The sequence below is a fragment of the Mesorhizobium sp. BH1-1-5 genome (assembly GCF_020165615.1).
Lineage (GTDB): Bacteria > Pseudomonadota > Alphaproteobacteria > Rhizobiales > Rhizobiaceae > Mesorhizobium.
Window position 1 is genome coordinate 1 of the sequence record NZ_JAIUIM010000002.1, and the last position, 113,375, is coordinate 113,375.

The 113,375-nt window shown below is 64.7% G+C and carries 109 protein-coding genes, 1 tRNA gene and 1 riboswitch (1 of these 111 running past the window's edge); of the genes, 34 read left to right on the forward strand and 76 right to left on the reverse strand.

Features of this window, described 5'->3' with window-relative positions; all coding sequences use genetic code 11:
- The 3 genes from LB572_RS02515 to LB572_RS02525 all read left to right on the forward strand — a co-directional run.
- Positions 1–146: homocysteine S-methyltransferase family protein (locus LB572_RS02515; RefSeq protein ID WP_224666850.1), on the forward strand; the 146-nt coding region annotated here is incomplete at its 5' end.
- Positions 146–1,327 (forward strand): pyridoxal phosphate-dependent aminotransferase, encoded by a 1,182-nt coding sequence (locus LB572_RS02520; protein ID WP_140801675.1) that lies wholly within the window; start codon positions 146–148, stop codon positions 1,325–1,327. The genes LB572_RS02515 and LB572_RS02520, both read left to right, overlap by 1 nt.
- Positions 1,324–3,771 (forward strand): GcvT family protein, encoded by a 2,448-nt coding sequence (locus tag LB572_RS02525; RefSeq protein WP_224666590.1) that lies wholly within the window; start codon positions 1,324–1,326, stop codon positions 3,769–3,771. The genes LB572_RS02520 and LB572_RS02525 overlap by 4 nt, the downstream gene beginning before the upstream one ends.
- Positions 3,772–3,913: 142 nt before the next feature.
- On the opposite strand, the gene LB572_RS02530 is transcribed toward LB572_RS02525, so the two are convergent.
- From LB572_RS02530 to LB572_RS02570, 9 genes are all read right to left on the reverse strand, one after another.
- Positions 3,914–4,111: a type II toxin-antitoxin system RelE/ParE family toxin gene (locus tag LB572_RS02530; protein WP_224666591.1), complete on the reverse strand. Its 198-nt coding sequence runs from the start codon at positions 4,109–4,111 to the stop codon at positions 3,914–3,916.
- Between the two features lie 48 nt (positions 4,112–4,159).
- Positions 4,160–4,339, reverse strand: a complete 180-nt coding sequence (locus LB572_RS02535) for a hypothetical protein (RefSeq protein WP_318013975.1) — start codon at positions 4,337–4,339, stop codon at positions 4,160–4,162.
- Positions 4,340–4,416: 77 nt separating this feature from the next.
- Positions 4,417–5,004 carry an NAD(P)H-dependent oxidoreductase gene (locus LB572_RS02540; protein WP_224666592.1) on the reverse strand — a complete coding sequence of 196 codons (588 nt, stop codon included), beginning with the start codon at positions 5,002–5,004 and terminating at the stop codon, positions 4,417–4,419.
- Complete coding sequence (locus LB572_RS02545) at positions 5,004–5,585, reverse strand: NAD(P)H-dependent oxidoreductase (RefSeq protein WP_224666593.1); 582 nt, start codon at positions 5,583–5,585, stop codon at positions 5,004–5,006. Before LB572_RS02545 ends, LB572_RS02540 begins: the two co-directional genes overlap by 1 nt.
- Positions 5,585–6,988 carry an FAD-binding oxidoreductase gene (locus LB572_RS02550; protein ID WP_224666851.1) on the reverse strand — a complete coding sequence of 468 codons (1,404 nt, stop codon included), beginning with the start codon at positions 6,986–6,988 and terminating at the stop codon, positions 5,585–5,587. Before LB572_RS02550 ends, LB572_RS02545 begins: the two co-directional genes overlap by 1 nt.
- A complete protein-coding gene (locus tag LB572_RS02555; protein WP_224666594.1) occupies positions 6,988–8,289 on the reverse strand; it encodes a cytosine deaminase in 1,302 nt (433 codons plus the stop codon). The genes LB572_RS02550 and LB572_RS02555 overlap by 1 nt, the downstream gene beginning before the upstream one ends.
- A gap of 33 nt (positions 8,290–8,322) precedes the next feature.
- On the reverse strand, positions 8,323–9,174 hold the full coding sequence (locus LB572_RS02560) for an ABC transporter permease (RefSeq protein WP_140801681.1): 852 nt from the start codon (positions 9,172–9,174) through the stop codon (positions 8,323–8,325).
- Complete coding sequence (locus LB572_RS02565) at positions 9,161–9,982, reverse strand: ABC transporter ATP-binding protein (RefSeq protein WP_224666595.1); 822 nt, start codon at positions 9,980–9,982, stop codon at positions 9,161–9,163. Before LB572_RS02565 ends, LB572_RS02560 begins: the two co-directional genes overlap by 14 nt.
- A gap of 15 nt (positions 9,983–9,997) precedes the next feature.
- Complete coding sequence (locus LB572_RS02570) at positions 9,998–11,002, reverse strand: ABC transporter substrate-binding protein (protein ID WP_224666852.1); 1,005 nt, start codon at positions 11,000–11,002, stop codon at positions 9,998–10,000.
- A 251-nt stretch (positions 11,003–11,253) separates the two neighbouring features.
- On the opposite strand from LB572_RS02570, the gene LB572_RS02575 reads away from it, so the two are divergent.
- Entirely contained in the window at positions 11,254–11,637 is a 384-nt protein-coding gene (locus tag LB572_RS02575) for a RidA family protein (RefSeq protein WP_140801683.1), read from the forward strand.
- 67 nt (positions 11,638–11,704) lie between these two features.
- A complete protein-coding gene (locus LB572_RS02580) occupies positions 11,705–12,502 on the forward strand; it encodes a creatininase family protein (protein ID WP_140801684.1) in 798 nt (265 codons plus the stop codon).
- A 9-nt stretch (positions 12,503–12,511) separates the two neighbouring features.
- Here LB572_RS02580 and LB572_RS02585 read toward each other — a convergent pair whose 3' ends face one another.
- Both LB572_RS02585 and cobD read right to left on the reverse strand, forming a co-directional pair.
- Positions 12,512–13,021 carry a tyrosine phosphatase family protein gene (locus LB572_RS02585; RefSeq protein ID WP_140801685.1) on the reverse strand — a complete coding sequence of 170 codons (510 nt, stop codon included), beginning with the start codon at positions 13,019–13,021 and terminating at the stop codon, positions 12,512–12,514.
- Positions 13,018–14,073 (reverse strand): threonine-phosphate decarboxylase CobD, encoded by a 1,056-nt coding sequence (gene cobD / locus LB572_RS02590; protein ID WP_224666596.1) that lies wholly within the window; start codon positions 14,071–14,073, stop codon positions 13,018–13,020. Before cobD ends, LB572_RS02585 begins: the two co-directional genes overlap by 4 nt.
- On the opposite strand from cobD, the gene cbiB reads away from it, so the two are divergent.
- Positions 14,072–15,079, forward strand: a complete 1,008-nt coding sequence (gene cbiB / locus LB572_RS02595; protein ID WP_224666597.1) for an adenosylcobinamide-phosphate synthase CbiB — start codon at positions 14,072–14,074, stop codon at positions 15,077–15,079. The genes cobD and cbiB overlap by 2 nt on opposite strands.
- Here cbiB and cobO read toward each other — a convergent pair.
- The 3 genes from cobO to LB572_RS02610 form a co-directional block, all read right to left on the reverse strand.
- Positions 15,076–15,690, reverse strand: a complete 615-nt coding sequence (cobO, locus tag LB572_RS02600) for a cob(I)yrinic acid a,c-diamide adenosyltransferase (protein ID WP_140801688.1) — start codon at positions 15,688–15,690, stop codon at positions 15,076–15,078. The genes cbiB and cobO overlap by 4 nt on opposite strands.
- Position 15,691: 1 nt before the next feature.
- The gene (gene cobU / locus LB572_RS02605) at positions 15,692–16,231 is read right to left on the reverse strand and encodes a bifunctional adenosylcobinamide kinase/adenosylcobinamide-phosphate guanylyltransferase (RefSeq protein ID WP_224666598.1); all 540 of its coding nucleotides are present in this window, start codon (positions 16,229–16,231) and stop codon (positions 15,692–15,694) included.
- A gap of 124 nt (positions 16,232–16,355) precedes the next feature.
- On the reverse strand, positions 16,356–17,042 hold the full coding sequence (locus LB572_RS02610; RefSeq protein WP_140801690.1) for a gamma-glutamylcyclotransferase: 687 nt from the start codon (positions 17,040–17,042) through the stop codon (positions 16,356–16,358).
- Positions 17,043–17,145: 103 nt separating this feature from the next.
- Between LB572_RS02610 and LB572_RS02615 the strand changes: the two genes are divergently transcribed.
- Positions 17,146–18,321, forward strand: coding sequence for an aromatic ring-hydroxylating oxygenase subunit alpha (locus LB572_RS02615; protein ID WP_224666599.1), 1,176 nt, complete (start codon positions 17,146–17,148; stop codon positions 18,319–18,321).
- A gap of 137 nt (positions 18,322–18,458) precedes the next feature.
- Positions 18,459–19,064 carry a TetR/AcrR family transcriptional regulator gene (locus LB572_RS02620; RefSeq protein WP_140801692.1) on the forward strand — a complete coding sequence of 202 codons (606 nt, stop codon included), beginning with the start codon at positions 18,459–18,461 and terminating at the stop codon, positions 19,062–19,064.
- 13 nt (positions 19,065–19,077) lie between these two features.
- Here the strand turns inward: LB572_RS02620 and LB572_RS02625 are convergent, their stop codons facing one another.
- The 8 genes from LB572_RS02625 to LB572_RS02660 all read right to left on the reverse strand — a co-directional run bounded on the left by LB572_RS02625 (position 19,078) and on the right by LB572_RS02660 (position 26,538).
- A complete protein-coding gene (locus LB572_RS02625) occupies positions 19,078–19,650 on the reverse strand; it encodes a cysteine hydrolase family protein (protein ID WP_140801693.1) in 573 nt (190 codons plus the stop codon).
- 31 nt (positions 19,651–19,681) lie between these two features.
- Entirely contained in the window at positions 19,682–20,572 is an 891-nt protein-coding gene (locus LB572_RS02630; RefSeq protein WP_224666600.1) for an MBL fold metallo-hydrolase, read from the reverse strand.
- On the reverse strand, positions 20,569–21,642 hold the full coding sequence (locus LB572_RS02635) for a branched-chain amino acid ABC transporter permease (RefSeq protein WP_224666601.1): 1,074 nt from the start codon (positions 21,640–21,642) through the stop codon (positions 20,569–20,571). The genes LB572_RS02630 and LB572_RS02635 overlap by 4 nt, the downstream gene beginning before the upstream one ends.
- The gene (locus LB572_RS02640) at positions 21,642–22,529 is read right to left on the reverse strand and encodes a branched-chain amino acid ABC transporter permease (RefSeq protein WP_224666602.1); all 888 of its coding nucleotides are present in this window, start codon (positions 22,527–22,529) and stop codon (positions 21,642–21,644) included. The genes LB572_RS02635 and LB572_RS02640 overlap by 1 nt, the downstream gene beginning before the upstream one ends.
- On the reverse strand, positions 22,526–23,290 hold the full coding sequence (locus LB572_RS02645; RefSeq protein ID WP_224666603.1) for an ABC transporter ATP-binding protein: 765 nt from the start codon (positions 23,288–23,290) through the stop codon (positions 22,526–22,528). Before LB572_RS02645 ends, LB572_RS02640 begins: the two co-directional genes overlap by 4 nt.
- On the reverse strand, positions 23,287–24,006 hold the full coding sequence (locus LB572_RS02650) for an ABC transporter ATP-binding protein (RefSeq protein ID WP_224666604.1): 720 nt from the start codon (positions 24,004–24,006) through the stop codon (positions 23,287–23,289). The genes LB572_RS02645 and LB572_RS02650 overlap by 4 nt, the downstream gene beginning before the upstream one ends.
- Positions 24,007–24,036: 30 nt before the next feature.
- Positions 24,037–25,110, reverse strand: a complete 1,074-nt coding sequence (locus LB572_RS02655; protein ID WP_263497775.1) for an ABC transporter substrate-binding protein — start codon at positions 25,108–25,110, stop codon at positions 24,037–24,039.
- Positions 25,111–25,338: 228 nt separating this feature from the next.
- The gene (locus tag LB572_RS02660; protein WP_224666606.1) at positions 25,339–26,538 is read right to left on the reverse strand and encodes an MFS transporter; all 1,200 of its coding nucleotides are present in this window, start codon (positions 26,536–26,538) and stop codon (positions 25,339–25,341) included.
- A 228-nt stretch (positions 26,539–26,766) separates the two neighbouring features.
- Between LB572_RS02660 and LB572_RS02665 the strand changes: the two genes are divergently transcribed.
- Together LB572_RS02665 and LB572_RS02670 are read left to right on the forward strand one after the other, a co-directional pair.
- Positions 26,767–27,768: a heparan-alpha-glucosaminide N-acetyltransferase gene (locus tag LB572_RS02665; protein WP_224666607.1), complete on the forward strand. Its 1,002-nt coding sequence runs from the start codon at positions 26,767–26,769 to the stop codon at positions 27,766–27,768.
- A complete protein-coding gene (locus LB572_RS02670) occupies positions 27,765–28,244 on the forward strand; it encodes a methyltransferase family protein (RefSeq protein ID WP_224666608.1) in 480 nt (159 codons plus the stop codon). The genes LB572_RS02665 and LB572_RS02670 overlap by 4 nt, the downstream gene beginning before the upstream one ends.
- A gap of 9 nt (positions 28,245–28,253) precedes the next feature.
- Here LB572_RS02670 and LB572_RS02675 read toward each other — a convergent pair whose 3' ends face one another.
- Together LB572_RS02675 and mgtE are read right to left on the reverse strand one after the other, a co-directional pair.
- Complete coding sequence (locus tag LB572_RS02675; RefSeq protein WP_027168973.1) at positions 28,254–28,640, reverse strand: MerR family transcriptional regulator; 387 nt, start codon at positions 28,638–28,640, stop codon at positions 28,254–28,256.
- Between the two features lie 143 nt (positions 28,641–28,783).
- Positions 28,784–30,202, reverse strand: a complete 1,419-nt coding sequence (gene mgtE / locus LB572_RS02680; RefSeq protein ID WP_224666609.1) for a magnesium transporter — start codon at positions 30,200–30,202, stop codon at positions 28,784–28,786.
- A 360-nt stretch (positions 30,203–30,562) separates the two neighbouring features.
- Here mgtE and LB572_RS02685 point away from each other — a divergent pair, with 360 nt between their 5' ends.
- The 6 genes from LB572_RS02685 to LB572_RS02710 all read left to right on the forward strand — a co-directional run bounded on the left by LB572_RS02685 (position 30,563) and on the right by LB572_RS02710 (position 38,427).
- Positions 30,563–31,234 carry a response regulator transcription factor gene (locus LB572_RS02685; RefSeq protein ID WP_224666610.1) on the forward strand — a complete coding sequence of 224 codons (672 nt, stop codon included), beginning with the start codon at positions 30,563–30,565 and terminating at the stop codon, positions 31,232–31,234.
- Between the two features lie 122 nt (positions 31,235–31,356).
- Positions 31,357–32,547: an aminotransferase class V-fold PLP-dependent enzyme gene (locus LB572_RS02690; protein ID WP_224666611.1), complete on the forward strand. Its 1,191-nt coding sequence runs from the start codon at positions 31,357–31,359 to the stop codon at positions 32,545–32,547.
- A gap of 10 nt (positions 32,548–32,557) precedes the next feature.
- Positions 32,558–33,508 carry an HpcH/HpaI aldolase/citrate lyase family protein gene (locus tag LB572_RS02695; protein ID WP_224666612.1) on the forward strand — a complete coding sequence of 317 codons (951 nt, stop codon included), beginning with the start codon at positions 32,558–32,560 and terminating at the stop codon, positions 33,506–33,508.
- Between the two features lie 20 nt (positions 33,509–33,528).
- Positions 33,529–34,716, forward strand: coding sequence for a malate--CoA ligase subunit beta (locus LB572_RS02700; protein WP_140801705.1), 1,188 nt, complete (start codon positions 33,529–33,531; stop codon positions 34,714–34,716).
- A gap of 14 nt (positions 34,717–34,730) precedes the next feature.
- Positions 34,731–35,630, forward strand: a complete 900-nt coding sequence (gene sucD / locus LB572_RS02705) for a succinate--CoA ligase subunit alpha (protein ID WP_224666613.1) — start codon at positions 34,731–34,733, stop codon at positions 35,628–35,630.
- A 112-nt stretch (positions 35,631–35,742) separates the two neighbouring features.
- Positions 35,743–38,427 carry a phosphoenolpyruvate carboxylase gene (locus LB572_RS02710; RefSeq protein WP_224666614.1) on the forward strand — a complete coding sequence of 895 codons (2,685 nt, stop codon included), beginning with the start codon at positions 35,743–35,745 and terminating at the stop codon, positions 38,425–38,427.
- A 157-nt stretch (positions 38,428–38,584) separates the two neighbouring features.
- Here LB572_RS02710 and LB572_RS02715 read toward each other — a convergent pair.
- Positions 38,585–38,669: transfer RNA gene (locus LB572_RS02715), tRNA-Leu, on the reverse strand.
- 239 nt (positions 38,670–38,908) lie between these two features.
- Here LB572_RS02715 and lipB point away from each other — a divergent pair.
- The gene (gene lipB, locus LB572_RS02720) at positions 38,909–39,652 is read left to right on the forward strand and encodes a lipoyl(octanoyl) transferase LipB (RefSeq protein WP_224666615.1); all 744 of its coding nucleotides are present in this window, start codon (positions 38,909–38,911) and stop codon (positions 39,650–39,652) included.
- Between the two features lie 183 nt (positions 39,653–39,835).
- Here lipB and LB572_RS02725 read toward each other — a convergent pair whose 3' ends face one another.
- The 27 genes from LB572_RS02725 to LB572_RS02855 form a co-directional block, all read right to left on the reverse strand.
- Positions 39,836–41,086: an SRPBCC family protein gene (locus LB572_RS02725; protein WP_140801708.1), complete on the reverse strand. Its 1,251-nt coding sequence runs from the start codon at positions 41,084–41,086 to the stop codon at positions 39,836–39,838.
- A gap of 387 nt (positions 41,087–41,473) precedes the next feature.
- Complete coding sequence (locus LB572_RS02730; protein WP_224666616.1) at positions 41,474–43,726, reverse strand: hypothetical protein; 2,253 nt, start codon at positions 43,724–43,726, stop codon at positions 41,474–41,476.
- 269 nt (positions 43,727–43,995) lie between these two features.
- A complete protein-coding gene (locus LB572_RS02735) occupies positions 43,996–44,706 on the reverse strand; it encodes a hypothetical protein (protein ID WP_224666617.1) in 711 nt (236 codons plus the stop codon).
- A 590-nt stretch (positions 44,707–45,296) separates the two neighbouring features.
- Positions 45,297–45,512 carry a hypothetical protein gene (locus tag LB572_RS02740; protein WP_140801709.1) on the reverse strand — a complete coding sequence of 72 codons (216 nt, stop codon included), beginning with the start codon at positions 45,510–45,512 and terminating at the stop codon, positions 45,297–45,299.
- A gap of 41 nt (positions 45,513–45,553) precedes the next feature.
- Positions 45,554–46,234 (reverse strand): ABC transporter ATP-binding protein, encoded by a 681-nt coding sequence (locus LB572_RS02745; protein WP_140801710.1) that lies wholly within the window; start codon positions 46,232–46,234, stop codon positions 45,554–45,556.
- On the reverse strand, positions 46,234–47,520 hold the full coding sequence (locus LB572_RS02750) for a lipoprotein-releasing ABC transporter permease subunit (RefSeq protein ID WP_224666618.1): 1,287 nt from the start codon (positions 47,518–47,520) through the stop codon (positions 46,234–46,236). Before LB572_RS02750 ends, LB572_RS02745 begins: the two co-directional genes overlap by 1 nt.
- Entirely contained in the window at positions 47,517–48,845 is a 1,329-nt protein-coding gene (gene proS, locus LB572_RS02755) for a proline--tRNA ligase (protein WP_224666619.1), read from the reverse strand. Before proS ends, LB572_RS02750 begins: the two co-directional genes overlap by 4 nt.
- Positions 48,846–49,418: 573 nt before the next feature.
- Entirely contained in the window at positions 49,419–49,703 is a 285-nt protein-coding gene (locus LB572_RS02760) for a DUF1467 family protein (protein WP_140801713.1), read from the reverse strand.
- The gene (gene mce, locus LB572_RS02765; RefSeq protein ID WP_224666620.1) at positions 49,700–50,104 is read right to left on the reverse strand and encodes a methylmalonyl-CoA epimerase; all 405 of its coding nucleotides are present in this window, start codon (positions 50,102–50,104) and stop codon (positions 49,700–49,702) included. The genes LB572_RS02760 and mce overlap by 4 nt, the downstream gene beginning before the upstream one ends.
- Before the next feature lie 109 nt (positions 50,105–50,213).
- Positions 50,214–51,884 carry a ribonuclease J gene (locus tag LB572_RS02770; RefSeq protein ID WP_224666621.1) on the reverse strand — a complete coding sequence of 557 codons (1,671 nt, stop codon included), beginning with the start codon at positions 51,882–51,884 and terminating at the stop codon, positions 50,214–50,216.
- 93 nt (positions 51,885–51,977) lie between these two features.
- Positions 51,978–52,799 carry a biotin--[acetyl-CoA-carboxylase] ligase gene (locus tag LB572_RS02775; protein ID WP_140801716.1) on the reverse strand — a complete coding sequence of 274 codons (822 nt, stop codon included), beginning with the start codon at positions 52,797–52,799 and terminating at the stop codon, positions 51,978–51,980.
- 4 nt (positions 52,800–52,803) lie between these two features.
- Complete coding sequence (gene nuoN / locus LB572_RS02780) at positions 52,804–54,240, reverse strand: NADH-quinone oxidoreductase subunit NuoN (RefSeq protein ID WP_140801717.1); 1,437 nt, start codon at positions 54,238–54,240, stop codon at positions 52,804–52,806.
- A gap of 14 nt (positions 54,241–54,254) precedes the next feature.
- Complete coding sequence (locus tag LB572_RS02785; RefSeq protein ID WP_140801718.1) at positions 54,255–55,760, reverse strand: NADH-quinone oxidoreductase subunit M; 1,506 nt, start codon at positions 55,758–55,760, stop codon at positions 54,255–54,257.
- Entirely contained in the window at positions 55,760–57,733 is a 1,974-nt protein-coding gene (gene nuoL, locus LB572_RS02790; protein WP_224666622.1) for an NADH-quinone oxidoreductase subunit L, read from the reverse strand. The genes LB572_RS02785 and nuoL overlap by 1 nt, the downstream gene beginning before the upstream one ends.
- 11 nt (positions 57,734–57,744) lie before the next feature.
- Complete coding sequence (gene nuoK / locus LB572_RS02795; RefSeq protein WP_027168992.1) at positions 57,745–58,053, reverse strand: NADH-quinone oxidoreductase subunit NuoK; 309 nt, start codon at positions 58,051–58,053, stop codon at positions 57,745–57,747.
- Position 58,054: 1 nt separating this feature from the next.
- Positions 58,055–58,675 (reverse strand): NADH-quinone oxidoreductase subunit J, encoded by a 621-nt coding sequence (locus tag LB572_RS02800; RefSeq protein ID WP_041007645.1) that lies wholly within the window; start codon positions 58,673–58,675, stop codon positions 58,055–58,057.
- A 128-nt stretch (positions 58,676–58,803) separates the two neighbouring features.
- Positions 58,804–59,295: an NADH-quinone oxidoreductase subunit NuoI gene (nuoI, locus tag LB572_RS02805; protein ID WP_042643165.1), complete on the reverse strand. Its 492-nt coding sequence runs from the start codon at positions 59,293–59,295 to the stop codon at positions 58,804–58,806.
- The gene (nuoH, locus tag LB572_RS02810) at positions 59,295–60,338 is read right to left on the reverse strand and encodes an NADH-quinone oxidoreductase subunit NuoH (RefSeq protein WP_140801721.1); all 1,044 of its coding nucleotides are present in this window, start codon (positions 60,336–60,338) and stop codon (positions 59,295–59,297) included. Before nuoH ends, nuoI begins: the two co-directional genes overlap by 1 nt.
- A 2-nt stretch (positions 60,339–60,340) precedes the next feature.
- Positions 60,341–62,422 (reverse strand): NADH-quinone oxidoreductase subunit NuoG, encoded by a 2,082-nt coding sequence (gene nuoG, locus LB572_RS02815; protein WP_140801722.1) that lies wholly within the window; start codon positions 62,420–62,422, stop codon positions 60,341–60,343.
- A gap of 74 nt (positions 62,423–62,496) precedes the next feature.
- Positions 62,497–63,180 (reverse strand): NADH-ubiquinone dehydrogenase, encoded by a 684-nt coding sequence (locus tag LB572_RS02820; RefSeq protein ID WP_224666623.1) that lies wholly within the window; start codon positions 63,178–63,180, stop codon positions 62,497–62,499.
- Between the two features lie 74 nt (positions 63,181–63,254).
- Positions 63,255–64,559: an NADH-quinone oxidoreductase subunit NuoF gene (gene nuoF / locus LB572_RS02825; RefSeq protein WP_224666624.1), complete on the reverse strand. Its 1,305-nt coding sequence runs from the start codon at positions 64,557–64,559 to the stop codon at positions 63,255–63,257.
- Between the two features lie 10 nt (positions 64,560–64,569).
- Complete coding sequence (locus LB572_RS02830) at positions 64,570–65,910, reverse strand: NADH-quinone oxidoreductase subunit E (RefSeq protein ID WP_224666625.1); 1,341 nt, start codon at positions 65,908–65,910, stop codon at positions 64,570–64,572.
- Positions 65,910–67,100 (reverse strand): NADH-quinone oxidoreductase subunit D, encoded by a 1,191-nt coding sequence (locus LB572_RS02835; protein WP_140801726.1) that lies wholly within the window; start codon positions 67,098–67,100, stop codon positions 65,910–65,912. Before LB572_RS02835 ends, LB572_RS02830 begins: the two co-directional genes overlap by 1 nt.
- A 66-nt stretch (positions 67,101–67,166) precedes the next feature.
- The gene (locus LB572_RS02840) at positions 67,167–67,544 is read right to left on the reverse strand and encodes a four helix bundle protein (protein ID WP_224666626.1); all 378 of its coding nucleotides are present in this window, start codon (positions 67,542–67,544) and stop codon (positions 67,167–67,169) included.
- 34 nt (positions 67,545–67,578) lie between these two features.
- Positions 67,579–68,181, reverse strand: a complete 603-nt coding sequence (locus LB572_RS02845) for an NADH-quinone oxidoreductase subunit C (protein WP_224666627.1) — start codon at positions 68,179–68,181, stop codon at positions 67,579–67,581.
- 4 nt (positions 68,182–68,185) lie between these two features.
- Complete coding sequence (locus LB572_RS02850) at positions 68,186–68,767, reverse strand: NuoB/complex I 20 kDa subunit family protein (RefSeq protein ID WP_015317338.1); 582 nt, start codon at positions 68,765–68,767, stop codon at positions 68,186–68,188.
- On the reverse strand, positions 68,758–69,123 hold the full coding sequence (locus tag LB572_RS02855) for an NADH-quinone oxidoreductase subunit A (protein ID WP_140801729.1): 366 nt from the start codon (positions 69,121–69,123) through the stop codon (positions 68,758–68,760). Before LB572_RS02855 ends, LB572_RS02850 begins: the two co-directional genes overlap by 10 nt.
- A gap of 334 nt (positions 69,124–69,457) precedes the next feature.
- Between LB572_RS02855 and LB572_RS02860 the strand changes: the two genes are divergently transcribed.
- The 8 genes from LB572_RS02860 (at position 69,458) to LB572_RS02895 (ending at position 79,773) form a co-directional block, all read left to right on the forward strand.
- Positions 69,458–70,657 carry a winged helix-turn-helix domain-containing protein gene (locus LB572_RS02860; protein WP_140801730.1) on the forward strand — a complete coding sequence of 400 codons (1,200 nt, stop codon included), beginning with the start codon at positions 69,458–69,460 and terminating at the stop codon, positions 70,655–70,657.
- Between the two features lie 30 nt (positions 70,658–70,687).
- Positions 70,688–70,892, forward strand: a riboswitch (cobalamin riboswitch).
- Positions 70,893–70,931: 39 nt separating this feature from the next.
- On the forward strand, positions 70,932–71,357 hold the full coding sequence (locus LB572_RS02865) for a DUF1636 family protein (protein WP_224666628.1): 426 nt from the start codon (positions 70,932–70,934) through the stop codon (positions 71,355–71,357).
- A gap of 2 nt (positions 71,358–71,359) precedes the next feature.
- Positions 71,360–72,397: a cobalamin biosynthesis protein CobW gene (gene cobW, locus LB572_RS02870; protein WP_224666629.1), complete on the forward strand. Its 1,038-nt coding sequence runs from the start codon at positions 71,360–71,362 to the stop codon at positions 72,395–72,397.
- 17 nt (positions 72,398–72,414) lie between these two features.
- Positions 72,415–76,173, forward strand: a complete 3,759-nt coding sequence (locus LB572_RS02875) for a cobaltochelatase subunit CobN (protein WP_224666630.1) — start codon at positions 72,415–72,417, stop codon at positions 76,171–76,173.
- On the forward strand, positions 76,170–77,633 hold the full coding sequence (gene cobG, locus LB572_RS02880) for a precorrin-3B synthase (protein WP_224666631.1): 1,464 nt from the start codon (positions 76,170–76,172) through the stop codon (positions 77,631–77,633). Before LB572_RS02875 ends, cobG begins: the two co-directional genes overlap by 4 nt.
- Entirely contained in the window at positions 77,634–78,266 is a 633-nt protein-coding gene (locus LB572_RS02885) for a precorrin-8X methylmutase (RefSeq protein WP_224666632.1), read from the forward strand. It abuts the gene before it with no gap.
- Entirely contained in the window at positions 78,263–79,012 is a 750-nt protein-coding gene (locus LB572_RS02890) for a precorrin-2 C(20)-methyltransferase (protein ID WP_224666633.1), read from the forward strand. Before LB572_RS02885 ends, LB572_RS02890 begins: the two co-directional genes overlap by 4 nt.
- Positions 79,009–79,773, forward strand: coding sequence for a precorrin-3B C(17)-methyltransferase (locus LB572_RS02895; RefSeq protein ID WP_224666634.1), 765 nt, complete (start codon positions 79,009–79,011; stop codon positions 79,771–79,773). Before LB572_RS02890 ends, LB572_RS02895 begins: the two co-directional genes overlap by 4 nt.
- On the opposite strand, the gene LB572_RS02900 is transcribed toward LB572_RS02895, so the two are convergent.
- Positions 79,737–80,504, reverse strand: a complete 768-nt coding sequence (locus tag LB572_RS02900; protein ID WP_224666635.1) for a cobalt-precorrin-6A reductase — start codon at positions 80,502–80,504, stop codon at positions 79,737–79,739. The genes LB572_RS02895 and LB572_RS02900 overlap by 37 nt on opposite strands.
- A gap of 1 nt (position 80,505) precedes the next feature.
- Here LB572_RS02900 and cbiE point away from each other — a divergent pair, with 1 nt between their 5' ends.
- The 8 genes from cbiE to LB572_RS02940 all read left to right on the forward strand — a co-directional run bounded on the left by cbiE (position 80,506) and on the right by LB572_RS02940 (position 87,315).
- Positions 80,506–81,747, forward strand: coding sequence for a precorrin-6y C5,15-methyltransferase (decarboxylating) subunit CbiE (gene cbiE / locus LB572_RS02905; RefSeq protein WP_224666636.1), 1,242 nt, complete (start codon positions 80,506–80,508; stop codon positions 81,745–81,747).
- Positions 81,744–82,130, forward strand: coding sequence for a cobalamin biosynthesis protein (locus LB572_RS02910; RefSeq protein WP_140807108.1), 387 nt, complete (start codon positions 81,744–81,746; stop codon positions 82,128–82,130). The genes cbiE and LB572_RS02910 overlap by 4 nt, the downstream gene beginning before the upstream one ends.
- A complete protein-coding gene (gene cobM, locus LB572_RS02915; RefSeq protein ID WP_140807109.1) occupies positions 82,127–82,891 on the forward strand; it encodes a precorrin-4 C(11)-methyltransferase in 765 nt (254 codons plus the stop codon). Before LB572_RS02910 ends, cobM begins: the two co-directional genes overlap by 4 nt.
- A complete protein-coding gene (cobA, locus tag LB572_RS02920; RefSeq protein ID WP_224666637.1) occupies positions 82,888–83,703 on the forward strand; it encodes a uroporphyrinogen-III C-methyltransferase in 816 nt (271 codons plus the stop codon). The genes cobM and cobA overlap by 4 nt, the downstream gene beginning before the upstream one ends.
- Positions 83,700–85,016, forward strand: coding sequence for a cobyrinate a,c-diamide synthase (locus tag LB572_RS02925; RefSeq protein WP_224666638.1), 1,317 nt, complete (start codon positions 83,700–83,702; stop codon positions 85,014–85,016). Before cobA ends, LB572_RS02925 begins: the two co-directional genes overlap by 4 nt.
- Positions 85,013–85,780, forward strand: coding sequence for an adenosylcobinamide-GDP ribazoletransferase (cobS, locus tag LB572_RS02930; protein ID WP_224666639.1), 768 nt, complete (start codon positions 85,013–85,015; stop codon positions 85,778–85,780). The genes LB572_RS02925 and cobS overlap by 4 nt, the downstream gene beginning before the upstream one ends.
- Before the next feature lie 24 nt (positions 85,781–85,804).
- Positions 85,805–86,830: a nicotinate-nucleotide--dimethylbenzimidazole phosphoribosyltransferase gene (cobT, locus tag LB572_RS02935; RefSeq protein WP_224666640.1), complete on the forward strand. Its 1,026-nt coding sequence runs from the start codon at positions 85,805–85,807 to the stop codon at positions 86,828–86,830.
- 224 nt (positions 86,831–87,054) lie between these two features.
- Positions 87,055–87,315, forward strand: a complete 261-nt coding sequence (locus LB572_RS02940) for a hypothetical protein (protein ID WP_224666641.1) — start codon at positions 87,055–87,057, stop codon at positions 87,313–87,315.
- 181 nt (positions 87,316–87,496) lie between these two features.
- On the opposite strand, the gene LB572_RS02945 is transcribed toward LB572_RS02940, so the two are convergent.
- From LB572_RS02945 to LB572_RS03030, 18 genes are all read right to left on the reverse strand, one after another.
- Entirely contained in the window at positions 87,497–87,889 is a 393-nt protein-coding gene (locus tag LB572_RS02945) for a hypothetical protein (RefSeq protein ID WP_224666642.1), read from the reverse strand.
- A 26-nt stretch (positions 87,890–87,915) separates the two neighbouring features.
- Positions 87,916–88,113 (reverse strand): hypothetical protein, encoded by a 198-nt coding sequence (locus LB572_RS02950; protein ID WP_224666643.1) that lies wholly within the window; start codon positions 88,111–88,113, stop codon positions 87,916–87,918.
- Entirely contained in the window at positions 88,101–88,343 is a 243-nt protein-coding gene (locus tag LB572_RS02955; RefSeq protein WP_224666644.1) for a hypothetical protein, read from the reverse strand. The genes LB572_RS02950 and LB572_RS02955 overlap by 13 nt, the downstream gene beginning before the upstream one ends.
- Before the next feature lies 1 nt (position 88,344).
- Positions 88,345–88,557, reverse strand: a complete 213-nt coding sequence (locus LB572_RS02960; RefSeq protein ID WP_224666645.1) for a hypothetical protein — start codon at positions 88,555–88,557, stop codon at positions 88,345–88,347.
- Position 88,558: 1 nt separating this feature from the next.
- Entirely contained in the window at positions 88,559–89,338 is a 780-nt protein-coding gene (locus LB572_RS02965; RefSeq protein WP_224666646.1) for a hypothetical protein, read from the reverse strand.
- A 71-nt stretch (positions 89,339–89,409) separates the two neighbouring features.
- Entirely contained in the window at positions 89,410–90,129 is a 720-nt protein-coding gene (locus LB572_RS02970) for a class I SAM-dependent methyltransferase (protein WP_224666647.1), read from the reverse strand.
- A gap of 80 nt (positions 90,130–90,209) precedes the next feature.
- Positions 90,210–90,605 carry a hypothetical protein gene (locus tag LB572_RS02975; protein ID WP_224666648.1) on the reverse strand — a complete coding sequence of 132 codons (396 nt, stop codon included), beginning with the start codon at positions 90,603–90,605 and terminating at the stop codon, positions 90,210–90,212.
- Positions 90,606–90,629: 24 nt separating this feature from the next.
- Positions 90,630–93,098 (reverse strand): hypothetical protein, encoded by a 2,469-nt coding sequence (locus LB572_RS02980; protein WP_224666649.1) that lies wholly within the window; start codon positions 93,096–93,098, stop codon positions 90,630–90,632.
- Between the two features lie 57 nt (positions 93,099–93,155).
- Positions 93,156–98,156, reverse strand: a complete 5,001-nt coding sequence (locus LB572_RS02985) for an LPD38 domain-containing protein (protein WP_224666650.1) — start codon at positions 98,154–98,156, stop codon at positions 93,156–93,158.
- Complete coding sequence (locus tag LB572_RS02990; protein WP_224666651.1) at positions 98,149–100,974, reverse strand: transglycosylase SLT domain-containing protein; 2,826 nt, start codon at positions 100,972–100,974, stop codon at positions 98,149–98,151. Before LB572_RS02990 ends, LB572_RS02985 begins: the two co-directional genes overlap by 8 nt.
- Entirely contained in the window at positions 100,968–101,537 is a 570-nt protein-coding gene (locus LB572_RS02995; protein WP_224666652.1) for a hypothetical protein, read from the reverse strand. The genes LB572_RS02990 and LB572_RS02995 overlap by 7 nt, the downstream gene beginning before the upstream one ends.
- Positions 101,538–101,551: 14 nt before the next feature.
- Positions 101,552–103,597 (reverse strand): hypothetical protein, encoded by a 2,046-nt coding sequence (locus tag LB572_RS03000; RefSeq protein WP_224666653.1) that lies wholly within the window; start codon positions 103,595–103,597, stop codon positions 101,552–101,554.
- Positions 103,598–103,600: 3 nt separating this feature from the next.
- Positions 103,601–104,218, reverse strand: a complete 618-nt coding sequence (locus LB572_RS03005; protein ID WP_224666654.1) for a hypothetical protein — start codon at positions 104,216–104,218, stop codon at positions 103,601–103,603.
- Between the two features lie 74 nt (positions 104,219–104,292).
- Entirely contained in the window at positions 104,293–104,574 is a 282-nt protein-coding gene (locus LB572_RS03010) for a hypothetical protein (protein WP_224666655.1), read from the reverse strand.
- Between the two features lie 71 nt (positions 104,575–104,645).
- The gene (locus LB572_RS03015; protein ID WP_224666656.1) at positions 104,646–105,521 is read right to left on the reverse strand and encodes a phage capsid protein; all 876 of its coding nucleotides are present in this window, start codon (positions 105,519–105,521) and stop codon (positions 104,646–104,648) included.
- A gap of 161 nt (positions 105,522–105,682) precedes the next feature.
- Positions 105,683–106,534 (reverse strand): hypothetical protein, encoded by an 852-nt coding sequence (locus LB572_RS03020; RefSeq protein WP_224666657.1) that lies wholly within the window; start codon positions 106,532–106,534, stop codon positions 105,683–105,685.
- A gap of 14 nt (positions 106,535–106,548) precedes the next feature.
- Positions 106,549–106,917 (reverse strand): hypothetical protein, encoded by a 369-nt coding sequence (locus LB572_RS03025; protein ID WP_224666658.1) that lies wholly within the window; start codon positions 106,915–106,917, stop codon positions 106,549–106,551.
- The gene (locus tag LB572_RS03030) at positions 106,914–108,476 is read right to left on the reverse strand and encodes a portal protein (RefSeq protein ID WP_224666659.1); all 1,563 of its coding nucleotides are present in this window, start codon (positions 108,474–108,476) and stop codon (positions 106,914–106,916) included. The genes LB572_RS03025 and LB572_RS03030 overlap by 4 nt, the downstream gene beginning before the upstream one ends.
- Between LB572_RS03030 and LB572_RS34335 the strand changes: the two genes are divergently transcribed.
- Positions 108,475–108,597: a hypothetical protein gene (locus LB572_RS34335; protein ID WP_263497781.1), complete on the forward strand. Its 123-nt coding sequence runs from the start codon at positions 108,475–108,477 to the stop codon at positions 108,595–108,597. The genes LB572_RS03030 and LB572_RS34335 overlap by 2 nt on opposite strands.
- Here LB572_RS34335 and LB572_RS03035 read toward each other — a convergent pair.
- From LB572_RS03035 to LB572_RS03055, 5 genes are all read right to left on the reverse strand, one after another.
- Positions 108,594–109,046, reverse strand: a complete 453-nt coding sequence (locus LB572_RS03035; RefSeq protein ID WP_224666660.1) for a hypothetical protein — start codon at positions 109,044–109,046, stop codon at positions 108,594–108,596. The two genes, LB572_RS34335 and LB572_RS03035, sit on opposite strands and share 4 nt — an antisense overlap.
- A 2-nt stretch (positions 109,047–109,048) precedes the next feature.
- Complete coding sequence (locus LB572_RS03040) at positions 109,049–110,743, reverse strand: hypothetical protein (protein WP_224666661.1); 1,695 nt, start codon at positions 110,741–110,743, stop codon at positions 109,049–109,051.
- A complete protein-coding gene (locus LB572_RS03045) occupies positions 110,740–111,141 on the reverse strand; it encodes a hypothetical protein (protein WP_224666662.1) in 402 nt (133 codons plus the stop codon). Before LB572_RS03045 ends, LB572_RS03040 begins: the two co-directional genes overlap by 4 nt.
- A gap of 364 nt (positions 111,142–111,505) precedes the next feature.
- Complete coding sequence (locus tag LB572_RS03050; protein ID WP_224666663.1) at positions 111,506–112,117, reverse strand: hypothetical protein; 612 nt, start codon at positions 112,115–112,117, stop codon at positions 111,506–111,508.
- Positions 112,118–112,652: 535 nt separating this feature from the next.
- On the reverse strand, positions 112,653–113,375 hold the 3' portion of the coding sequence (locus tag LB572_RS03055; RefSeq protein WP_224666664.1) for a hypothetical protein. It continues 1,101 nt past the right edge of the window; the window shows 723 of its 1,824 coding nt (coding positions 1,102–1,824); the start codon falls outside the window, past its right edge; it ends in the stop codon at positions 112,653–112,655.

Sequence of the window (113,375 nt, forward strand, 5' to 3'; positions counted from 1 at the left end):
ACCCACACCGGCTTGCCGCTTTCAGAGGCCGCGGTGACCGCAGCCCGCGCCTCGTCGGCGGCTGCTGCGAGGTCGGCCCCGCCCATATCGCCGCCCTGCGCGACAAGCTCACGCGGGCCGGCCACCAGATTTCGGGAGTCTCATGATGCCAAAGCCGTCAAAGCGCATTACCGGCATCGTGCCTTCGGGCAAGGATGGCTGGGAAGTCCACTTCGCCGCCTGGACCCGCAAGCAGGCCGGCGAAGACATCATCGTGCTGTCGGTCGGCGACCACGACTTCGACACGCCGTCGGAGACCATCGAGGCCTGCGTGACCGCCGTGCGCGGCAGCAACCATCACTACACGCCGCTTCCCGGCCTGCCGCGCCTGCGCAAGGCGATGGCGGCGGCCTCGACCGCTTGCAGCGGCATCCTGACGGAAGCCGACGAGGTCATCGCCACGGCCGGTGGCCAGGGCGCGCTCTATGCCGCCGTGCAGGGCGTGCTCGACCCGGGCGACCACGCCATCGTCGTCGCGCCCTATTACGCCACCTATCCCAACACCTTCAGCGCCGCCGGGGCCAGCTTCACCGTGGTCGAGACGCCCGCCGAGGATGGGTTTCAGCCCCGCGCGGACATGATCCGCGCCGCGCTCAGGCCCAACACCCGCGCCATCCTGATCAACACGCCGAACAACCCGACGGGTGCCGTCTATTCGCGCGAACGACTCGAGCAATTGGCCGAAATCTGCAACGAGCACGACCTCTGGCTGCTGTCGGACGAGGTCTACTGGACGCTTGGCGGCGGCGAGCACATCTCGCCGCGTTCGCTACCCGGCATGGCCGAGCGCACGCTGGTCATCAACTCCATGTCGAAAAGCCACGGCATGACCGGTTGGCGCATGGGCTGGCTGACCGGGCCGAAAGCGATGATCGCGCTGATGATCGATCTCAATCTGGTCACGACCTACGGTCTGCCGGCCTTCATCTCGATCGCCTGCGCCGAGGCGCTGGAGAACCATTATGGCGTGAAGGACATCGCCGAGCGCTATGCCGCGCGACGCGCCGTCTTCCTCGACGCCCTGCGCGGCGCCAATGAAGTCACCGTGCGCGGCTCCGAAGGCGGCATGTACATCATGCTCGATGTCACTGCCGTCGAGCCCGACGACGAGAAATTCGCCTGGGCGCTGCTCGACAAGGAAAAGGTCGGCGTCATGCCCGGCTCGAGCTTCGGCGAGGCTGCCGCCGGGCACATCCGCATCAGCCTCTGCCAGCCCGAACCCATCCTCAAGGAAGCAGCGCTTCGCGTGCGCCGCTTCGCTTCCAACTATCGCCGCGAGGCCGCATGACCAAGACGATACCCATCAAAGCCCGCGCGGTGATCATCGGCGGCGGCGTCTCCGGCTGCTCGGTCGCCTATCACCTGGCCAAGCTCGGCTGGACCGACATCGTGCTGCTCGAGCGCAAGCAGCTCACCTCTGGCACGACCTGGCATGCGGCCGGCCTGATCGGCCAGTTGCGCGCCTCGCAGAACATGACACGGCTGGCGAAATATTCGGCCGACCTCTACGTCAGGCTCGAAGCCGAGACCGATGTCGGCACCGGCATGCGCCAGGTCGGCTCGATCACCGTCGCGCTGACCGAGGAGCGCAAGCACGAGATCTACCGGCAGGCCTCGCTGGCCCGCGCCTTCGATGTCGACGTGCGCGAGATTTCGCCGAGCGAAGTCAAGGAGATGTATCCGCATCTCAACGTCTCCGACGTGGTCGGCGCGGTGCATCTGCCACTCGACGGCCAGTGCGACCCGGCCAACATCGCCATGGCGCTGGCCAAGGGCGCTCGCCAGCGCGGCGCGACAATCATCGAGAACGTCAAGGTCACCAAGGTTCACACCAGGAACGGCCGCGTTTCCGGCGTCTCCTGGGCGCAGGGCGAGGAACAGGGCACGATCGAGACCGACATCGTCGTCAACTGCGCCGGCATGTGGGCGCGCGAGCTTGGGCGGCAGAACGGCGTCACCATCCCGCTGCATGCCTGCGAGCATTTCTATCTCGTCACCGAGCCGATCCCCCGCCTGTCCCGCCTGCCGGTGCTGCGCGTGCCGGACGAGTGTGCCTATTACAAGGAAGACGCCGGCAAGATGATGCTCGGCGCCTTCGAGCCGGTGGCGAAACCATGGGGCATGGACGGCATCCGCGAGGATTTCTGCTTCGACCAGTTGCCCGAGGACATGGATCATTTCGAGCCGATCCTGGAAATGGGCGTCAACCGCATGCCAATGCTGGGCACCGCCGGCATCCACACCTTCTTCAACGGCCCCGAGAGTTTCACGCCGGACGACCGCTACTATCTCGGCGAAGCGCCGGAGCTTGCAGGCTACTGGATGGCGACCGGCTACAATTCGATAGGCATCGTTTCCTCCGGCGGCGCCGGCATGGCGCTGGCGCAGTGGATCAATGATGGCGAGGCGCCTTTCGACCTCTGGGAGGTCGACATCCGCCGCGCCCAGCCGTTCCAGAAGAACCGCCGCTACCTCAAGGAGCGCGTGTCGGAAACGCTCGGCCTGCTCTATGCCGACCATTTCCCCTATCGCCAGATGGCGACCTCGCGCGGCGTGCGCCGCTCGCCCTTGCACGAGCATCTCAAGGCGCGCGGCGCCGTCTTCGGCGAAGTCGCCGGTTGGGAGCGCGCCAACTGGTTTGCCCGTGACGGCCAGGAGCGCGAATACCGCTATTCCTGGAAGCGGCAGAACTGGTTCGACAACCAGCGCGAGGAGCATCTGGCCGTGCGCAACGGCGTCGGCCTGTTCGACATGACCTCCTTCGGCAAGATCCGTGTCGAAGGCCGCGACGCATGTGCCTTCCTGCAGCGGCTCTGCGCCAATGACATGAACGTGGCGCCGGGCAAGATCGTCTACACGCAGATGCTCAACGCCAAGGGCGGCATCGAAAGCGACCTCACCGTGACCCGGCTTTCGGAAACGGCCTATTTCCTGGTCGTGCCGGGCGCCACGCTGCAGCGAGACCTTGCCTGGCTGCGCAAGCATGTCGCCGACGAGTTCGTCGTCATCACCGATGTCACCGCCGCCGAGGCAGTGATCTGCCTGATGGGGCCGGACTCGCGAAAACTGATCCAGAAGGTCAGCCCGAACGATTTCTCCAACGAGGCCAATCCGTTCGGCACCTGCCAGGAGATCGAGATCGGCATGGGCCTCGCCCGGGCGCATCGCGTCACCTATGTCGGCGAGCTTGGCTGGGAGCTCTATGTCTCGACCGAGCAGGCCGCCCATGTCTTCGAGGCGATCGCAGACGCCGGCGCCGGTGTTGGCCTGAAGCTTTGCGGCCTGCATACGCTGGATTCCTGCCGCATCGAAAAGGCCTTTCGCCATTTCGGCCACGACATCACCGACGAGGACAATGTACTGGAGGCTGGCCTCGGCTTCGCGGTGAAGACGAGCAAAGCCGGCTTCATCGGCCGCGACGCTGTGCTCAGGAAGAAGGAAGCCGGCCTGTCACGCCGGCTGGTTCAGTTCCGCCTGAAGGACCCGCAGCCCCTGCTCTTCCACAACGAGGCGATCCTGCGCGACGGCCGGATTGTCGGCCCGATCACCTCAGGCAATTACGGCCACCATCTCGGCGGCGCGATCGGCCTGGGCTATGTGCCCTGCCAGGGCGAAAGCGAGGCGGAAGTGCTGGGTTCGTCCTATGAGGTCGAGATCGCCGGCGAGCGCTTCGCGGCCGAAGCGTCGCTGAAGCCGATGTATGACCCGAAGGCGGAACGGGTAAGGATGTAGCCTTCTTCTGTCCGCTTCGGACAGGATTGCCCGCAGGCGTGACCGTGGGGACCGTTCTTACTTGTCCGGCATGTTGAAGGATCGCGAGCACCATGACGAATACCGACGATCACGATTTCGTCGGCAGAAGGCTCGTAGTAGATCAGATAGGCCTCACGACGATCCGGCGCATCGGGCTTTCGTCTGTAGCGACACCGCTTAGGGGATGTTCAAGCAACAAATTGATGACCGCATGGAGCCTGGCTTGGATCCGCTTCGCTCCCTTGGGTGATTGCAAGGCGATATTGCCGAGAACCTCATCCAACTCGGCTAACGCCGCCAGCGTATAACGAAGCTTCACAGGCCGTGCTTCGCCCAAACAGCACGGACTGCCTCGTCGGTTGCAAATTCACCACGCAGCCTGCGCCCGGGACATTGCGAGCGAGGCTTTTTCCTCTCGGCTCAGTTGATGAACAGGTTCGTCCCCTTCATCACCCGCGAGGCGCAAGAGGACGCGCGCATACTCGTCTTGCAATTCAGGAGGCAAGGTGCGGACACGTTGGACAGCATGTTCGAAGAGCTTGGTCATGTCTTTAATATGCACTTCATTTCCGCATAAAAAAGGCAAACCCGTTCGGCGCGATCCCGCAGGGAAGCTGAAGTCCCCTAAAACCGCTCCAGCGTCCTTCGAACTTTGACCAAAAAAACCTCCCTGCTCTTCGGTGTCGAGGAATCCATCAGATAGTGCGCCAGGAAGAAAGTCTTGCAGCGCGTGGCGCAGATCGCGCGCATGCCGCGCAGGATGGTCTTGCGGCCCGGTTGGCCGACGACCACGCTCCACCAGGTCGGCGCGCCGCAGGTGGTGATGACGCCGACCTTGGTGACATGCGTCATCAGCGACTTGATGCGGCCCTTCCCGGCCGGCAACTGGAAGGCGATATCGGTGGCCCACACCCGGTCGAACCAGCCCTTCAGCATCGCCGGCAGGCCGTACCACCAAGTCGGATAGATGAACAGGATCGCCTGCGCCCATTTCAAATGCTCGAAATGCGGCTTGAGCGCCGGATCGTCCGGCGCCCGGTCATTGTAGAAGCGCCGCTCCTCGCGGCTCATCACCGGGTCGAAATTCTCGGCATAGAGGTCGAGCAGCCGCACGTCCCAGCCTCGCCCCCTCAGCACCTCGACGGCGGCATCGCGGATCGCCGCGCAATAGCTCTCCGGCACTGGATGGCAATAGACCACCAGCACGCGCATCAGAAGGCGTCCATCGTCGTCGCGACCCTCGTCATGAAGGCGTTGCGCGTCTCGTCGGTCGAAAGGTTCATCGAGTAGTGCGCAAGATAGGAGACGGGAGCGCCGGGCTTGATGGTCGCCCGCAGCATGCGCTTCACGATCTTGCGCGGCGGATCGCCCATCAGCATGGCGCGAAAGCGGCTGCCGCCATAGGTGGTGACGGCTGCCATCTTGCGGATGTTGTGCAGCGTCGGCTGCACCTTGCCATCGACCAGCTCGAACGACACGCCGGGCAGGAAAACGCGGTCGAAAAACCCTTTCAGGATTGCCGGATAGCCGTAATTCCAGACCGGAAACGACAGCACCAACGCGTCGGCATTCTTCAGCCTTTCAACGTAGCCGGCGACCGCGTCGTTCGGCCCGCGCTGATCGTGGTAGCCGAGCCGCTCGGCGCGCGTCAGCCGCGGATCGAAATCTTCCGCATAGAGATCGCAATCGTCAATTGAATGGCCTGCCGCCACGAGCCGCTCCACAATCGTCCGGTGCAGGCCGGCATTGAAGCTGGTCTCCACCGGATGCGCGAAGAGCACGAGGACTTTCATCACCCCGCCTTTTGCAAGCCCTTGAACAGGAACGTCCGGCCGGAGCGATAGTCGTAGTCCGGATTTTCCCAGGCGATCATCTTGCCGGGATTGAGCAGCCCTTGCGGATCGGTCTCGCGTTTGAAGGCGAGCTGAATCTCGTCGGTCTGCTTCATGCCGCCCTCTTCCAGCGTGTAGCGATGCGGGTTGAAGATCGGACAGCCGTTCTCCTCGTGCAGCCGGATGATCTCGTTGAGCCGCCCCTCGGTGGTGAACTTGACCAGCGGCAGGCCGAAGCAGGTGATGTTGCCGTCCAGCCGCACGAATTCCAGATGCGAGAACACCTCGTCCGGGAACATCGCATCCATCTTTTCGACCAGCGCCAGTTGGTTGGGAAATGGATAAAGCGACTGCAGGTAGGTGATCGACGGATCGACACGCAGCGCCCTCAGCGTCGTGTGGTTCCAGGCAAGCTCATAAGCCGGCGGCAGGCCCTTCCTGTCCTCGTCCGTCGCGGTTGCCGCGTTGAAGATGACCTCGCCGCCGGCGCGCCGGGTGAAGGCGAGGAAGGCGTCGAGCCCGTGCCGCGCGACCATGACGACGCAGATGCTTTGCCCTTCGCGCAGGAACTTCTGGTGGCGCTTGAAATAGAGCTGCGGCACGGGTGCCGCGATCGGCGTGATCAGCTTGGTCAGGATGCCGTCCTGGCAGGCCAGCGCATTGCCGTAGCGGGCGGCCCCCATGAGACTGTCGAAGCCGACGATGACGTCGACCCAGTCATAGGCGGCGGTCAGCGGCATCTCGACCTCGGTGATGATGCCGTTGGTGCCATAGGCATGCGTGACCTTGTGCAGGTCCTCGCCGGTGAGCTCGAGCGCCTTCGGTTCGGCTTCCATGGTCACGACGCGCAGCCGCAGCACATTGCCGAAATCGCGCAGGCCGCCGAAATTGATCGAGCCGACGCCGCCCGATCCGCCGGCGATGAAGCCGCCGATCGAGGCGGTGTTGTAGGTCGATGGCGAGAGCCTCAGCTCCTGTCCGGAATGCGCCCGCGTCGCCTTGTCGATCTCGGCCAGCACCGCGCCGGGTCCGGTCACCACGCGCCCCGGTGCGATCGTCTTGATCCCGTTCATCTCGGCGAGGTTCAGCACCACGCCGCCCGACAGCGGCATCGCCTGCCCGTAATTGCCGGTGCCGCTGCCGCGCGGCGTCACCGGGACACCGTGCTTATGGCATGCGGCAAGCACGCGGGTGACCTCGTCCTCGTTCTTCGGCGTGACGATCAGGTCACCCTTGATGTGGTCGAGCTGCGCCTTCAGGACCGGGCTGTACCAGTAGAAGTCGCGGCTTTTCTGCTGGACGATGGCCGGATGGTCGTCGACCTTGATCCCGTCGAGATCGCGCTTCAGCGCTGCGATATCCATCATTCCACCATCAATTCGTCGAGTTCGGCATAATCGGGCAGCTGGCGTTCGATCGCCCTGCCCTCGCGCACCACGATGCGATCCGATTCGGGCCGCGACAGCAATTCCGTCCAACTGCGGCCCTTGAAGACGATGAAGTCGGCGCGGCCGCCCGCGGCCAGCGTGCCGGCGCCGTCGAGCCGCATCACCTCGGCCGGTGTCGCCGCAACTGCCTTCGGCCAGTCGCCGACCGGGTGGTCGAAATGCAGGATGCGCGTCGCCATGCGATAGACCTCCAGCATGTCGAGATCGCCATAAGCGTAGAACGGATCGCGCGTGTTGTCGGAGGCGACCGCCACCTTGATGCCGCGCGCCTTCATCTCATGCAGCAGCGTCACGCCGCGCCAGCGCGGCGTGGTGTTGTCGCCGCGCCGGTCCTGCAGATAGAGATTGCACATCGGCAGCGACACCACGGCGAGACGCGCCTTCGCCACCTTGTCCAACGTGTCGAGAACCTCGAGGTCGGGCTGGCGCGCCAGCGAGCAGCAATGGCCGACCAGGATGTTGCCCTCGAAACCGTTCCACAGCGAAGCCTCGGCGATCTTCTTCAGCGAGATGGCTGCGACGTCGTCGGTCTCGTCGGCATGGAAATCGAGGTCGAGCCCATGTTTGATCGCCTGCGCGAACACCTTGTCGAGCAGTTCCTCGAGGTCGGGCACCATATAGGTGACGACGCCGAGCACGCCCTTGGCCGCCGCGACGCGTTTCGCCAGCCGCTCGAACCAGGCTTTGTCGCGCACGCCTTCGATGCCGAGCAGGCAGGCCGCCTGCAGATCGATCCTGCCGCGCCATCTCTCCCGCATCGCCTCGAACACCGGCCAGGAGATTTCCTCCTGCGGCGGCACGCTGTCGAGATGCGTGCGCACGGCCTTGGTGCCATGCGCATAGGCTGAGCGAAGCGAGAAATCCATGCGCCGCGCGACATCCTCGGCGCTCCAGCGCGCGGCGCGGTCGGCGCCGGTGGCGTTGAGCGCGCCCATGAAGGTGCCATCCGGATTGGGCTTTCGCGGCCAGATATGGCCCTTGTCGATATGGGTGTGGCAGTCGACGAAGCAGGGCAGCACGATCCGGCCGACAAGGTCGATCGCATCGGCCCGCGCCTTCGAGTTGGCATGGGCGACAATGCTCGCGATCTTGCCGTCGGCCACGGCCAATTCAGCCAGCGCGAAACCGTCCGCGTCGAAGGATGCCGCAAGGCCGGGCGTCAGCGACCGATGAACACGGGCATTGGCAAGCCGGTAGGAACCAGAGGCAGGTATCAATATCTGGTCCTCTTCGCGATTTTCCCTACCACCCTACCGCTCCTGCTTCAGCGCGCTCTCGTGCCAGCGGCGCAGGATGAGATGCGACACCAGCGACAGTACCAGGAAGATCAGTATACCGGTGAGCGAGATCAGGATCAGCGCCGCGAACAGGCGCGGCGCGTTGAGCCGGTAGCCGGCCTCGATGATGCGCGAGGCAAGCCCCGACGATTGCCCCTGCGCGCCGGCGACGAATTCCGCCACCACCGCGCCGATCAGCGACAGGCCGCCGGCGATCTTCAGCCCGCCGAGGAAATACGGCATCGCGGCCGGCAGGCGCAGATAGCGCAATTGCTGCCAGCGCGTCGCCCCGTTGAGCTTGAACAGATCGCGCAGGTTTCGGTCGACCGAGTTCAGCCCGAGCGTGGTGTTGGACAGGATCGGGAAGAAGGCGACGATCCAGGCGCAGAGCAGCAGTTTGACGGTCTGGTTGTTCACATAGATGTTGATCAGCGGGAAGATGGCGACGATCGGCGTCACCTGCAGCACGATGGCAAAGGGGAAGAACGACATCTCCACCCATTTCGACTGCGCGAACAGAACCGACAGCCCGACGCCGCCGATGACGGCGAGCAACAGGCTGAGAAAGGTGATCCTGAGCGTCACCAACAGCGAGGAGAACAGCAGGCCCGCGTCGTTGTGCAGCGTCTGCAGCACCACGCCCGGGCGCGGCAGGATATATTGCGGAATCTCGTTCCAGACGCAGATGCGGTCCCACAGCACGATCGCCAGCACCATGATCGCCAGCGGCAGCACCCATTTGCCGATGCGCTCCAGACGCTCCTGGCGGGCGCGGCGCGCCTCCTCCGGATCGAGCTTCAGCGTGGTGTTGTCAATGACCGTCATGGCGGGATCCGGCGGTTGAGTTGATGGCGTCGACCAGCACGTCCGAGGCCTGCCGGCAAAGCGCGGCATAGTCGGGCGAGGTGCGGAACGCCTCGTCACGAGGGTACGGCGCGCTGATGGGGAGTTCGCCATGCACGCGACCCGGCCGCGCTGCCATGACGACGACACGGCTGGACAGGAACACGCTTTCGAAGACGCTGTGGGTGACGAAGACGACAGTGAAGCGTTGGTCCTGCCACAGCTCCAGAAGATCGTTGTTGAGCTTGAAGCGGGTGATCTCGTCCAGCGCGGCGAAGGGCTCGTCCATCAGAAGGATGCGCGGCTTGGTCACCATGGCCCGCGCGATCGAGACGCGCATCTTCATGCCGCCGGACAACTCGCGCGGCACGGCGTTCTCGAAGCCGGTGAGATGGACGCGCGCCAGCATCTCCGTCACGGCCGGCTCCGCCTTGGCGCGCGACACGCCCTTCAGCCTGAGCGGCAGCCAGACATTGTCGAAGACGCTGGCCCAGGGCAGCAGCGTCGGCTCCTGGAACACGAAGCCGGTGTTCGAGCGGTCGATCGAGCCGCGCCAGTCGAGCTGGCCGGAGGTCGGCGTCGACAGGCCGGCGATCAGCCTGAGCGCCGTCGACTTGCCGCAGCCGGAGGGGCCGAGCAGGCTCAGGAAGTCGCCTTCCCGGATCGCGAGATCCACCTTGCTCAGCGCCGTCACGCCGTTGGAAAAGACCTTGCCGACATTGCGCAACGCAAGCAGCATCGGGGCCTCTCCCGATGCCGCCGGCGTTTCAGCCACTTTGTCCTGGATCATCTCAGGCAGGCCGCCTTACTTCTTCAGCTCCAGCCCGACACCCTTGTTGATGAAGGCCAGCGTATAGGCCTTCTTGATGTCGATGCCCGGCTGCGCGACCTTGGCCTTGACCATCTTGTCGTAGAAGCTCTGGATGCGGGCATCGTTCATGGTGCCGATGCCGAGCTTTTCCGAGTCGCCCGAATCGACCACGCCGAACTTCTTCATCTGCTCGATCGAGAAGGCGATCTGTTCATCCGTCATGTCCGGATTGTCCTTCTTGATCATGTCGTTGGCGGCCTTGTTGTCGCCGTAGAGATATTTGTACCAGCCCTTGGCCGAGCCATCGACGAAGCACTGGACGACCTCCGGCCGCTTGTCGATCGTGTCCTGCATCACCTCGACGGTGGTCGAATAGGTATCCCAGCCATAGTCGGCGAGCAGGAACTGGTTCGGCGTGAAGCCGCCCTGCTTCTGCACCGCGAACGGCTCGGACGTCACATAACCCTGCTGGATCGACTTCTTGTTGGCGATGAAGGGCGCCGGGTTGAACGTGTAGGGCACGCGCTTGGCGGCGTCGAAGCCGAGATCGGTGACCATCCATTGGAAGAAGGTCTGCGCGCCTTCGTCACCCATGATGTACTGGTCGGCGTTCTTCAGGTCTTCCCACTTGTCCAGCCCCTCTCCCGGGTGGGACATGATGATCTGCGGATCCTTCTGGAAGTCGGACGCCACGACACGCATCGGAATGCCCTGCTGCACGGCGTCGAAAGCTGAAAGCAGATTGCCGCCCATGTAGAAATCGATCTTGCCGGCCAGAAGCATCGGCCGGCCGCTGACCTGCGGGCCGCCCTGCATGATGGTGACGTCGAGGCCGCAGGCGGCATAGGTGCCGTCGGCAACGGCCTGGTAGTAGCCGCCATGTTCCGGTTCGGCCAGCCAGTTGGTGCCGAATGTCACCTTCTCGTTTGCCGCGGCAGCGAACGTGCCCGCCGCCAGCAGGACGACGGCGCCCGCCAGCATCTTTCCTTGTCCGACCATAAACATCACCCTCTCTTGGCCCGGGCGCAACGCGCCGGACTCGACACCATGGAATCAAGAAGCAAGACACATGCCACCGCCTGGGCCGCCTGCTTGTGCGGCAGTCGTTGCCGAGACCGGACGGGTCATGCCATACGCGAGGCATCGTGCCTATTTTTTGGACGCCTGTCCATAATCGCCCCGGCGGCATGCACCGCATCTTGAATGATTCATGAATCCGCCACTAGGCTGTCGACGGACAGGAGAATGCCATGTTGAAATACCTCGCGCCCAAGACGATCAAGCCGCCTTTCGCCCGCTACAGCCACGGTGTCGAAATACCTGCCGGAAAGCGCCTGGTGCTGTGCTCGGGCCAGTTGGGCATTGGCCCCGACGATGCCGTGCCGGAAGATGCCGGCGCGCAGACGGAGCTTTGCTTCAAGAACATCGCCGCGATTCTCAGTGAAGCCGGGCTGACCTTGAACGATACCGTGCGCATCAACGCCTTCGTCACCGGCCGCGAACACCTGCAGGCCTATATGGACGTCCGCAACCGGCTCTTTTCCGATCCCGCGCCAGCCTCGACACTGATGATCGTTTCTGGCTTCGCCCGTCCCGAGTTCAAGGTCGAGGTCGAGGTGCTGGCGGCGGGCTGACGGTTGCCCGCAGCCGCCAAGCGCACTAGACCGCCCTCGCGGCGCAGCAGACCATAGGGAGAGTGAAGTGACGACAAGACGTGTATGGTGGGGCGACTACCGGACGACCGAATACGCCTCGATCGACGCCGAAGCGACCATCGCCGTGCTGCCGGTGGCGGCGATCGAGCAGCACGGCCCGCATCTGCCGGTCTCGACCGACACCTCGATCATGGTGGGTATGCTGGAGACGGTGATCGCGCGCCTGCCCGACGATCTCGATATCCGCATCCTGCCGGTGCAGGCTGTCGGCAAGTCGAACGAGCATTTGCACGCGCCGGGAACGCTCACCTTGCCGGCCACCACCTTGGTCGATGCCTGGACCGAGCTCGGCCTGTCGGTCGCGCGCGCCGGGGTCAGGAAACTGATCGTCGTCAATTCGCATGGCGGCAATGAAGAGATCATGGGCATCATCTCGCGCGAATTGCGCGTGCGCGCCAAGATGCTGTCGGTGAAGACGAGCTGGCAGCGCTTCGGCCGCCCGGCCGGCATGTACACCGAGCTGGAGGATCGTCACGGCATCCATGGCGGCGATGTCGAGACCTCGCTGATGCTGCACTTCCGGCCCGACCTCGTCGACATGAGCAAGGCCGACAATTTCGTCTCCAATGTCGGTCGCGCCGAAAAGGAGTTCGCCCTGCTGCGTCACACCGGCACGCACGCCTTCGCCTGGATCGCCAGCGACCTCAATCCAAACGGCGTGGTCGGCGATGCCTCGATCGCCACAGCCGAGAAGGGCCGCCTGACGGCGGAAATGCAGGCCGAAGGCTTTATCAATCTGGTCAGGGACGTGCGCAAGGCGAAGCTTGCGGAGTGGCTGCTTTAGGCCGATGGACTACGCTCTGATATCGAGCTCGAAGGGAACGCCTTCGAAGGCGTCGGCGCCGCGTCCGATCGCCTCGATCGCCGTAATCATGCGGCCATCGCGCTGAAGCAGCATATCGGCGACGGCGATCAGCCGTGGATTGGGCGTCGCCGTCGGCGAGAGAAAACGCAGCGTTTTGGCGAGTTCCATTTCGTCACGCTGCGGCGCCAGCGCCGCGGCGATGATGTAGGCCGACGCGGTCGAGCGGCTGACGCCGGCATAGCAATGCACCACCAGCGGCTTTGCCCGGTCCCAGCGATAGGCGAAATCGAGCAAGGCGCGGACATGCTCCTCGCCCGGCATGGTCATGCCTTCCTGCGCGACGGCGATGTCGTGCATGACCAGATGCAGATGGTTTTCCGCCGGGATCGAAGCCGGGCGGACCACTTCGGTGCCGGCCGCAAGCAGCGACAGCAAGCGCTGCGCACCGGTCCTTGTTACGGTCTCGTCGACTTTCGACAGCGAACAGACATGGATCATTGCCCGATCTCCTTCGGCGCATCCTCGCGCCGCGCAACCCAGCCGGCAAGAGCGCCTTCAAGGCGCTGCCATTCCGCCTCGCTGCCCGGCAAACCGATACGCAAGACCTGCGGCCTGTCGCCAAAATGGCGGACCAGCACGCCGCTCTCGCCGAGCGCCGAAAACAGGATTGAGGCCTCGGCAAACGACAAATAGCGGAACAGGCTGGTGCCGCCGGCGACCGGAACATCGTATCGGCCGAGCAGCGCGTCGAGCCGCAGGGCATCCTGTACCAGGCGTTGCCGCATATCGGCCTGCCACGCCGTGTCCGACAAGGCGCGGATGCCATACTCCAGCGCAGGGCCGGCCACCGCCCAGGGCCCCAGTTGCGCATCCAGCCGCTCGGCCGTCAAGCGATCGGCGAGCGCAAAGCCGAGCCTTACACCGGCAAGACCGAAGAACTTGCCGAACGAGCGCAGCACGACAACGCCGCCCGCCCCGACATCGCCGGCAAGGCTATGCTCGACCGGGCCGACATCCATGAAGGCTTCGTCGACGACCAGCAGCCCGCCTTTGGCGCGAAGCCGCGCGGCAAGGTCGAGCAGATGGGCCTTTTCGATCACCCGCCCGTCCGGATTGTTGGGGTTGACCAGCACCGCAAGGTCCGCCTCGGCCAGCGCCTCGAAATCACCGACTTCCGCAACCGCATGGCCCGCGATGGCGGCGGCCCGGGCGTGTTCGGCATAGGTCGGGCCGAGGACCAGCGCCTTACCGGGCCGCACCAGCGCGGCGACGCGCGGCAGGAGAATCTGCGTGCCGGGTGCCGCCGCCACATGCGCCGCCGACGGCGCGCCATAGGCCAAGGCCGCAATTTCGGCCAATTCAAGCAGTTGTCCTGCCTCCGGCAATCGGGACAGGGCGGTGGCGGGCAGGTCGAAAAGCGGATAGGAGTGCGGATTGATACCCGTCGAGAGGTCCACGAAAGGTTTTGGCGCATGAGGAAAAAGCGCGCTTGCGCGGCCAAGGCTGCCGCCATGATCAACCGCCGCAATTGCTCCGCTTAGAAGCTTCATGTCTGTCCTGATCGCTTTCCTGTCACTGGCCGTCGAACGCGCCCTCGGTTATCCGGACTGGCTGTTCAACGCCATCGGCCATCCGGTAACCTGGATCGGCAGGCTGATATCCTTTCTCGATCGCAGGCTCAACCACGCGACCGATTCCGACGAATTGCGTCGCCGACGCGGCGTCCAGGCCTTGCTCGTCATTCTGCTGGTGCCCGGGCTCATCGGCCTGGCGCTGCATGTCCTGCTGTGGACGATGTTCCCAACGGGTCTCGTCATCGCCGCCATCCTCGGTTCCACGCTGCTGTCGCAGAAGAGCCTCGCCGAGCATGTCGAGGAGGTCGCCGACGCGCTGGAGACCGGCGGCCTGACGCTCGGCCGCATCGCCGTCTCGCGCATTGTCGGCCGCGATCCCGAAAAGCTCGACAAGGCCGGGGTCGCGCGCGCCGCGATCGAAAGCCTGGCCGAGAATTTCTCCGACGGCATCGTCGCGCCCGCCTTCTGGACCGGCATCTGCGGCCTGGGCGGCGGTGCTGCCTACAAGGCCGCCAACACCGCCGATTCGATGATCGGCCACAAGACGCCGCAATACGAGGCCTTCGGCCGGGCCGCCGCCCGCTTCGACGACCTGGTCAACCTGCCCGCGTCGCGGCTGACCGGCCTGCTCATCGTGCTGGCGGCCTTTCTGGTCCCGGGCGCCGATCCGCGCGCCGCCTGGCAGGTCATGCGGCGCGACGCCAGGAAACACCGCTCGCCCAATGCCGGCTGGCCGGAGGCCGCGATGGCCGGCGCGCTCGGGCTGTCGCTTGCCGGACCGCGCAGCTATGGCGGCGAGGTCGTCGAGGACGCCTTCATGGGCGAAGGCGGCCGCCGTGAGGCCGAAAGCACCGACATCCGCCAGGCGCTGAAGCTCTACCGCATGGCGGACTGGCTGCTGCTCGGCCTGTTCGCGATCCTGTCGGCGATCGTGATCTACCTGACCATCCAGATCAGCGGTCAAGGCGCCAACGCGCTTTAGAACTCGATGCCCTGCTGGGCTTTCACGCCGGCCGAGAAATGGTGCTTGGTCAGCCCCATTTCGGTGACTAGGTCGGCCGCCTCGACGAGCAGAGGCTTGGCGTTGCGGCCGGTGACGATCACGTGCAGATCGCCCCGGCGCGCCTTCAGCGCCGCGACCACTTTTTCCAGGTCGAGATAGTCGTAGCGCAGGGCGATGTTGAGCTCGTCGAGCACCACGAGGCTGATCGACGGATCGGCCATCAGCTCAAGCGCCTTGGCCCAGGCGGCCTCGGCGGCGGCGATGTCGCGCTTCAGGTCCTGCGTCTCCCAGGTGAAGCCCTCGCCCATCGCGTGCCAGACGACGCGATCGCCGAAAGCAGCGAAGGCGTCCTTCTCGCCGGTATGCCATTTCCCCTTGATGAACTGGACGACGCCGACGCGCTTGCCGTAACCCAGCATCCTCAGCGCCAGGCCGAAGGCGGCGGTGGTCTTGCCCTTGCCCGGCCCGGTGTTGACGATCAGCAGTCCTTTCTCGATCGTCTTGCCGGCGACCTCGGCATCCTGCACCGCCTTGCGCTTGGCCATCTTGGCGCGATGGCGCTCGGCATCCTTATCTTCGATTTCGGTCATGTCATTTCACCTTGAGCGGCAGCCCCGCCACCATCATCAGCACATTGTCGGCTATCGCCGCGACCTGCTGGTTGAGCCGGCCGGCGGCGTCGCGGAACCGGCGCGCCAGCGCGTTGTCGGGCACGATGCCGAGCCCGACTTCGTTCGAGACCACGAACCATGGCCCGCGCGGCCGCGACAGCACATCCGCCAGCCGCCGGCATTCGGCCTCGACATCATGTTCGGCCAGCATGTGGTTGGTGAGCCACAATGTCAGGCAATCGATCAACACCGGCTGGTGATCCGGCAAGGCCTCGATGGCGCCAACCAGGTCGAGCGGCGCGTCGACGGTGACCCAGCCCTCACCGCGCCGCGACCGATGCAGCGCGATGCGCTCGCGCATCTCGTCGTCATAGGCCTGCGCCGTGGCGATGTAGGCCCAGGGCGACAGATGGGCTGTCGTCAGGTTTTCGGCATGCGAGCTCTTCCCCGAGCGCGCGCCGCCGAGGACGAAAGTCAGTTTCCGATTGGAAGCTGCGTTCGCGGCTGTCGCGCCGGTCATTTCCTGCCTTCACCTTTGGATGAATGTTGTCGTGGCCATCAGGCCGACGGCGCGACTTTAGGCAGAAGCCCTCCGGCCGGCAAACCAAATTCCGCCACCGCCCGGCGTGATTGCGGCACAGGCGCTACGAAGCGGCGATCCGCGCCGCGACGAGCTGCTGCAACCGCCACAGATGCGCGTCGTGGATGCCCCGCTGCTCGAGATTCTTCACCGTGTTATAGAGATAGTCGGCACCCGAGCCCCAATGGCCGCAGGAGGTCGCCAGCCTTTCGACAACCGCTTCCTCGCTTAACGGACCGGCATAGGTGGTCCCTTGGCGGTTGATGACGAAGGCCAGCGCCCGCAGCGGACCGCCATCGCTCGTCATGTTGAGCAGGCGCGGATGGTAGCTGGTCGGCTTGAGCGTGACCTCGCGCCGCAGGAGCTTGTCGAGTTGCTCGCGCCGGTCGCCATCGCCGAGCCGAAAGGCGACGCCCTTGCACTGCCCGCCGCGATCCAGCGCCATCATCAGGCCCGGACTTTCCTTGGTGCCGCGCCAGCGCGTCATCTTCATGCAGAAGGATCTGTGCCAGCCGCGCAGCAGCGCCACCCGCTCCTCGACATGCTCGATCTCTGGCTTCCAGATCAGCGAGCCATAGCCAAACAGCCAGAGCGGTTCGTTGGCGGGAAGCTGAGCCTCCAGCTTGCGCGTCATTGCGTCATAGTCGGCGTCATCCAGATGCGCGGCGTCAGGATCGGGTCCCGCATCATCGACCGCGCGAAAACAGCGGGCGACCAGTTCCTCGGTAAGCGACATGGTTCTTGGCAGCATGCGTTCGACCTTAAGGTCCTCGCGCGGCCGCCACAATGCGCGGAGCCGGCAATTGACAACAGCTTTGCCCGGGTGTCGGCTGTTGCCAGCCAGGGAGAAGCCGATGCAGCCCAATCCGAGCGAACGCGATCCTTACAACGGCCTGACCAGCCTCCAGCCGACCTTGCCGTCGGTCGCCTATTGGGACGTCGACGTCTATCGGCGCGACCTGGATGCCATCTGGTACCGAAGCTGGCTGATGGTCTGCCGCGAGGCCGACCTCGCGGAACCCCTCGCCTTCCGGACATTCCGCATCGGCTCGCAGGAGATCGTCGTGCTGCGCGACGAAACCGGCGCGCTGCGGGCCTTCCATAACACCTGCCGGCATCGCGGCTCGCAGCTTTGCCAGGAAAGCGCCGGGCGGCTGAAGGCCAGGCTGCTGACCTGTCCCTACCATGCATGGTCCTATTCGCTGCGCGGCGATCTCGTGCGCGTGCCGTCGAAATCGCTGCCCGAGGGCTTCGACAAGGCCGGTTACCCGCTCTACCGCGTGGCGCTTTCGGTCTGGCGCGGCTTCGTCTTCATCAACCTCGCCGAGGATCCGGTGGGCTCGGCGCAAACCTCTTTCGATCCCGCCTCCGGCGATCTTTCCAACTGGCCGCTGGAGACGCTCGTCACCGGCCATCGGCTCACCAAGGTGATGAACTGCAACTGGAAGATCTTCTGGGAGAATTTCAACGAATGCCTGCACTGCCCGGGCGTGCACAAGGATCTGTCGCGGCTGGTGCCGATCTATGGCCGCGGCCTGATGGCGAGGCATGACGATCCCGAATGGTCGCGCCACGCCGACAATGACGATCCGGAATTCTCAGGCCGACTGCGGGCCGGCGCCGAAACCTGGTCGCGGGACGGCCATGTCCACGGTCCGGTCTTTTCCGCCCTGACCCCCGCCGAACGCGCCGCCGGCCAGACCTACGCCACCTCGCTGCCCTCGATGTTCATCGTCGGCCACGTCGACTACATGCGCACCGTACGGCTCGCCCCGCTCGGTCCCGAGCAGACCGAACTCACCGCCGAATGGCTGTTCGCGCCGGATGCACTGGAGAAGACCGATATCGACAACATCGTCGCCTTCGGCACCCAGGTGCTCGAAGAAGACGCCGCGATCTGCGAGATCAACCAGAAGGGGCTCTGCTCGATGCGCCACGAGGCCGGCGTGCTGATGCCCGAGGAATACGACCTGCACCGTTTCCACGACTGGGTACGCGGCTGCCACACGGCGTTCCAGCAATCAAAATGACTTCGGCATTGAGCGCCAAATGAAAGAACCGCAGAAGCGGGCGTCGCTATGGCGAGGCGGTTTTGACGAACAAGGCTGCAGCTTGATCAGGATTTGGCAAGCAGCTAGGGCAGAATGTCGAATGTCTGAGGTGCTAGATGGTGCAGGTAAAGAAGGCGGAGGTGCGCGGGGCGATCCTCGAAGCCGCGACGCAGCTCTTCTTCGAAAACGGCTACGCCGGCACCTCGGCGAGCGAGATCGGCCAGCGCGCGGGCGTCGCGCCCTCGGCCATCTACAGATATTTCGATTCGAAGCTTGATCTCTTTTTTCAGGTCTACAGTCCCTGGCTGAAGGCCAGGCTTGACCAGCTTGAACGGGAGCTGAAATCGATCGACGGCCACAGGACAAAGGTGCAGCACATCGTCGCGACGATTTGGCGCGAGATCCCGAATGAACAGAACTTCTTTGCCAACAATCTGATGCAGGCCGTGTCGACGGCCATCCCCGCCGATCACTACAGCGGCAATCTGCTCGAATGGTGCGAGCAACATGTGGCGCGGATGCTGAAGGCGGCCGAACCAAAGCCGCTGCATGGCCTGGCGCACTACTCCAGCCTGGCGCATGTGCTCTTCATGTCGTTCAACGGCTTTGTCGTTGGCGCCTATCTCGGGGTGCGCGGCGAGAAGACCGTGCCGGCCATCGAGGCGATGACGGACCTGATCGTCGGTGCGTCGGCACCCGACCTGAAGCCGATCAAGGGTTGATCGCGGCCAGGCGTCAGAATTCCATCTCGTCGAGCGTGACGACCTGAGCGAGCATTGCCATCGCCGCGAACGAAGCCTGCGCGGCCGCGTTATTGGCCGAGCCGCAGCAGTCGCGCACCATGGTGACGGTATAACCAAGATCGGCGGCATGCCTGACGGTGTGCTCGACCGAATATTGCGTGGCCAGGCCTGCGACGGCGACGTGGGTGACGGCGCGCTCACGCAGGATATCCTCGAGGCCGGTGCCCTGGAAAGCATTGTTGCAGCTATGGATCAGCGTCACGTCGCCCGACGCCGGCTCGAAGCCCTGCATGGGCGCTGCGCCCCACGTGCCGCGCTTCAGCGCACCGAACTCGCCCGCCGCCCTGAACAGCGGGGCGTTCCGCAACAGATCCGAATAGTCCGGCTGGAAGGCGATGTGCACATGGGCCACCAGCCAACCCGCCTCGCGGGCGCGGGAGACAAGCGCCCGTGACCTGTCGAGGAACAGATCGGGGGCCGGTCCCGAGCGATCGACGGCGAAGGGAATCAACCCTTCCGGGTGACAGATGTCGTTCTGGAAGTGCAAGGCGATCAGCGCCTTCATAATCCCATCCTCTTCGTCGGCGAAGCCCGCCTCAAGCCTTCGCGGCGAAATAGCGTATGGCGAAATCGATCCATTCGGGCGCCTCCCAGGTGGGATGCTCGGCGCGCACCCGAGGGCCGAGGGTGGCGACGATCTCGTCGGCGCCCTTGCCGGCCTTCAGCTCGGCCGCCACGCGCGATCCGAGGTCGAGCATATAGCCCCGCACGGCCGACAGGATCTCCACCCCGCCGACCGAGCCATGACCTGGAACGACGATTTTTGGCCCCCTCGCCTCGATCGCTGCAAGCACGGACGCCCAGTTGTCGGCGTCGATGTCCGCATCGTCGGGGGGAAACCACGGGAAGATCGGGAAAATGCGCTCCTCGGCGAGATCCCCGACGAAGACGACGCCCGCGTCGGCAACGCTGACGACCTGGTCGCCCCTGGTATGCGCGAGGCCGTAGGTGGTGAGGTCCACCACCCGGCCGCCAAGATCGATCGTCCTTGATGGCCCCTCATAGATCTCGTCCGGCATGACGAGCTCGGTGCCTTCGAGCGCGGCTGCGACGCCGGGGCCGAAGCCGCGGAACATGCCGAGATAGGCAGCCCCCTTCGCAGCCAGCTCGTCGCGCTGGGCGCTGTTGTACAGGATGGTCGCGGCGCCTTTGAAGGCCTGGGCGCCGAAACCATGCTCGGGATGGAAATGCGTGAGCGTCAGAATGAGCTTTCGGCCGCCCGCAAGGCGCCTCGCGACATCCAGGACCTTGCGGCCATTCTCCGGTCCCATGCCGGTGTCGACGACGAGCGCGGCGTCCCTGCCGAGCACGATGCCGATGTTGGGCACCAGCGGCACGCGACGGTCGCCGATGACGTAAACGCCTGGCGCGACCTCTGTCGCCTCGTTGGGATCGACCGCGGGCGGCGGGGGCAGATTATCGGTCATTGCGGTTTCCTCGACTGGATTTCCGGAGCGGCGACAGATGACCGGAACGGCCACGAAATCTCCCGGCCGCCGGCTATGCCGTCCGGGCGGAAGAGAATGATGAGGAGCATCAGCAGCGCCAGCAGCACGTCGCCGAGCCCGCCTGGCGCGGCCAGGGTCGTCGTCCCGATCGTGACGCCGACCTCGGCCTGGCGCATCAGCTCGGTGAGCGCGGTGATGACGATCGCGCCGGCAACCGCGCCGGTCAGGCTGCGCATGCCGCCGATCACCAGCATGGCCATGATGAGGAAGGTGAGGTCGAGATAGAAGGTCTCGACCCTGACCGTGCCGAGGAAATGAGCGAGCAGCACGCCGGAGATGCCGGAGAGGAAAGCGCTGACGACGAAGGCCATGAGCCGGTGCAAAACCATGTGGACGCCGGAGGCTACCGCGGCGACCTCGTCCTCGCGCGAGGCCCTCAGCAGCAGGCCCGAGCGCGACTCCTGGTGCAGGAAAGCGATGACGATCGCGGCGACCGCCCAGCCGGCGGAGGTCCACAGGCCGACATAGATCGGCAATCCCATCAGCGAGTTCTGGCCGCCGGTTACGGAGGTCCAGTTGCCGAGCACGACATAGGTGACTACCAGGATGGCGAAAGTGGCGATGCTGGCGGAAATGCCGGAAAGGCGCATCAGCGGAAAGCCGGCCACCAGCGCGACCAGCGCGGCGGATGCGCCGCCCGCCAGCGCGCCGCCCAGCACGGGCCATTCGGCGGCGGCAAGGAAGGCAGGCAGATCCGGCAGGAAGACGCCTTTCGCGGCGGCCGGCATGGTCAGCAGGGCTGAGACATAGGCGCCGATCGCCATGAACGCGACATTGCCGAAGGAGAGCACGCCGGAATTGCCGACGAAGACATAGAGCCCGACCACCGCGACGAGGTTGATGAGCCCCTGGGTGATGCGCCGCTGCATGACGATCGGCGCGAACTCGGCCGCGCCGGCAAGCGCAAGCACCACGATGATCAGGGCGACGAGCGGAAGCCAGCGGCGGCCGGCGCCCTCGTTTGTGGAAACAGCGGGAAGCGTGGCCATCAGATGCGCCCCGCGAGGCCGCGCGCCGGGATGAGGCCTTGCGGCCGGAAGATCAGCACGACGGCGACGCCAACGAACAGGAAGGCTTCGCGGAAGACGCGAAGCTCGGGTGGCAGCAGCGCCTCCAGCAGGATCGTGGCGACGCCGACGAGAAAGCCGCCGAAGGCCGCGCCCGGCAGGCTGCCCAGCCCGCCAATGACGGTGCCGACGAAGGCGATGATGACCAGTTGGAGCCCCATGCGCGGCTGCACCAGCCCGGTCTGGGCCACGAACAGGCAGGCGACCGCCGCGGCGAGCAGGCCGCTGATGGCGAAAGCGGAGGCGATGACGCGATTGGCCCGGATGCCGAGCACCTCAGCCATGCGGAAGTTCTCGGCGGCCGCGCGCATTTCGAGGCCGAGCCGGGTCGATTTCAGGAACCAGGTCGTCGCCACCAGGAGCACGACGCTGACGAGGATCGTGACGAGTTGGAGAAGCTGCAGCCTGACGCCCGCGATCTCGATCTGGCCCGCAAGCATCGGCAGGAAGTCCACGCCCTTCGGCCGGGACCCGACCAGCATGATCATCACCTTCTCGATAAGGAAGTTGATCGCAAAGGAGGCAATCAGCAGTGTCGCCGGGTCGGCGCCGCGCAGGGAGCGGAAGGCCATGCGCTCGACGATAAGGGCGAGGAGCACCGCGCCGGCGACGGCGCCGAGCATGGCAAGCACCGCCGATTGCGCGAAGAAGAGCAGCACGGCGTAGCCCGCGATCATGATGAGCTGCGCGTGCGCGAAGTTGATCAGCCGCATCACTCCGAAGATGAGGCCGATGCCGAGCGCGGTGAGTGCGTAGAGCCCGCCGACACTGACCGCGTCGACAAGAACCTGGACTGCCTGCCCGATCATGCCGCTCCCGCTTTCGCCATGGCGACGCCGAAATAGGCCGCATCGAAGGCGTCGTGGCGCTCGATCTCCGCCGGCGTGCCGGCAAGGGTGAAGACGCCGCGGCTCATGACGCAGGCGCGGTCGGCGAGCGCAAAGGCTCGCGCCGCGTTCTGCTCCACCAGAAGCAGCGACACCCCCTGGCTGCGTATCTGACGCAAGATGTCGTAGACCTTGTCGACGATGTTGGGCGCAAGCCCGAGCGAAGGTTCGTCGAGCATCAGGAGGCGCGGCCTGGAAAGCATCGCGCGGGCTATGGCCAGCATCTGCTGCTCGCCGCCGGAAAGCTGGCCCGCCGGCTGATCGCGGCGTTCGCCGAGGATCGGGAAGTCGGCGAACACACGGTCGATGTCGGCGGACACCGAGGCATCGCGCCTTGGCGTTGCGCCGAGCCGGAGATTTTCCATCACGGTCAGGCTGCCGAAGATGTTGCGTCCCTCGGGAACCAGCGCGACGCCCTCGCGCACGACATCGGAAAGCGCGATGCCGGCGAGCGGCTTGCCGGCGATGCGGATCGAGCCGGCAGAGGGACGGACGATGCCGGCGATTGCCGACAGGAGCGAGGTTTTGCCGGCGCCGTTCGGTCCGACGATGGCGACGGCTTCACCCGCATCGATGGCCAGGTCGACGCCTTGCACTGCGGCGATGGCGCCATACCGGATGACCAGCCCGCCGAGTTCGACCAGGCGTCCGCCCGGCGAGGTGAGATCGCGATTGACCGTCATGCCGCCGCACGGCCCAGATAAGCGGTGCGTACGGCCGGATCGGCCATGATCTCGTCGGGCCGTCCGGACGCGATCGTCTTGCCGCCGCCGAGCACGTGAATGCGGTCGCAGAGGCTCATGACCAGCGCCATGTTGTGCTCGATGACAAGGATGCCGCAGCCATAGCGGTCGCGGATCGAAAGGATCGCGCGCTTGAGGTCTTCGGCTTCCGCCGCCGCCAGTCCGGCCGCGGGTTCATCGAGCAAAAGGAAGCGCGGCTCGAGCGCCAGTGCGCGCGCCAGGCCGGCGCGGCGCTCCTCGCCGTAGCTGAGCGAGCTTGCCGGCTGTGCCGCGCGATGGAGGAGGTCGAAATCGGCGAGCAGCGCGCGCACCCGCCGTCTCGCCGCCGCGCGGCCGAGGCCGCATGCGACAAGCCCGACCTCGACATTCTCGGAGACAGTCAGCCCTCGGAAGAGCCGCACCGCCTGGAAGCTGCGCACGATGCCGGCACGGGCGAAAGCCCGCGGGCTGTGCCCCGTCATGTCGCTGCCGGCCAGCGTGATCGCGCCCGAGTGCGGCCGCTGGAAGCCCGACAGCATATTGACCAGCGTGGTCTTGCCCGCGCCGTTCGGCCCTATCAGGCCAAGCACCTCGCCGGGCGCGATGGCGAGCGACACATCGTCATTCGCCACCAGCCCGCCAAAGCGGACAGACACGCGTTCGGCCGCGAGTTTCAAGGCGCTCGCCTCCCAATCCGGGCAATATTGTCAGAACTGCGGGAATTTCTCGACCGAGAAACGGCCCTCGGCGGCGAACTTGCCGTTTTGCACGCCGATTATCGCCATTGGACGCGTCGCCTCGATATGGCGATCGGCGGTCCAGGTCGTCGGGCCGAGAACGAGCGGCTCCTTGTCGAAGGTGTTCAGCACCGCGGCAACCTTGTCGCCATCGAGCGAGCCCGCCTTGTTGGCCGCCCTCGCCCAGGCCTGGACGGCGGAATAACCGCGCAGACCATAGGAGACATCGGCCTTCTTGCCGTATTTCTTCTCGAAGCGCTCGAAGAAGGCGTTCACGTCGGGATCGGGATCGTCGCCATATTTGGAGCCATAGTTCACGACATAGAAGTTGCTGAGACCGGGAACGCTGCCGATCCAGTAGTCACCGTCCATGGACTCGCCGGTCAGGACGGCGGCCTCGATGCCGGCCGCCCGCATCTGGCGGATCGCGCTCGGGCCGCCCGGCGCATAGGAGCAGAGGAAGACAAGGTCCGGTTTCTGCGCAAGACCGGTGATGCGGGTCACCTGCGCGGCGATCGAGGCATCGCCATTGAGGAAAGTGTCCTGGCCAAGCAAACCGTCAGCGCCGGCTATTTCCTTCCAGCGCTCGGCGAAGCTCCCGCAAAGCGACTTGGTGTAGGAAATGGTGTTGTCGAGCAGCACATAGGCCTTCTTCCAGCCCTTCTTGTTGTAAGCCCACTCCGCCATCAGCGCGCCCTGCGCCTGACCGGCATTGGAGACGGAGTAGGCAAGCGGGCCGATGCCTTGCACACCGAACTTCGGGTCCGACGCCGCCGAGAAGGCAACGACATTCTTCTGCTGCGCGACGAACGCGCCCGGGGCGCCGAAATCGAAGTCCGACGGAAAAAGGATCGCCTTGGCGCCTTTGTCGATGACGTCGATCGCCCCGTCGGCGCCGAGTTGCGGCTCGGACTTGTTGTCGAACTCGACGGTCTCGATCGGCTGCCCCAGCACGCCGCCGGCCGCGTTGATGTCGTCGACCGCCAGCTTGGCGCCGGCAATCGTGTCCGCATCGATCGGCTGGAACCAGCCGCTGAACGACATCACCAAACCAAAGACCGGTTTATCCTGCGCCCCGGCGGAAGACGACACGACAGATAGAGCAGTCGCAACGCACGCTGCTGTCAGCAATGCACGCCTGGTCATATGAAGCTCCTGTGTTCCCCATTGTTAGACGCAGGTGCGAAACGCCCCCTGCGTCAAAACAGAATGCTATTCACTTTTGCGCGGACTGCAAGAGGGGATGGCGTCGGGGCTGAAGCCGGTCGCCGATTAAAACGCCTTCGGCAGATAGCGCCAGGTGACGAAGCCGCAGAAGGCGGCCAGGATGCCAAGCGTGACGAACACCGATCCCAGGCCGAAGAAGATGAGCACGACCGAATAGACGAGCGGCGGCGTCAGCTCGGAGAAATCGAGATAGGTGCGGTAGACCGCCGCCATCTGCGCCTTCTCATAGGACCGCACCGAGCGCATGAAGGCGGTCGAGCCGAGCGCGTCGAGCGCAATGGTGAACAGGGCACCGCAAAGCAGCAGTCCGCCGGTCAGGAGCGGCGCGGCCTCGCCGACGCCGCCCGCCGCGAACAACACCGCCGACATGGCGAAATAGGCGAAGGTCATGACGCGCCTTCCGCCGAAGCGCTTGCCCGCCCTGCCCCAGAAGATCGCCACGAACAAAAGCGCGTTGCCGGCCGAAACCAGCAAGCCGCCGGCAAGTTCGCCCTGGCCGGTGATCACCATGAACAGCGGGCCATAGACGAAGAACGTCGTCCAGAAGCACGAGCGGCCGAAGGCGATCAGCCAGGCGAGCCTCAGCCTCGGCTGCTTGACGAAGCGGCCGATATTGGCAAGCGGATTGGCCGGGCGCGACTTGCCGGGCCGGATCGACTGGTTGTCGGTCAACCGGTAGAACCAGAACAGGCAAAGCAGCGCGAATGCAAAAACGACGACCGCGCCATGCGCGGCGTAGATGCCGAAATGCGTGTAGAGGAAGATGCCGAGCGTCGGCCCGCCCGTCCAGGCAAACATCGACCAGGCCATGCGCAGCGATTCCGCCTGCATGAAGTCGGTCTTGCGGATGTGATCCATGATGTAGAGGTTGAGCGTGATCGACAGCGCGCTCGCCCCCATGACGCGGCAGAGCATGCCGGCAATCTGTCCGGGCAGCGTGTGGGTGACGAAGAAGGCGGAGCCGATCGCCAGCAGCACGCAGCCGGCCGTGTAGACCCAGCGTCGCGCGAAGCGGCGGATCAGTATCGGCATGAACAGCGTGACCGAAAGGCCCATCAGCGACACGATGGTGTAGAGGATCGAGACGATCCGCTCATTGTGCAGGATCTCGTAGGCCTGGATCGGGATCACGCTGGAGATGGTGGCGCGGGCGAAAGACTCCACCGCATAGAGCGAGGCGAAGGTACGCGCATCCGCCGGCCGCAGGGCCGGAAGCCAGATCGGATGGCGCACATGGGTGGACATCGGCCCTCCGGGACGTGAATCGCGCGCCGAATCTGGCCGGACCAGCTGCCGGCCAGTAGCAGGAAACCGACCCCCAGAGGCCGAAAAGCGAAGCCTGCCAAATGCTTTCCACCTGTGGCCTAAAGCGAAATTTCATGGCTGCCATGAACCGCATTGATGGCCGCCTGCTTCTGTCGCCGGCTTGAACCGTGATAGTCGTTTGGCACGACTGAATCGGATTGTCAGACGATGAGCCTTCAAACGACGAGCGAACCCGTTCAGGACGCGCCCAAGCAGGGCCGCATCGCCGCCTTCGACATCCTGCGTGGCGTCGCGCTGATCGCGATGGCGAGCTACCACTTCACCTGGGATCTCGAAAACTTCGGCTACACAACGCCAACCCTCACCGCTTTCGGCTGGTGGAAGTTCTACGCGCGCTGCATTGCCTCGACCTTCCTGTTCCTGGTCGGCGTCAGCCTCTTCCTCGCCCACGGCCGCCAGATCCGCTGGCCGGGCTTCTGGAAGCGCTTTGCCATGGTCGCCGCGGCGGCGGCAGCGATTTCCGCCGTCACTTATTTCGTCACGCCGGACGGCTTCATCTTTTTCGGCATCCTGCACGAGATCGCGCTGGCGAGCCTGCTCGGCCTCGCCTTTCTCCGGCTGCCGTGGCTGCTGACGGCCATCATTGCCGCGGCGGTCATTGCCGCCCCTTACTATCTGCGGTCGGAGCTCTTCGATCATCCGGCGCTGTGGTGGGTGGGCCTTTCCGCCACCAACCCGCGTTCCAACGACTATGTGCCGCTTTTCCCATGGTTTGGCGCTGTGCTTGCGGGCATCGCAACGGTCAAGCTCGCTTCCGCATCGGGCCTGCTCGCCCGCCTGGGAACATGGGTGCCCGGCCGTTGGTCGAACCCGCTGACCTTCATCGGCCGCCACAGCCTCGCCTTCTACCTGATCCACCAGCCGCTTCTGTTCGGCTCGGTGTGGCTGTTTTCGCAGGTCATGCCCGCCGCCCCTCAGGACAAGGAAGCCGGCTTCCTACCGGCTTGCCAGGCGCAGTGCGAACAGCAGCGGGACAGCAAGTTCTGTACGAGCTATTGTGGCTGCATGCTGGACACGCTGAAGGGCGAAGGGTCTCTCGACAAGCTCTACGCCAACGACCAGTCCAGCGTCTGGAAATCGCATCTGGCCGACCTTGCGGAAACCTGCACCGCCGCGACCGAGGACCAGATGGAGGGAGGGCAGCAATGACGGGGATCGCAAAGCCCAGACACGGGATCATTCCCTGGCCGCCGGTTATCTATGTCGTGGCGATCGCGGCGAGCGTCGTCCTCGACATGCTCTACCCGCTGCCCTGGATCGGCGACATCTTCGGCGATCTCTTGTTCGGCGTCGGCTGGGTGGCGCTGTTCGGCGTCGCCATGCTGTGGATCACGGCCATCCGAGCCATGTTCAGAGCCAAGACGACGCTCGACCCGAACGCCGAGCCAGACCATCTGGTGACGTCCGGCCCCTTCGGCATCACCCGCAACCCGATGTATCTCGCCAACACGCTGCTGCTGATCGGCGTTGCCTTCATCAGCGGCATCGCCTGGTTCCTGCTTTTTGCCTTCCTCGCTGCCTTCGCGACGCAGAAGCTGGCGATCGAGAAGGATGAAAAGATCCTGGCGGCGAAGTTCGGCAAGAAATACCGCGACTACGCCAAAAAGGTGCGCCGCTGGATTTGAGGCGGCTCGTTAGGTATTGACACCCAGCTCGGCCAGCCGCTCGACGCAGGACTCCTCGGCCTGGTCCAGCTCGGCCAGCGTCTCCTCCAGGTCGCGCCGCTTCTGGCGCAGGTCCTCGCGCTTCTCCTCGATGCGCTTGATCATCAGCTTCAGCTGGCCGACCTCGCCGGGCGGCTCCTTGTACATCTGGATGATCTCGCGGATCTCGTTGATCGAGAAACCGAGCCTTTTCCCCCGCATGATCTGGCGGATCAGGTGTCGGTCGGACGGCCTGAACAGCCGCGTGCGGCCGCGCCTTACCGGCTGCACCAGCCCCTCGTCTTCGTAAAAACGCAAAGTCCGCGTCGACACGTCGAATTCGCGTGTCAGCTCGGTGATCGTATAATATTCCCGCATTCCCGCTCCCAAGCCCGGGCATCGCCGCTTGGAGCGTCGCCCTTCCCTCCGATCAGACCCATCCCGCGCCGGAATCGGCACGTGACCCGGAGGCAACCTCGCACGGCATTTACGTAAAAGTCAATTAACGTCGGCTTGTTGATTTAGGGCACTCTAAACCACCACGTCGCCAGTCCAAGGAAGGCGAAGAAGCCGACACAGTCGGTGACGGTGGTGACGAAGACGGCCGAAGCCACCGCCGGATCGATCTTGAAGCGGTCGAGCACCAGCGGGATGAGGATTCCGGCAAGCGCAGCCGCGAACATGTTGATGATCATCGCCGCCGCGATGAGGCCGCCCAGATTGGGGTCGCGGAACCAGAAACCGGCGACCATGCCGATAAGCACCGCAAACACCACGCCGTTGATGAAGCCGACACCGAGCTCCCGGCGGATGATGCGGGCGGCGTTGTAGATATCGAGGTCCCTGGTCGCCAGCGCGCGCACGGTGACGGTCATGGTCTGCGAGCCGGCATTGCCGCCCATGCCGGCGACGATCGGCATCAGCACGGCAAGCGCCACGATATGCTCGATCGTGCGGTCGAACAGGCCGATGACCGAAGCGGCGAGGAAAGCGGTCACAAGGTTGACGAGCAGCCAGGGCACGCGCGAACGCGAGGTGGCGAGCACCGTGTCGGACAGCTCTTCGTCGCCGACGCCGCCCATGCGCAGAAGGTCTTCTTCCGCCTCATCCTGGATGACGTCGACCATGTCGTCGATGGTCAGCACGCCGACCAGCCGCCCGTTCTCATCGACCACGGCGGCGGAGAGCAGGTTGTATTGTTCGAACTCCCGCGCCGCCTCTTCTTGGTCCATCGTGGCCGGGATCGCATGCAGGGTCTCGTGCATCACGTCCTCGACCTTGACCGCGCGCTTGGTGCGCAGGATCTGGTCGAGGTCGATGGCGCCGACCAGCTTGAAGCTCGGATCGATGACGAAGATCTGGCTGAAGCGCTCGGGCAGGTCCTTGTCCTCGCGCATGTAGTCGATGGTCTGGCCGATCGTCCAGAACGGCGGCACGGCGACGAACTCGGTCTGCATGCGCCGGCCGGCGGTTTCTTCCGGATAGTCCAGCGCGCGCCGCAGCCTGATGCGCTCGGTGAAAGGCAGCTGCGACAGGATCTCGTCCTGGTCTTCCTTCTCGAGGTCCTCGAGGATGTAGACGGCGTCGTCGGAATCGAGCTCCTGCACCGCCTGCGCGATCTGCTCGTTGGGCAGGTTGTCGACGATGTCGAGGCGGATCGCCTCGTCGACTTCGGTCAGCGCGGAGAAGTCGAAATCGGAGCCGAGCAACCCGACCAGCGCGCGGCGTTGTTCCGGGTGAAGCGCCTCCAGCACGTCGCCGAGTTCCGACTGGTGCAGGTCGTCGACTTCGCGCTTGAGGGTGATCGTGTCGCGATCGGCGATCGCCGCGCCGATCCGGGCAAGGAAGGAGGCGCGCACCGCGCCGTCCTCGCCATAGATGTCGGCGTGATGCTCCTCGGCGGGCGCGGCGCCGGTCGTCTGTCTGTCCTGACCTTCCACCAGCGCCTCCCGCAACGAGGAATCCCGAAATGAGGTCTAGTGCATGATCCCGAAAAGTGGAAACCGCTTTTCGGGAAATCCAAACCCTGTGCGGCAGATAGCGCGGTGACAGGATTCGTCTTGGAAAGATGTCGCTCTAGCGTGCGGAATAGCCAAGGAAATGTGGCGTCCGCCTTCGCCTCCGATCCCTCGAAGGGGGCGTATGGCTATCGCGTCGCAGCTGCGACAATCCCTTCAGCCGGCGCGACAGCGCATGTCGCTGGGGAAAGAGCACCCCTTCCCCATTGAGGCAGAATTGTCATGATGCATGGTCCAGCAGGATCAACGCATCGCCAACCGGTCCGAGGACGAACGCTGCCCTTGAACATCAAGTCTGGAAAGACAAGCGGGGGAAATGCCGAGCGGCGCGTTCGCCTGGTCGTCGCCGAGCGCAATCCTTTCGTCGTTTCGGCGCTGCGCGAAATGCTGGAATGCGACGGCCGTTTCGATTTGCTCGGTGTCGTGCACAGCGGCGCGCAATTCCTGGAACTGGCCGCCGCCACGGAATTCGACGTCGCCGTCGTCGGCTGGAAGCTCGCCGACATGGATGGCGCCGATCTGCTTACGGAAGTTCAGAGCCGCGAGCTTGGCGTGCGCATCACGATCTTTTCCAACGACCACGACATCGGCATCCTCAAGCAATGCGTGCGCCTCGGCGCGCAGGGCTACTGCTTCCAGTTCGACGATCCGCCGGTCATCTTCGAGACGATCCTGGCGGTCGCGCATGGCCGCATCTGCATCCCCTATATCGACATCAACAAGGTCAACGACACGCCATTGTCCAGGCTCACCGTGCGCGAGCGCGAATTGCTGGCGGTGCTTTCCGACGGCTGGACCAATTTGCAGATCGCGACGCGGACCGGAATTTCCGAGAACACGGTGAAGTATCACCTGAAAAATCTCTACGACAAGCTGGACGTCCGCAACCGCGCCATGGCCGTCGCGCTCTATTCGAGCGAGAAACGCCGCACGCCCAAATCGCCTCTCGGGTAGGTTGACCGGGTAGGACCTTCCCACCCGCAAGGGCCAACAACTTACCCGGCAAGGTGTTGTTGCCGAGCCTCGCCAAGACGAAACTTCTTCCACCATCCCAAACGATCGGAGGAGTTTCGCACATGGCTGGGTTCACGCATCTTTTCATCCCGGGGCCCACCAACATTCCCGAGCAGGTCCGGCAGGCCATGAACCTGCCGATGGAGGATATGCGCGCCGCCTCCTTCCCCGACCTGACCTTGCCGCTGTTCGAGGACATCAGACGAGTCTTCAAGAACGAGACCGGCCGCGTCTTCATCTACCCCTCCTCCGGCACCGGCGCCTGGGAAGCCGCGATGACCAACGTGCTCAGCCCCGGCGACAAGGTGCTGATGTCGCGCTTCGGCCAGTTCTCGCATCTGTGGGTCGACATGGCCGAGCGCCTCGGCTTCGAGGTCGACGTCATCGACTGCGAATGGGGCACCGGCGTTCCGCTCGAAATCTACGCGGAGCGGCTGAAGGCCGACAAGGCGCACCTCATCAAGGCGGTGTTCTGCACCCAGAACGAGACCGCGACCGGCGTCACCAGCGACGTCGCCGGCTGTCGCGCCGCGCTCGACGCCGCGAACCACCCTGCCCTTCTCTTCGTCGATGGCGTCTCCTCGATCGGCTCGATCGACTTCCGCCAGGAGGAATGGGGCGTGGACTGCGCCGTCAGCGGCTCGCAGAAAGGTTTCATGATGCCGGCCGGCCTCGGCTTCCTGTCGGTGAGCAAGAAGGCGCTTGCGGCTTCGCGGGTGGCAAAGCACCGGCACTGCTACTTTTCCTTCGAGGACATGATCCGCGCCAACGATGCCGGCTATTTCCCCTACACGCCGGCGACGCAGCTGCTGCGTGGCTTGCGCGCCTCGCTCGACCTGATCGAGGGAGAAGGGCTGGAGAACATCTTCGCCCGCCACCATCGCCTGGCCGAAGGCGTGCGCAAGGCCGTCGACGCCTGGGGCCTGAAGCTCTGCGCCAAGGCCCCGCAATGGCACTCCGACACGGTCAGCGCCATCCTGGTGCCTGAAGGCATCGACAGCGCCAATGTCGTGAAGCGAGCCTACAACGCCTACCAGACATCGCTGGGCGGCGGCCTCAATAAGGTTGCCGGCAAGGTCTTCCGCATTGGCCATCTCGGTTGGCTGAACGAAGTGATGGTGCTGGGCTCGCTGTCGGCCGCCGAAATGACGCTACTCGATTGCGGCGTGCGTCTGGCGCCTGGCTCCGGCGTGGCGGCGGCGATCGAGCACTTCCGCCGCACGTCCGACGTGCCTGTCGCCAAGGCGGCGTGAGGAACGCATCATGAGCCACACCATCAACCACCTGAAGAAACTGCGGCTGCAGCGCAGCGAGCTCGCCGTCCCGGGCTCGAGCCCGGAGATGATCGACAAGGCGGCCAACAGCGCCGCCGACTTCGTCTTCCTCGACATCGAGGACGCGGTCGCGCCGCCCGACAAGGAGCGCGCCCGCAAGAACATCATCCAGGCGCTCAACGACATCGACTGGCGCGCCAAGGGCAAGACCGTGTCGGTGCGCATCAACGGCCTCGACACCCCTTACATGTACCGCGACGTCGTCGACGTCATGGAACAGGCCGGCGACCGGCTGGACACCATCCTGGTGCCGAAGGTCGGCGTGCCGGCCGATCTCTACATGGTCGAGGCCATGGTCAACCAGATCGAGATGGCCAAGGGCTTCAAGACCCGCGTCGGCCTTGAAGCGCTGATCGAGACGGCGCTCGGCATGGCCAATGTCGAGGCGATCGCCGCCACGCCAGGACGGCTGGAAGCGATGCATTTCGGCGTCGCCGACTATGCCGCCTCAAACAAGGCGCGCACCGTCAACATCGGCGGGCTCAATCCCGATTATCCCGGCGACCAGTGGCATTTCGCGCTGTCGCGCATGACGATCGCCTGCCGCGCTTATGGCCTGCGCGCCATCGACGGACCGTTCGGCGATTTCTCCGACCCCGAAGGCTACAAGGCCGCCGCCCGGCGCGCCGCGGCCCTCGGCATCGAGGGCAAATGGGCAATCCACCCTTCGCAGATCGCGCTGGCCAACGACGTGTTCTCGCCGCCGGAAAAGGAAGTCACGCGCGCGCGCCGCATCCTCGAAGTGCTGAAGGAAGCGGAAGCGCTTGGCAAGGGTGCCGCCGCCCTCGACGGCAAGATGATCGACGCGGCGTCGGAGCGCATGGCGCGCAACGTGCTGGTGGTGAACGAGGCGATCGAGCGCGCCGGCCAGGCGCATTAGAAAAATACCGGGAGGACAAGATGGACATCCACGAATACCAGGCCAAGGAACTGCTTGCCCGCCACGGCGTGCACGTGCCGCGCGGCGGCCTCGCCTACAGCCCCGAGCAGGCGACCTACCGCGCCAGGGAAATCGGCGGCTCGAAATGGGTGCTGAAGGCGCAGGTTCATTCCGGCGCGCGCGGCAAGGCCGGCGGCATCAAGCTCTGCTCGAACGACGAGGAGATTTCCAACGCGGCCGAAGCCATGCTCGGGCGAAAGCTGGTGACCCAGCAGACCGGCCCGCGCGGCAAGCTGATCTCGCGCCTCTATCTCGAGGAAGCCGTCGACATCGCGCAGGAGCTCTATCTCGGCTTCGTCCTCGACCGGAAGGAGGAGCGCGTCATGATCGTCGCCTCGGCCGCCGGCGGCATGGAGATCGAGGAGATCGCCGAGACGGCGCCGGATTCGATCATCCGCGCCACCGTCGATCCAGGCGTCGGCATGCAGCGCTTCCAGGCGCGCGAGATCGCCTTCGGCCTCGGGCTCGAGGACAATTTGATCGGCAAGGCGACCGAAACCATCCTCGGCTGCTACCGTGTGTTCCGCGATTATGACGCCACGATGCTGGAGATCAATCCGCTGGTGGTGACGCGCGACGGCAGCCTCGTCGCGCTCGACGCAAAAATGTCCTTCGACGAGAATGCGCTGTTTCGCCGTCCGGAAATCTCGGAACTGCGCGACAAGAGCCAGGAAGACCCGCGCGAGACCTTCGCCAGCGACCGTGGCCTCTCCTATGTCGGGCTCGACGGCAATATCGGCTGCATCATCAACGGCGCAGGGCTGGCCATGGCGACAATGGACATGATCAAGATCGCCGGCGGTGAGCCGGCCAATTTCCTCGACATCGGCGGCGGCGCCTCGCCGGAGCGGGTGGCGAAATCCTTCCGCGCGGTGCTCGGCGACAAGAATGTCGAGGCCATCCTGGTCAACATCTTTGCCGGCATCAACCGCTGCGACTGGGTGGCCGAAGGCGTCATCAAGGCGATCCGCGAGGTCGGCGTCGACGTGCCGCTGGTGGTGCGCCTTTCCGGCACCAAGGTCGAGGAAGGACGCAAGATCCTGGCCGATTCCGGCGAGGCGGTGATCGTCGCCGACACGCTGGCCGAAGCCGCCGAGAAAGCGGTCGCCGCCTGGCGCGAAGCCACCAAGAACAAAAAAGCAGCCTGAGGGAGGTCGAGAAAATGGCAATCCTGCTCAACCGCAGCACGCGCGTCATCGTGCAAGGGTTCACCGGCAAGATCGGCAGCTTCCATGCCGACGACATGAAGCGCTACGGCACCAAGCTGGTCGGCGGCGTCACCCCCGGCAAGGGCGGCCAGACGCATCTCGGCCTGCCCGTCTTCAACACGGTCAAGGGCGCGGTGCGGGAGACCCGCGCCGAGGCCAGCATCGTCTTCGTGCCGCCGCCCTTCGCCGCCGATTCGATCATGGAGGCGGCGGACGCCGGCATAAAGCTCTGCGTCTGCATCACCGACGGCATCCCCTCGCAGGACATGATGCGGGTCAAGCGCTACATGCGCCGCTACCGCTTCGAGGACCGCATGCGGCTGGTCGGCCCCAACTGCGCCGGGGTCATAACGCCCGGGCAGGCGCTGATGGGCATCATGCCCGGCAGCATCTATTTGCCTGGACGCGTCGGCATCGTCGGCCGCTCCGGCACGCTGGGCTACGAGGCCGCCTCGCAGATGAAAGCGCTGGGCATCGGCGTGTCGACCAGCGTCGGCATCGGCGGCGATCCGATCAACGGCTCGTCCTTCAGGGACATCCTGCAGCTCTTCGAGCGGGACGACGACACCGACGCCGTGGTGATGATCGGCGAGATCGGCGGCCCGCAGGAAGCCGAAGCCGCGATCTGGGCGCGCGACAACATGCGCAAACCCCTGATCGCCTATATCGCCGGCCTGTCCGCGCCGAAGGGCCGCCGCATGGGTCATGCCGGCGCCATCATCTCCGCCTTCGGCGAGTCGGCGCAGGAGAAGGTCGAGATCCTCAAGGAAGCCGGCGTCGTCATCGTGCAGACCCCGGCGTCGTTCGGCGAGGTGGTGGCCGACACGCTGGCGCGGACGAAGAAGGCGGCTTGACAGCCGGCCAGAGCCAAAGTCGCGGAATGCAGAATGTGAAGCCAGTCTCGGGCCGGCGGTCTTGCCGATCGCCGGCCTCCGATCGGCTCGATGGACGATCGGGAAAGCGGCCTTGGAACAGAGCAAACGCATCAAGTTTCGTGAAGACGAGCGCAGTCTGCTGCTGCGCCTGCTGCTTCAGGTCGCAAGCGCGCGCGAGCCCGAGATCGCCGCGGTCCTGAGCGGACGCAGGTCGCTTGTCTCCCTCGCGCCCGAACAGCGCATCCCGGCGCTCCAGGCGAGCGGCGTCTGGTTCCAGTTGCTGACGATTGCCGACGAATTGGTTGCCATGCGGGCGCGGCGCGAGCTCGAACAGGGCGCTGGTATCAACGACGTGCCCGGGTCCTTCGCCAGCGTGGTCGCGGAGATGGCGGCGAACGGTCATTCCGTGGCGGAAGCACAGGCGGCGCTCGATGAACTTTGCGTCGGTCCGACCATGACCGCGCATCCGACCGAGGCCAAACGCGTCACCGTGCTGGAAATCCACCGCCGCATCTATCGCAAGCTGACAGAGCTCGACCAGCCGCGCTGGGCGCCGCGCGAACGCGACCTTTTGGTCGCCGATCTGGAAAGCGAGATCGAGCTTCTGTGGATGACGGGCGAGCTGCGACTTGAGCGCCCGACGGTCGAGCGCGAGATCGCCTGGGGCCTGCATTTCTTCCGCGAAGTCATCTTCGAGGCGACGCCGCAGCTCTATGGCAGCCTTCAGGGCGCCTTCGAGCGTCATTATCCGGGCCGGCCGATCCGAATTCCCTCCTTCATGCGCTATGCTTCGTGGATCGGCGGCGACCGCGACGGCAATCCGAATGTGACGGCCACGGTAACCGCCCATGCCATGGCCGAATACCGCGACACCGCCATAGGCTGGTACCTGACGCAGGTGCAGCGGCTGGTGTCGGTGCTCAGCGCCAGCTCGAACGTCATCGAGCTGCCGGCGAGCTTCAAGCCGGTGCTGCAAACGGCGCTTGAGAAGAGCGGAGAGGCTGACGAGATCGCCGCCCGCAACCCCGACGAACCGCTTCGCCAATTTGCCTCGGCCATGCTTGCCAGGCTGCAGGCAGCGCGGGATGGCGGCGCCACGGCCTACTCCTCGGCAGAGGCGTTTCGCGCCGATCTGAGCGCACTGTCTTCGGTTCTCGAAGCGATCGGCGGACGTGCGGTGTCCAGGCGTTTCGTCCAGCCGCTCATTTGGCAGGTCGGAAGCTTCGGTTTCCGCACCGTCTCGCTCGACATCCGGCAGAACTCCACGGTCGTCAATCGGGTGCTGGCCGAACTGTTTGCGCTGGCGGATCCGGGCGATCCCGTCGTCCCCGGCACGCCGCAATGGTCGGCGCGCATTCGCTCAAGCCTCAGCCAGGGCGAACGGTTGGAGATCGACGAAGGGCGGCTCTCGCCGGAAGCCGCCGAGCTGCTTTCGACCTTCTCGGTCATCGCCAGGCAAATCTCGGGCTCCGATGCCGACGCGGTCGGCTCCTTCGTGCTCAGCATGACCCGATCGGTCGACGATCTGCTCGCCGTCTATCTGCTGGCGCATTATTGCGGGCTATCGACCGCGCCAGGTGGTAGCGGCACGATCAGGCTGCGGATCGTGCCACTGTTCGAGACCATCGCCGATCTGCAGGCCGCTCCTGCCATCCTGAACGGGCTGCTTGGCGTTTCGTTGGTGCGGCGCACGGTGCGCGATTTCGGCGCGTGCCAGGAAATCATGCTCGGCTATTCGGATTCCAACAAGGACGGCGGATTCCTGGCTTCCAATTGGGAACTGGCAAAAGCGCAAAAGCGCCTCGCCGCCATCGGCCGCAAGCACAACACCAGGATCAGCTTTTTCCACGGTCGCGGCGGCTCCGTCAGCCGTGGCGGCGCGCCGACCGGCCGCGCGATCGCGGCGCAGCCGCAGGGCACCGTCGCCGGATCGATGCGAGTCACCGAACAGGGTGAGGTCGTATCGTCGAAATTCGCCAATCGCGGCACCGGTCTCAACCAGCTTGAGGTCCTCGCCGCGGCCGTGCTGGCGCACGGCGTCCGATCGGCCGGCGATGCCGGCGCGAAGGAATCGCCGGAGTTCGACGAAGCGCTGGAAGCGCTGGCGGGCATGTCGCAGGCATCCTACGCCGGGTTGATGGCCGAGCCGGGCTTCCTCGATTATTTCAACCAGGCGAGCCCGGTCGCGGAACTGGCGCTCTTGAAAATGGGCTCGCGCCCGGATCGCCGTTTCGGCGCCAGCGGCATTGCCGATCTGCGCGCCATTCCATGGGTGTTCGCCTGGAGCCAGAACCGTCACCTGCTGACCGGCTGGTATGGCATCGGCAGCGCTCTGAGCGCTTTCGTCACCGTGCGCGGCGAGGCCGGGCGCGAGCTTCTGGCGCGCATGTTCGAGCACTCGGGCTTCTTCCGCCTGATCGTCGACGAGGCCGAAAAGACACTCTACCAGTCGGATATGGAGATCGCGCGGCTCTATGCCGGCCTGGTGTCCGACAGCAGTGCGGCCAACCGAATCTATGCCCGCATCGCGGCCGAATACGAGTTGACGCGGCGCCTGATCGGCGACCTCACCGGAGGTGATCTTTCCGCGCGCTTCCCGATGTTCAAGCGGCGTTTCGACAATCTGCGCCGGCAGATGGATGACATCCACCGGCTGCAGGTCGATCTGCTGCGTGAAGTCCGAGCAAGCACCGGCACGGCGGATCAGAAGCGGGCGACCGACGCCCTGCTGGTGTCGATCAACTGCATTTCGGCAGGCCTTGGCTGGACCGGGTAGGCCGTTTGGCCAAATTGCGGAAAAATGTCCTCGCGTCAGACTTTGGCGGTGTGGTCTTCATGGCCCGCCACCGCTTTCATTTTGATCCGAGGAAGCCGCAGGAGCGACAAGAACAATCCGCTTGCCGATGCCGAATTCAGCTGGCTTTTGGAGAGAATGGTGCGGTCGAGAAGACTCGAACTTCCACGGGTTGCCCCACAGCGACCTCAACGCTGCGCGTCTACCAATTCCGCCACGACCGCACGTGGTAGGAGCCGGAACCGTCCGGCCCGGGGCCTGTAGCAAATCGTTTCCGGCGAAACAAGTGCGCTGAGCGGAATAATCGCTAATGCATGTCGCCCAAAAGTGCGGAGCGGTTTTGGGAGAACGACATGCATCGGACAAAGCGGCATGCACAACCCTTCACGGCCCGGCTTCACGCTGGTGAAACTGGACGTTTTGGCCGATTGCCGCCATATGAGAGGGACATCGAGAAAGTTCCATGACAGAACGCAGCCAGATCGCCACGTCGTTCCTACCGCTCCCCGGCTCGACGCCGGTGGAATGGGTGATCGAGCCCGGCCTGACATCCTATCCGGACGCGCTGGCCTTCATGGAGGCGCGCGCCGAAGCGATCCGCAGCGGCGCCGTCAACGAGATGGTCTGGCTGGTCGAACATCCGCCGCTCTACACCGCCGGCACCAGCGCGCGAATCGAGGACCTGATTGATCCCGACCGCTTCCCGGTCTTTGCCGCCGGGCGCGGCGGCGAATACACCTATCACGGCCCCGGCCAGCGCGTGGCCTATGTCATGCTCGATCTCAAGCGCCGGCGCGAGGATGTGCGCGCCTTCGTCGCGGCGCTCGAGCAATGGATCATCGCCACGCTTGCCGCCTTCAACGTGCGCGGCGAGCGGCGCGAGGACCGCGTGGGCGTCTGGGTGGTGCGGCCGGACCGCCCTGCTTTGCCCGACGGCACGCCGGCCGAGGACAAGATCGCTGCAATCGGCATCCGTCTGCGCCGCTGGGTGAGCTTCCACGGCATCGCCATCAATGTCGAGCCGGACCTCGGCCATTTCGGCGGCATCGTGCCCTGCGGCGTCTCCGACCACGGCGTGACCAGCCTGGTCGATCTCGGCCTGCCGGTCACCATGGCCGACCTCGACCTGGCGCTGAAATCGGCGTTCGAGGATGTGTTTGGCCCTGCAGCTGTGCCTGCTGCCGAGCCTGCTCGAAAGGTTGGCTGAACTGTCTCCGGCCAGGGTGTGTTGAGATTCAGGTCAGGCCGAGTCGGAGTCGAAGACGGGCGCGAAGCGACCAAACAAGCAGGGTTCCGAGAACCGGGGCGGAGCGTACTTAAGTACGTGAGCACCGGAAGCGCAGGAAGCCAGCGTTTGCAGGGCCGGCATCACCTGAATATCAGCACACCCTTACATGAGCTGTGCCGAAGCCCAAAGCATCCCGTAGCCATGGATGGCAAAGACGGCGAGCAGCGCGCCGGCCATGGCCAGCCGGTCGAAGGTCTTGATCGGCTTCAGCTCATGGCGCGGCTTCACGCCGCTGCCCACGGTGATCAGGCTGAGGATCGCGAACACCGCGCCGGCAATCAGCAGGAAGCTCGGCGAGAAACCGGCCCGCCATCCGAGCGCCAGCAGCGCCGACAACAGCAGGAAGGACGCCAGCGCGAGTGCCGCTGGCCCCGGGCAGATCTGGCGCAGCACCTGGCCGCCGTCGAATTTCCACACCGGCACCAGATTGGCGATGTTGAACAGCGACGCGCAGCCGGCAAGCGTGGCCAGGAGCATGGCGGCAAGCCGATGGCCTTCGCCATTGGCAAAGCCGCTGGCGGCAATCAGCACCGGCACCAGGAAAGCGGAGAAGCCAGCGCCCATCAGCGCCACGAACGCCACCTCGAAGCGGCTGTCATAGGGCCTGCCGCCGATGGCGATGCCGCCGAGCAGCGGAATGAAGATCATCCGCGCCCGGCGATGTCCTGTCAGCCGGAAGGCCGCCATATGGCCAAGTTCGTGCAGAGCGACCACCGAGGTCAGGATCGCGGCGAGAGCCAGGCCGCCGAGATTGAGGCCGAAAAAGGGCCACAGGATCAGGGCCGAGAGCACAGCGAAGCCGATCTGGCTCACCGGGTGCTCGAACCAGCCGCCCTTGCGATACGTACCGGTCGCCGCCCAGACATCCAGCTTGCTGAGCTCGCGGCGCATGGCAAAGAAACGGAAGACCAGAAACGCGACGCCGCGATAGCGGTCGGTCTGGGTGAGCGTGACCCGCGTCGCATCGCCCAAGGGCACAAGTGCGACGGTCTCTCGATAGTTCGCCCAGAACGAGGGATCGAGCGCCGTGTCCTCGATGACGGTCATCGCGAAGCGGCTGCCCTCGCCGACGTCCTCGAACCGCGCCTTGCGTTCGATGGGCCGACCGTCACGGCCGTCCCAGGACAATCTGATCAGCGCCGTCCCCTCGCCGTCCACCGGCTCGGCGGAGAGGATTTCGCCGGACCATCCGGCATTGCTGCCGAACGGCCACAGCGCCTGCCAGAGGCGGTCGCGGTCGGCCTTGATCACGCGGCTGACCGTCACCGTGCGCAGTCCGAGCGGCACGGTCATCAGAAGAAAGATCAGTCCAAGATTGCCGGCCACGAGAGTGACCGTGACGATGACCGACACTTGCCTTCGCTCCCTGTCTTAGAGGAGCAGCCTAGCGGCGGCGCAGCCAAGAAAGACTTAACAACAATGGGCGGGTTCTTGCCCATCCCGTACAGCGGCTAGGCCGCCTGATCACATGGCGCCGATCCAGATCGCCATGGAAACGAGGAAGGTGCTCATGCAAACCAGCGAGACGACATCCTGAACCAGATCAGACATAACTCTCTCCGTTGTTAGTATGTTCGTAGTTTGTTCTAATTTTGTTCGAATGTCAACGACCGTCGGGGTATGGAGATAGGTTCGGAAATTAGCACGGTTAGCGGAAAGTTAATCGGCCGGTGCGTCGGTTGAGCAGCCGGTTAAGGGCGAGTTAGCCCCCTCAAAGAGGCTTAGCGTAGGGTCTGGCGTTCAGAAGGCCGTACCGTAGCCTATTTGCACGCTGAGCGCCGGATCATCCCCGTAGGCAGCACGTGAAAGGCCTGCGCCCACGCTGAGTGTCGAACGGTCGCCGACATTGAATGAGTAGGACGCTTCGATGAAAGGACGGATCGTGTTGCGATGAAGCGTCTCGTTTTGGGATACCTTGCCCATGCCGGGTATAGTCGACGTGCCGCCGAGCCCTGCCTTGGTGTAGTCGACATCGGCGACGATGCCTGTATTCAATCCTATTCGCTGCCTGTCGCCGATCGGATGTTCTCCCGCGAGCGACAGCGTGGCGGTCGTCAGATTGGTTGTCAGCCTGTTGTATTGCGCGGGGAAGTCAGCGCTCGCGTCTTCGTCGTAGGCCGAACGGCTCATCCGGTAAGTTTCGAGGGAAAGCGAAGGGGTTACGAGCCATCCCTTTCCAACGAAGCCGTAGCCGACACCAGCCCTGCCGGCGAGTGTGGCGAGGTCCGCGTTGCCAGCGACCGCGATCACATTGTCGAGCCCGAGGCCCCGCGTGATATCGGCGCGGGTCTTTCCGTAGGCGGCAGCAATGTCGGCCTGAAGGCCGGTACCGGCTGTTCCCCCTGCGCTGTATGTCCCCCAGAGGCCGAAGCTCGGCATAGTGGCAATGTCGAACGCGCCATCGCCGATGCGGTCCTTGGTCGTCACCGCGAGCGCCAGACCGGTGGTAATTTGCTCGTCAACGGCATAGCCCAGTGACACCCTGCCTGTCAGGGCGCTCTGCTGGCCAGAGACTGCAAAGCCCGAAAGGGTTGTGCTGAGACACCAACTCGCCCCGGGTGTGATGCGACATTCGCCGTTCAACAGGTCGGTCAGCACACCGACCTGCCGGGCAAATACGATCGCTGTGTTGTCGGCGAGGATCGGCATCGATAGGTAGATGTTGTTGAGGTCTTGCATCGGCGCGGCAGCCCGCGTTCGCAACACGAAGGCATGAGTTAGTCCGCTACTAGTATTTGACTGACCTACGATGACCGAGCCGTCAGCGCTGACTGCGGTTGCGACACTGAAGTTACCCCCGAGCGTGCCCAAATCGGTCGGCGTCACCGCGCCGTCGACCCATGACACCGCGCGACCTTGGTTTGCTGCGGTGGTGGCGTAGCCCACGATGACCGAGCCGTCGGCGCTAACTGCATTGGCTTCGCTAAGGTCGCCGCCAAGCGTGCCGAGATCGGTAGGTGTTGTCGCACCGTTGGTCCATGATACAGCATGTTGCTGGTCGGCCGCATTGTAGGCTGAGCCTACGATAACAGAGCCGTCGGCGCTGACGGCCATGGGGATGCTCGCGATGCCCCCGAGCGTACCGAGATCGGTGGGTGTCGTGGCACCGTTCACCCAAGACACCGCATGATTCTGGTAGGACGGGTTGTAGGCCGTACCCACGATAACCGAACCGTCGGCGCTGACTGCATTGGCGACGCTGTCGGAGCCTCCCAGAGTGCCAAGATCGGTGGGTGTCGTCGCCCCGTCGGCCCAGGACACCGCATGGGGGCGACCGGCTGCGTTGTAAGACCAACCGACAATGATCGAACCGTCAGCGCTAACTGCACTGGCACTGCTGTAGTAGCCTCCCGTGAGCGTACCAAGGTCAGTCGCCGTCGTCGTCCGGTCGGCCCATGATACTGCATGCTGGTAACCAGATGCAGTGTACGACCACCCGACAATAACCGAGCCGCCTGCGCTGACGGCGCTGGCGTTGCTATCGGATCCCCCTGTGAGCGTGCCGAGATCAGTAGGCGTCGTCGCACCATCGGCCCAGGATACAGCATGAATACGGCCGGCGGCATTGAAGGACCAACCCACAATGACAGTGCCATCGGCATTTACCGCGTTGGCAACGCCGTAAGTGCCTCCGAGTGTGCCGAGATCAGTGGGCGTCGTCGCACCATCAGTCCAGGATACAGCATGACCTTGGCTGCTCGCATTGTAGGCCACGCCCACAATGACCGAGCCATCGGCATTTATGGCCAAAGCGCTGCTATTGACGCCTCCAAGAGTGCCAAGATCGGTCATCGTACCGATGGGCCAGTCGTCAGCACAAGCAGTCCCTGTCACAAGGCATGCAAGGATCGCGGTCGATCCCCAAAGCTTGCGTCGGCTAGTGCGGTTTCGTTTAAAGAACAAAATAGGGTCGTCTGCAGGCGTGGAATCTTGGGAACACAATGATTGCCCGCCGTTCATCCCGCGAACGGCCGTCAACGCCACAAGTCTCATCGAAATCCCCAGCCAATGCTGCCCCGAGGCAAGTCTGCCAAAAAATGCACCTAATATCAATCGGTGCGTTCCGCTTCACCCAATTGGTGAGGCGAGCCAGTCGGGAAGTAATCAAAGGTCGGCGTTTGAGGCTTGGCTTATTTCTCTCTGCGTTTCGCTTTCCTGCATCCAAGCAGTCTAAATCGCTGTGCCTCATATCGTGGGAAGAGGGCAAAGTGCGCATCGCGGCCTAACATAACCGCGTGTCCGAAAAACCGGCAGCAGGCCATTCACCCGGAAAACGGCGCTGGGTCGCCTACGACCCCCCTAACTTCCTCAACAAAGCACTCGTTGAATCGCTTCTGTAGGTCGATGTTCTCGTTTGCGAGAGACAGGTCGCCTTGAAAATCAGCAGACACTGTGGGTATGAGATGGCTAAGCCTATCCTTAAGCTGATTATAACTAAATGTCGGTTTGTCCTCAGATTCATCGCGCCACTCGATAATGTCGTTCTTTGCCCATCCGTCTGAATTACTTCCATAGTGACGCAATAGGTCTTCACAATCGGAAATTATACGTGTGACAGCCCCATCAGTTAAAGTGACAAATTGGTGGGTAGTCTGGGCCACCGCAGCGTCGTACCGTGCTTTGGTCTGCAGGCGTCGCCCTTCTTCCTCGGCGGCTGCCTTCGCGCGATCTGGCGCCCCTGCGAGGTAAGATGCAAAAATTAATACAAATATTGATACAAATATAAGGAGAAGTAGGTGTGTTGTACTAATTCTGTTTGTGGATTTACCGATTAGCCACGCAAGCATTCCTATTGCAGAGATGCCAAACGTCAACGCAATGATCGTCAAAATTACTGAGAAGGATTGGTCAGAAGTTAGGCTAGAAAAAAGGCTTCGCTGTAATACCTCTTTAAATATCAGGAGGAATACACCAAGTGCTAAGCCCGCCAGACCCGCAACACGTCCGACCGATGCAAGAAGTCGTGCTTCCATGGTGTAGCCTTCCGTAACGCCGATCGAGGCGGAACACCCGATATTAGCAAATCCGCTAGTTGTATTAAAGATCCCTAATGGGCAAGCTTTGCAGAGCCTTAAACATAAACCAGCGTTATGTTCTAAGGGTCCTTCTCTGAACGCCGGTTTAGATAGCCGCGCCAACGCCTTGAGGAGAAGCACCCGACTGGTCCGAGCCCAATTTATCGCGGGAGCGGCTCGCGTTTCCGGCAGCTAGTTGGCTCGCGTCTGCACCATTTTTAACGGTCCACGACCCGAGTGGGGCTACTGGCGAAGGTTGCCATGCCCCGACATCCTGGCGCGGTTAACGTTCTCGCGACTCGAAACGGATCGCCGTTTGGTTCAAAGGCTCCCGATCGCCGGACGAAGCCAAGTTGCCTCCTCCATTGCGCAGCACAGAAGGCTCTGCGTCCAGTTAACACTTCAGTTACCGTGCTAATTTCTTCCTCTATCTCCATACCCCATGTCAACGACGTCGACGGCGCGCTGTGGTGAATCCGCGCGGTCCGTTTGGGCAGGGTTAAGGAAAGGTTGACGAGTGCCGGCTACCCGGCCCCAGGGCACGTCGATCAGTGGTCGCCGTCGACGACCGGAGATGGCGCGAGGACCGGCGGACCATTGCATGTTCTGGCCCGCTGCTCATCGTTCCAGATATATTTCCCCGATGTTGGATCGTCGCAAAGATCGACCTGATTGTTCACGACATCACATTGCCAAAGCACTACCGCGAAGAGCGGTAGCAGCAGAAGCAAGCCCCAACTGACAATATGTCCGGCCTTGCTCACCAACCCATCCTTTTCAGTTGGCAGACCGATTGGTTTTGCCGCTACAGCGGCACCACCTTGCCCTCGGCCAGCGTCACCCGCCGGTCCATGCGCGAGGCCAGCTCGTGGTTGTGGGTGGCGATCAGCGCGGCGAGGCCCGACTGCCTGACCAGCGCCTCCAGCGCGTCGAACACGTAGGAGGCGGTGACCGGATCGAGATTGCCGGTCGGCTCGTCGGCCAGCAGCACCAGCGGCGCATTGGCGACCGCGCGGGCAATGGCGACACGTTGCTGCTCGCCGCCGGAAAGCTCGGCCGGCCGGTGCTGCGCGCGCTTGCCGATCTGCATGTAGTCGAGAAGCTGCGCTGCCCGTTCCGAAGCGTCCTTGGCGGGAAGCCCCTTGATCAGCTGCGGCATCATGATGTTCTCGAGCGCCGAGAACTCCGGCAACAAATGATGGAACTGATAGACGAAGCCGACATCGTTGCGGCGGATCGCGGTGCGCTCCTCGTCCGACAGCCGGCCACAGGCACGGCCGGAGAGGATCACGTCGCCCGCATCGGGCCGCTCCAGCAGACCGGCAGTGTGCAGCAGAGTGGACTTGCCGGTACCGGACGGCGCCACCAGCGCCACCATCTCGCCGCGCCGGAGCGAAAAGTCGGCGCCGTTCAAAATGGTGAGCTTACGCGGCCCCTGGACATAGTGCCGCTCGACGCCCTTCAATTCGATAATGGCCTCGGCCATCATTCGTACCTCAAGGCTTCGACGGGATCGAGCCGGGCGGCGCGCCAGGCCGGGAACACCGTCGCCAGGAACGACAGGCCGAGCGCCATGATGACGACATAAGTCGTCTCGCGCGGATCCATCTTGGCCGGCAACTGGCTGAGGAAATAGAGCTCCGGATTGAATAGTATCTTGCCTGTCATCCACGAGAAGAACTGGCGGATCGATTCGATGTTGAGGCAGATGACGACGCCGAGCAGGACGCCGGCGATCGTGCCGGTGACGCCGATCGCCGCCCCGGTCATCAGGAAGATGCGCAGGATCGCGCCACGCGAGGCGCCCATGGTGCGCAGGATGGCGATGTCGTGGCCCTTGTCCTTCACCAGCATGATGAGGCCGGAAATGATGTTGAGCGCCGCCACCAGCACGATCAGCGTCAGAATCATGAACATGACGTTGCGCTCGACCTGCAGCGCCGAAAAGAAGGTCTCGTTGCGCTGGCGCCAGTCGACGAGGTCGACCGGCCGCTGCGCCGCCTGCTCGACCAGCGGCTTCAGCGCGTCGACATTGTCGGGGTTGTCGACATAGATCTCGATGGTCTGCGCCCGCCCGTCCATGTTGAAATAGAGCTGCGCTTCCGAGAACGGCATGTAGACGATCGAGCTGTCATATTCCGACATGCCGACCTCGAAGATCGCCGCCACCTTGTAGCCCTTCATGCGCGGCGTGGTGCCGAGCGGCGTCACGTCGCCGTCGGGCGAGATCAGCGTGATGGTGTCGCCGAGCACAAGCCCGAGGCTTTCGGCCATCCGCTTGCCGATCGCCACGCCATCGCCGGCGTCGAAGCCGTCGAGCGTGCCCTGCTTGATGTTGCTGGCGACGATCGAAATCTTGCCGAGGTCCTCGCCACGGATACCGCGCACCAGGGCGCCCGTGCCGCCGCCGACATTGCCTTGCGCCAGCACCTGGCCGTCGATCAGCGGGATGGCGTATTTGACGCCGGGGACGCCGTTGATACGGCTCGCCACCTGGGCGTAATCCTCCAGCGGCGAATCGAGTGGCTGCACGATGAGATGGCCATTGACGCCGAGGATGCGGGTGAGCAGTTCGGCGCGAAAACCATTCATCACGGCCATGACGACGATCAGCGTCGCGACGCCGAGCATGATGCCGAGGAAGGAAATCGAGGCGATGACCGAGATCACCGTTTCCTTGCGGCGCGACCGCAGATAGCGCCACGCCACCATGCGCTCGAAGCCGGAGAAAGCGCCCGCCGCTGATCTGGCCGCTGTCGCCGCCTCGCTCATGCGGCGACACCCAGGCGCTTCTTGGCCTCGGCGATCGGCAGCGTCTCGCGCTCACCCGACTTGCGGTCCTTGATCTCGACCTCGCCGGCGGCCACGCCACGCGGTCCGACGATCACCTGCCACGGCAGGCCAATCAGGTCCGCGGTGGCGAACTTGCCACCCGGACGCTGGTCGGTGTCGTCATAGAGCACGTCGTTGCCGGCGACGTTAAGCGCGGCATACAGCTCGTCGCAGACGCGGTCGCATTCGCCGTCGCCGACCTTCATGTTGATCAGGCCGATGTCGAAGGGCGCCACCGCATCCGGCCAGATGATGCCGTTCTCGTCATGGCTCGCCTCGATGATCGCCGCGACCAGACGCGACGGGCCGATGCCGTAGGAGCCGCCCGAGGCGTAATGGTCCTTGCCGTCGGGGCCGGTCACCTTGGCGTTCATCGGCTTCGAGTATTTCTCGCCAAAATGGAAGATGTGGCCGACCTCGATGCCGCGCGCCGAGAGCCGGTCGCCTTCGGAGACCTTCTCCCAGGCTGCTTCGTCATGCATTTCGTCCGTCGCCGCGTAAGGCGTCGTCCATTTCTTCACGATGTCGCCGATCTCGGCGTCGTTGGAGAAATCCGTGCCGGCGCCCGGCACGTCGAGCGCGAGATAAGCGCGGTCGCAGAACACCTGGCTCTCGCCGGTATCGGCCAGGATGATGAACTCATGGCTGAGGTCGCCGCCGATCGGACCCGTGTCGGCGCGCATCGGAATGGCCTGCAGTCCCATGCGCGTGAACGTCCTGAGATAGGAGACGAACATGCGGTTGTAGGCGGCCCTGGCGCCCTCGAAATCGAGGTCGAAGGAGTAGGCGTCCTTCATCAGGAACTCGCGCGAACGCATGACGCCGAAGCGCGGGCGCACCTCGTCGCGGAACTTCCACTGAATGTGGTAGAGATTGAGCGGCAGGTCCTTGTAGGACTTGACGTAGGCGCGGAAAATCTCGGTGACCATCTCTTCGTTGGTCGGGCCGTAGAGCATGTCGCGATCCTGGCGGTCCTTGATGCGCAGCATCTCCTTGCCGTAATCGTTGTAACGGCCGCTTTCGCGCCACAGATCCGCCGACTGGATGGTCGGCATCAGGATTTCCAGCGCGCCGGCGCGGTCCTGCTCCTCGCGGATGATCCGGCAGACCTTGTCCAGCACGCGCTTGCCCAATGGCAGCCACGAAAAGCTGCCCTGCCCCTGCTGGCGGATCATGCCGGCGCGCAGCATCAACCGGTGCGAGACGATCTCGGCTTCGCGGGGATTTTCTTTGAGAATGGGCAGGAAGTAGCGCGACAAACGCATGGACTGGTCCGTGAATGAAAAATGACGCGCGGGAATCGGCGCGAAAGGGCTGCTTGCCCGGGCTTCATAGCCATTTCATGGCAGAATGGGAACCCGAGTGCCCCAAAGTATCGGGGCCTTCTGCACCTTACCAAAAAGGCAATTTTGGCTGCAAAGTGCCGCAAATGGCTTTTTGATCGATTCACAAGCAAGCCCTGCCGCACTATTGTGCAGTGCAGCACGATATTGCCTGTTTCGAGGCAAAATTCTTCGTGACATTTTCACCTGCCTTGGTCTAGTGTGCCCCGATAACCGAGAGGGCGGAAAAAAATCTGCTCTCCTACGCGGTCAAAGTCTTGGGAGGATGCGATCTAGGCGCGGTAACTCGCTGCCGCCGGACACCGGAAACGGATCGGACGCGTTTAAATTGCAAGGCCTCGTGCCTTGCATTTTTTTTGTGCAATCATCTGCTTAGCACAACCATCTGCCACACAGCATAAGGCGTGATCAGCCGTTGAAATCGAAAGCCGGCTTCCGATTTCAACCTTTGCGGGCGTATGCTTCCCAATACTTGCGGAAACTGTATCTTCAGCCTCAATGACTGACGTCCGGACTAAAGTCCGGCATGATCCGCATGATGTCGTCGAAGCTGAATCCCAGGCCAATCGTCAGGCCGTAAAGAATGCCCATCACGATCACCGTCACGATCGTCGCGCGGATGAAGGCGCGCAGCATATGCGGTCCGCGCGGCGCGCTGGAAACGGTGCCAAGCGTGACATCCTGATCGTCGTCCTGCGTGCGCAGGCTGAACGGAAGGACGACGAACAGCACCACCCACCAGGTGACGAAGAACAGCGCGGCAAACAGGATCCAGTTCATACCTGCTCCAGTTCGACCAGTGTGCCGAAGAAATCCTTGGGGTGCAGGAACAGCACCGGCTTGCCATGCGCGCCGATCTTCGGGTTGCCGTCGCCCAGCACGCGGGCGCCGCTTTGCTTCAAATGATCGCGGGCAGCCAGGATATCGTCGACCTCGTAGCAGACATGATGCATGCCGCCCGAAGGGTTCTTCTCAAGGAAAGCCGTGATGGGCGAGGCGTCGCCCAGCGGCTCCAGCAGCTCGATCTTGGTGTTGCCGACATCGACGAACGCCACGGTCACGCCATGCTCAGGCAGCGCCTGCGGCTCGCTCAATCGCGCGCCCAGCGTATCGCGATAGGCAGCCATCGCCGCGGTAAGGTCCGGCACGGCAAGCGCGACATGGTTCAGGCGTCCAAGCATAAAGCGCTCCGCTTTTAGGGGAGTAAGGGAGTAGGGGAAAAACAAGAAAACAAGCAACTGCTCGCTTTCCCTACTGCCCTACTGTCTTACTCCCCTATTCCCTTATTCGTCACCGCGTGACGAACACCGTCACCAGCGGCTTCTTGCCCCAGGCTTCGTTGGCGGCGCTGCGCACGGCACGGCGCACCGCTTCCTGCACCAGGTCGAGGTCTTTTCGGCGCTGGCGCGGGATCGAGTCCACGGCGCCGATTGCCGCATCGAGCATCAGGTCTTCCAGCGTCTCGCCCCTGGCATCGGCCTCGGCGACGCCGATCGCCACCAGGTCGGGATCACCGGCAAGCTCATATTTGTCATCGAGCACGACATTGACCGCGACATGGCCGGCGAAGGAGAGCTTGCGGCGGTCGCGTATGCCCATTGCCTGGTCGGTGCCGATGAGATTGCCATCCTTGTAAAGCCGGCCGAACGGCACCTGGTCGATGATCGTCGCCGGGCCTGGCCAGAGCCTGAGCATGTCGCCGTCGCGCACCTGCGCCACCTGGCCGATGCCCGACATCGACATCAGCGAGCCCTGCGCCACCAGATGCGCCGCCTCGCCATGCACGGGAACGCCGATCTGCGGCCGCACCCATTCATACATCTTGCGCAATTCGCTGCGGCGCGGATGGCCGGAGACATGCACCAGCGCGTCGCCGTCCTCGATGATCTTCATGCCGAGGTCGATCAGCCGGTTCTTGATCTCGAGGATTGCCTTTTCGTTGCCGGGAATGGTGCGCGAGGAAAACACCACCGTATCGCCTGCCGTCAGCGCCACCGACTTCATCTCGTCGCGCGAAAGCTTTGCCAGCGCCGCCAGCGGTTCGCCTTGGCTGCCGGTGCAGATGATCACCAGGTTCTCGCGCGGGATATAGCCGTAGTCTTCCTCGGCGATGAACTCCGGCAGGCCATCCATGTAGCCGAGCTCACCCGCCACATCGATGACGCGCTTCAGCGAGCGGCCGAGCACCAGGCATTGCCGGCCGGCATCGCGCGCCGCCCTGGCGATCGAAACGATACGCCCGACATTTGAGGAGAAGGTGGTGACGGCGACGCGCCCCTTGGCTTTCTCGATGACGCCCTTGAGGCCTTCGCCGACCGCCACTTCCGAGGGCGACTCCCCTTCCCGCAGCGCGTTGGTGGAATCGCAGATCAGCGCCAGCACGCCCTTGTCGCCATAGGCGCGGAAGCGCGCCTCGTCGGTCTTCGGGCCGATCGTCGGCGCCGGATCGATCTTCCAGTCGCCGGTGTGGATCACCGTGCCGGCGGGCGTGGTGATCGCCAGCGACATCGGCTCGGGGATCGAATGCGCCACCGGGATGGCCTCGATCTCGAAAGGTCCGACGGTGAACTTCTCGCCGGCGCGATAGATCGACGCCGGAATCTTCGGGGCGTTCTGCTCGCCCTGCCGCTTGGCCTCGAGCAGGCCGGCGGTGAACGGCGTCATCCATACAGGCGCCTTCAGCTTCGGCCAGATGTCGAGCAGCGCGCCGTAATGGTCCTCATGCGCATGAGTGATGACGATGCCGCGCAAGCCGTCGAGGTTCTCCTCGATGAAGCGCGTATCGGGCAGGATCAGATCGACGCCGGGATGCGCCGAGTCCGGAAAGGTGACGCCGACATCGACGATGATCCATTCGCGCGCGTCGGCGGGCCCATAGCCGTAAAGGGCGAAGTTCATGCCGATCTCGCCGACGCCGCCCAGCGGCGCGAAGACGAGCTCGGCGTTTTCCTTATTCGCCATGAATTCTTTCCTTCCTGGCCGTCAGGCCAAGCCGTTGGGGCAATTCCGGGAAATACGTGTCACGGTTTCCGTCCGGAATTGCCTAAAACAAAATTATACTCTGGCCGAGGCGACGGCGCCGAAATGCACGTCGCCGGCCGCGATCGTCAAAACCGATCCCTCATCGTCGCGGATCACGAAACGGCAGTCCTCGTCAATGGTCTCGAAGACGCCGCGCACCACATTGCCGTCAATTCTGACAGCAACCTCGCCGCCTAGGCCGGCTGCGCGGGCAAGCCAGCGCTTTCTGATGGCATCGAGCCCGCGTCCGTCGTCCCACATCCTGGCATTCTCGCTCCAGGCATCCGAAAGCGCCAGGAACAGCGTTTCGGCATTGCAGGCGGCGCCCAGCGCCTGCAGCGACGTCGCCGGATAGGGCAAGTCCTCGGGATAGGCCACGACGTTGACGCCGATGCCGATGGCAACCGCGAAACTGCCGCCTTCCAGCATCGTCGATTCCAAAAGGATGCCGGCAAGCTTGGCGCCCGAGGCCAGCACATCGTTCGGCCATTTCAGCTCGAAGCGGTTGCGGCCCTCGCTCGCGCCATCCAAGGCGACGGCGATCCGACCTTTCGGCACGACGGCGTCGAGCGCGTCGGCCAGCGCAAGCCCGGCGACAAAGCCGAGCGTCGCGGCAAGCCGCAGTTCGCCGCCCGGAACCAGAAGCAGCGTCGCCGCAAGATTGCCTTCGGGCGTCGCCCAGACGCGCCCACGCCGGCCGCGGCCGCTTTCCTGCTTCTTCGAAACGACCCAAAGCTTGCCGGGATCGCCGGCGCGCGCATGGTCCAGCGCCAGCGCGTTGGTCGAGCCGACGCTGTCATGCGCTTCGAGCCGGAACCCCTCCGACGCCGCGATTGGAGCCAGCCGAAATGCCATCCCGTCAGAAGAAGGTCTTGGCGGCGGCTTCGGCATAGCTCCCGATCGGCCCGCCGATCAGCACATAGAACAGCACGAAGGCGCCGCTGACGCCGAGCACGAGGCGCAGCTCGCTGGCCATCGGCACAAAGCCGCCGACCGGCTCGTCGAACCACATGATCTTGATGATGCGCAGATAGTAGTAGGCGCCCACCACCGAGGCCAGCACGCCGATGATCGCCAGCGCGTAGAGATGCGCGTTGATGGCGGCGAGGAACACGTACCATTTCCCCCAGAAGCCAGCGAGCGGCGGAATGCCGGCCAGCGAGAACATCAGGATGGTGAGGATGGTGGCCATGATCGGGTTGGTCGAGGACAGCCCGGCGAGATCGCTGATCTGCTCGACATTGCCTTCCTTGCGACGCATGGCGAGGATGAAGGCGAAGGTGCCCAGCGTCATCACCAGATAGATCAGCATGTAGATGGCGACGCCGCGCACGCCGGCCTGGCTGTTGGCGGCAAGGCCGACCAGCGCGTAGCCCATGTGACCGATCGAGGAATACGCCATCAGGCGCTTGATGTTGGTCTGGCCGATGGCCGCGAACGCGCCGAGCGCCATCGAGGCGATCGAGATGAAGACGATGATCTGCTGCCAGTCCGCAGCCACCGGCTTGAAGGCGCCCATGGTGACGCGCACGATCAGCGCCATCGCCGCCATCTTCGGCGCCGCCGCCAGGAAGGCGGTGATCGGCGTCGGCGCGCCCTCATAGACGTCCGGCGTCCACATGTGGAACGGCACGGCCGAGATCTTGAAGGCAAGGCCTGCGAGCACGAACACCAGGCCGAAGACGAGGCCAAGCTGGCGCTCGCCGCTTCCGAGCGCCGTCGCGATTTCCTGGAAACCGGTGTTGCCGGTGTAACCGTAGACGAGGCTGATGCCGTAGAGCAGCATGCCCGACGACAGCGCGCCGAGGACGAAATATTTCAGGCCCGCCTCGGTCGAGCGCAGATTGTCGCGGTTGATCGCCGCCAGCACGTAGATCGCCAGCGACTGCAGCTCGAGGCCGAGATAGAGCCCGATCATGCCGTTGGCCGAGATCATCAGCATCATGCCGAGCGTGCAGAGCAACACCAGAACCGGGAATTCGAACTTGTCGAAATGTTCCTGGCGCGCAAAGCGCATCGACATGACCAGCGTCACCGCTGAGCCGATCAGCGCCAGCATCTTCATGAAGGCGCTGAAGGAATCCTGTACGAAGGCGCCGCCATAGGCAGCGCCCTTCCCGCCTGAGAAGGCAAGCCACAGGCCGGCCACCACCAGCACGAGGACGGCCAATCCGGTCACGGTCATGGTGTTGTTGGAGCGCGAATAGGCTCCGATCATCAGGAGCACCAGCGCGCCGACGGCCAGGATCAGTTCCGGCGTCGAGAGCGAAAGACTGGAGAGAAGGTCCGGCGTCATGGTCTATTCCCCAGTCAGTTCGCCGCCGCGGTCTGCGCGGAATTGATGGATGCGGTGACGTTGGTGACGAGCGTCTTGACCGAAGCGGCCGTCGCGTCGAACACCGGCGCCGGGTAGACGCCAAAGAAGATGACCAGCACCACCAGCGGATAGATGATCGCCTTTTCGCGCGGCGACAGATCGAGCAGGTTCTTAAGGCTGTCCTTGGTCAGCGCGCCGAAGATCACCCGGCGATAGAGCCACAGCGCGTAGGCCGCCGACAGGATGACGCCGGTGGCGGCGAAGAACGCCACCCAGGTGTTGACCTTGAACACGCCGAGCATGGTCAGGAATTCGCCGATGAAGCCGCTGGTGCCGGGAAGGCCGACATTGGCCATGGTGAAGATCAGGAACACGGTGGCGTATTTCGGCATGTTGTTGACCAGGCCGCCATAGGCGTCGATCTCGCGCGTATGCATGCGGTCATAGATGACGCCGACGCACAGGAACAGCGCGCCCGAGACAAGGCCGTGACTGAGCATCTGGAAGATCGCGCCCTGCACGCCTTCCTGGTTCATCGCGAAGATGCCCATGGTGACGAAGCCCATATGCGCGACCGAGGAATAGGCGATCAGCTTCTTCATGTCCTCCTGCATCAGCGCCACCAGCGAGGTGTAGATGATGGCGACGACCGAAAGCGTGAACACCAGCGGCGCGAACATCTCTGACGCCTGCGGGAACATCGGCAGCGAGAAGCGCAGGAAGCCGTATCCGCCCATCTTCAACAGGATAGCGGCCAGGATGACCGAACCAGCCGTCGGCGCCTCGACGTGAGCGTCGGGCAGCCAGGTGTGCACCGGCCACATCGGCATCTTCACCGCGAAGGAGGCGAAGAACGCGAGCCACAGCCAGGTCTGCATGCTGGCCGGGAAGTTATGCGTCAGCAGCGTCGGGATGTCGGTGGTGCCCGACTGGAAGAACATCGCCATGATGGCGAGCAGCATCAGCACCGAGCCGGCGAGCGTATAGAGGAAGAACTTGAACGAGGCATAGACGCGGCGCTTGCCGCCCCAGACGCCGATGATGATGAACATCGGGATCAGGCCTGCCTCGAAGAAGACGTAGAACAGCACGATGTCGAGCGCGCAGAACACGCCGATCATCAGCGTCTCGAGGATCAGGAAGGCGATCATATAGGCCTTGACCCGTTTCTCGATCGCTTCCCAGGAGGCGAGGATGCAGAACGGCATCAGGAAGGTCGTCAGGATGACGAACAGCATCGAGATGCCGTCGACGCCCATATGGTAGGAGATGCCCGAATCCAGCCAGGCGTGCTTTTCGACAAACTGGAAGCCGGCCTGCGAATTGTCGAAACCCGTCCAGATGAACAGCGAGATGACAAAGGTGAACGCCGTCGTGATGAAGGCGATGGCGCGGATGTTGCGGCGTGCGTTTTCGCTGTCGTCGCTGATGAACAGGATGAGCAGAACACCAACCAGCGGCAGGAAGGTGACCAGCGAGAGGATTGGCCAGTCGGTCATCAGAGCATCATCCAGGTGACGAGAGCGGCCACGCCGATCAGCATGGCGAAGGCATAGTGGTAGAGATAGCCGGTCTGCAGCTTGACGACCCGGTTGGTGACGTCGACGACGCGCGCGGAGATGCCGTCGGGGCCGAGGCCGTCGATGATCATGCCGTCACCGGTCTTCCATAGGAACCGGCCGAGGCGCTTGGCCGGTTGCACGAACAGGAAGTCGTAGAGCTCGTCGAAATACCACTTGTTGAGCAGGAAGGCGTAGAGGCCGCGATGCTGCGCCGCCAGTTCCTTCGGCATCTCCGGCTTGCGGATATAGAACTGCCAGGCGACCAGCAAGCCGATCACCATGGCGACGAACGGCGCCAGTTCCACCCAGAGCGGCAGCTCGTGGATCTCGTGCAGGATGTGGTTGTCCGGCAGCGTGAACAGCGACGCCTTCCAGAATTCGGCATAGCCCTCGCCGATGAAGGCGCCGTGGAAGATGACGCCCGCAAACAGCGCGCCTGCCGCCAGCACATAGAGCGGCCCCAGCATCACCGGCGGCGATTCATGGACGTGGTGCATGACTTCGTGGCTGGCGCGCGGCTCGCCGTGGAAGGTCATGAAGATCAGCCGCCAGGAATAGAAGCTGGTGAACCCCGCGGCGACGACGAGAAGCACGAAGGCAAGGCCGGCGACCGCGTTGTGGCTGGCAAACGACGTCGAGATGATGGCGTCCTTGGAGAAGAAGCCGGCGGTGCCGATCACCGTTGCCGGGATGCCCACGCCGGTCAGCGCCAGCGTGCCGACGATCATCATCCAATATGTGGTTGGGATCAGCTTGCGAAGGCCGCCCATCTTGCGCATGTCCTGCTCGTCGGACACGGCATGGATGACCGAGCCCGAGCCCAGGAACAGCAGCGCCTTGAAGAAGGCATGCGTGAAAAGGTGGAAGATCGCCGCGCCATAGGCGCCGACGCCGAGCGCCACGAACATGTAGCCGAGCTGCGAGCAGGTCGAATAGGCGATGACGCGCTTGATGTCGTTCTGGACGAGGCCGACGGTCGCCGCGAAGAAGGCGGTGAAGGCGCCGATGAAGGTGACGACGGTCAGCGCAGAATGCGACAGCTCGAACAGCGGCGACAGCCGCGCCAGCATGAACACGCCGGCGGTCACCATGGTCGCCGCATGGATGAGCGCGGAGACCGGCGTCGGGCCTTCCATGGCGTCCGGCAGCCAGGTGTGCAGCGGCACCTGCGCCGACTTGCCCATGGCGCCCATGAAGAGCAGCAGGCAGACCACCGTCAGCGCCGACTGCTTGTCGAGCGCATGGCCGAGGAAAGTGAGCACGGCGGCACCGGCGGGCGCGCCTTCGGCCGGCAGGAACGATGCGGCATTGGCGAAGATGGTGCTCAGATTGACCGAGCCGAACAGCACGAATACGCCGAAGATGCCGAGCGCGAAGCCGAAGTCGCCGACGCGGTTGACGACGAAAGCCTTGATGGCCGCGGCATTGGCAGACGGCTTCTTGTACCAGAAGCCGATCAAGAGGTAGGAGGCGAGACCGACGCCTTCCCAGCCGAAGAACATCTGGATGAGATTGTCGGCGGTCACCAGCATCAGCATCGCGAAGGTGAACAGCGACAGATAGGCAAAGAAGCGCGGCCGGTTCGGATCGTGGTGCATGTAGCCGATCGAATAGATGTGAACCAGCGCCGACACGGTGTTGACGACGATCAGCATCACCACCGTCAGCGTGTCGATCCTCAGCGCCCAGGAGGCGTCGACGCCGCCTGACTGGATCCAGCGCAGCACCGGCACGGTGAACACTTCGCCATGGCTGAACCCGACGGTGAAGAAGGCGATCCACGACAGCACCGCCGCGATCACCAGGAAGCCGGAGGTGATGTATTCGGAAGCCTTGGCGCCAAGCGAGTTGCCGAACAGGCCGACAATCAGGAAGCCAAGCAGCGGAAGGAAGACGATAGCCTGATACATGGTGGTTCCCGTCAACCCTTCATCGCGCTCACGTCTTCGACCGCGATCGAGCCGCGGTTGCGGAAGAAGACGACAAGAATGGCAAGACCGATCGCGGCCTCGGCGGCTGCGACCGTCAGCACGAACAGGGCGAAGACCTGTCCGACGAGGTCATGCAGCGCCGCCGAGAACGCGACGAAGTTGATGTTGACCGCGAGCAGGATGAGCTCGATCGACATCAGGATGACGATGATGTTGCGGCGGTTCAGGAAGATGCCGAACACGCCGAGCGTGAACAGGATCGCCGATACGGTCAGGTAATGTGCAATGCCGACGACCATCTCAGATGCCCTCGCCCGATTTGACCTTGCGGATTTCCATGCCCGTCGCCGGGGTGCGGCCGACCTGCGCGGCGATCGACTGCCGCTTGACGCCTTCCTTGTGGCGCAGCGTCAGCACGATGGCGCCGATCATGGCGACCAGCAGCACCAGGCCGGAAATCTGGAAGTAATAGAGGTAGTCCGTATAGAGGATGTCGCCGAGCGCCGCCGTGTTGGAGCGGGTGGCGAGATCCGGCGTCGCCTTGGCGACCGTCGAGGCAAGCTGCGGCGCGAACGTGTAGCCGCCGAGCACGATGATCAGTTCCGCCGCCAGGATCAGCCCGACCAGCGCGCCGATCGGCGCGTATTGCAGCGCGCCCTGTTTCATCTCGGCGAAGTCGACGTCGAGCATCATGACGACGAACAGGAACAGCACCATCACCGCGCCGACATAGACGACCAGCAGGATCATCGCCAGGAACTCGGCGCCAGTCAGCATGAACAGGCCGGCGGCGTTGAAGAAGGTGAGGATCAGGAACAGCACGGAATGCACGGGGTTGCGCGACGAAATGACCATGAAGGCCGACGCCACCGCGATAAAGGCGAAGAGGTAGAAAAAGGCCGCCTCTAGTCCACTCAGCATGGGTTCCCCCGGGTTCCTGTCGGGTCGGACCTATCGTCCGTTCCGTACTCTCTGGCTTCGTTCCGCCTCCGGTGCCGAAGCCGCGTTGTCCTTAGACGAGGCCCCTCGCCCCGTCCATGCGTCAAATGTCAGCGATAGGGCGAGTCCAGCGCGATGTTGCGCGCCAGCTCCCGCTCCCAGCGATCGCCGTTCGCGAGCAGCTTTTCCTTGTTGTAGTAGAGCTCCTCGCGCGTCTCGGTCGCGAATTCGAAATTCGGCCCCTCGACGATCGCGTCGACCGGGCAGGCTTCCTGGCAAAAGCCGCAATAGATGCACTTCACCATGTCGATGTCGTAGCGCACCGTGCGTCGCGTGCCGTCGTTGCGGCGCGGGCCGGCCTCGATGGTGATGGCCTGCGCCGGGCAGATCGCCTCGCAGAGCTTGCAGGCGATGCAGCGTTCCTCGCCGTTCGGGTAACGGCGCAGCGCATGCTCGCCACGGAAGCGCGGGCTGGTCGGCCCCTTCTCGTGCGGATAGTTGATCGTTTCCTTCGGCGCGAAGAACTGGCGCATCGAAAGGAAGAAGGCGCTGACGAAATCCTTCAGCAGCAGCGACTTTGCGGCCTGGGCCAGAGCGGACATCACGCAAACCCCGTGATCTTGAGGAAGGCCGCGGTGGCCACGACCATGAACAGCGAGATCGGCAGGAACACTTTCCAGCCCAGCCGCATCAGCTGGTCGTAGCGATAGCGCGGCACAAAAGCCTTCACCATCGAGAACATGAAGAACATCAGGCAGATCTTCAGCACGAACCAGATCACGCCTGGTACCCAGGTGAAGGGCGCGAAGTTGAACGGTGGCAGCCAGCCGCCAAGGAACAGGATGGTCGCCAGCGCGCACATCAGGACGACGGCGACATACTCGCCGAGGAAGAAGAGCAGGAACGGCGTCGACGAATATTCAACCATATGGCCGGCGACGAGTTCCGATTCCGCTTCGACCAGGTCGAAAGGCGGGCGGTTCGTCTCGGCAAGAGCCGAGATGAAGAACACCACGAACATCGGCAGCAGCGACAGCCAGTGCCAGTCGAGGAAGGTGTTGGGCAGGCCGAGCTTGGTGCCGAGACCGTCCTGCTGCGACATGACGATGTCGGAGAGGTTGAGCGAGCCGACGCAGAGCAGCACGGTGACGATGACGAAGCCAATCGAGACTTCATAGGACACCATCTGCGCGGCCGAGCGCAGCGCGCCCAGGAACGGGTATTTCGAATTGGACGCCCAGCCGCCCATGATCACGCCATAGACCTCGAGCGAGGAGATGGCGAAGACATAGAGGATGCCGACATTGATGTTGGCGATCGCCCATCCTTCGTTGACCGGAATGACCGCCCAGGCCGAGATCGCCAGCACCGCCGACACCAGCGGCGCCAGGAGGAACACGCCCTTGTTGGCGCCCGACGGGATCACCGGCTCCTTGAAGACGAATTTCAGGAGGTCGGCGAAGGCCTGCAGCGTTCCCCACGGACCGACGACGTTCGGGCCACGACGCAATTGCACCGCCGCCCAGATCTTGCGGTCGGCATAGAGCAGGTAGGCGACGCCGATCAGAAGCACGACGATCAGCACGACCGACTTCAACAGGATCAGCAGCGCCGGCAGCACGTAGAAGGAGAAGAAGGTTTCCATGCTTATTCCGCCGCCTGCTTGAAGCCGCTCTTGGCCAGCGCCGAGCATTCGGCCATCACGGCCGATGCCCGCGCGATCGGGTTGGTGAGATAGAAATCCTTCACCGGCGAGGTGAAGGTGCCCTTGTTCAACCGGCCGCCGAGCTTCGCCGCCTTGGCGATGTCGTCGCCGCTGCCGGCCTGCACCTGGTCGATGCGGGCGAGATGCGGGAACTCGCCATAGAGCTTGGCGCGCAGCTGAACCAGCGAATCGAACGGCAGCTTCTTGCCGAGCACGTCGGAGAGCGCCCGCAGGATCGCCCAGTCCTCGCGTGCCTCGCCCGGGGCGAAACCGGCGCGATTGGTCTGCTGAACGCGGCCTTCCGTGTTGACATAGGTGCCGGACTTCTCGGTGTAGGCGGCGGCCGGCAGGATGACATTGGCGCGGTGCGCGCCGGCATCGCCATGCGTGCCGATATAGACGACGAACGCGCCGCCGGTCTTGGCCATGTCGATTTCGTCGGCGCCGAGCAAGAACAGCACATCGGTGTCGCCCAGCATGCCGGCGACGTCCTTGCCGCCCTCGCCCGGCACGAAACCGACATCGAGGCCGCCGACCCTGGCGGCTGCGTTGTGCAGCACCGCAAAGCCGTTCCATTCGGCGGTGACCGCGTTGACGGCGGCCGCGAGCTTCGCCGCCTGGCCGAGCACCGCCGCGCCGTCCGTGCGCGCCAGCGCACCCTGGCCGACGATGATCAGCGGATGCGTGGCCTTGCTCAGCACCTCGAAGAACTTGCCATTGCCGTCGGCAAGGTCTTTCAGGGATTCCGGACCGGCTCCGATGAGGTCGTAGTCATAGCGGGTGTCGCCGATCTCGCCGATGACGCCGACCGGCAGGTTGCCGACGCGCCAGCGCTTGCGGATGCGAGCGTTGAGCACAGAAGCCTCGAAGCGCGGATTGGCGCCGACGATCAGCACCGCGTCGGCCTGCTCGATGCCTTCGATGGTCGGGTTGAAGATGTAGCTGGCGCGGCCGAGCGACGGATCGAGCGCGGCGCCGTCCTGACGGCAGTCGATGTTCTTGGAGCCGAGCGCCGCCATCAAAAGCTTCAGCGCGTAGATTTCCTCGACAGCGGCGAGGTCGCCGGCTATCGCGCCGATCCGCTCGGGCGCTGCCTTGCCTACCTCGTCCTTGATGGCGGCGAAGGCTTCCGCCCAGCTTGCCGGTGCCAGCTTGCCGTTCTTGCGCACATAGGGGCGGTCGAGGCGCTGCGTGCGCAGGCCGTCCCAGATGAAGCGGGTCTTGTCGGAGATCCACTCCTCGTTCACCTGTTCGTTGACGCGCGGCAGGATGCGCATCACTTCGCGACCCCTGGAGTCGACGCGGATCGCCGAGCCGACGGCATCCATGACGTCGATCGATTCCGTCTTGGTCAGTTCCCACGGCCGCGCCTGGAAGGCGAACGGCTTGGAGGTCAGCGCGCCGACCGGGCACAGATCGATGACATTGCCCTGCAGCTCCGACGTCATCGCCTGTTCGAGATAGGTGGTGATCTCGGCATCCTCGCCGCGGCCGATCAGGCCGAGCTCGGAGATGCCGGCAACCTCGGTGGTGAAGCGGACGCAGCGCGTGCAATGGATGCAGCGGTTCATCACCGTCTTGACCAGCGGGCCGATATACTTGTCTTCGACCGCGCGCTTGTTCTCGTGATAGCGCGAGGAATCGACGCCGAAGGCCATCGCCTGGTCCTGCAGGTCGCATTCACCGCCCTGGTCGCAGATCGGGCAATCGAGCGGATGGTTGATCAGCAGGAATTCCATCACGCCTTCGCGGGCCTTCTTGACCATCGGCGTGTTGGTGAAGATTTCCGGCGGCTCGCCATTCGGGCCTGGACGCAGGTCGCGCACACCCATGGCGCAGGACGCCTGCGGCTTGGGCGGGCCGCCCTTCACCTCGATCAGGCACATGCGGCAATTGCCGGCGATGGACAGCCGCTCGTGGAAGCAGAAGCGCGGCACTTCCGCGCCGGCGTCCTCGGCCGCCTGCAGCAGCGTGTAATGGTCGGGTACCGTGATCTCTTTCCCGTCGACCTTTAGCTTTGCCATTCGCCTCAAACCCCTGCGGATGTTCCGCAATCTCTATCTGCCGGGCACGGCTGAGCCGCGCCCGGCATTTCAATTCACTTCTTCGCGGCGAGCGCCGCCGCCTGCCCAGTCCAGTCGTCGCGGCCGATGCGGCCGGCGAGCGACAGGTAATCTTCCACCCAGGCGACCTCTTCCGACGTCCACGCGGCGATCTGGCCATAGGTCCAGATGCCGAGACCGTTGAGCACCTTCTCCAGCTTCGGCCCGATGCCCGAAATCGCCTTCAGGTCCGACGGCTTCGCCGGCTTGTCGAGCGCCTTCGGCTGCCTGAAATCCTCGGGCATCAGCCCGGTCGCGGCCGGCTGGGCGACGATATCGGCCCCGGTCGCGTCGAGCGCCTTCTCGGTCGCGTTCGCCGCGATGTCGGTCACGTCCCTGGCGAAGGTCTGCGCCCTGGCGATCAGCGTCTCGGTCGCCTTGCGCGCCTTGGACGCATTGGCGGCCGCTTCGTTCTGCGCCTCGAGATCGTCGAGGAAAGGCTGGAACATGCGCTGCGAGGCTTCCAGCGCGCCGGTGAAGGCGCCCATCCACATGCCGACGGCATGGTTGGCAAAACCGATGCCGAGCGCCGACATCGCCGCGGCGCCCGCGACCGGATGCGCCAGAAGGTTGACGGCGCTGGCCATCTCCTTCGGCATCATCTTGGTCAGGTCCTGGTTCATCTTCTCGAGTTGGTCCAAATCAGGCATGAACGGGTAGGGTATCGAATACGGCGCCATAGAGATCTCCTGGTCGTTTCTTCGTATGCCCGCCCCTGCTGTCAGTCTTCGGGCCAAGCCCGTATTTCAAAGTCCTATTCCGCCGCCACCATCACCGGCTCGACCCGGTGCGCGTTGCGCGAAAACTCGTCGATGCGGCGTTCCACCTCACCGCGGAAATGCCGCATCAGGCCCTGGATCGGCCAGGCCGCCGCGTCGCCCAGCGCGCAGATCGTGTGCCCCTCGACCTGCTTGGTGACGTCGAGCAGCATGTCGATCTCGCGCTTCTGCGCCTCGCCGCGCACCAGACGCTCCATCACCCGCCACATCCAGCCGGTGCCTTCGCGGCACGGCGTGCACTGGCCGCAGCTCTCATGCTTATAGAAATAGGACAGCCTGGCGATCGCCTTCACGATATCCGTCGACTTGTCCATGACGATGACAGCGGCGGTGCCGAGGCCGGATTTGAGATCGCGCAGCGCGTCGAAATCCATCGGCGCGTCCATGATCTGCTCGGCCGGCACCAGCGGCACCGAGGCGCCGCCCGGGATGACCGCGAGCAGATTGTCCCAGCCGCCACGGATGCCGCCGCAATGCTCCTCGATCAGTTCGCGGAACGGGATCGACATCGCCTCTTCGAAAGTGCACGGATTGTTGACGTGGCCGGACACGCAAAACAGCTTGGTGCCGGCATTGTTCGGCCGGCCGAAGGACGAGAACCAGGCTGCACCCCGCCGCAGGATGGTCGGCGCCACCGCGATCGATTCGACATTGTTGACCGTCGTCGGGCAGCCATAGAGGCCGACATTGGCCGGGAATGGCGGCTTCAGCCTGGGCTGGCCCTTCTTGCCTTCCAGGCTTTCGAGCAGCGCCGTTTCCTCGCCGCAGATATAGGCGCCGGCGCCATGATGCATGTAGATGTCGAAGTCGTAGCCGGACGTGTTGTTCTTGCCGATGAGCTTGGCCGCGTAAGCCTCGTCGATGGCACGCTGCAGCGCCTCACGCTCGCGGATGAACTCACCGCGCACATAGATGTAAGCGGCGATCGCGCCCATGGCGAAGCCGGCGACCAGCGCGCCCTCGACCAGCGTATGCGGATCGTTGCGCAGGATATCGCGGTCCTTGCAGGTGCCCGGCTCGGATTCGTCGGCATTGATGACCAGATAGCTCGGCCGTCCGTCGCTCTGCTTGGGCATGAAGGACCATTTCAGGCCGGTCGGGAAGCCGGCGCCGCCGCGGCCGCGCAGGCCGGACGCCTTCATCTCGTTGACGATCCAGTCGCGCCCCTTGGCGATGAGCCCGGGCGTATCGTCCCAGATGCCGCGCGATTGCGCGCCGGCCAGCGACGTGTCGAAGAGGCCGTAGATGTTGGTGAAGATGCGGTCTTTGTCCTGAAGCATTTTTCGTCCCTCAGACCGGCTTCTTGCCGAAGACGCGGATGTATTCGGCGACGCCGCCCTTGGCGAGCGCCTTGGCCTGCTTCACCCAGTCGTCGCGGTCGATGCGGCCGTGGAAGCTGAGATAGCCGTCGACCCACTCGCGCTCGGCCTTCTTCCAGGAAGCGATCTGCGCGAAAGTGTAGATGCCCAGCGAATGCAGGGTCGCTTCGATCTTCGGACCGACGCCGGAGATCAGCTTGAGATCGTCGACGGTTGCCGGACGCTCGATGCCGGCCGGACGGTTCTTGTCCTCGAGCGACGGCTTCGCCGTTTTGGCGACCGGCTGCTTGGTTTCCGGCGCCTTGAACGCGGTGGCCGGTTCGGTCTTGGTCTTCGGCCCGCTGCGCGGCTTGGACACGGCTTCGACTTCCGGATCGGCCTGGTTGGCGTTGGCGGCCGAATGGCGCGGCGCCTTGACGCTGGCGCCGTTCTCGGTGGCCGGAGCTACCTTGACCGGCGACGGCGTGTTGAGCGCCGGGCTGGTTTCAGCCGCGTGGGTCTTCGGCTTGCTGGATTTTGATGGCGCAACCGGGCCGGAAGCCGGAGTGGCTGCGGGTGCGGGAACCGCAGGCGCGGCCGGAGCAGGCGCCGCCTGCGAGACGACGGCAGCAGGCGCGGCAGCCGGCGCCGCGGCGGCGGCATCCTTGGCCGCCTTCGCGGCAGCCTTGGCTTCCTTGTCGCGCGTCGTCTTCAGGATCGCCTTTTCGCTGGTCAGCGTCTTCAAGCCGCCGGCCGGCTCGGAGCCGTGGCGGCCGTTCTGCGGACCGGGCTTCACCTCGGCGCCCTTGCCGGCGTCATAGAGATCGATGATCTCGGCCAGCCGCTCGGGCGTCAGGTCCTCGAACGTGTCCTTGAAGATCATGACCATCGGCGCGTTGACGCAGGCGCCGAGGCATTCGACCTCCTCCCACGACAGCGTGCCCTTGTCGTTGGTGTGGAACTGGTCGTGATGGATCTTCGAGCGGCACACATCCATCAGCGCTTCCGAGCCGCGCAGCATGCAGGGCGTCGTGCCGCAGACCTGGATATGGGCGCGCGTGCCGACCGGATTGAGCTGGTACTGCGTGTAGAAGGTCGCGACTTCGAGGCCGCGGATGCGCGGCATGCCGAGCATGTCGGAGATCGTCTCGATCGCCGCCTTGGTGACCCAGCCTTCCTGCTCCTGCGCGATCATCAGCAAGGGGATGATGGCCGACTGTTCGCGTCCCTTCGGGTATTTGGCGATCCACTGCTGAACCGCAGCCTCATTCGCCTTGCTGAAGGCGAATGAGGCTGGCTGGACGCTGGCATCTGCGAGGCGGCGGACTGACATTAGCGATCGACCTCACCAAACACGATGTCGAGGGAGCCAAGGACGGCCGTGACGTCGGCCAGCATGTGGCCGCGGCACAGGAAATCCATGGCTTGCAGATGCGCGAAACCCGGCGCGCGCAGCTTGCAGCGGTAGGGCTTGTTGGTGCCGTCGGAGACCAGATAGACGCCGAACTCGCCCTTCGGCGCCTCGACGGCCGCATAGACCTCGCCGGCCGGCACGCGATAGCCCTCGGTGTAGAGCTTGAAGTGATGGATGAGCGCTTCCATCGAACGCTTCATAGCCTGGCGCTTCGGCGGCACGACCTTGCCGTCGAGGTTCGACACCGGCCCGGCGCTTTCCTTGCCGAGCAGCAGATCGACGCACTGGCGCATGATCCTGGCCGACTGGCGCATCTCTTCCATGCGCAACAGATAACGGTCGTAGCAGTCGCCGTTCTTGCCGATCGGGATGTCGAAATCCATCTCGGAATAGCATTCATAAGGTTGCGATTTGCGCAGGTCCCAGGCGGCGCCCGAGCCGCGCACCATCACGCCCGAAAAACCCCAGGCCCAGGCATCGGCCAGCGACACGATGCCGATATCGACATTGCGCTGCTTGAAGATACGGTTGCCGGTCAGCAACTTGTCGAGGTCGTCGATCGACTTCAGGAACGGGTCGATCCACTTGCCGATGTCCTCGACCAACTGGCGCGGCAGGTCCTGGTGCACGCCGCCCGGCCGGAAATAGGCCGCATGCATGCGCGAGCCAGAGGCGCGCTCGTAGAACACCATCAGCTTTTCGCGCTCGACGAAGCCCCACAGCGGCGGCGTCAGCGCGCCGACGTCCATCGCCTGCGTCGTCACATTCAAGATGTGCGACATGATGCGGCCCATCTCGGAATAGAGCACGCGGATCAGCTGGCCGCGCTTCGGCACCTCGATGCCGAGCAGGCGCTCGGCCGCGAGCGCGAAGGCATGCTCCTGGTTCATCGGCGCGCAATAGTCCAGCCGGTCGAGATAGGGCACGGCCTGCAGATAGGTCTTGGCCTCGATCAGCTTCTCGGTGCCGCGATGCAGGAGACCGATATGCGGATCGACGCGGTCGACCACCTCGCCGTCCAGCTCCAGCACCAGGCGCAAAACGCCATGCGCCGCGGGGTGCTGCGGGCCGAAGTTGATGTTGAAGTTGCGGACGGAGGTTTCAGCCATTGTGGCGCCTCTGGCGAAGAGTCAGTAGTGAGTAGTGAATAGTGGCCATCAATCTCAATGCCTGCTTCATTCCGCCTGCTTGGCCTGCACCGTTCTGATCAGAGATCGCGTCATTTTTCCAATCTCTTCGCACCGCAGCAGCAGTTCAGTCTCGTTGTCTCTCTCCAACATACCGATCCGGCATGCCAGCAGTATGTGCGTCTCCAGTTCCTTCAATGAACCCTGCGCCATGCGCAGAAATTGAACGAAAGAACCTCTATTCTCACGACCGTACCCTTCAGCGATGTTCGCGGCGATAGAAACCGCCGAGCGGCGCATCTGGGAGGTCATTCCATAGATCTCATCTCTCGGAAAACCTTTGGTGATGCGATAACAATTCTCGGCAAGTACCATTGCCGATTGCCACACCACCAAGTCACGATAGGATTCGATCTTCTTTCCCAATTCCTTCCCTACTGACTACTCACTACTTCCCTACTCACTGTTTCGCCTTCTCATCCCCCGGAAGGACGTAATCCGTCCCTTCCCATGGGCTCAAGAAGTCGAAGTTTCTGAATTCCTGCTTCAATTCCACCGGCTCGTAGATGACCCGCTTGGCCTCGTCGTCGTAGCGAACCTCGACGAAGCCGGTGAGCGGGAAATCCTTGCGCAGCGGATGTCCCTCGAAGCCGTAGTCGGTCAAAAGGCGGCGCAGATCGGGATGGCCCGAGAAGAGCACGCCGTAAAGGTCATAGGTCTCGCGCTCGTACCAGTCGGCGCCCGGATAAACACTTGTCAACGAGGGAACCAGCGTCTCCTCGTCAGCCTGAACTTTCAGGCGGATACGGACATTCTGCTTTGGCGACAACAGATGGTAGATGACGTCGAAACGCCTGGCGCGCGAAGGATAGTCTGCGCCGGAAATGTCGATGATCGAGATGAACTGGCAACGCGCATCATCGCGCAGGAAGGTCGCCACCTCGATCAAGTTAGCCGGCTCGACGGAGACCGTCAGCTCGCCATAGGCAAGCACGGCTTCGCCGATGCGGCCGGAGAGCTTCTCGCCGAGATATGTGGAGAGTTCGTTCAACGCCTGGGTCATCGGCTCACCGTTCGATCGTGCCGGTGCGGCGGATCTTCTTCTGCAGAAGGAGAATGCCGTAGAGCAGCGCTTCCGCGCTCGGCGGGCAGCCGGGCACATAGATGTCGACCGGCACGACGCGGTCGCAGCCGCGCACCACCGAATAGGAATAGTGGTAATAGCCGCCGCCATTGGCGCAGGAGCCCATCGAGATGACGTAGCGCGGCTCCGGCATCTGGTCGTAGACCTTGCGCAGCGCAGGCGCCATCTTGTTGGTCAGCGTGCCGGCGACGATCATGATGTCGGACTGGCGCGGAGAGGCGCGCGGCGCGACGCCGAAGCGCTCCGAGTCGTAGCGCGGCATCGAGGTGTGGATCATCTCGACCGCGCAGCAGGCAAGGCCGAAGGTCATGAACATCAGCGAGCCGCTGCGCGCCCAGGTGATCAGCGCTTCGGTCGAGGTGACAAGGAAACCCTTGTCGGCCAGCTCATTGTTGATTTCGAGGAAGAAGGGGTCGTCCTCCCCCACCGGCCTGCCGGTATTGGGGTCGATGATGCCCTTGGGCTTCGGCGCGACGAGGGTGCCTGAACTGTCGTTCAATCCCATTCCAGCGCTCCTTTTTTCCATTCATAGGCAAAGCCGATGGTCAACACCGCCAAAAACACCATCATCGACCAGAAGCCGAGCATGCCGACCTTCGAGAAGGACACCGCCCACGGGAACAGGAAGGCGACCTCGAGATCGAAGATGATGAACAGGATCGACACCAGGTAGAAGCGGATGTCGAACTTCATGCGGGCGTCGTCGAACGAGTTGAACCCGCATTCATAGGCGGAAAGCTTTTCCGGATCGGGATTGCGATAGGCCACTAGGAAGGGGGCGACGAGCAGCGCCAGACCAACGACCATCGCCACGGCGATGAACAGGACGATGGGCAGATATGAACTCAGGAGTGCGCTCATGCGGCGGCTTTCCTTCGGCGGGGTAGTTCACTTTGATTACAGCAACGAACTCTAATGCGGAAGCGTGACAGTTTAACCGCTGAACCGTTTTAAGAGGCCCATGCTGCAACGCGGCGAGGGTTAGCGCAGCGGTTTCGGTGACGCAAGTCAAACCTTGTTCAATTCGCGGCCCTGGACGCCTTATCGGAAGAAACTGGTCCGATCCGCTCTTGTTTGATTTCCTTCATTTTTTACTCCACTTTTCTCTCCTGACACATCTCCCGCCATTTGCCTGCTAGCATCGCTGGAATCACCGGCTAGATATCCGGCAAACGATCAAGGCAAGGGCGCCTCGATGAAGGATAAGATTTCGCTGGCCATGGCCAGACGCATCGCGCTCGGCGCGCAAGGGTTCAACGACCCTCGCCCCGCGGCGGTTCCGGATCGCCGGCACCTTGCGCGTGTGCTTTCGCGAACCGGCCTGTTGCAGATCGATTCCGTGAGCGCGGTGGTGCGCGCTCACTATATGCCGCTCTATTCGCGCCTCGGCCCCTACCCGCTTGCGCTCCTGGACAACGCCGCGGTCACCCGCAAGCGCGCAGTCTTCGAATATTGGGCGCATGAGGCGTCGTTCCTGCCCGTCGAGACCTACCCGCTGATGCGCTGGCGCATGCAGCGCGCCGAGCAGGGCGACGAGATGTATCTCGGCCTCGCCAAATGGGGCCGTGAACGCAAGGAAATGATAGACGAGATATATAGAGAGGTCGCCGATCGCGGTCCGATCGCGGCCTCCGATATCGAGGGCCACAAGGGCAATGGCGGCTGGTGGGGCTGGAGCGAGGCCAAGCACGCTTTCGAATGGCTGTTCTGGGCCGGCCGCATCACCACCGCCTACAGGCGCGGCTTCGAACGCTATTACGACCTGCCCGAGCGCGTTTTGCCGCAGGCCGTGCTCGACCTGCCCGTACCGTCGGTCGAGGACGCGCATCGCCAATTGCTGCGTATCTCGGCCCGCGCCCACGGCATCGCCACCTATGGCGATCTGCGCGACTATTTCCGCCTGGCGCCCGGCGACACCAAGGACCGCATCGAGGAACTGGTCGAAACCGGCGAATTGCTGCCGGTCAAGGTCGAAGGTTGGGATAAGCCCGCCTATCTCCACAAGGACGCCCGAATCCCGCGCCGCATCGAAGCCCGCGCCTTGCTAGCGCCTTTCGATCCAGTGGTCTTCGAACGCACCCGCACCGAAAAACTGTTCGGCTTCCGTTATCGCATCGAGATCTATACGCCGGCGGAAAAGCGCCAATATGGCTATTATGTGCTGCCTTTCCTGCTCGGCGACCGCATCGTCGCTCGCGTCGACCTGAGGGCCGACCGCCCGGCCAGCGTGCTTCGCGTCCACGCCGCTTATGCCGAGGCCGGTGCGCCACCCGACACCGCCGCCCAGCTCTTCGATGAGCTGAAGCAGATGCAGGGCTGGCTCGGCCTGGAGGCGATCGAAGTGACGCCGGCCGGCGACCTCGGTCCGGCGCTGGCCGACATCGCGGTGTCGTAGCCGTGCGTTGACAGGCGCCTAGCCGTAAGCCTAAATCCTGACCCAGACGGTCTTCTCCCGGCAAAGGGAGGAGCCAAGAGGGAATGCGGTGCGGGCCAAAAACCCAAATCCGCGGCTGTCCCCGCAACTGTAAGCGACGAGCCTTTGCCGAAAACCACTGGGATGTTCCCGGGAAGGCGGCATTCGAGGCGACGACCCGCGAGCCAGGAGACCTGCCGTCTGAGACTTTAAGAATCCGAATGCCCGGCGGGTTTTCCGGGCAAGGAGCCTGGTTTTGGATCGCAACGGCAGTTTCCCGGCAAACATTGAGGACATTTCGTCCGAGCCCGACGCTTTGGCCAGCGTCACCGTCATCGTCTGCTCCTCCTGCCGCGACGAGACCGGTTCGGACGCGCATCCGCGCGCTGGCGCGCTGCTGGCCGAAGACACGCGCCGCGCCGCCACTAGCGAAAATATCCGCATCCGCACCGTCGAATGCCTCGGCAATTGCAAGCGCCGCCTCAGCGCCGCGCTGCTGCGCGACGGCTGCTGGAGCTACGTCTTCGGCGACCTGAATGCTGCCAGCGGCGCCGATCTCGTCGCCGGCGCAAAGCTCTTCGCCACCTCGACCGACGGCCTGATCCCCTGGCGCGGCCGGCCCGATTCCCTCAAGCGCGGCCTGGTTGCCCGCATCCCTCCCCTCGATATGCTGAAGGACTGACCATGAACGCTTCCGTTTCCCGTGTTCCCTGCACCGTCGTCACCGGCTTCCTCGGCGCCGGCAAGACGACGCTGATCCGCAACCTGCTCGAAAACGCCAAGGGCAAGCGGCTGGCGATCATCGTCAACGAGTTCGGCGACGTCGGCATCGACGGCGAGATCCTGAAGGGCTGCGGCGTCGACACCTGCCCGGAGGAAAACATCGTCGAGCTCGCCAATGGCTGCATCTGCTGCACCGTGGCCGACGACTTCGTGCCGGCGCTCGACCAGATCCTGTCGCGCACACCGAAGGTCGACCACATCCTGATCGAGACTTCCGGCCTCGCTCTGCCGAAGCCGCTGGTGCAGGCCTTCCAGTGGCCGACGGTGAAGAGCCGCGTCACGGTCGACGGCGTCGTCGCCGTGGTCGACGGTCCGGCACTGGCCGACGGCCGCGTCGCCTCCGACATGGACGCCCTGCAGGCCCAGCGCGCCGCGGACGACTCGCTCGACCATGACGATCCGGTCGAAGAAGTGTTCGAGGACCAGATCGCCTGCGCCGACCTGATCATCCTGTCGAAGAGCGACCTGATGGATGCGGCCGGCTCGGAGCGCGCCAACGCCGTCATCGGCAAGCATGTGGCGCGCGCCGTGAAGGTCGTGCCGACCGCGCAAGGCAAGGTCGATCCGTCCGTGCTGCTCGGCCTCGGCCTCGCCGTCGAGGACGACATCGAGAACCGCAAGACCCATCACGACGACGAACTCGACCACGAGCACGACGATTTCGATTCCTTCGTCATCGACATCCCTTCGATCGCCAATCCCGACGAGCTGGCAAAGCGCGTCGCCCTTGCCGCCGAGCAGGAAAACGTTTTGCGCGTCAAAGGCTTCGTCGAGGTCGGCGGCAAGCCGATGCGCCTCCTGCTGCAGGCCGTCGGGCCGCGCGTCAACCACTATTACGACCGCGCCTGGACGGCCGAGGATGACCGCCGATCGCGGCTCGTCGTCATCGGCCTCAAGGGGCTGAACCGCCCGGCGATCGAGCGTATCCTCGCCGGCTGAGGCAAATCCGGACTGCGATGCATATCCTCGCCACCACATCCGCTTCGCTCGACGATCTCGCCGAGCCGATCGACCTCAGGCAGACGCCTGCGGATGTCGTGGCGTTGTCCTTCACCGACAGCGATCTCGCCGGCCTGGCCACCGCCTGGAAGGCGGATGCGGAACGGCTGCCCTCGATGCGGCTGGCAGCACTGCGCGACCTTCGCCACCCCATGTCGGTGGATCTGTGGATCGACAGCGTCGCCCGTCATGCCAGGGTCGTCCTTGTCCGCATCCTCGGCGGCTACGACTGGTGGCGCTACGGCTGCGACCAGCTCGCCGCGGTCACCCGCGAGCGCGGCATCAAGCTGGCGCTGCTGCCCGGCGAAAGCCATGACGAGGACCAGCGGCTTATCGAAGGCTCCACTTTGCCCCGCGAGGAGCTCGACGCCCTGCTTGGCTATTTCCGCGAAGGCGGGCCGGCGAATATGGCGGCACTGGTGCAAAGGCTGGCGCGGTTGGCCGGGTCGGATGCGGCCGTGGTTGAGCCGGTCAGCGTGCCCAAGGCGGGGTTTTATCAGCCGGGGTTGGGGGTAGTCGAAAAGCCTGATCTTTCAAATGTCGGCGATCCTTCGCCCCCCTCTCTGTCCTGCCGGACATCTCCCCCTCAAGGGGGGAGATCGGCCGTCGCGGGCCTGGGCGCTTTTTCCGCTCCACCCACGACGGAGCCATCCGCAGCATCTACGATTGGCGAAGCCGTCGACGACAGGGCAATCCCCCCCCTTGAGGGGGGGACGTCCGGCAGGACAGAGAGGGGGGCGACGGAACTCAACGCCAACAAGCTCGGCGTCATCCCCATCCTCTTCTACCGCTCGATGCTGCTCGCAGCAGATGTCGCGCCGATCGATGCGCTGGTCGAGGCGCTACGCTCGCAAGGCATGGCCCCGATGCCGATCTTCGTTTCCAGCCTCAAGGACCCGGCGTCCCTCGCCTTCGTCGAAACCGCGCTCGCCTCGCTAAGCCCTGCCGCCATCATCACCGCCACAGCCTTCGCCTCCGGCGCGGAACCGGGCGCCGAAACTCTGTTCGACCGCGGCGGCGTGCCCGTCTTTCAGGTCATCGTCGCCACGACGCGCCGCGAGGTCTGGGAAAAGAACCAGCGCGGCCTGGCGCCCGCCGACCTCGCCATGCATGTCGTCCTGCCCGAGCTCGACGGCCGCATCCTGGCCGGCGCGATCTCCTTCAAGGGTGAGGTCGAAACCGACCCGGAGCTCGCGTTTCGAGCATTTGCGAACCGGCCGGAAGTGGACCGCGTGGCGCAGGTGGCCAAGCGGATCGCCGTGTTTATTCGTCTGCAGCGGACCGTGCGGGCCGAGCGCAAGCTTGCCATCCTGATCCCGGATTACCCGAGCGCGCCCGGACGGACCGGCTATGCCGTTGGCCTCGATGTGCCGTCGAGCGTGCTCGCCATGCTGCATGACCTGAAGGAACAGGGCTATGCGGTTGACGGGATTCCACAATCGCCGCGGGAGTTGCTGGATGCGCTGGAGAAGGCGGGGCATGGCCTTGCCTTGACGGATTACGTTGCCTTTTCAGCCGAACTGCCGAGAACAGCACGCGATGCAGTAGAGGCCGCGTGGGGCAAGGCAGAGGGGATAGGTTCGCGCGAGGCCCCCCTCTCTGTCCTGCCGGACATCTCCCCCTCAACGGGGGAGATCATTCCTTCGCCCCGGCTTTCGCCAATTTCCGGGCCCGCAAGGGAAGAGCCAGCGGCGGAACTGCCAATCTCCCCCCTTGTGGGGGAGATGTCCGGCAGGACAGAGAGGGGGGCGACAGAACGCCAGCCTCTGCAACCAGCCGCCCTGCAACACTTCTCCTTCCGCGCCGCCACCTTCGGCAACATCACCGTCGCGCTCGCCCCCGATCGCGGCCGCTCGGCCGACCGCCGCGCTGACTACCACGACCCGGCGCTGCCTCCGCGCCACGAGTTGATCGCCTTTGGCCTCTGGCTGCGGAAATCGCTCGGCGTCCATGCCATCATCCATGTCGGCGCCCATGGCACGCTCGAATGGCTGCCGGGCAAGACGGTCGCGCTCTCCGACACCTGTTTTCCCGAGATCGTCACCGGCTCGCTGCCGGTCATCTATCCTTTCATCGTCTCCAATCCCGGCGAGGCCGCACAAGCCAAGCGCCGCATCTCGGCCGTCACGCTCGGCCATCTGCCGCCGCCGCTGACGGGCGCTGGGCTGGACGAGAACCAGCAGAAGCTGGAGCGGCTGGTCGACGAATATGCCCAGGCCGACGGCCTCGACCGCCGCCGCCGCGACCGCCTGGCAAAGCTGATCGTCGAGACGGCGCAGAAAACCGGACTTGCCTCGGAGGCAGGCGTCGCCAGGACTGACCAACCCGACGAAGCGCTGCGCCGTATCGACGCCTGGCTTTGCGATCTCAAGGATTTCGCCGTCAAGGACGGGCTGCATGTCTATGGCCGCGCGCCGGAAGACGAGGCCGATCCGCTGCGCCGGCAAAGCGCTGCGGCCGAAAAGGCCGCCCTGCTCGCGGCACTCGACGGCCGCCACATCAAGGCAGGGCCGGCCGGCGCGCCGGCGCGCGGCCGCTCCGACGTGCTGCCAACCGGCCGCAACCTCTTCACCTCCGATCCGCGCACCATGCCGACGCCGACCGCCTATGATCTCGGCCAGGCGGCGGCGGAGGAAGTGGTGCGCAGCTACATGCAAAGCCATGGCGACTGGCCGCGTTCGCTGGTGATCGACCTTTGGGGCTCGGCCTCGCTGCGCACCGGCGGCGAGGAGATCGCCCAGGGCTTGGCGCTGATGGGCTGCCGGCCGCAATGGGATGCCGCGACCGGCCGCGTCACCGGCATCGAGGTATTGCCGCCGGCAGCGCTCGGCCGGCCGCGCGTCGACGTCACCTGGCGCATCTCCGGCCTGTTTCGCGACATGTTCCCGACGCAGATCGCGCTGATCGATGCCGCCGCCAATGCCGTCGCCGGCCGCGACGAGGATGATACCGAAAACCCGCTCGCCGCCGCGACCCGCGCCGCGGGCAAGGTCGGCCCGCGCATTTTCGGCACCTCGCCCGGCACCTATGGCGCCGGCGTCGAGGACTTGCTGTCGCGCGGCGAATGGGGCGCGCGCGAGGAGATCGGCCGCGCCTATCTCGATGCCACTTCGCACGCCTATGGCGGCGCCGATGGCGAAGCGATCGCGGCGCCCGGCGCTTTCGAGGGCCGCATCGCCGAAGCCGACCTTCTTGTCCACACCGGCGACGACCCGGGCCGCGACATCCTCGAAGGTTCGGCCGATGTCGCCTTCATCGGCGGTTTTTCGGCGGCGCTTGCAGCACTTGGGCGGAACGCCGACGTCATCGTGCTCGACACCACCGATCCGAAGAAGCCGAAGCCGCGTTCGGTCGGCGAAGCCGTGTCGCGCGTGGTGCGGGCGCGCGCCGTCAACCCGCGCTTCATCGCCGGCCAGATGCGCCACGGCCCGCGCGGCGCCTCCGAATTCGCCGAGACGGTCGACCGTCTGGTCGGCTTTGCCGAGACCACCCATGCCATATCAGGCGCGCTGATCGAAGCGGTGCACGACGCCTATCTTGGCGACCCGGAGGTGCGCGCTTTCCTCCTGCACGAGAACCCGGCCGCGGCCAAGGTCATCGCCGAGCGCTTCCTCGCCGCGCGGCGGCGCGGCCTCTGGCATCCGCTCAGGAATTCCATCGACGATGATCTCGCGGCCTTGATCGCCGAGGCTCAGGCCAGCGGGGCGGCGGCATGAACGCCTTTTCGCGCCGCGGCGCCTGCCCTGCGCTGAGCGCACCGATGCAAACCGGCGACGGTCTTTTGGTGCGGCTCAATCCGGTTGCTGGAGGACTTGCGCCCAAGTCGCTGATCGGACTCGGCGAATCCGCTCTGCGCCATGGCAACGGCATCATGGAGGTGACGGCGCGCGGCAGCCTGCAGATCCGCGGTTTGACGGCGCAAAGCGCCCGGCTGCTGGCGGCGGAGGTCGATGCGCTGGGCATTCAAGTGCGCAGTGGCGTGCCCGTCGAGACCGGGCCGCTGGCGGGTATCGATCCGGACGAGATTGCCGATCCGCGGCCATTGGCTGAGAGGATCAGGGCTGCGATTGAAGAGGCTGGGCTGACGGCACGGCTGGGACCGAAGGTGTCGGTGGTTGTCGACGGCGGCGGGCAATTGAGCATGAGCGCTGTGACGGCCGATGTCCGGCTGAAGGCTGTGTCGGCCGGCGCTGGCGCCCTTTGGAGCGTTTCGGTTAGCGGCGACGGTCAAAGCGCGAAGCCGCTTTCGACGGTCGACTCGGATGCTGCACGCGACATCGCCGTGGCAGCTCTTCGGATGGTGGCCGAAAAGGGACGAGAGGCGCATACCCGCGACTTGTCGGAGAGGCAGCTTGATTCGCTCGCAAGTTGGCACTCCGTCACCCCCCTCTCTGTCCTGCCGGACATCTCCCCCTCAAGGGGGGAGATTGGCAGCTCCCGCGCCGGCTCTCCACCTTCAGCTTTGGAGATTGGCGAAAGCCGCGGTGAGAGCGTAATCTCCCCCCTTGAGGGGGAGATGTCCGGCAGGACAGAGAGGGGGGCCTCGCGCAAATCTATCGGCCTTTTCCCCTTAGCCGGCGACGCTTTCACCCTCGGCATCGCCCTGCCCTACGGCAGCATGCCAGCCCAAAACCTCATCGACCTCGCCACACAAGCCGCGAATCTCGGCGCCACAGAAATCCGCCTCGCCCCCGGCCGCGCCCTGCTCGTCCTCGGCCTCTCCGCCCCTTCCTCGCTGCAAGGCTCCGCCGCCGCCCTCGGCTTCGTCACCTCCCCCGCCGACCCGCGCACCCGCATCGCCGCCTGCCCCGGCACGCCGGCCTGCGCCTCCGGCCGCATCGCCACCCGCGCCATCGCTGAAACGATCGCAAAGCAGAGCGCCGATCTCTTCGACGCTTCACTCACGCTGCACATTTCCGGCTGCGCCAAGGGCTGCGCGCACCCGGGCCCAGCGGCGCTCACCCTGGTGGGCGACGAAAACGCAGCCGGACTTGTCGTGGACGGGACGGCAAAGGCCCTTCCTGCCGCGTACAGGCCGGGCTATGACGCCGCGCGCGGGGTCGCCGGCATAGCGGCGGCGATCCACGACGCACGACATCCAAGCGAAACCGCCGCTGCCTGCCTGGCAAGGCTTGGCGCGGCCGGTATCGCCGAACTCTATCGACGGAACCAGTGAATGGCGGCCTACGACTATATCCACGACGGCAACGCGATCTATGAGCGCTCTTTCGCCATCATCCGCGCCGAGGCGGACCTGTCGCGCTTCTCGGAAGCCGAAGCCGATGTCGCGATCCGGATGATCCATGCCTGCGGCCAGGTCGAAGCCGCCAGCCATTTTGTCTTCTCCGGCGATTTCGTCACCGCCGCTCGCGCCGCCCTTGCCGCCGGTGCGCCGATCTTCTGCGATGCCGAGATGGTGGCTCACGGCGTCACCCGCGCCCGCCTGCCCGCCGGCAACGAGGTGATCTGCACGCTGCGCGACCCGCGCACGCATGACATCGCCAGGGAAATCGGCAACACGCGCTCGGCCGCCGCGATCGACCTTTGGGGCGAGCGCATGGCGGGTTCCGTCGTCGCCATCGGCAACGCGCCGACCGCGCTTTTCTATCTGCTCGAAAAACTGCGCGACGGCGCGCCGAAGCCGGCCGCGATCATCGGCATGCCAGTCGGCTTCGTCGGCGCCGCCGAATCCAAGGATGCGCTGGCCGAGAATTCCTATGGCGTGCCCTACGCCATCGTCCGCGGCAGGCTGGGCGGCAGCGCCATGACCGCCGCCGCGCTCAATTCATTGGCGAGGCCTGGCCTGTGAACGCCATCCTGAAAGGCCGTCTGGTCGGCGTCGGCACCGGCCCCGGCGATCCGGAGCTGCTGACGCTGAAAGCCGCGCGGGCGTTAGCTGAAGCGGATGTCGTCGCCTATTTCGCCAAGCGCGGCAACAACAGCAATGCGCGCGCCATCGTCGAGGCGCGCTTCCGGCCGGATATGATCGAGCTACCGCTGCTCTATCCGGTGACGACCGAGATCGACAAGGATCACGACGACTACCGCGCGCAGATCACCGATTTCTACGAGCATTCGGCCGAACAGGTCGCCGAGCATCTCGGCGCCGGCAGGATGGTGGCCGTGCTGTCGGAGGGCGATCCGCTGTTCTACGGCTCCTACATGCATCTGCATGTGCGCCTCGCGCACCGCTTCCCGACCGAGGTCATCCCCGGCATCACCGCCATGTCCGGCTGCTGGTCGCAGACCGGCCTGCCGATCGTCCAGGGCGACGACGTGCTGACCGTGCTGCCGGGCACGATGAGCGAGTTCGAACTGACTCGCCGCCTCGCCGACACCGATGCCGCCGTCATCATGAAGGTCGGTCGCAACCTGCCGAAAATCCGCCGCGCGCTTGAAGCGACCGGCAAGCTGGCCAAGGCCGTCTATGTCGAGCGCGGCACCATGGCGGGCAGCGTCTCGATGCGGCTCGCCGAAAAGCCGGACGACAAGGCGCCCTACTTCGCCATCGTGCTGGTTGCCGGCTGGTCGGCTCGCCCGGGGGCAAAGCCATGAGCGGCCGCCTTACTGTCATCGGCCTCGGACCCGGCAATGCCGATCAGGTCACGCCGCAGGCTGCCAATGCCGTCGCCGAGGCCACCTTCTTCTATGGCTACAAGCCCTATCTCGACCGGCTGGAGCTGCGGCCGGATCAGACCCGCATCGCCTCCGACAACCGCGAAGAGCTCGCCCGGTCCAACGAAGCACTGGCCAAGGCCGCCGAAGGCCACAGCGTCGCCGTCGTCTCCGGCGGCGATCCGGGCGTTTTCGCAATGGCCGCAGCCGTCTGCGAGGCGATCGAAGCCGGTCCCGCCGAATGGCGCGCGATCGATCTCGCCGTTGTTCCCGGCGTCACCGCCATGCTTGCGGTCGCCGCCCGCGTCGGCGCGCCGCTCGGCCACGACTTCTGCGCCATCTCGCTCTCCGACAATCTGAAGCCGTGGGACCTGATCGAGCTGCGCCTGCTGGCGGCAGCCGGAGCCGGCTTCGTCATCGCGCTCTACAACCCGATCAGCAAGGCCCGCCCCTGGCAGCTCGGCCGCGCCTTCGAATGCCTCAAAGCGATCCTGCCGGGCACCACGCCGGTGATCTTCGGCCGCGCCGCCGGCCGGCCCGACGAGCGCATCGAGGTATTTCTGCTGGCGGACGCCGATGCGGCAAAGGCCGACATGTCGACCTGCATCATCATCGGTTCGCCCGAGACCCGCATCATCAGGCGTGATGAAAAGCCGGCGCTGGTCTACACGCCGCGTTCAGCGACGGGATCGAAAAGATGATCGACCATCGCCGCCAGCGCATCGACGGTTTCGGCCGAGGGAACGCCCGGCAAGGTCGGACGGCGGATCATGACCACTTCGATGCCAAGCGCCCGCGCAGCAGTGATCTTGCCAAAGGTCGCCTCGCCGCCGCTGTTCTTGGAAACGACCGCATCGATCCCGTATTTTTCGAGCAGTGCCCGTTCGTCAGCCTCCGGGAACGGTCCGCGCGCCAACAGGTAGAGCGCATCGGGCACGGCAAGCTTGGGCTCGACCGGATCGACGCTGCGGATCAGGTAGCGGTGCTGCGGCGCGGCCTCGAACGCGCCGGCCTCCTGCCTGCCAATCGCCAGGAACACGCGGCGTGGCGCCGTGCCAAGCGCTCTCGCCGCCTCAGCGACATCATCGACCAACGTCCAGCGATCGCCCGCGACAGGCTCCCAGCCGGGACGGCGCAGCGCAAGAATCGGCACGCCGCCTTGCCTCGACGCTTCAGCAGCATTGGCCGAGATACGCGCGGCATAGGGATGCGTGGCGTCGATCAGCAGATCGACATGCTCCTCGCGAAGATAGGCAGCCAGTCCATCCACCCCGCCAAAGCCGCCGACACGCACGGGCACGCCTTGCGCCACCGGGCTTTCGGTGCGGCCGGCCAGCGACAGCGTGACCGAGGAATCCGCGCGACGGGCGAGCTTCCCGGCCAACTGCCGGGCTTCCGTCGTGCCGCCGAGGATCAGGATACGGTGGGTCATCATGCCTGCTAAGGGTCCGCGCGCCGCCAAGCCCGCCCAAAAGTGGCTCGCCATCGTCGGCATCGGCGAGGACGGTGTAGCGGGTCTCGGCGACGAGGCCAAGCAGCGCATCGCGCAGGCCGACGTCGTCTTTGGCGGCAAGCGGCATCTCGCTCTCGTCTCACCTCTGGCCAAGGGCGAAACCCGCTCCTGGCCGACGCCCTTCGACGCCGAAATGCGCGACGTGCTGGCGCTCAAGGGCAAGAAAATCTGTGTGTTGGCCTCCGGCGATCCATTCTTCCACGGCGTCGGCGTCACGCTGGCGCGCAAGGTCAAGCCGGATGAGATGCTCGTCCTGCCGGCGCCTTCCTCTCTGTCGCTGGCCGCCTCCCGTCTCGGTTGGGCGCTGCAGGACGTCGAGACCATCTCACTGCACGGCCATTCGATCGACCTGATCCGGCCCCTGCTCCATCGCGGCGCGCGTATCCTGGCGCTTACCTCCGACGCCGACGCGCCGGTAGCCATCGCCGCACTGCTCAGCGAACTCGGCTTCGGCGCGTCGCGGCTGACGGTCCTTGAAGCGCTCGGCGGTGCCGATGAGGCGCATCGAACCTCCCGCGCCGATGCCTTCGATCTCAAAAACATCAACCCGCTCAACGTGCTGGCGCTCGAAATTGAATCGACGCCGGATGCGCGCGTTCTGCCCTTGACCACCGGCCTCGCCGATCACCTGTTCGAACATGACGGTCAGATCACCAAGCGCGAGATCCGCGCCGTCACGCTGTCGGCGCTGGCGCCGCGGCGCGGCGAGCTGCTGTGGGACATCGGCGCCGGTTCCGGTTCGATCGGCATCGAATGGATGCTGGCGCATCCTTCGCTGCGCGCCATTGCCATCGAAGCCAACAGCGAACGCGCCGACCGCATCGCCCGCAACGCCGCGCATTGCGGCGTGCCCGGCCTTGTCGTGGTCGAAGGCGCCGCGCCCAAGGCATTCGCCAAGCTCGAAACGCCGGATGCGATCTTCATCGGCGGCGGCGGCAGCGATGCCGGCGTGCTGGAGAAGGCGATCAAGGCGCTGCGTACCGGCGGCCGCCTCGTCGCCAACGCGGTGACGCTGGAGATGGAGGCGCTGCTGCTCGACCAGCACAACAGCCACGGCGGCGATCTCACGCGCATCGCGCTGTCGCGCGCGGCCCCGGTCGGCTCCATGCAGGCCTGGCGACCGGCCATGCCTGTCACGCAGTGGAGCTGGGTGAAGCCATGATGGTCGCGGGCATCGGCAGCCGCAAAGGCGTGAGCGTCGAAGAAGTGCTGGCGGCGATCGAGACCGCGCTTGAAGCGCATGGCTTCGCGATATCAGCGCTTTCGGCGCTGGCGACCGCCCCGCTCAAGAAGGATGAGGCGGCGATTGCCGCCGCCGGCCGCGCGCTCAACCTGCCGGTGGTCATTGCCGAAGACCAGGTCCTGCAGCTGGCCTCGCCGGGCGCTCGCAGCCGTTGCGATCTGTCGCAGAGCCGCGCCGGCACGCCGTCGGTTTCGGAGGCGTCGGCGCTTGCGGTTGCCGGGGCCGGTGCAAGACTGCTCGGACCTCGCACGGTGCTTGGCCCGGTCACCTGCGCCATCGCCATCAGCGGAGACGCGCCATGACGGTCCATTTCATCGGCGCCGGTCCGGGCGCTGCCGATCTCATCACGCTGCGCGGCGCGCGGCTGTTGGCCAGTTGCCCGGTCTGCCTCCATGCCGGTTCGATCGTCGCGCCGGAGCTGCTCGAGCATTGCGCGCCCGGCACCAAATTGATCGATACCGCGCCGATGTCGCTCGACGAGATCGAGGCCGAATATGTCGCCGCGCACAAGGCCGGCCAGGATGTCGCGCGCCTGCACTCCGGCGATCTTTCGGTGTGGAGCGCAGTCGCAGAGCAAATAAGGCGACTGGAAAAGCACGGCATCCCCTACACTTTGACCCCTGGCGTCCCTTCCTTCGCCGCGGCAGCGGCAGCACTTCGCCGCGAGCTCACCATTCCCGAGCTCGCGCAAAGCCTGGTGCTGACCCGCGTCTCCGGCCGTGCCTCGAAAATGCCGCCGGGCGAGACGCTGGCCGGCTTTGGCCGCACCGGCGCCACGCTTGCCATCCATCTTGCCATCCACGCCATCGACCGCGTCGTCGCCGATCTGACGCCGCTTTACGGCGCCGAATGCCCGGTCGCGGTCGTCTTCCGCGCCTCGTGGCCGGACGAACGCATCCTGACCGGCACGCTCGGCACTATCGAAGCGCAACTGGTGGAAAACCCGATGGAGCGCACGGCGATCATCTTCGTCGGTAGCGCTTTGGCCACCCAGGATTTCGGCGAAAGCTCACTCTACGACGCCCACTATCAGCGGCGTTTTCGCGGACGGGACGGATTGTGAACGGCAGCGCCAATACGAACGGACGGGCAAATATAGATCAGGCGCTGGCGCGACTGAACTTCAAGCCGCGCGAACTGGAACCCGGTCATGTCTGGCTGGCCGGCGCCGGCCCCGGCGACCCCGGCTGCCTGACGCTTGAGGTGCTGGCCGCGCTCGGACAATGCGACGCGCTGGTCTATGACGCGCTGGTCTCGCCCGATGTCGTGGCGGTCGCTCAAGGCGCGGAGCTCTTCTACGCCGGGAAGCGCGGCGGCCAGCCCTCGATGAAGCAGGACGACATCAACACACTCCTGGTACGGCTGGCGCGCGAGGGTCGCCGCGTGGTGCGGCTGAAAGGGGGCGACCCTTATATTTTCGGTCGTGGCGGCGAAGAGGCTTTGGCGCTCGCCGGCGAGAAAATTCCGTTCCGGGTGCTCTCAGGCCTGACCTCGGGCCTGAGCGCGCTTGCAGCTACAGGCATCCCCGCCACCATGCGCGGCATAAACAAGGCCGTCATCCTCGCCACTGGCCATGCCGCCGGCACCGATGACGACATCGACTGGGCGGCGATCGCCCGCACCGGACAGCCGGTCGTCGTCTATATGGGCATGGCCCATCTGCCGGTGATCGCGGCAAAGCTGCTCGAAGGCGGCCTCGCGCCCTCGACACCCGCCGCGGTGATCGTCGCGGCAACCACGCCGCAGGAGCGCATCGTCGTCGCCACGCTCGCCACCATCGCCGAGGAGGCCGCGGCCGCCGGGCTAGCCTCCCCGGCGCTGATCGTCGTCGGCGGCATCGTCGCCATGCGCGCGGCACTGGCGGGCGAGATATGACGGCGCGCGCGATCATCATCGGCGCGCCGCGCTCCGGCTCGGGCAAGACCAGCGTCACCATCGGCCTGTTGCGCGCGCTTGCCCGGCGCGGGTTGAAGGTGCGCGGCGCGAAGTCCGGCCCGGACTATATCGATCCGGGCTTCCATACCGCTGCTACCGGCCTGTCCGGCGTCAATCTCGACAGCTGGGCGATGTCGCCTTCCCTGCTCAACGCGCTGGCGTTCCAAGCCGCGGACGACGCCGAATACATCATCCTCGAAAGCGCGATGGGCCTGTTCGACGGCATCCCCGCGCCGGAAGGTCGCTCCGGCTCGGCCGCCGATCTTGCGCGGCTCTACGGCCTCCCTGTGCTTCTGGTGCTCGACGTTTCCGGACAGTCGACCACGGCGGCGGCGGTGGCCAAGGGTTTTGCCACCTACGATCCCGACGTGCGCATGGCCGGCGTCGTGCTCAATCGCCTCGGCAGCGAACGCCATCGCCGCCTGTCGGGCGACGCCATCGAAGCGATCGGCCTGCCCGTGGTCGGCGCCATCCTGCGCGATCCGACGCTCAACCTGCCGGAGCGCCATCTCGGCCTCGTCCAGGCCGGCGAGTACGAGAACCTGATGGCGCATCTCGATCGACTGGCCGACATGGTCGAGAAATCGCTCGACATCGACACCATCCTGGCGCTGGCGACCCCGCTGGAACCGGCCCCCGGCGACTTCGGCGATGCGCTGCAGCCGCCTGGACAGCGCATCGCGCTGGCGCAAGACGCCGCCTTCACCTTCCTCTATCCGCATGTCGCCACGCACTGGCGCAAGGCAGGCGCCGAGATCGTGCCGTTCTCGCCGCTTGCCGACGAAGCGCCGGGCCAAGATTGCGACGTCTGCTGGCTCCCCGGCGGCTATCCCGAGCTCCATGCCGGCAAGCTCGCGGCCGCCGACAATTTCCAGAAGGGAATGGCGCGTTTTGCGGCGACGAAGCCGGTTCACGGCGAGTGCGGCGGCTTCATGGTGCTGGGCGAAGGGCTGGAAGACGCGGAGGGGACAAGCCACAGGATGCTCGGCCTGCTTGGCCATTCGACCAGCTTCGCCAGGCGCAAGATGAACCTCGGCTATCGCGAGGCGCGGCTGCGCGCCGCCTGCCCGCTGGGGCCGGAAGGCACGCTGATCCGCGGCCATGAATTCCACTACGCGCAGATGACCGCCTCGGGCAATGACGAGCCACTGGCCGACCTTGCCGACGGCCAGGGCAATCCGCTCGGCGCCTCCGGCTACCGGCGCGGCCATGTCAGCGGCACTTTCTTCCATGCCATAGCGAGGGGCGCATGAGCGGCCCCTCCGCACCCCGGCAAGTGCTTGACGATATCGGCCTCAGCCTCGTCTTCTTCACCAGGCTGAGGTTGCCATCGAGCGACTTCGGCGGCCGCAGCCTGGCGGATGCGATTTGGGCCGCACCATTCGCCGGCCTCGCGGTGGCGATCATCGGCGCGCTCGTCTATGCCATCGCCACTGCTCTCGGCCTCGCCACCGGGCCGGCCGCGGCACTTGCGCTTGCCGCGACGATGCTCGTCACCGGCTGCCTGCACGAGGACGGGCTTTCCGATATCGCTGATGGCTTTTGGGGCGGCAGGACGCGCGACAGGAAGCTGGAGATCATGCGCGACAGCCGCATCGGCGCCTATGGCGCGGCAGCGCTTGGCATCTCGCTGCTGATCCGCTGGAGCGCGCTGTCGCAACTGACTGGGCCCGGCCATGTCTTCCTGGCGCTGCTCGCCGCGCATGCCGCCTCGCGCGGTCTGTTCGGCGCCTTCATGCACCTTCTGCCCCCGGCCCGCGCCGATGGTCTGTCGGCGGGCGCTGGCTCCGTCACCACCGAAACCGCTGTTATCGGCGCAGCGCTTGGTGCCGTGGCACTATTGGCGCTCGGCCTTGGCGGCGCGATCGCCGCCCTCATCCTGCTCGGCCTGATCTTTGCGGCCTTCCGCGCGCTTTGCCTCAGCCAGATCGGCGGCCAGACCGGCGACACGATCGGCGCGCTGCAGCAGCTGGGTGAGATCGCGGTGCTGCTCGTCGCATCCGTTTGCCTTTCCTGATTCTCTTTCGGAGACCTTGCCCCCATGTGCCCCCAATCAACTTCCTTCAAATCCCTCGAAGACCTGCGTGCCGCCTGCCTCGACCTTTCCGCCGGCAGCGACACCGCGGCAGCAGCCGTTGCCCGCCGCCAGGACACGCTGACTAAGCCGCCGGGCAGCCTGGGCCGGCTGGAAACGATCGCCGCCTGGCTGGCGCGCTGGCAGAGCCGCGACATGCCGAAGCTCGATGCGGTGAAGGTTTTCGTCTTCGCCGGCAATCACGGCGTCACCGCGCAGGGCGTGTCGGCCTATCCTTCGGAAGTCACCGTGCAGATGGTGGCGAATTTCGCGGGCGGCGGCGCTGCCATAAACCAGCTCGCCCGCATCGCCGGCGCCAAGCTCGACGTCATCCCGTTCGATCTCGATCACCCGACCGGCGATTTCACGCAGGTTCCGGCGATGGACGAAAAGGCTTTCCTCGCCGCCATCTCGGCCGGCTACGACGCCGTGACCAAGGATCTCGACCTAGTTTGCTTCGGCGAGATGGGCATCGGCAACACCACCCCTGCGGCGGCGATCTCGACCGCGTTGTTCGGCGGCGGCGCTGAAAAATGGACGGGGCGCGGCACCGGTGTCGACGATGCCGGGCTGCAGCGCAAGGTCGTGGCCATCGAGGCAGGCCTCAAGCGCCATGCCGATTCGCTCTCCGACCCGCTGAAGATCGCCGCGGCCCTTGGCGGACGTGAGCTGGCGGCCATCCTCGGCGCCACGCTCGCCGCGCGCAAGAACAACGTGCCGGTGCTGCTCGACGGCTTCGTCTGCACCGCGGCTGTCGCGCCGCTGGCCAGGCTGCACCCGACCGGCCTTGCCCACACCGTCGCCGCCCACGTCTCGGCCGAAGCCGGTCACCGCCGCCTGCTCGAATCACTCGGCCTGCCACCGCTGCTCGATCTTGGCATGCGGCTCGGCGAAGGCTCCGGCGCCTGCCTTGCCGTCAACATCGTGCGCTCGGCGCTGGAATGCCATGCCAGGATGGCAAGCTTCGCCGAGGCCGGCGTTTCGGAAAAATAAAAATCGGTCGAAATTTCAACACTGTTGAAACATCGAAATAACGTCATCTCGGTTATTCCATGGGATGTAGATGTCTCATGGGAGATCGATCGATGTATTTGAAATATCTAATATCTGCTGCGATTCTTGTTTCCGCGGCTTCGCCGGCCTTGTCTCAGGATCAATATGTTCGCCCGCTTCGCCCCGGTGAAGACGGGTCGGCCAGGATCCAGTCGTCGATCTCGATGACCTTTCCGGTCAAGGATGACGACGACGCTGCCGCGCAGCAGCAGGTCGCGCTTCGCTCCTTCTACAAGGTCGCTGCAGGCAGTTGCGCCATGGTGCTCGAGACCGTCGCCGATACATGCGAGATTGCCGGCATGAGCACCAATCTCAATGCCAGGGACCGCAACACAGGCGGTTACGGCGGATCGCAGCTCACGGTGAGCGGTCAGATCACGATGAAGGTCAAGTTCAAGGCGAGCCTCGGCAAGACGGCGCCGTAGGCGCCGCTCTTGCGGTCAACTTCGTTATTTTGATGAGAAGATTTGGTGGGTGTGCACAGGATCGAACTGTGGACCCGCTGATTAAGAGAAGACTGGGCACTAAACAATATCAATAGCTTGGCTTTTCGACCCGTGAGCTTTGCCGGATAAATCAGCGGGTTCGCTCACGCGACCTGTCGTATCAGTTCGGCCGGGTTCGTCGCTCCTGCTCTATGGCCTGCAGCGTGGCCGTGAGAGCCGCAACGGCATTCGAGAGCCCGACGATGCTGTCCTGCACGCGGTCAAGCCTAGTCAACGTCGCGGACTGGAATTTTTCGCTCGAGGCCGCATCCTGCACTTGCTTGGTCTCGACCGCGGTCAAGCGTTCCGACAGCTTCGATGCCTGCGTTGCGGCGCCATTGGCGGATTGCTGCACCGAAGCGACGTTCTCGCGGATCGTCTGAAGCTGGTCGGTCTGCCAGCTCGAATAGAGCCAGAACAGCAGACCAATAGTCGGCAAAGCCAGCGCCATCGAAATCCGCGCCACGGCGAGGAGCAAGACGTTTTCGGCGATCTTCTGCGAAGCATTCGGCATGCTGTCACCCTCCATCGGTCCGCCCTTCAAGGATGCCAACCGCAAAGCTTTTCGCCTTTGCGGTTGTGCGCCAGCAACGCCCTGGCCTGGGCATCGGTGAGTTGGTCGACGGCGGCGGCCGAGAGCCGGGCCGGCGAGGAAACGCTGCAGAAGCTACCGGCGGCCGTGCTGCAGCCGGCAAGTGCCAAGGCGAGCATGAGCGCCAGGGCTGTTACTTGTCCCATGTCTTCAGCTCCTGGCGCACCTTGTCGGCCGGCAGCGCGCCGACGTCGTTGTCGACCTGGTCGGCGATGTCGCGGGCTTTGGCTTCCTCTGCCGCCTGCGCCGCCGCCTGGTCGGCCTTGCCCTTGCGCCAGGCGCGCCATAGGGCGAAGGCGCCGCCGGCGATCGCAGCGCCGGCGAGCGCCAGGTAAGGCAGCGCCTGCTGAAGCAGTGCGGTGAAGATCTCCACCATGTCAGAGATCCTTTGCACGGGCGCGGCGAAGCAGTTCTGTGAGCACGCCGGAGCCGACGATGTAGATGGGCAGCCACTTCTCCGGCACATACTGATTGAACAGCGACGGATCGGTGACCGAGATCGTGGTCATGATGGCGCCGAGCAGCATCTGCAGGCGCGCCCATGCGATGGTTTCAGAGTTCTTGAACCAGGCCTTGATCCTTGCCCACATGTCATTTCCTCCGATGCAGCCAGACCGCCACGACAATCACCACGACCAAGCCGATCCCGCCGAACAGGATCCACTCGCCGGACTGCCACCCGGCGCCGCCGGCGGCAGTGCCGATGCCGAGCGCGGCCAGGATCCCGGCGAACCATTTCGTTTTGACGGGTGCCGCCAAGGGCTGCGGTTCCCGTGCCGCGGCCACGGGCGGCGAGGCCGCCGGCGTTTGCGCGCTGGCGGGCTTGTCTGCCGGCGCGGTGGCCATGGCAAGCACCTGGGCGAGCATCGCCTCGACACGCTCCGGAGACACAAGCGCCTTGTTCAAGCCATCGCCGGCGTAGTAGCTCTGCCCACGCTTCAGCGAGCGCGTCGCGCCCTTGGTGGCGGAGAGCACCGGGAAGGACGCCCATTCCTGCGCCAGGGCCTTGCCGAACGCTATCGGGCCGATCTTGCCGGCCACAAAGTCGGAATAGCCGCGCTCGATCAGCAGCTGGTAGCCGAGCCTGTCCTGCATGCCCGCATCCAGGAGCTCGGCGCCAGAGAGCATGAGCTTCTTTTTCAGGCGCTGCAGCGTGGCGCGCATGAACTGCAGCTTGCCGGCGGCCGAGCTGCCGAACATCTTCGACCAGGAAAGCCCGGCCGAGATCACCTCGTCGATCGTCATCGACGTGAGCGGCTTTACAAGCTTCGCCTGGTTGTTGCCGTAAACGGTGTCGTAGCCGCGCGGCGCTTCGATGCTGCCGATGAAATCGAGCAGCGCGGCCGCTGCCTTTGGAATGTTCCGATCCATGCCCGCCGTCCCTGGTTGAGGTGACGGCAGATTAGGCCAGTGGCGGTTGCGTCAACCGCTGAAGCGAGACCCTACATGATGATCAGGGACGGCGGATCGACCTTCGCTTTTTCGATCACGACCATGCTGTCGTGCACGTGGATCGCCGGAATGCTGCGGTGCAGGTCCATGTCCGCCATGGCGTTGTCGACTGGGCCGTACCAGCTATGCAAGCAATCGACGATGTCCTTGACGACTTCGATGAACGTTCCCGGTCGGCGCAGGCCGCCCTGCCAGTCCGCCCAATAGGCGGTGTGAAGATCTTCACAGATATATAGGCCGCCTTCCGACAACAGCGGAAACAGCGTCCGGAAGCTCGTCAGCTGGTGCTCGGCAACATGGCTGCCGTCATCGATGACGATGTCGAGACCACCCATTTCCTTGACGACCGATCGGAGAAATTCCGGATCGGCCTGACTGCCGATCCGGGCTTGGCAATCGAGCCCGAGCGCTTCCACCTTTTCCCGGCAGCTCGGTACGATATCGACCCCATAGAGGATCGCGGCCTGCCCGAAATAAGGCCGCCAGATGTTGAACGACCCGCCGTCCGCAATGCCGATCTCCATGAAACGAAGATTTGCCTTCCCCCGGTAGGCCGACAAGTAGCGGTCATAAACATCAAGATAGTGGTGCCATTTCATGGAAACGGCGCCCGATCGCTCGAAATATATATGAGCAAGTTCTGATGTAGACTTCTTGGCCAGGTCGGCTATTTCCGCTGGGTCACGGACGTGCCTAAAGGTGTCGCTCACGATATTCACTCCCACTTGCTTTCCGGGGTACGCGCGCGTTCTTCCATATCGTCGTCGCGCTGGCAAGTTTGTCGCGGCCCTTATTCCTTCACGATGGCCTGCCCTTCTAGCAGCAGATCGACGGGTCCGCAGACATTCGGCGCATAGTTGAAGGCGCGGCCTACGCCTTCTTTGATCACTGTGCTTTCGGCCGCATCGATCTCGCAGCCAATGGCTTTGAACCCGCTCGGATCGCCATGCTCTTTTACGTGAGCAGCAAGACGATCTGTATCTTCCTTGCATGCGTTGCTGATGCGCAACGCCAGCTTGAACGCGTCGGCGGCGGCACGAACCGTGCCCTGCCCGTCCTTGGGCGCGGCAAGCAGACCGGAGATCGCTGCATCCTGCAGTGTCATATCCGGCCCTTTCGGGTCGGGCGAAGCCTTCAAAGGCGTACCGTCGAGCGCCATCAGCGGCTTGGTGAAGTCGATTTTCATGCGTTCTCCTGTTTTGCGGTCACGTCACGCGGCCAGGCCGAGATTGATCAGAGCCGTGCGGATCTGGTTGATGCGGGTGGCAATGTTGGTGTTTGTCTCCGCGCCGCCGGTGCTAAGCGCTGCGCCGATCGCCTGCTGCGCCACAGGTGCCACGCCAAAGAAGCCGACGCCTGTCGTGTTGTACTCGACCTTCTTGGCGCCGGCGCCGTCGAGGAATTTCCAGCCGCCGGTTCCCGTTCCTTGAAGGGCGCCGCTGATGTTGGCGTCAGTGCCGGAGGTGTACAGCAAGGGGCTGCCGGTCGTGACCGCCGCGATGACTGCCAGCCTGTTGACGGAGGCGGCCGGCCCGTCGACCTGGAATGTGTTGAGGCCCTGGTTGCGGAAGAAGATCGTTCCGGCGCCCTTCGAAAGCAGCACCAGCGGGATATCGGCGTCGGTACCGGCGGCCCGAAGGGTGACGGCTTGTCCGGTGGCCGAGCCTTGAAGCTGCCAGTAATTGGCGGCGTTCGCCACATGGGCAACTTCAAACTGCTTGGCCGTGCCGTTGGTGTAGAAGGAATGGACGCCCGTGCCTTTGGTGGCGTAGCCCATGCCGATATTGGCGTCCGTACCGGCAGCGGCAAGCGAAGGAGCAGCCGCGGCGATGGCGCCGGTGGCCTGCACATAGTTGACGGCATTGGCCGTATGAGAGACCGCGAACTGTGTCGCCGGCGTGCCGTTGTAGTTCGAGACAAAGCTGAAGCCGCCGGTACCCTTGGTCTGGAACCCCATTCCGACATTGGCTGCGGAGCCCTGCGTCTGGAAAACCGGCAGGCCGGCGGTCGAGCCGAACGCGGCGATGTAACCGGTGAGCACGCCGCTGACTTTCGCCACCTGGAAGGAGGCTAGCGAGTTGTCGTTTAGGAAACGCGCTCCGGAGCTATCGATCGACAGCGTCTGCTTGTCGGTCGCGACGTCGACGGTCGAGACGAGATCGAACCCGACATTGCTGCCGGCATACTGCCATTCGATGACATGCCCCCTGGCAAGCTTGATCGCCGTGCCGAAGCCCGCGACGCCATCACTGCCGGTGAGGCCATCTGCGGCGAAGACGATGCCCGTGTTCCACGTGCTGCCGTTCTTGTAGATCAGGATCGCGTGCGCGGACGGATTGGTTGGTGCTCCGGCGGCTGGATCGCCGCCGCCGGCGAAGCCAATGCCCATAGCCGCAGAAAACGGCGAATAGGGGCTGGTGATGGGGTTGGTGGCCGATTTGTTCTTGACGGCGATTTCGCCGGCATAGGAAGCAGCGGCCGTGGTGCTGACCGTTTCCAGATAAAGAGCCCAGACAGCCGTCCCCATATCCGCGCTGTCCTGGATGGCGAAGCCAGACAACGCGATCGGCACCATGTAGGTGTAGTCGACAAACTGCAGGGTTGCGGTGCCATTGGCCGCCGCGCCGGCCGTATGAACCGGCGCCACGCCGGAGAACACACCGCCGACCGTGACGTCGTACACACGTCCCTGGTAGGCGACGCGGGTGCCGAGCACGCCATTTGCGCCGGAAATCCATGGCGTCGGGACGGCACCCGCGACGCCGTAGTTGGGAAATTGCGTGTACTGGTCGCTAGCACGCGTGGCAAACGAGCCGCCAACACCGCCTTTAGAGGAGTAGGAGGCGAAACTGGCGGCGCGATCGAGATAGCCCGAACCGCCCGGGGCGGTGGCCACATAGGAGGCATTCTCGCCCCTGTTTCCGTTGAAATCGCGGGCCGCCGCATCGATCAACACGCGGTCGGTCATGCGATGGATGCGAGCTGCGTCGACCTGCCAGAATTTCCCCGTCAGCGCCTGCGCGAATTTTCCGGTGTCCGGCTGCAGCGCAGTTCCGATCAAGGCCACCGCCGCCGCCACCGACGCGGCGGCCGCCGTGGCGATGCCGGCCTGTGTGGTGGCGATCACCGCCTGTGCCGTGGCGGTCGCTGCAGCGGCAACGGCCGAAGCGGTAGAGCCGAGAATGGACGAAACATTCTCGCCCGAGCCGACCATGTTGCCGTCCTGGAACATGACAAGCTCGCCATCGGCGCCCGCGGTGATCGCGCCTCCGGCCGTGCCGTAGGCGGCTTTCCAGCTGCGATCGATATCGCGCCGCTGCTCCTGGGCGATGATCATCAGCCGGTCGAGATCTTCGTCGGTGGCGGCGGAATTGTAGCGGCCGCCGCGCACGATCGACAGCACGCGCTCGAGCACGGCCTTGCCGACCGGCATGTACTTCTCGCCAGCGGCCGCCGGCGCCGTCAGCGTGAAGCTGCCCCCGGCGGGGTTTTCGGCGCCGGCCACGTCGTAGTCGGCCGGCCGCGCCAGCGTCGAGACCGTGCCGTCGAGCGCGACTTTCAGAATGGTGACGTCGTCATCATCCTGGAATGGGAACGGGATCGCAAAAACGGTTTGCGCTGCAGCGGCCGTGTAACTGCGCCAGCGGGCATCCGGATTGACGGGGAAGACTGCGCTCATGGTTCGGGTCCCGATTGTGATCGGGCCAATGATGAGGCACCCGCCGTGCCGTCAACTTCACGGCACCAGGGCGGGTTTCTTCTTGCGCTTGATCTTCATTCCGCCCTCGAGCGGATTACCGGCCGACTGCACTTCGCCGACCAGGTCGAGCACCTGCGCCTGCGATCCTTCCTCGAGGACGCGCTGGCGCAGGTCCGGCCAGGCCTCTTTCACCGCCTCGTAGGTCCAGACTTTGTTGGTGGCGAAGCCATCGGCCAGGCGCTGCGCGAGATCCGGCGAGACCGCCTCGAGCTCGCGATAGAACCCGTCTTCCGGGATCTCCTGCCGTTGCGCCCAGCCGGGCACGCCGGTCAGCGCCAGAGCGTTCCGCGCCATGGCCATGCCCAAGGTCGACAGGATGTCATCGGCGGCCGTGCGAGCGGCCGAGCCGATCTCGAGCGGATTGCCCTGTCCGTCCGTCAGCCGGTTCATGGCGAGATCCCGGCGGATGGCGCCGATCGCCTCGATCGCGCCGCGCGCACGCAGCAGAGGATGCAGTCGGCGCGCCTTCGCTTCCATCGCCGACATGCCGATATAGACCTTCGCGATGTCATCCTGCGACGCGTAATAGTCAGCCGCGCCGGCGGGATCTCCGCTGTCCATCATCGATCGCCAGCTCTTCGCCTTTCCCTCGAGGGTGCCCTGGCGCTCGCCGACCGTCTGCCAGAACATGGTGACGGATTGCGAACCTTTGGCCGCGTCCTTGATGAACCGGCGCGAGATCGGCGCATCGTCCCATGCGAAGCCCGGCGCGTCGGGCTGCGCCAGGTCATACAGCGAAAGCGCCGAGCGGCCCCATGATCCCAGATGCGCCGTGATCAGATGGTCGGCGATCGCCGGCGAAATGTTGAAGGCCTTGCCGAGCTCTTTCGACAGTTCCGACGTGCGCGCCGTGTACTGCAGGAACGGCTCGAGGCCCTGCAACTGCTCGGGCACGATCGGCGCGCCGGTGAAGAAATCGGTATTGGTCTTGACCTCGAAATAGGAGGTGATCGCCGGATTGCCCTCGAGGATCGACGGCGGCGCCAGCGTATAGAACAGGCTGTCCAGCCAGCGGCCGCCGGCGGCCGGATCCTGCTTGACCATGGCGTCATAGGACGCCTCCGCCAGGTTGATGACGGTCGCGAGCTCGAAGGGTTTCGGCACCGCGACCCAGCGGCCGCCAGACTTGATCATCCAGTGCGTCGCCTTGGTCTGCGCCGAGATCTCGTCATGGTCCTCGTTGCGGCTCTGCAGCGCGTAGAGAGAGATCGAGCCGACCGTGAGCGCCGCAAGATAGGCCCAGCTTTTGGCGGCCGCGCCGAGCGCCCGGGTGTCTTCCGGCGACAGCGCCTGGCCGAGCATCTTCTTGGCGATCGGCGCGATCATGTGGCGCGTCACCTTGTCGGTGCCCTGCAGCGCGACGTTGAAGAACGGGATCACGCGCGCCAGCGCCGCCATGCCGGATCCGCGCCGGTCGAAGTCGAGATAGTCGCGGGCACGCCAGCTCGCCTCGAGCGCCGCTTCCATGTCGGAAAGGCCGCGGGCTTTCGCTTCCTGGGCAAAGGTGCGGAAAAGGCCAAGCCGGGTCGCCGTTTCGGAGACCTCCGCCACCGACAGGATCCCGTGCCAGGACGACAGGCGGTTCGCAACCCAGCCCTTGCGGCGCAGGCCGGCAAGATCCCGCTCCGCCATCACCTTGGACAGCGACGCCGTTTCCTGCCCGCCAGAGAGGCCGCCAACGCGCGAATAGAGCCTAGCAGTCTCTGAGCCGAGCAGATCGTCGGCCGCGCCCTGCAGCGAGCGCCCTAGCCGCTGCAGCGGCTTGCCGTAAAGGATGGCGGCCATGGCCTGGTCGCGGACGAAATTCGCGCCGACGAACTCGAAAGCCGTCGTGATGCCCATGCGCAGGATCCGCGCCGGCACAGCCACGAGCTCGAGCCAGAAGTTGCGCTCATGCTGCGACATCGCTGCGAGCGTGCCGTACATAGCCTTGCCGAACTTGCCGTCCGCCAGGCGCAGCGCCTGCAGCTTGCCGCCGTCGCGGAAGAAAACGATCGGCTCACCCTTGTCGTTGATGATCGCCGGCCGGAAGATCGCCGCCTTCTCGTCGCCGATCGCGCTCTCGACGCTGTCGCGCAGCATCATGATATCGGGCTTCGCCAGGCCGGCATTGCGCGCCGCCGTCTCGACCGCCTCGAGCGGGTCGATCATCGTCGCCTTCATTTCCTTGGCCGGGATCCGCTCGGCGATCGCGCCGGCGCCCTGGCCGGCCGTCAACGCCAGGCGGTCGAGCGCCTTGACGACGTCATTGCGCGCGATCGCCATCGCTGTTTCGTAGGCGTCGGCCGCCATGCTCTCAAGCGGATTGATGACGTCGCGCTTGGAACCCCGGAAGCGGCTGGCAAATCCGCCCTTGGCGGTCTTGCCCTTCGACCGGCCGCCGGGCACCTTGGCGTCGGTGTCCGATGAGAAATCGCGCAGGCCGGGCACATAGTCGACGATCTTCAGGCCATCCTCATAGGTGACCTGATCGATCAGACCGGCGTCGAATTTCTTTTTCCAAAGCGCATGGCCAAACTCATGCACCTTGTCGGCCGCGCTGACGAATTGCGGATTTGCCTTGGCGAGCTCGGCGACGTTCTGCAGATGATCGCCATGCGTAAGCTTGTCCGGCGGGTTCGGGATCTCGCCGGCGCGGAACCGCTCCCATTCGCCGAGCGCTCGCCGCGACCAGAGGTACGACCCGAAGTCGCGCACCTTGTCGGCGTCCCATCCGGACAGCGCGTTCGGCTTGCCGGTCGCCTCGACGATCGCATCGCGCAGGCTCGGGCTTTCCGGATGCGTGCCGCGATACGGCGCCACGCCATACATCACGTCCATATGGCCGGCCGAGTAGGCGCCGCGCGACATCCGGGCCAGCTTGTAGGCGTCGCTCGAGACGTTGATGTCCATCGGCTTGCCCTTGTTGGCGATATGCACCGCCTGCAGCTCCTTCACCGCGCGGGCCAGCGGGTTCAGATCGTCGAATGCGAACGTGTAGATCCGCTGCAGCACGTCGTGGATGGTGCCGGCGACACCCTGCTTTTTGAGATCGGCGCTGGTCTTGCCGACCCAGCCCTTGCGCTTTGCCGAAACGATGGTAGAGGCGACGGCGGCCGTCGACGGCGCCGACAGGAAATCCGACCAGGCTTTCGACGCCTGGTCGATCGCGATCGAGATCTCCGGATGCGTCGCGAGCAAGGCCTCGAAAGATTTGGCAAAGGCTGGCGCTTCCTTCTGCGCATAGGGGCGATTGGTCAGCCAGAGGCGGAAGAATTCGGCGAAACCTTCGGTTGGACGGCCGGCGACGGGATCGTAGTCGAGCTTTCGGAGCTCGGCCGCGTGCGCCTTCATCAGCGCGGTCATGCCGGGAATGTTCTTCTCGACATGGTGGCCGTATTCGTGGCTGAGCACGTCGAAATCGTCGAGCGACTTCACCCGTACCACGCCGCTCGGCGACTTGAAGACGCCGAGCACCTTGCCGCCCTTGGCACGCGGCAAACGTCCTTGCCTGGTCGCGGCGACGTCCAGGGCGACCGCCAGGGCCTCCGCCGTCTCGCGAACGCGGGCGATGTTGGTGACGGCCTTCGACGTCGCCGCCGAGCCGCCGGCAGGCCGCTGCAGCTGGCCGCGCAGCGCGCCGGTCTGCACCGGCGTCGCCATGAAGGAATTAACCTCCGCCAGATCCTTTTCCTGCGCGGCCTGGCGTTTCGCCTGGCCGGCGCGGCCGAGCTCGACACCAGATGCGATACGCTCGTCGACGTTGCCCTTGGCCAGGCCTTCCTCGAGCGCCGTCAGCCGGTCCTTGGCTTTCGAGATCTCGGCGTCGAGCTCGGGCTTGGTCATGGCACCCATGCCGAGCTCGTAGACCATTTGGTCCGGAGCGGCCTTGTCATTGCGCAGCAGGCCGGGGCCGTAGCCGTTCTGCACCGGCTGCAGCTGCTCGAGCTCCGTCACTCGATCCTTGAGAGAAGCGATTTCCTGCACCTGGACGGCGCGACCTGCATTCTCGGGCGAGGCCGACGCCATCACCTGGTTGATGTCGTGGCCGTCCGCCTCGACCTTTTTGAGATCGTGGCCGGCGCCGGTCAGGATCTCGTCGGGCGTGACTGCAGCGGCTGGTGCCGGCATCGGCGCAACGTCTCTCGCCGCTGCGGCCTGCGCGGAAAGTTCATCGCCCAGCGTTGCCGCTTCCGGCTTTTCGGGAACAGGCGCGGCGGCCGGCGCCTTGGTTTTTTTCGCCTTTGGCGCCGGAGCCGCTTCCGGCTTTTCAGGAACTGGCGGTGCGGACGCCGCCTGTACCTCTTTACCCGTGACAATCTTGCCCGGTTCGGCCGCCGGTACCGGCGGCGCATCGTCCAGCCCGTCGAAAGGATTGGCGCCGGGCTCGGCCGCCGCTGCCTTTTCCTTTGCTGCAGCGTCAAACAGTTCACTTGTCGCCTTGCCCTTCGATCGCACGTCGAGCCCATGCGCGATCGAGCCGCCGGCGCCGCCGATGCCGAAACCGAGCAGGATCCCGCTGGCGTAGCGCCAAGGGTCGAAGCTGTCGCGATTGCCGGCGCCGAGCTCGATGCCCTGGATTGCCGCGTCCGAGACGGCATTGGCGGCCGCGCTGTCGATCGCGCCCGAGAAGATCTTCGCCCAAAGGCCGGTGACGGCCGCCTTGGTGCCGACCAGGACCTTTTCGCCTAGGCCGATCGGAATGAAATTTTCGGGGCTTGCCGCCGTACCGGCGACTGTGCCGGCGAGCGCCGTCGATCCCTCGAGGAAGCCGCTCCATTCCGGAAAGCTCTCGTAGCGCGCGTCGAAGCGCTGGCGATCATGCCGGTTCTTTTCCGTCGTCGCGTCGTTGATCGCGCCCAGGACGGTATTGTATCGCTGCCCCGCTTCGAAATTCAGCTTCAAGCGCTCGACATAGCCGGGCGGGGGCGCTGGCTGCAGCACCTCGCTCGGGCCTTCCGCGCCGGCATCGTCGAGCGTGTCGAATGGATTACTCATCGGCGACAAACCCTTCGCTGCCATCGGGTTCGAGCAATTCAGTTCCGCCCGGAACCTTGAATTTCATGGTCTGCGGCTTGCCCAGCAAACGCGCCGCCGCGCCCGGCCCAAACTTCTGGTCAAACTGCGGCGCCAACTGCGGATTTGCCGACAGCATCTGCGTCTGTTTGTAGTTCGGCACTGGCCACGCATCCGACCCCTTGGCCGCACCTGACTGCGCGGCGGCGTCGGTTTCCGACAACACGCCGCCCTGACGCTTGTCGGCGATCGACGGCTTGTTGCCGCGGTTCAGCCGCGAGAACAGGCCGGCGCCGAAACCCGCCATTTCCTTGTCGATGCCTTGGACCTGCAGGATTTGTTTCAGCACCGCGTCGCCATGCGGCCCATACGTCGCCTGCACCTGGTCGACCAGCTGGCTCATGGCTTTGGACTGCAAAGCCGGATCCGGCTGCGCCGTGACTGCCCGCGCCAGGGCGCGCGCTTCCTGGTTGGTCAGCGGCGACTGGCCGAGCTCGTCGATGCCGAGTGCCTTCTGTGCCTGCAGTCGGGCGGAAACGAGAACCTGCATGCTGTTCGCGTCTTGCGGGTTCGCCTGGTCGGCCATGGCCTTCACGTCCGGGAAGGCGCTTTCGACAGCGGCCGCCGGATCGTCGGCGCGGGCCTTGAGCACGGCCTGCGCCTTTTTGGTCGCTGCATCGAACACCTTGGCGTCGCCGACAAAGCCCGGCGCGCCGGCCTTCGGCGTCAGCGCCTCGAGGCGCTGCGAGATCTCGGCCGGCGTTGCGGTCTCCATGCCAGACGTCGCCTGCCACGTCCGTTCGGCCTGCGCGCGATCGGCGCGCCAGGCGTCGAACTTTTCCGGCCCGAGCAAGCTGGCGACCTTGTCGGGCGACAGGCCGCTTTCGTTCGGATCGAGGCCCTTGCCGGTCGCAGCAACGCTGGCGATGTCGTCTTTCACCAGGTCTTCAGTCCGCGCCGCCTCGACCTTCTGCGCGGCGGTCCGCTGGTTGATCTGGCCGCGAGCGTCGTTCCACAGCGTCGACGACAGTGCCTTGACCGTGTCGTATGGCAGCTTGGCCAGCGGCCCTTTGCCGGCCGTCCAGTCGTCGAGCAATCCCGTGGCGAACTGCTCTTTCTTCTCCGGCGTGTCGAGCGCTTCGTAAACGCCGCGCACGCGGCCGGTCGCCGCCGTCTCGGCCAGGTCTGCCTTCGCCTTCGCCGCCTGCAGCGGGGTCAGCGTGCCGTTGGCAAGCGCGCCATCGATCGAGCGACCAGCACGATCAAGCTCGCGCTGCATGATCTGGTCGCCCTTGGGATTGGCGCCGAGCGCGATCGCCTGGCGTTCGATCCCGAGCCGCTGCGCCGCCATACCCTCGAAGGCGGAGGCCTGCTCCGTCTCGCGCATCTTCGCAGCCGCCTTGTTCTGGGCGTCGAGCATGAAGGCCTGGCTGCGCTCGGCAAAGCGCTTGTCGAAGGCCTCCGCCAGGTGGGGATCCGCAAGGTTCGCATCCTTGGCGAATTCGGAATGAACCTTCGTCAGCGCGTCGGCCAGGCCGGCCGGGTTGTCCTGGTTGGCCTCATAGGCCGCCTGCATCTGCGTCTCGAGGCCGGTCTGCATGCGCCAGCCATAGGCGCTCGAGGCGGCGCGATTGTATGCATCGCCATAGATCGTGTCGCTGCGCTGCAGCGCCAGTGGCGTTGTCGACAGCACAGGAACAACCGGCCGGGTGCCCGAGTGCGCCCCGCCATAATAGGCGGCCTGGCTTTCGTGCAGGTTTTTAGCGTAAGCCGTGGCGTTCTTGGCGTTGTCGAAGATACCCAGATGCTGGCCGGTGCGATGGTAGAGCTTGATCGCGTCATCGTCGCTCAACAGCTTCCCGTCAGGCGAGACGGTCGGGATCAGGATCTCTTTGCCGTCCTCTTCGAACGAGATTGATCGGACGGTGCTGATCGAGCCGTCCTCATTCTTGACCACGGGGCGATTGCCCAGGTCGATATTTCCCGCCTGGACCAGCCCCTTTGGCGGCTCGACCGGCGCAGGTCCGGGCGCCGGCGCCGGCGCAGCGCCACCGGCCGGCTGTCCATCGATGTCCGCGAACTTACGCGTCCACAAGCCGGCAAATTCTCCCGCCTGCATCCCAGCCTTGCCGCCATTCACCGCCACCGCCCGCGCTCCGACAGCCGTGGACGCAAGCTGCTTGGGATCAGCGAGCAGCTTCGCCGCGCCGCCGGCACCTTGCTGGTGAGCGAGATAAAGCTCACCGGCGGTAGGGTCGCGCCCGAGCACCTTGCGCAGATACGCCGCGTTGTCGGCAGTCAGGCGTGCTGCAGCGTCGGCCGACTGGCCCCAATCGAAAGGATTGGCCAGGCCGTACCGCCGAGCGGTGCCCGAAACGAACTGGAATGGCCCCTTGGCGCCGGTAGGCGAAACGGCGCTGGCATTGCCGCTGCTTTCGATCATCGCCACGCGCTTCAGATACGCCGCACTCACGCCGTGCCGAGCGGCCGCCTGGGTGACGATGCTGTCTGCGTCGCCGGAAAGCTGGCCGGCCTTGCCTGCAGCGGCCGCCTGCGAAGCCTGCATCTGCAGATATGCAGCGCCCGACGACGCTCCTGCCGCCAGGCCGGCTTGCTCCCCCTCTCGCGCTGCAGCGGCGTCGGCCATCCTGCCGAGACGATCGGAAAGCTTGCCAGCGACGGAACTCAGAGCGCGCCAGGCTTCGCCGGTGTCGACGGCGTAGGACTGCGCGTCGCCGATCTTGGCGTACTGGTCGAACTGCCGGAGCGCGCCCGGATCTCGAGACTGCCGGTTCACCATAGGCCCGCCCCTGCAGGATATTTCGTCGTCAAGTCAGGCCCGCCGCGCACGGCACCGTCGAGGCCAGTGTTGAGCAGGCCGCCGGCGGCGCCAAGCAGCGCTCCGCCGATCGTCGAGCTCGCCTGTCGCCGGTAGCCTTGTGCACGCATCTTCGCCAAGGCCATGCGGAAGTCGCTGTCACGGCGGTCGATGGTGAGCTCGTCGGCGGCGCGCTGGGTCGCGGTCTGCTTGGCGTCCTGGGCGATGCCGCCAGAAATGTCGATGCCGGCCGCCGCGAACGTCACGTCGTTGTCGCCGAGAACCTGCAGTAGCGTGCGCTTCATTTGCGTCTGCCGTTGCGTGTCCTGGACCTTGTCTTGCCCCGCCTGCAGCTCGACCGCGTCGGCCTGATCTTTGGATGCCTGCGCGCTCGCAAAGCCAGCCCCGAGCGTGCCGATCGCCGACAGGACGCCGACCAGCGTCTGCGCACCGCTCAAACCGGCCGCCGTCGCGCCGCCTGTCGCGGCGGCGGCCGCACCGCCCCCGCCGAAGATCGAGGCAATCGCCGAAATTGCCGCCTGCATTGTCTTGGCCTCCCCTAGAGCGCCGCTTCGATGGTGATCGACCGCACGGTCATGCGGCCAGGTCGCGTTTGTGTGATGGTGACATACGGATCATCCTGGTAACCCGTCAGTCCCCGCAATTTGAGATCGCCGGTGTACGGCGCCTGCAGCTCGGGCAGGTCCGCGACAGCTCCATAGCGGAGCAGGTCGATATCGACCGGCGGCTTGCCGTTCACGCCGATCGCGATCGACGTCGTGTCGAGCACGGACAGGATCACCGAATGGATACGCGCGCGCCGCTTCAACACGATGTTCGGGCCGACCGTGCGCGGCAACGGCAACGTCTGCATGACAGGCGGCGACCAGGTGCCGACCGTCACCGCCATCACGCCGGCCGGCAGCGTGATCGATCCGCCGGCGACATGGAACGGCCCGAACACGTCGTCGTCGCCGATCGCCCAGACGTCGCGGCCGTTGAAGCGCGCCAGGCCGCCGATCACCTTGGTCGGAACGCCGTAGGTGAAGGAAATCGCCGCGTCGAGCAGCAAACCGCTTTCTAGGCGCTCGAGGCGACGAGCATCCGGCCGGTCGATCAGCCAGCTCATTTCGTTGCGGCCGTTGACCGAGACGGCGATCGGCGTGCCGGCCGTCGTCATGCGTGTGAAGGCGGTGACCTCCTGTTCGCGCAGGATCGTCACCAGGCGGGCCTCACCGCTGTCCAGGATCATCCCGAGCAGATTGCCGCTGGTCGAGGTGTTGGCGCGGCGGATCGCGAGATCCTTGCCGTGCTTCACCAGGTGCGGCGCCAGCAGCGAAATATCCGTGGCGACGAAATTGCCTTCGACGTCGGTGTACCGGTTCTCGCCGAGCACATCGCCATCCGAATGCAGGAACAGGGCAGCGCCTTCATTCTCGACGATCGTCACGCCCCGCCGCGTGCCGTGGCGCGACGACTGGACATGGTTAGGCGCGGTCGTTTTCGAAAGCGCCCGCTCCGCCAGCCAGTATTCGGCTTGCGTCGTGAAGATCAGCAGGTTGCGGTTCGGCACGATGCGCTCGATCCGCTCGCCGCCAGCAACGTCCATGGGGATGAGCGCCGGGCCGTTCGCCTCCGTGAAGCGCTTGTCGTAGTTGTAGTAGTCGCCGACCTTCGAGAACATCCAGGCATTGGCCAGCGATTTGAAGCCGCCGACCAGCAGTCGCTGGCTGTAGAACGCGCCGCAGTGCGGCCATCCCCTGGTCGGCGATATCAAGGGCTCGCCGGGATCGACGCCGGGCACTGTCTTGAACGAGAGGATCGCGGCGTCGGCCTTGTTGATGACGTCGCCGGAAACCGCCCACCCGTCGCCGACGTTGCCGGCGCCGGCGAATTCGATGTTGATTTTTCTCCCCCCGGATCCGCCGCTGTCCGAAACCGCCGTCGCGCCCGCCGCGACGTTCGGCAGATCGAGGATTGCCGCCTGGATGTCCGCCGCCAGGACCAGCATGTCGCTGTTGTACTCGATCGAAATCGTCTTCTGGTTCGAAACCGTCAGGTAAAACACGGTCGCGGCGGACGTCAGACCTACGAATTCCAGCTGCCATTTTGCCGGCACGCCATTGGTGTAGACCGCGCCATAGTCATAGGTCGGGATCCCGACGAACGGCACGTCGTCGACCGCCCAATTGTCCGGCGCCAGGATTTTGATGCGCTGCGGCTTCAGATCGTTGTGAAAGAGCAGCATGGTGTCGAGCTGCTGGGCAACCGTAAACGTCGACAGCATGTCAGCCGTGATGCCGGTGACGACAGTGTCGAGCTCGGCCGTCTCGCCCCACATGGCGCAGCCCAGCGGCTTGAACACCAGGTCGTAGGACGATCCGTCGGACGCGTCGAAGGGAAAAATCCGAGACGCTGCAGCATCGACGGCACCGACGTCGCGCAGACCATCCCGGACCTTGAAGCCGCCTTGCGGGATCACCTGGACGTTTTCCATGCGCCGCGCGCCGGTGCCGAAATATTTCAGCTCCCAGCGATCGTGCAGTGAAGGGTCGAGCTCGCCGGCAGTGCTCGCCGATTGCATTCTGCCCGGGCGCGCAACCATGCGTCAGCTCTTCCAGGCGCGTTCGAAGGGATTGTTTCGCCAGTCCGGCTTGCGCGGCGGCGTGGCCTGGGCGTCCTCATTGATCGCGGCACGCATCTGCCCGCCCCGGAAATTCTCCATCGGACTGCCGTAGGCGACCTGCGTCAGCGTCTCCATCGTCTGGCGATCGGACGCCAGCGAGAAAGCGAGCCTGGCCGCAACGGCGCTGATCGTGCAAGACTTGAACGTAGCGCTCCAAAGATGCGGCGCCGGGATGATCTTGATCATCGCGAACAGCGGCTCGCAACTGGCATGCACCGTGGCGTCGACCAGGCTGTAGCGATTGAAGCGATGGTCGGGGCTGGTGATGTCGTCGGTCACATAGATCGGCGGCCCGACACGCTCGGGCGGCAGGTCGAAAACATAGGTCCAGCCGGAAAGCGGCACGGCGTCGCTGACGCGGGAGAGCTGGCGCAGCGATCGGCAGAACGAGAACTGATAGACGCCGCAGTTGAAGCCGACGACATCCTCATAGATCGAGATCGCGGCGCCGCCGGCCTCGCCGTCGAAAGCCTCGAGCGGATCCTCGCCGATGACGGCGCAGGCGGCATTGACGATATCGAGAGGCTGCAGCAACGACATGATCAGCTCCTACCGTGACCAAAAACCAGCCCCGGCGACGTGACGCGCCGGAGCTGGCGACGAAGCGCAAAGCGTCAGGCGACGTTCTGCGCCGCGATCGTGACGACGCCGGCGGCGATCGCCGTGACGAGGTAGTTGCGCAACATCGGCGCGCCGTCGTTGTCGAGCGACATCAGGATGATGTCGCCCTTCTTCAGCCGGGTCGCGATGCTGTTGAAATAGCCCGCGGTGATGACGGCGGCCGTGTCGTCGTTGGTGACATAGGCGTGCAGGGCGACATTGGTGCCGGCAGCGCCGTTCACATCGGGCGTGCCGATATGGGTGAGGGTCTTGAAGCCTTTGGCATTGAAAGCCATGGTTCGGATCTCCGGTTGCGGTTTGAGGAAAACCGCCCGGCGGAATGGCCGCCGGGCGTAGGCCGGTCAAATCAGACGATGGCGATCGCGCTGTTCGAGCTGGTGGTGAAGCACTTGATGCCCTTGCCTTCCTGCATCGTGGTGGCGCAGCCCTTGGCCTGCATGTTGATGGTCCACCAGTCTTCGTAGTTGTCCCACTGCGGGATGACGCGGAGATCCGTATGGTTGCCCCAGCCGAGCGCCGACTTGTGCCAGATCATCAGATCCTGCTTGTTGGCCGCCGGCACCCGGTAGAAGTCTTCCGGGTCTTCCTCGACCTGCAGGAACCAGTTGACGCCGTTCCAGAAGCGGGTGTCGGTCGCTTGCGTGAACGGCAGGTCTTTCACATGGTCGGCCGAGTTGACCACCTTGTTGCCGAGGAACTGGTTCCACTGCAGCGAGGGCAGGCCGCAATAGACCTGGCCGTCCCACGGCACCTTGTCGTTCTGCAGCGCAGAGCAAAGCGTCAGGGCATTAGCCGCGGTGAAGGCGCCGGCCGAGAAGTCGAGCCCGGCATCGGCGGCCGGCTTGGCCGTCTTCATGACGGTGTAGACCTCGATATCGGTGGCTCGGCCGAGCGCCATGGCGCCCGACTGGTAGACGATTTCCTTTTCGTCCACCGACATGCGATCGAGGTTGAATTCCTCGACGGTATCGAAGGCCACCCAGGTGGCGAGCGGAACCTCGAATTTCTTGCGATCGGCGCCGCCGGGAATGTTGCGCTGATTGGCGGCGGTCTTTTTGCGCGCGACGGTTTTGCCGGCGAGCCAGAAGACGGCCTTTTCGGCGCCTTCGATGCGGGTCGCGGCCGTCACCATCGGACGGAGGCGGTTGCCCTTGTTCTGGTAGATGTGCATGGCCCGGTTCGCGTACTGGGTCGGGAACCAGGTGGGTGCATTCACGGTCATTTGGAAACTCCGATGTTAAAAGGGAAACACCGGGGTGGAGAGGCCGCGAACGCGCCGGCAGGTCCGCCTTTGGTCCTCGCAAGGAGGCGGAGAGGCCACCGGCGGCGCAGGTCCGCCCGAAAGTGCATGAGAAGCCTAATCGGGCGGCGATGCGGTCAACTTTACCAGGCCGTCTTGTTGGCCGGCGCGAGACGCTGATAGGCCTCGTCGTACTTCTTGCGCAGATCCTCGTCGAAGCGCTTCGCCGGATCCGTATGGTTGCGGTTCGCCGGATCGATACGCGGGTCGTTATCGAGTTTCTTCAGGTCCTCGACCGTGAGCGCGCCGGCGGCGTTGCCGTCGCCGCCAATCCGGATCCCGTTCTCCGCCAGGCGCCCCGATAGAGCGCGCAGCAGCACGTTGCCTTCGGCCGTGTCGGTCAAGCCGAGTAACGCCGCCTCGACCTTCGGCTTAAGCTTTTCCGGGATATCCTTCAGCTGGGTGAAAAGGCCCTTGGCGAAGGCGTCGGTTTCGGTCAGGGCCTTCGTCGCGCCGGCGGCATCGAGGCCGAGCTCGCTCGCGAACGTCTTCAATTCCGCTTTCGGATCGAACACCTCACCTAGCAGGCCCTTTTCGGCCAACGGGCCGTACAGATCCTCGATCACGCCGGCGAAGGCCTGCGCAGGAATGCCGTGCTTGTGGAAAGCCTGCCGCGCCTGGTCGAAAACGGGATTGGCCTTCAGGTCGCCGAAATAGGGCTTCAGCTTGTCACTCGGCTCATAGACATAGCCGTCCGGCTTTTCCGGAGCCTTCGGCATTGTGGCCAGCTTGTCGCGCAGGCCGCCGAACCTGGTGTTGACGTCATTGAAACCGCCGAGCAGCTTGCCCAAGGTTTCATCGGCAGATGCCCCCTTGAACTCGTCAGGCAGACCGGCCGGCGCCGTCCAGCCACCGCCACCGGTGCCATCGCCACCACCGCCGCCGCCGCCTTCAGGCGCGCGCAGCGGCAGGTACTTCTCCAAAAGATTCCACATGTCACGTTCTCCGGTTAAGTCACGTCTCTCGGAAGGAGGGTTTCGCCCTGGCCTTTGGCAATCTGGCGAAAGATTTCATGCGCGAGCGCGTTCTGACCCTCACGGAACGCACCGAAAACGGCCATCGACATGGGATCGAGGCCGAGATTGACGAAGAAGACGGTTCGGTCGAGCGTCGCCTTGGCCAGGGCCAGCAGCGCTTTTTCGCCGCCGGGCGTTGCGGCGAAGTCGGCCCAGGCGCGCGAGACCGCGTTGGCATCTTCCCCCTCCAGTGACTGGCGGACGTCCAGGCGCTCGCGGATCCTCTCGTCCGCGCCTTCGAACCATTCCCAACCGCTGCGCGCCGCGCCGGCGACGATGTCCTGGACGTTCCTGTCTCTCATGCTGTCGGCATCCCACCCGCTGCGCCCGTCGCTGCAGCGGCCGCCGCCAACAGGGCTTGTTGCTGTTGCTCGGCCTTGTCCATTTCGGCGCGTTCATCCGTCGTCACGACGTATTTCGACGGCACGCCCATGTCGCTTGCGACATCGGTCAGCAGCTCCTCGAGTTTGGCGATGCGCTTAACGCCTTGCGGCGCGCCGACCGACGTCAGGATGGCGATCACCATTTCCAGCCACTGGACGATCTTGCCGATGCGCTCGGCCTCACGCGCCAGCGCCAGGGGCGACTTGACCTTGACGCGCACCAGCAGCTGGTCGATCGGGATCTCTGTACTGATCAGGCCTTTGTTGTAGGCGAGCTCCATGCGCCGGCGCACGGATGGCACCACGATTTCCTTCACCAGGCGGCCGAACGCGCCGATATGGTCGGCGGCAAGCCGCTTGACGCGCTCGAGGATCTCGGTTGCCGATTTCACCGCCGCACTGTCCGGCGGCAGCGTCTGATCCATCATCGTCGCCTTGATCTCGGACTGCATGTCCTTGACGACGAGGCCGGCCAGGTCGAGGCGCGGATCCGGAAAGCGAGAAACGGAAGGGCCGAGCGTGCCGCCATTGCGCGCCACTTTCCAGAAAACTCCAGGTTCGAGCGGCGCCAGGTCCGGGTTGAAAACACCGTCGTCGACGGCCGTGTAGATGCCGAGCATGGCGATCGCGCCGGCCTGCAGCATCAAACGCTTTGCGGTGTTGGCGGTTTTGATGGTCGGCATCGCCAGCATGACCAGGCCGCGACCCTTGGTTTCACCGGGAACGCGCATGTAGCGCGGCGTCAGCCAGGGACAGGTGCGCGACATCGACGTGTAGATGATCGTTTCCTGCTTATCGCACCAGATCAGCATCACCCACCGACGCTTTTGCTTGTCCCATACGGTGTCGCAGTTGACGTCGATCTCTTCCTCCGGTTTGGTCCGCCAGCGCTCTGTGAGCTCGAGGCTGAACTTGCCTTCCGGCCACGTGTCCCACAGCACGCGCAGGCACATTTTTTGCGTCCAGAAGATGCCAGAGATCTTGTTGTTGCGGCCCTTCTCGAGGATCAGCTCGTCGATCGAAACCGAGATCGGCTCCCAAAGCAGATCCGGATCGTCGGTCGAGTTCATCAGCATGGCGCCGGTGCCGGCCGACAGCTCGAGCGCCATTTCGTGGAACGCCATGTCCCAGTCGCCGTCATCGTCGAAGGCCGTAAGCACCTTGGAGATCGGCTCGAGCTGAGCCCTCATGCCCTCGCGCTGCTTCTGGTCGATGACGATCGGCCCGGGCTCGAGCTCGAAATTCTGCTGGCCAGTTGGCCAGAGATCTTGCTGCAGCTTGCCCGCGAAACGAAATGCGCTGTCGATCGCCGTCTGATCGAACACCTGGTCGACGCGCTTCTCACCAGTACCGGTGTCGCGCGTCGATTTGCGGTACGGGATGGCGTACTGAAACGCCTCGTCGACGAGCGGCTGAAAGGTGTCGTGCTCGCGCTTAGCGGCGTTGCGCCGCTCCTTCAGGCGTTTCGTTTCGTACATGTCAGCCGAACGTGTCCTGGCCGCTTCCCGACAGGAACGTCAGCAGGCCGCGACCCTGCTTTCGGGCGCCGCCGGCCGGCGCAGCGGCCGCCTGATCGACCTCGCCTTGCTGTTTGGCTAGATCGGCGAGACTGCGGCGCTGCTGGGCCTCGAGCTGCTTTTTCGCGGCGTCGTTGCCGCCACCAAAGAGTTGCATGACCAGATTTCTCCCATTTCCGTTGCTTCGAAAAACGCCAATCCGGCCGCTGCAGCGATACGCTTGCCGGCTTCCGTGCCGACCACGGCCACGATTTCACGGTAGCCGCTGGACCGTATCGTCAACTTGATCGCCCGACAGATCGCCAGCATGCGCCTGGCTGCTGTGGGCCGGATGTTGAACCAGCACTCGCCGCAATCGGGCGACATCGGATAGATTCCAGCGAGGCCAACGAGCTCGTCTCCATCCCGTATGGCGAAGGTGCTGCCTTTCGCCCACATTTCGCGCGCCACCGCCCACATCAGCCGTGAGCTCGCGCCCGAGAGCTCGGCCATTTCGAAGAGCGTCGCCGGCGATGTCACCGTGATGGCCACGGTCAGAACTTGTGCGGGTTGAAGCCGCCCCGTTCTTTAGGCGCCGGCCGCCGATCGCCGCCGGCGGCCTGCGAACCCCACCTGTTGCCGCCGGCACGCTCGCCCTGGCCGCGCCCGGTCGCGGCACCACGGATTGCTGCAGCGCGGCCGCGAATGCCGAGCGTCACGTATTGCCCGGCGTCCTGCAGGTCGGACCACGGATGCAGTTTTTCGGGCGTATCGTCGTATTCGTTGCCCGAGTTTTCCGGCTTCTTGCGGAAACGGTACTTGCCGGCGGCGCCCTCGAGCCACAGCGGACACTTTTCCGGACAGACGATCAGGTGCGAGTGCGGCTCAAGGTAACCGCGCAGTTCCGAATTGATCGCATCGATGCGCATGCCGAGCTCGTTGGAGCCGTTGGCCGGCACCATCACCGGCAGGCCAAGGATGACCGACAGCAGCTCGAGCGCCGCAAGCTGCCCGCCCTCCTTGTCGGCGCCGTATTGCGCCGCCGGATCGACCCAAACCAGGACGCGCTTCGCGTCCGGATACTCGGCATCGATCTTCTTTTTGAGGCCTTCGCCGAACCGCGCCGTGCCTACACCATGGCCGAGATAGAGCTCGTCCACGAATGCCAGCCGCGGCGCCCAGGACTGAGCGAAGATCGCCGCCGGCGACAGGCCGGATGTCGAGGCGTCGACGCCGATATGCAAGTCGAGCTCGGGCCGGTAGTCGAGGCGGCCGCCGGCGACGTGACGGAAGTAGGAAAAGCTGGAAAGGACAGGCTTGCCCGATCGCGAATAGCCGAACTCGTTGTCGACCATGCGCTTGACGAAATGTTCCTCCTGGTTGCGGATAATGCGATCGTAATAATCCGCCTCGAGGTTGAAGCGGTTTTCGGCGTCGACCGACCGGCCGGACGGCTGGCGGAACAGCAGGCGGTCCGGCTTCTTGTTGGTGACAAAGGCCTTATAGGTCCAGTTGTCGATCGTCGGCGCGTTCATGTCGCCGATGACGAAGCGCATGCGCGGCCCAGACGCGATCGACACCTTGCCGAGCTGCCTCGCCAGCGTGACGAGCTCGGCCTGTGTGAGCAAGATGTCGGACTTCGGATAGCGGCCGACGCGCTGCTCGAGATCGTCGAGCGCGCCAGGTGCATGCGTGTCGAGCTCGTTTGGCCAGGCGCCGGAATATTCGCGGCCCTTCATCAGCGTCTCGATCGAGGCCTCGCCCAGGCCGGCGAATTCCGTGATGGCCTCGATCCGGACGCCGTCGGCGCCGATGAAGCGCAGCACATGCGTCACCGGGCGATCGTTGCCGCCCGTCCAGGTCGATCCCGGATAGCCCTTCGGGAACCACTGTTTCCAGCTTTCCAGAACCGTCTTCTCGGCCGAGCGGAAGGTGTCGCGCAGCACGATCCAGCGGCACATGCGCGTCGGTTTGCGGTCTTCCGGATGCCACGCCACCGGCGCCATCGTGGCGGCATAGATCCGCGCAAAAGCGCAGGTCGTGGTCTTGCCGCCGCCGAGCGGCCCCATGATGACCTTCGTCAGCGCCGTCGACAGGATGAAGGCCTGCGCAACAGGACCAGGTGGAACGTACCGGTAAGGGTCGAAGTGCTCGGCGAGCTCGTATTTCGCGACGAGCTTACGAACCTCTTCCTCGGCCAGGATCGTCAGATCGTCGCGGCTGACGATGTCGGAAATGTGCGCGCTCATGACAGCACCACCCGCTTTGGCCGCATCTTCCCGACCTTGGCCCGCTGCTGCACCAGCATCGGCACGCCAGGGCGCTCCCGGAACACTTTCGCCAGGATCTCGAGCACCAGGCTGGCGCCAGGCGCGTCGGTGGCGAGGATCATCAGCGCCGCATCCGCCAGCGCGTCGCGGACGTTGCCCGAGCTCGGATCGAGCGCGCCGGCGCCGGCGGCCGCCCGCGCCCTGGCCCGGCTCCGCTGCCGGGCGACCCGGAAATATTCCCGCCTCTCGTCGACCGACAGGCTGGTGAAACTGCCGGCGGTCGGCGCATTGCGCTTCGCCAGCAGCTGGTAGAGCTCCACCAACGCGGCATCCGCTTTCGATTTGGACGTGTCCAAACTTTGCGCTGCAGCATCCATCAAGCGCAGTCCCCATACCCCGGACCCGCGCCCCGCAGCACCGCGTCGACCCGCGCCCAAACTCCACCCTCACTGCCGGCGGCCTCCGGCAGATGCAAAAACGGCGGACGGTGTGAGAACGCCTGCCCCTGTATGGGGGGTCGACCCCTCTTTCGGGGGAGGCCCGCGCCGCGCGCCATGGTTGCAGCGCCGGCGGCCGGCGGCAGGGCTGCAGCTGCCGCCCTGGTCGAGGCCAGGTCGATCTTGCCAAACGAGGGGGACCCCTCCCTGCCCCGCTGATTTTCGATCAGCGGGCGCAACGCCTGAAATGCCAGCGATTTGAAGGGCTTGGCCGCGCCGTGAGCCGTTCGCCCGTGAGCCGTTGTCATTCGCCTTCCTCTAAGTCGTTGTTTTCGTTGATGTCGCCTTGCCAGGCGCGCTCGGCATCGCCTTCGATCGGCGAGCCGACCGACAGCGCCCGCTGCTCGGCCAGGCGGCGCGCGTCGGCCAGCTGGTTTGTGCCGAGATCGACGATCAGCGTCGGCAGGCGCTCGTCGATGATCTCGACCTGGACGGGCTTCTTGCCGTGCAGGTATGGCGCCAGCGCCACCGCGACGGCGTGCTGTTCCTTGATGATCGCCATGAGCGACGGGACGTCCTTCACCTTCACGTCGGCCTTGGCTGCAGCCTCGCTCTCGCCGTCCTTGATCACCTCGATCGACACCGTGCGCTGCTCGTGTTCCTCGAACCAAGCCTGCAGCGCCACCGGATCGGCTGTCAGCCACTCGGCCATGGCCTTGAGCGGATCCCGGTAGCCCATGGCCGTGTAGTAGCGTTCGAAGTCCTTGGTTTTCATGTTGAGCGCGCCGCTCGGCCGGCCGCGCCCGCGCCGCTGCGCCTGCGCGCCAGCGTCGGCGAACGGATTGCCAATTTGGTGCCGTGCGCGCGCCTCTCGCGCCTGATCCTCGCTTTCGAACAGGTCCCGATCGCCGCTCATGCCGCCACCGCGATTATTTTAATGGTTTGGCGAGTGTCTTGGCGGTGTCTAGGCCGGTGTCTGCCGATTTTCGCAATTAAATCAATCGCTTGCTTCAAATTAGACACATAAGACACTTTAGACACATGGAAATTCGTACATGCGCGCGCGCGCATGCACATATGAGCCGCCATGGTGTCTAAGGTGTCTAACGTGTCTGAAATCATGAATTGCGCTTTGTTTTCAATGGCTTGGCATCTAGACACTTCGAAGACACTTGCTAGACACCGGCATCGCCCCGAACCCATTGGAGAGGCAAGAACCGCGCGATGCAGAGAGCCTAGCCGGCCGCCCGAGCCGTCAACCGGTCTCCTTCTTGGTCTCTGCAGGGTGAGGGTCAGGGAAAATGGCGCGTGCGATTGGGTCCGGGGTGCGGACCATGGGTCGATCGCACCTGGTGCGATGGATATGAAATCGGCGCCGGCCTGCCGGCCGGCAAGATGATTTGCGATGTGACGTGTAGGATTGAAGTATTGCGAACCGGCCATCGCAGTAATCATCCGTGCTTGTGAAGCCAGCGCCGGAGCTCGGCCACACGCACGAGCGTGCAGCGCCGCTGATGGCCGGCGATCGTGATGCGGTTGCGGTTCTTGTCGAGGATGAAGATCTCGGGGCGCGGGCCGCGCTTCAGCGCCCAATGCCATGATGTGGTCGAGACGCCGATCGGCGCATAGGTCGTGCCGGCGAGCAGCCGCTGCAGGATGTCGCTCTGGTGCGGCACAGCGAGAAGATAGCCTTCGACCAGGTCGCCGCTGTCGACCAGGCCGAGATCAGCCGCCGCCAGCATGTCGGACGCCGCAATGAAGGAGATCGCCTTGTTCTGCAGGTCCTCCAAGATCTGCGCGGCCGTGTGCCTGGTGCCGCCCTTGTACTGGTCGATCGGCCTGGTCAGGATCTTTTCAATGCAGTCCAGCCAGGTCGGCTTGACGTTGTCGAGCTCGGGCACCGCGTCGGCCGCCAGCAGCGACCCCCAATGATCGAGGTTTTCGAATTCGAGCCCGCAGGCCTCCATGCCTTCATCGCCGAGCAGCAGATGCGCTGCAGCGAGGAACGTGCCGAACGTGTTCTGGCCGCGCGCGTTGTGGCCATGCTCGCGCAGCGTCTTGCGATAGGCCTCGTAGATGTTTGGAAAATCGTCGAAATGGTCGGCCACCCGGCGCAATAGTCTTGGACCGACCGTCTCCGGCGCTTTCAGCCGCGGCACTTTGCCATCGGCCGA

What these genes read in the sequence shown, in the direction of transcription:
- LB572_RS02520 (WP_140801675.1), top strand. Translation starts at nt 146, where the DNA reads ATGCCAAAGCCGTCAAAGCGCATTACCGGCATCGTGCCTTCGGGCAAG.
- LB572_RS02525 (WP_224666590.1), top strand. Translation starts at nt 1,324, where the DNA reads ATGACCAAGACGATACCCATCAAAGCCCGCGCGGTGATCATCGGCGGC.
- LB572_RS02535 (WP_318013975.1), bottom strand. Translation starts at nt 4,339, where the DNA reads ATGACCAAGCTCTTCGAACATGCTGTCCAACGTGTCCGCACCTTGCCT.
- LB572_RS02540 (WP_224666592.1), bottom strand. Translation starts at nt 5,004, where the DNA reads ATGCGCGTGCTGGTGGTCTATTGCCATCCAGTGCCGGAGAGCTATTGC.
- LB572_RS02545 (WP_224666593.1), bottom strand. Translation starts at nt 5,585, where the DNA reads ATGAAAGTCCTCGTGCTCTTCGCGCATCCGGTGGAGACCAGCTTCAAT.
- LB572_RS02550 (WP_224666851.1), bottom strand. Translation starts at nt 6,988, where the DNA reads ATGGATATCGCAGCGCTGAAGCGCGATCTCGACGGGATCAAGGTCGAC.
- LB572_RS02560 (WP_140801681.1), bottom strand. Translation starts at nt 9,174, where the DNA reads ATGACGGTCATTGACAACACCACGCTGAAGCTCGATCCGGAGGAGGCG.
- LB572_RS02565 (WP_224666595.1), bottom strand. Translation starts at nt 9,982, where the DNA reads ATGATCCAGGACAAAGTGGCTGAAACGCCGGCGGCATCGGGAGAGGCC.
- LB572_RS02570 (WP_224666852.1), bottom strand. Translation starts at nt 11,002, where the DNA reads ATGGTCGGACAAGGAAAGATGCTGGCGGGCGCCGTCGTCCTGCTGGCG.
- LB572_RS02575 (WP_140801683.1), top strand. Translation starts at nt 11,254, where the DNA reads ATGTTGAAATACCTCGCGCCCAAGACGATCAAGCCGCCTTTCGCCCGC.
- LB572_RS02585 (WP_140801685.1), bottom strand. Translation starts at nt 13,021, where the DNA reads ATGATCCATGTCTGTTCGCTGTCGAAAGTCGACGAGACCGTAACAAGG.
- cbiB (WP_224666597.1), top strand. Translation starts at nt 14,072, where the DNA reads ATGTCTGTCCTGATCGCTTTCCTGTCACTGGCCGTCGAACGCGCCCTC.
- cobD (WP_224666596.1), bottom strand. Translation starts at nt 14,073, where the DNA reads ATGAAGCTTCTAAGCGGAGCAATTGCGGCGGTTGATCATGGCGGCAGC.
- cobO (WP_140801688.1), bottom strand. Translation starts at nt 15,690, where the DNA reads ATGACCGAAATCGAAGATAAGGATGCCGAGCGCCATCGCGCCAAGATG.
- cobU (WP_224666598.1), bottom strand. Translation starts at nt 16,231, where the DNA reads ATGACCGGCGCGACAGCCGCGAACGCAGCTTCCAATCGGAAACTGACT.
- LB572_RS02610 (WP_140801690.1), bottom strand. Translation starts at nt 17,042, where the DNA reads ATGCTGCCAAGAACCATGTCGCTTACCGAGGAACTGGTCGCCCGCTGT.
- LB572_RS02615 (WP_224666599.1), top strand. Translation starts at nt 17,146, where the DNA reads ATGCAGCCCAATCCGAGCGAACGCGATCCTTACAACGGCCTGACCAGC.
- LB572_RS02620 (WP_140801692.1), top strand. Translation starts at nt 18,459, where the DNA reads ATGGTGCAGGTAAAGAAGGCGGAGGTGCGCGGGGCGATCCTCGAAGCC.
- LB572_RS02625 (WP_140801693.1), bottom strand. Translation starts at nt 19,650, where the DNA reads ATGAAGGCGCTGATCGCCTTGCACTTCCAGAACGACATCTGTCACCCG.
- LB572_RS02630 (WP_224666600.1), bottom strand. Translation starts at nt 20,572, where the DNA reads ATGACCGATAATCTGCCCCCGCCGCCCGCGGTCGATCCCAACGAGGCG.
- LB572_RS02635 (WP_224666601.1), bottom strand. Translation starts at nt 21,642, where the DNA reads ATGGCCACGCTTCCCGCTGTTTCCACAAACGAGGGCGCCGGCCGCCGC.
- LB572_RS02640 (WP_224666602.1), bottom strand. Translation starts at nt 22,529, where the DNA reads ATGATCGGGCAGGCAGTCCAGGTTCTTGTCGACGCGGTCAGTGTCGGC.
- LB572_RS02645 (WP_224666603.1), bottom strand. Translation starts at nt 23,290, where the DNA reads ATGACGGTCAATCGCGATCTCACCTCGCCGGGCGGACGCCTGGTCGAA.
- LB572_RS02655 (WP_263497775.1), bottom strand. Translation starts at nt 25,110, where the DNA reads ATGTCGTTCAGCGGCTGGTTCCAGCCGATCGATGCGGACACGATTGCC.
- LB572_RS02660 (WP_224666606.1), bottom strand. Translation starts at nt 26,538, where the DNA reads ATGTCCACCCATGTGCGCCATCCGATCTGGCTTCCGGCCCTGCGGCCG.
- LB572_RS02665 (WP_224666607.1), top strand. Translation starts at nt 26,767, where the DNA reads ATGAGCCTTCAAACGACGAGCGAACCCGTTCAGGACGCGCCCAAGCAG.
- LB572_RS02670 (WP_224666608.1), top strand. Translation starts at nt 27,765, where the DNA reads ATGACGGGGATCGCAAAGCCCAGACACGGGATCATTCCCTGGCCGCCG.
- LB572_RS02675 (WP_027168973.1), bottom strand. Translation starts at nt 28,640, where the DNA reads ATGCGGGAATATTATACGATCACCGAGCTGACACGCGAATTCGACGTG.
- LB572_RS02690 (WP_224666611.1), top strand. Translation starts at nt 31,357, where the DNA reads ATGGCTGGGTTCACGCATCTTTTCATCCCGGGGCCCACCAACATTCCC.
- LB572_RS02695 (WP_224666612.1), top strand. Translation starts at nt 32,558, where the DNA reads ATGAGCCACACCATCAACCACCTGAAGAAACTGCGGCTGCAGCGCAGC.
- LB572_RS02700 (WP_140801705.1), top strand. Translation starts at nt 33,529, where the DNA reads ATGGACATCCACGAATACCAGGCCAAGGAACTGCTTGCCCGCCACGGC.
- sucD (WP_224666613.1), top strand. Translation starts at nt 34,731, where the DNA reads ATGGCAATCCTGCTCAACCGCAGCACGCGCGTCATCGTGCAAGGGTTC.
- lipB (WP_224666615.1), top strand. Translation starts at nt 38,909, where the DNA reads ATGACAGAACGCAGCCAGATCGCCACGTCGTTCCTACCGCTCCCCGGC.
- LB572_RS02730 (WP_224666616.1), bottom strand. Translation starts at nt 43,726, where the DNA reads ATGAGACTTGTGGCGTTGACGGCCGTTCGCGGGATGAACGGCGGGCAA.
- LB572_RS02735 (WP_224666617.1), bottom strand. Translation starts at nt 44,706, where the DNA reads ATGGAAGCACGACTTCTTGCATCGGTCGGACGTGTTGCGGGTCTGGCG.
- LB572_RS02745 (WP_140801710.1), bottom strand. Translation starts at nt 46,234, where the DNA reads ATGGCCGAGGCCATTATCGAATTGAAGGGCGTCGAGCGGCACTATGTC.
- LB572_RS02750 (WP_224666618.1), bottom strand. Translation starts at nt 47,520, where the DNA reads ATGAGCGAGGCGGCGACAGCGGCCAGATCAGCGGCGGGCGCTTTCTCC.
- proS (WP_224666619.1), bottom strand. Translation starts at nt 48,845, where the DNA reads ATGCGTTTGTCGCGCTACTTCCTGCCCATTCTCAAAGAAAATCCCCGC.
- LB572_RS02760 (WP_140801713.1), bottom strand. Translation starts at nt 49,703, where the DNA reads ATGAACTGGATCCTGTTTGCCGCGCTGTTCTTCGTCACCTGGTGGGTG.
- mce (WP_224666620.1), bottom strand. Translation starts at nt 50,104, where the DNA reads ATGCTTGGACGCCTGAACCATGTCGCGCTTGCCGTGCCGGACCTTACC.
- LB572_RS02770 (WP_224666621.1), bottom strand. Translation starts at nt 51,884, where the DNA reads ATGGCGAATAAGGAAAACGCCGAGCTCGTCTTCGCGCCGCTGGGCGGC.
- LB572_RS02775 (WP_140801716.1), bottom strand. Translation starts at nt 52,799, where the DNA reads ATGGCATTTCGGCTGGCTCCAATCGCGGCGTCGGAGGGGTTCCGGCTC.
- nuoN (WP_140801717.1), bottom strand. Translation starts at nt 54,240, where the DNA reads ATGACGCCGGACCTTCTCTCCAGTCTTTCGCTCTCGACGCCGGAACTG.
- LB572_RS02785 (WP_140801718.1), bottom strand. Translation starts at nt 55,760, where the DNA reads ATGACCGACTGGCCAATCCTCTCGCTGGTCACCTTCCTGCCGCTGGTT.
- nuoL (WP_224666622.1), bottom strand. Translation starts at nt 57,733, where the DNA reads ATGTATCAGGCTATCGTCTTCCTTCCGCTGCTTGGCTTCCTGATTGTC.
- nuoK (WP_027168992.1), bottom strand. Translation starts at nt 58,053, where the DNA reads ATGGTCGTCGGCATTGCACATTACCTGACCGTATCGGCGATCCTGTTC.
- LB572_RS02800 (WP_041007645.1), bottom strand. Translation starts at nt 58,675, where the DNA reads ATGCTGAGTGGACTAGAGGCGGCCTTTTTCTACCTCTTCGCCTTTATC.
- nuoI (WP_042643165.1), bottom strand. Translation starts at nt 59,295, where the DNA reads ATGTCCGCTCTGGCCCAGGCCGCAAAGTCGCTGCTGCTGAAGGATTTC.
- nuoH (WP_140801721.1), bottom strand. Translation starts at nt 60,338, where the DNA reads ATGGAAACCTTCTTCTCCTTCTACGTGCTGCCGGCGCTGCTGATCCTG.
- nuoG (WP_140801722.1), bottom strand. Translation starts at nt 62,422, where the DNA reads ATGGCAAAGCTAAAGGTCGACGGGAAAGAGATCACGGTACCCGACCAT.
- LB572_RS02820 (WP_224666623.1), bottom strand. Translation starts at nt 63,180, where the DNA reads ATGGCGCCGTATTCGATACCCTACCCGTTCATGCCTGATTTGGACCAA.
- nuoF (WP_224666624.1), bottom strand. Translation starts at nt 64,559, where the DNA reads ATGCTTCAGGACAAAGACCGCATCTTCACCAACATCTACGGCCTCTTC.
- LB572_RS02830 (WP_224666625.1), bottom strand. Translation starts at nt 65,910, where the DNA reads ATGTCAGTCCGCCGCCTCGCAGATGCCAGCGTCCAGCCAGCCTCATTC.
- LB572_RS02835 (WP_140801726.1), bottom strand. Translation starts at nt 67,100, where the DNA reads ATGGCTGAAACCTCCGTCCGCAACTTCAACATCAACTTCGGCCCGCAG.
- LB572_RS02845 (WP_224666627.1), bottom strand. Translation starts at nt 68,181, where the DNA reads ATGACCCAGGCGTTGAACGAACTCTCCACATATCTCGGCGAGAAGCTC.
- LB572_RS02850 (WP_015317338.1), bottom strand. Translation starts at nt 68,767, where the DNA reads ATGGGATTGAACGACAGTTCAGGCACCCTCGTCGCGCCGAAGCCCAAG.
- LB572_RS02855 (WP_140801729.1), bottom strand. Translation starts at nt 69,123, where the DNA reads ATGAGCGCACTCCTGAGTTCATATCTGCCCATCGTCCTGTTCATCGCC.
- LB572_RS02860 (WP_140801730.1), top strand. Translation starts at nt 69,458, where the DNA reads ATGAAGGATAAGATTTCGCTGGCCATGGCCAGACGCATCGCGCTCGGC.
- cobW (WP_224666629.1), top strand. Translation starts at nt 71,360, where the DNA reads ATGAACGCTTCCGTTTCCCGTGTTCCCTGCACCGTCGTCACCGGCTTC.
- LB572_RS02875 (WP_224666630.1), top strand. Translation starts at nt 72,415, where the DNA reads ATGCATATCCTCGCCACCACATCCGCTTCGCTCGACGATCTCGCCGAG.
- cobG (WP_224666631.1), top strand. Translation starts at nt 76,170, where the DNA reads ATGAACGCCTTTTCGCGCCGCGGCGCCTGCCCTGCGCTGAGCGCACCG.
- LB572_RS02885 (WP_224666632.1), top strand. Translation starts at nt 77,634, where the DNA reads ATGGCGGCCTACGACTATATCCACGACGGCAACGCGATCTATGAGCGC.
- LB572_RS02895 (WP_224666634.1), top strand. Translation starts at nt 79,009, where the DNA reads ATGAGCGGCCGCCTTACTGTCATCGGCCTCGGACCCGGCAATGCCGAT.
- LB572_RS02900 (WP_224666635.1), bottom strand. Translation starts at nt 80,504, where the DNA reads ATGACCCACCGTATCCTGATCCTCGGCGGCACGACGGAAGCCCGGCAG.
- cbiE (WP_224666636.1), top strand. Translation starts at nt 80,506, where the DNA reads ATGCCTGCTAAGGGTCCGCGCGCCGCCAAGCCCGCCCAAAAGTGGCTC.
- LB572_RS02910 (WP_140807108.1), top strand. Translation starts at nt 81,744, where the DNA reads ATGATGGTCGCGGGCATCGGCAGCCGCAAAGGCGTGAGCGTCGAAGAA.
- cobM (WP_140807109.1), top strand. Translation starts at nt 82,127, where the DNA reads ATGACGGTCCATTTCATCGGCGCCGGTCCGGGCGCTGCCGATCTCATC.
- LB572_RS02925 (WP_224666638.1), top strand. Translation starts at nt 83,700, where the DNA reads ATGACGGCGCGCGCGATCATCATCGGCGCGCCGCGCTCCGGCTCGGGC.
- cobS (WP_224666639.1), top strand. Translation starts at nt 85,013, where the DNA reads ATGAGCGGCCCCTCCGCACCCCGGCAAGTGCTTGACGATATCGGCCTC.
- cobT (WP_224666640.1), top strand. Translation starts at nt 85,805, where the DNA reads ATGTGCCCCCAATCAACTTCCTTCAAATCCCTCGAAGACCTGCGTGCC.
- LB572_RS02940 (WP_224666641.1), top strand. Translation starts at nt 87,055, where the DNA reads ATGACCTTTCCGGTCAAGGATGACGACGACGCTGCCGCGCAGCAGCAG.
- LB572_RS02945 (WP_224666642.1), bottom strand. Translation starts at nt 87,889, where the DNA reads ATGCCGAATGCTTCGCAGAAGATCGCCGAAAACGTCTTGCTCCTCGCC.
- LB572_RS02950 (WP_224666643.1), bottom strand. Translation starts at nt 88,113, where the DNA reads ATGGGACAAGTAACAGCCCTGGCGCTCATGCTCGCCTTGGCACTTGCC.
- LB572_RS02955 (WP_224666644.1), bottom strand. Translation starts at nt 88,343, where the DNA reads ATGGTGGAGATCTTCACCGCACTGCTTCAGCAGGCGCTGCCTTACCTG.
- LB572_RS02960 (WP_224666645.1), bottom strand. Translation starts at nt 88,557, where the DNA reads ATGTGGGCAAGGATCAAGGCCTGGTTCAAGAACTCTGAAACCATCGCA.
- LB572_RS02965 (WP_224666646.1), bottom strand. Translation starts at nt 89,338, where the DNA reads ATGGATCGGAACATTCCAAAGGCAGCGGCCGCGCTGCTCGATTTCATC.
- LB572_RS02975 (WP_224666648.1), bottom strand. Translation starts at nt 90,605, where the DNA reads ATGAAAATCGACTTCACCAAGCCGCTGATGGCGCTCGACGGTACGCCT.
- LB572_RS02980 (WP_224666649.1), bottom strand. Translation starts at nt 93,098, where the DNA reads ATGAGCGCAGTCTTCCCCGTCAATCCGGATGCCCGCTGGCGCAGTTAC.
- LB572_RS02985 (WP_224666650.1), bottom strand. Translation starts at nt 98,156, where the DNA reads ATGAGTAATCCATTCGACACGCTCGACGATGCCGGCGCGGAAGGCCCG.
- LB572_RS02990 (WP_224666651.1), bottom strand. Translation starts at nt 100,974, where the DNA reads ATGGTGAACCGGCAGTCTCGAGATCCGGGCGCGCTCCGGCAGTTCGAC.
- LB572_RS02995 (WP_224666652.1), bottom strand. Translation starts at nt 101,537, where the DNA reads ATGCAGGCGGCAATTTCGGCGATTGCCTCGATCTTCGGCGGGGGCGGT.
- LB572_RS03000 (WP_224666653.1), bottom strand. Translation starts at nt 103,597, where the DNA reads ATGGTTGCGCGCCCGGGCAGAATGCAATCGGCGAGCACTGCCGGCGAG.
- LB572_RS03005 (WP_224666654.1), bottom strand. Translation starts at nt 104,218, where the DNA reads ATGTCGTTGCTGCAGCCTCTCGATATCGTCAATGCCGCCTGCGCCGTC.
- LB572_RS03010 (WP_224666655.1), bottom strand. Translation starts at nt 104,574, where the DNA reads ATGGCTTTCAATGCCAAAGGCTTCAAGACCCTCACCCATATCGGCACG.
- LB572_RS03015 (WP_224666656.1), bottom strand. Translation starts at nt 105,521, where the DNA reads ATGACCGTGAATGCACCCACCTGGTTCCCGACCCAGTACGCGAACCGG.
- LB572_RS03020 (WP_224666657.1), bottom strand. Translation starts at nt 106,534, where the DNA reads ATGTGGAATCTTTTGGAGAAGTACCTGCCGCTGCGCGCGCCTGAAGGC.
- LB572_RS03025 (WP_224666658.1), bottom strand. Translation starts at nt 106,917, where the DNA reads ATGAGAGACAGGAACGTCCAGGACATCGTCGCCGGCGCGGCGCGCAGC.
- LB572_RS34335 (WP_263497781.1), top strand. Translation starts at nt 108,475, where the DNA reads ATGTCAGCCGAACGTGTCCTGGCCGCTTCCCGACAGGAACGTCAGCAG.
- LB572_RS03030 (WP_224666659.1), bottom strand. Translation starts at nt 108,476, where the DNA reads ATGTACGAAACGAAACGCCTGAAGGAGCGGCGCAACGCCGCTAAGCGC.
- LB572_RS03040 (WP_224666661.1), bottom strand. Translation starts at nt 110,743, where the DNA reads ATGAGCGCGCACATTTCCGACATCGTCAGCCGCGACGATCTGACGATC.
- LB572_RS03045 (WP_224666662.1), bottom strand. Translation starts at nt 111,141, where the DNA reads ATGGATGCTGCAGCGCAAAGTTTGGACACGTCCAAATCGAAAGCGGAT.
- LB572_RS03050 (WP_224666663.1), bottom strand. Translation starts at nt 112,117, where the DNA reads ATGAGCGGCGATCGGGACCTGTTCGAAAGCGAGGATCAGGCGCGAGAG.